The sequence below is a fragment of the Acinetobacter sp. AND/436 genome, assembly GCF_049546925.1.
GTDB classification, from domain to species: domain Bacteria; phylum Pseudomonadota; class Gammaproteobacteria; order Pseudomonadales; family Moraxellaceae; genus Acinetobacter; species Acinetobacter indicus.
Map to the genome: position 1 here is coordinate 1 of NZ_JBMXBO010000009.1, position 115,343 is coordinate 115,343.

103 protein-coding genes and 3 pseudogenes (1 of these 106 running past the window's edge) are annotated in these 115,343 nt (G+C 46.3%); 52 read left to right on the forward strand and 54 right to left on the reverse strand.

Going from position 1 to position 115,343, the window contains the following annotated elements; translation table 11 throughout:
• Nucleotides 1–245: 245 nt before the first annotated feature.
• On the forward strand, nt 246–569 hold the full coding sequence (locus tag ACPEPR_RS08475; protein ID WP_075166981.1) for an ankyrin repeat domain-containing protein: 324 nt from the start codon (nt 246–248) through the stop codon (nt 567–569).
• Between the two features lie 68 nt (nt 570–637).
• Here ACPEPR_RS08475 and ACPEPR_RS08480 read toward each other — a convergent pair whose 3' ends face one another.
• Nucleotides 638–1,186 carry a type 1 glutamine amidotransferase domain-containing protein gene (locus ACPEPR_RS08480; protein ID WP_016658048.1) on the reverse strand — a complete coding sequence of 183 codons (549 nt, stop codon included), beginning with the start codon at nt 1,184–1,186 and terminating at the stop codon, nt 638–640.
• Between the two features lie 149 nt (nt 1,187–1,335).
• Complete coding sequence (locus ACPEPR_RS08485) at nt 1,336–1,878, reverse strand: lytic transglycosylase domain-containing protein (RefSeq protein ID WP_005178276.1); 543 nt, start codon at nt 1,876–1,878, stop codon at nt 1,336–1,338.
• A gap of 312 nt (nt 1,879–2,190) precedes the next feature.
• On the opposite strand from ACPEPR_RS08485, the gene ACPEPR_RS08490 reads away from it, so the two are divergent.
• Together ACPEPR_RS08490 and ybaK are read left to right on the forward strand one after the other, a co-directional pair.
• Nucleotides 2,191–3,816 (forward strand): Na/Pi cotransporter family protein, encoded by a 1,626-nt coding sequence (locus tag ACPEPR_RS08490; RefSeq protein WP_160241262.1) that lies wholly within the window; start codon nt 2,191–2,193, stop codon nt 3,814–3,816.
• 75 nt (nt 3,817–3,891) lie between these two features.
• A complete protein-coding gene (ybaK, locus tag ACPEPR_RS08495) occupies nt 3,892–4,362 on the forward strand; it encodes a Cys-tRNA(Pro) deacylase (protein WP_016658051.1) in 471 nt (156 codons plus the stop codon).
• 33 nt (nt 4,363–4,395) lie between these two features.
• On the opposite strand, the gene ACPEPR_RS08500 is transcribed toward ybaK, so the two are convergent.
• Together ACPEPR_RS08500 and ACPEPR_RS08505 are read right to left on the reverse strand one after the other, a co-directional pair.
• The gene (locus ACPEPR_RS08500) at nt 4,396–5,088 is read right to left on the reverse strand and encodes an LrgB family protein (RefSeq protein WP_168414702.1); all 693 of its coding nucleotides are present in this window, start codon (nt 5,086–5,088) and stop codon (nt 4,396–4,398) included.
• A 1-nt stretch (nt 5,089) separates the two neighbouring features.
• Nucleotides 5,090–5,503: a CidA/LrgA family protein gene (locus ACPEPR_RS08505; protein ID WP_104471401.1), complete on the reverse strand. Its 414-nt coding sequence runs from the start codon at nt 5,501–5,503 to the stop codon at nt 5,090–5,092.
• A 101-nt stretch (nt 5,504–5,604) separates the two neighbouring features.
• Between ACPEPR_RS08505 and ACPEPR_RS08510 the strand changes: the two genes are divergently transcribed.
• Nucleotides 5,605–6,504 carry a LysR family transcriptional regulator gene (locus ACPEPR_RS08510; RefSeq protein ID WP_034597704.1) on the forward strand — a complete coding sequence of 300 codons (900 nt, stop codon included), beginning with the start codon at nt 5,605–5,607 and terminating at the stop codon, nt 6,502–6,504.
• A gap of 79 nt (nt 6,505–6,583) precedes the next feature.
• On the opposite strand, the gene ACPEPR_RS08515 is transcribed toward ACPEPR_RS08510, so the two are convergent.
• Genes ACPEPR_RS08515 through tusD form a run of 4 tightly spaced genes read right to left on the reverse strand, consistent with a single transcriptional unit; the run spans nt 6,584 to nt 7,978 of the window.
• Nucleotides 6,584–6,895: a TusE/DsrC/DsvC family sulfur relay protein gene (locus ACPEPR_RS08515; protein ID WP_005178263.1), complete on the reverse strand. Its 312-nt coding sequence runs from the start codon at nt 6,893–6,895 to the stop codon at nt 6,584–6,586.
• An 18-nt stretch (nt 6,896–6,913) separates the two neighbouring features.
• On the reverse strand, nt 6,914–7,198 hold the full coding sequence (locus tag ACPEPR_RS08520; RefSeq protein ID WP_016658053.1) for a DsrH/TusB family sulfur metabolism protein: 285 nt from the start codon (nt 7,196–7,198) through the stop codon (nt 6,914–6,916).
• 17 nt (nt 7,199–7,215) lie between these two features.
• The gene (locus tag ACPEPR_RS08525; protein ID WP_005178260.1) at nt 7,216–7,566 is read right to left on the reverse strand and encodes a hypothetical protein; all 351 of its coding nucleotides are present in this window, start codon (nt 7,564–7,566) and stop codon (nt 7,216–7,218) included.
• 43 nt (nt 7,567–7,609) lie between these two features.
• On the reverse strand, nt 7,610–7,978 hold the full coding sequence (gene tusD / locus ACPEPR_RS08530) for a sulfurtransferase complex subunit TusD (RefSeq protein WP_005178259.1): 369 nt from the start codon (nt 7,976–7,978) through the stop codon (nt 7,610–7,612).
• Between the two features lie 71 nt (nt 7,979–8,049).
• On the opposite strand from tusD, the gene ACPEPR_RS08535 reads away from it, so the two are divergent.
• The 4 genes from ACPEPR_RS08535 (at nt 8,050) to ACPEPR_RS08550 (ending at nt 14,042) form a co-directional block, all read left to right on the forward strand.
• A complete protein-coding gene (locus tag ACPEPR_RS08535; RefSeq protein WP_075167041.1) occupies nt 8,050–9,057 on the forward strand; it encodes an SDR family NAD(P)-dependent oxidoreductase in 1,008 nt (335 codons plus the stop codon).
• Between the two features lie 135 nt (nt 9,058–9,192).
• Entirely contained in the window at nt 9,193–10,587 is a 1,395-nt protein-coding gene (gene fumC, locus ACPEPR_RS08540; RefSeq protein WP_016658056.1) for a class II fumarate hydratase, read from the forward strand.
• A gap of 419 nt (nt 10,588–11,006) precedes the next feature.
• Complete coding sequence (locus ACPEPR_RS08545; protein WP_168405644.1) at nt 11,007–11,459, forward strand: DUF2147 domain-containing protein; 453 nt, start codon at nt 11,007–11,009, stop codon at nt 11,457–11,459.
• Nucleotides 11,460–11,681: 222 nt separating this feature from the next.
• Nucleotides 11,682–14,042 (forward strand): TonB-dependent receptor, encoded by a 2,361-nt coding sequence (locus ACPEPR_RS08550; RefSeq protein WP_423562300.1) that lies wholly within the window; start codon nt 11,682–11,684, stop codon nt 14,040–14,042.
• Between the two features lie 139 nt (nt 14,043–14,181).
• Here ACPEPR_RS08550 and ACPEPR_RS08555 read toward each other — a convergent pair whose 3' ends face one another.
• Nucleotides 14,182–14,865 carry a hypothetical protein gene (locus ACPEPR_RS08555; RefSeq protein WP_168381814.1) on the reverse strand — a complete coding sequence of 228 codons (684 nt, stop codon included), beginning with the start codon at nt 14,863–14,865 and terminating at the stop codon, nt 14,182–14,184.
• Between the two features lie 2,100 nt (nt 14,866–16,965).
• Between ACPEPR_RS08555 and ACPEPR_RS08560 the strand changes: the two genes are divergently transcribed.
• Nucleotides 16,966–17,457, forward strand: a complete 492-nt coding sequence (locus ACPEPR_RS08560; RefSeq protein ID WP_104471392.1) for a hypothetical protein — start codon at nt 16,966–16,968, stop codon at nt 17,455–17,457.
• A 106-nt stretch (nt 17,458–17,563) separates the two neighbouring features.
• On the opposite strand, the gene ACPEPR_RS08565 is transcribed toward ACPEPR_RS08560, so the two are convergent.
• Nucleotides 17,564–19,351, reverse strand: coding sequence for an acyl-CoA dehydrogenase (locus tag ACPEPR_RS08565; protein ID WP_423562301.1), 1,788 nt, complete (start codon nt 19,349–19,351; stop codon nt 17,564–17,566).
• 113 nt (nt 19,352–19,464) lie between these two features.
• Between ACPEPR_RS08565 and ACPEPR_RS08570 the strand changes: the two genes are divergently transcribed.
• Nucleotides 19,465–20,445 carry a GlxA family transcriptional regulator gene (locus ACPEPR_RS08570; RefSeq protein ID WP_168383815.1) on the forward strand — a complete coding sequence of 327 codons (981 nt, stop codon included), beginning with the start codon at nt 19,465–19,467 and terminating at the stop codon, nt 20,443–20,445.
• A 14-nt stretch (nt 20,446–20,459) separates the two neighbouring features.
• On the opposite strand, the gene ACPEPR_RS08575 is transcribed toward ACPEPR_RS08570, so the two are convergent.
• Complete coding sequence (locus ACPEPR_RS08575) at nt 20,460–21,668, reverse strand: MFS transporter (RefSeq protein WP_423562302.1); 1,209 nt, start codon at nt 21,666–21,668, stop codon at nt 20,460–20,462.
• Between the two features lie 89 nt (nt 21,669–21,757).
• On the opposite strand from ACPEPR_RS08575, the pseudogene ACPEPR_RS08580 reads away from it, so the two are divergent.
• Nucleotides 21,758–22,090 (forward strand): annotated as a pseudogene (locus ACPEPR_RS08580) (cytochrome d ubiquinol oxidase subunit II); the annotation flags it as partial.
• Nucleotides 22,091–22,153: 63 nt separating this feature from the next.
• Nucleotides 22,154–22,261: a hypothetical protein gene (locus ACPEPR_RS08585; RefSeq protein ID WP_005178219.1), complete on the forward strand. Its 108-nt coding sequence runs from the start codon at nt 22,154–22,156 to the stop codon at nt 22,259–22,261.
• 40 nt (nt 22,262–22,301) lie between these two features.
• Here the strand turns inward: ACPEPR_RS08585 and ACPEPR_RS08590 are convergent, their stop codons facing one another.
• Together ACPEPR_RS08590 and ACPEPR_RS08595 are read right to left on the reverse strand one after the other, a co-directional pair.
• Entirely contained in the window at nt 22,302–22,859 is a 558-nt protein-coding gene (locus ACPEPR_RS08590; RefSeq protein WP_168397692.1) for a thermonuclease family protein, read from the reverse strand.
• Nucleotides 22,860–23,146: 287 nt separating this feature from the next.
• The gene (locus ACPEPR_RS08595) at nt 23,147–24,064 is read right to left on the reverse strand and encodes a LysR family transcriptional regulator (protein ID WP_423562303.1); all 918 of its coding nucleotides are present in this window, start codon (nt 24,062–24,064) and stop codon (nt 23,147–23,149) included.
• A 94-nt stretch (nt 24,065–24,158) separates the two neighbouring features.
• On the opposite strand from ACPEPR_RS08595, the gene ACPEPR_RS08600 reads away from it, so the two are divergent.
• The 6 genes from ACPEPR_RS08600 (at nt 24,159) to ACPEPR_RS08625 (ending at nt 29,569) form a co-directional block, all read left to right on the forward strand.
• Nucleotides 24,159–25,400 (forward strand): acyl-CoA dehydrogenase family protein, encoded by a 1,242-nt coding sequence (locus tag ACPEPR_RS08600; protein WP_423562304.1) that lies wholly within the window; start codon nt 24,159–24,161, stop codon nt 25,398–25,400.
• A 91-nt stretch (nt 25,401–25,491) separates the two neighbouring features.
• Nucleotides 25,492–26,613, forward strand: a complete 1,122-nt coding sequence (locus tag ACPEPR_RS08605; protein WP_171431878.1) for a phosphotransferase family protein — start codon at nt 25,492–25,494, stop codon at nt 26,611–26,613.
• Nucleotides 26,610–27,308 (forward strand): histidine phosphatase family protein, encoded by a 699-nt coding sequence (locus tag ACPEPR_RS08610; protein WP_016658073.1) that lies wholly within the window; start codon nt 26,610–26,612, stop codon nt 27,306–27,308. The genes ACPEPR_RS08605 and ACPEPR_RS08610 overlap by 4 nt, the downstream gene beginning before the upstream one ends.
• Nucleotides 27,309–27,323: 15 nt before the next feature.
• Complete coding sequence (locus ACPEPR_RS08615; protein WP_016658074.1) at nt 27,324–28,067, forward strand: SDR family oxidoreductase; 744 nt, start codon at nt 27,324–27,326, stop codon at nt 28,065–28,067.
• Nucleotides 28,068–28,234: 167 nt separating this feature from the next.
• The gene (locus tag ACPEPR_RS08620) at nt 28,235–28,963 is read left to right on the forward strand and encodes an SGNH/GDSL hydrolase family protein (RefSeq protein WP_423562305.1); all 729 of its coding nucleotides are present in this window, start codon (nt 28,235–28,237) and stop codon (nt 28,961–28,963) included.
• 15 nt (nt 28,964–28,978) lie between these two features.
• On the forward strand, nt 28,979–29,569 hold the full coding sequence (locus ACPEPR_RS08625) for a uracil-DNA glycosylase family protein (RefSeq protein ID WP_423562336.1): 591 nt from the start codon (nt 28,979–28,981) through the stop codon (nt 29,567–29,569).
• Here the strand turns inward: ACPEPR_RS08625 and ACPEPR_RS08630 are convergent.
• From ACPEPR_RS08630 to ACPEPR_RS08640, 3 genes are all read right to left on the reverse strand, one after another.
• A complete protein-coding gene (locus tag ACPEPR_RS08630; RefSeq protein WP_205778862.1) occupies nt 29,566–30,075 on the reverse strand; it encodes a pyridoxamine 5'-phosphate oxidase family protein in 510 nt (169 codons plus the stop codon). The two genes, ACPEPR_RS08625 and ACPEPR_RS08630, sit on opposite strands and share 4 nt — an antisense overlap.
• Before the next feature lie 196 nt (nt 30,076–30,271).
• Nucleotides 30,272–30,709: a hypothetical protein gene (locus ACPEPR_RS08635; RefSeq protein WP_005178205.1), complete on the reverse strand. Its 438-nt coding sequence runs from the start codon at nt 30,707–30,709 to the stop codon at nt 30,272–30,274.
• A 195-nt stretch (nt 30,710–30,904) separates the two neighbouring features.
• Nucleotides 30,905–32,473 (reverse strand): phospholipase D family protein, encoded by a 1,569-nt coding sequence (locus ACPEPR_RS08640; protein ID WP_423562306.1) that lies wholly within the window; start codon nt 32,471–32,473, stop codon nt 30,905–30,907.
• A 123-nt stretch (nt 32,474–32,596) separates the two neighbouring features.
• Between ACPEPR_RS08640 and ACPEPR_RS08645 the strand changes: the two genes are divergently transcribed.
• Together ACPEPR_RS08645 and ACPEPR_RS08650 are read left to right on the forward strand one after the other, a co-directional pair.
• Complete coding sequence (locus tag ACPEPR_RS08645; protein WP_016658079.1) at nt 32,597–33,712, forward strand: S-(hydroxymethyl)glutathione dehydrogenase/class III alcohol dehydrogenase; 1,116 nt, start codon at nt 32,597–32,599, stop codon at nt 33,710–33,712.
• 313 nt (nt 33,713–34,025) lie between these two features.
• The gene (locus tag ACPEPR_RS08650) at nt 34,026–36,134 is read left to right on the forward strand and encodes an EAL domain-containing protein (RefSeq protein ID WP_423562307.1); all 2,109 of its coding nucleotides are present in this window, start codon (nt 34,026–34,028) and stop codon (nt 36,132–36,134) included.
• A gap of 73 nt (nt 36,135–36,207) precedes the next feature.
• Here ACPEPR_RS08650 and ACPEPR_RS08655 read toward each other — a convergent pair whose 3' ends face one another.
• The 3 genes from ACPEPR_RS08655 to hppD form a co-directional block, all read right to left on the reverse strand.
• Nucleotides 36,208–37,428: an aromatic amino acid transaminase gene (locus tag ACPEPR_RS08655; protein WP_423562308.1), complete on the reverse strand. Its 1,221-nt coding sequence runs from the start codon at nt 37,426–37,428 to the stop codon at nt 36,208–36,210.
• Between the two features lie 14 nt (nt 37,429–37,442).
• Nucleotides 37,443–38,825, reverse strand: coding sequence for an amino acid permease (locus tag ACPEPR_RS08660; RefSeq protein ID WP_423562309.1), 1,383 nt, complete (start codon nt 38,823–38,825; stop codon nt 37,443–37,445).
• A gap of 151 nt (nt 38,826–38,976) precedes the next feature.
• Entirely contained in the window at nt 38,977–40,035 is a 1,059-nt protein-coding gene (gene hppD / locus ACPEPR_RS08665; protein ID WP_411684307.1) for a 4-hydroxyphenylpyruvate dioxygenase, read from the reverse strand.
• An 874-nt stretch (nt 40,036–40,909) separates the two neighbouring features.
• Between hppD and ACPEPR_RS08670 the strand changes: the two genes are divergently transcribed.
• Together ACPEPR_RS08670 and ACPEPR_RS08675 are read left to right on the forward strand one after the other, a co-directional pair.
• Nucleotides 40,910–41,965, forward strand: a complete 1,056-nt coding sequence (locus tag ACPEPR_RS08670; protein ID WP_104488899.1) for a 3-deoxy-7-phosphoheptulonate synthase — start codon at nt 40,910–40,912, stop codon at nt 41,963–41,965.
• 253 nt (nt 41,966–42,218) lie between these two features.
• Nucleotides 42,219–43,412, forward strand: a complete 1,194-nt coding sequence (locus ACPEPR_RS08675; protein WP_045794791.1) for a PilT/PilU family type 4a pilus ATPase — start codon at nt 42,219–42,221, stop codon at nt 43,410–43,412.
• 58 nt (nt 43,413–43,470) lie between these two features.
• On the opposite strand, the gene ACPEPR_RS08680 is transcribed toward ACPEPR_RS08675, so the two are convergent.
• The 5 genes from ACPEPR_RS08680 to ACPEPR_RS08700 form a co-directional block, all read right to left on the reverse strand.
• Complete coding sequence (locus ACPEPR_RS08680; RefSeq protein WP_160241281.1) at nt 43,471–44,652, reverse strand: MFS transporter; 1,182 nt, start codon at nt 44,650–44,652, stop codon at nt 43,471–43,473.
• A 255-nt stretch (nt 44,653–44,907) separates the two neighbouring features.
• On the reverse strand, nt 44,908–45,282 hold the full coding sequence (gene gcvH / locus ACPEPR_RS08685) for a glycine cleavage system protein GcvH (protein WP_005178176.1): 375 nt from the start codon (nt 45,280–45,282) through the stop codon (nt 44,908–44,910).
• Nucleotides 45,283–45,350: 68 nt separating this feature from the next.
• Nucleotides 45,351–46,379, reverse strand: coding sequence for a helix-turn-helix transcriptional regulator (locus ACPEPR_RS08690; RefSeq protein WP_005178175.1), 1,029 nt, complete (start codon nt 46,377–46,379; stop codon nt 45,351–45,353).
• A gap of 103 nt (nt 46,380–46,482) precedes the next feature.
• Nucleotides 46,483–46,932, reverse strand: coding sequence for a MaoC family dehydratase (locus ACPEPR_RS08695; RefSeq protein ID WP_016658087.1), 450 nt, complete (start codon nt 46,930–46,932; stop codon nt 46,483–46,485).
• Nucleotide 46,933: 1 nt separating this feature from the next.
• Nucleotides 46,934–48,787 (reverse strand): ABC transporter ATP-binding protein, encoded by a 1,854-nt coding sequence (locus ACPEPR_RS08700; RefSeq protein ID WP_005178171.1) that lies wholly within the window; start codon nt 48,785–48,787, stop codon nt 46,934–46,936.
• A 29-nt stretch (nt 48,788–48,816) separates the two neighbouring features.
• Here ACPEPR_RS08700 and ACPEPR_RS08705 point away from each other — a divergent pair, with 29 nt between their 5' ends.
• Nucleotides 48,817–48,981, forward strand: a complete 165-nt coding sequence (locus tag ACPEPR_RS08705) for a hypothetical protein (protein ID WP_155757083.1) — start codon at nt 48,817–48,819, stop codon at nt 48,979–48,981.
• 85 nt (nt 48,982–49,066) lie between these two features.
• Here ACPEPR_RS08705 and ACPEPR_RS08710 read toward each other — a convergent pair whose 3' ends face one another.
• The 8 genes from ACPEPR_RS08710 to plsB all read right to left on the reverse strand — a co-directional run bounded on the left by ACPEPR_RS08710 (nt 49,067) and on the right by plsB (nt 58,519).
• A complete protein-coding gene (locus ACPEPR_RS08710; RefSeq protein ID WP_104473116.1) occupies nt 49,067–49,429 on the reverse strand; it encodes a NirD/YgiW/YdeI family stress tolerance protein in 363 nt (120 codons plus the stop codon).
• A gap of 216 nt (nt 49,430–49,645) precedes the next feature.
• Nucleotides 49,646–50,884 carry a mechanosensitive ion channel family protein gene (locus tag ACPEPR_RS08715; RefSeq protein ID WP_016658089.1) on the reverse strand — a complete coding sequence of 413 codons (1,239 nt, stop codon included), beginning with the start codon at nt 50,882–50,884 and terminating at the stop codon, nt 49,646–49,648.
• 178 nt (nt 50,885–51,062) lie between these two features.
• A complete protein-coding gene (locus ACPEPR_RS08720) occupies nt 51,063–51,596 on the reverse strand; it encodes a DUF2058 domain-containing protein (RefSeq protein WP_016658090.1) in 534 nt (177 codons plus the stop codon).
• Between the two features lie 15 nt (nt 51,597–51,611).
• Nucleotides 51,612–52,286 (reverse strand): YoaK family protein, encoded by a 675-nt coding sequence (locus ACPEPR_RS08725; protein ID WP_005178167.1) that lies wholly within the window; start codon nt 52,284–52,286, stop codon nt 51,612–51,614.
• A 35-nt stretch (nt 52,287–52,321) separates the two neighbouring features.
• On the reverse strand, nt 52,322–53,515 hold the full coding sequence (gene sstT, locus ACPEPR_RS08730; RefSeq protein ID WP_423562310.1) for a serine/threonine transporter SstT: 1,194 nt from the start codon (nt 53,513–53,515) through the stop codon (nt 52,322–52,324).
• A 231-nt stretch (nt 53,516–53,746) separates the two neighbouring features.
• Complete coding sequence (locus tag ACPEPR_RS08735; RefSeq protein WP_104494982.1) at nt 53,747–55,471, reverse strand: SulP family inorganic anion transporter; 1,725 nt, start codon at nt 55,469–55,471, stop codon at nt 53,747–53,749.
• Between the two features lie 73 nt (nt 55,472–55,544).
• Nucleotides 55,545–55,862, reverse strand: a complete 318-nt coding sequence (locus tag ACPEPR_RS08740) for an ArsR/SmtB family transcription factor (RefSeq protein ID WP_005178157.1) — start codon at nt 55,860–55,862, stop codon at nt 55,545–55,547.
• A gap of 161 nt (nt 55,863–56,023) precedes the next feature.
• On the reverse strand, nt 56,024–58,519 hold the full coding sequence (gene plsB / locus ACPEPR_RS08745; protein ID WP_160241283.1) for a glycerol-3-phosphate 1-O-acyltransferase PlsB: 2,496 nt from the start codon (nt 58,517–58,519) through the stop codon (nt 56,024–56,026).
• A 298-nt stretch (nt 58,520–58,817) separates the two neighbouring features.
• Between plsB and cysK the strand changes: the two genes are divergently transcribed.
• Complete coding sequence (gene cysK, locus ACPEPR_RS08750; protein WP_016658093.1) at nt 58,818–59,816, forward strand: cysteine synthase A; 999 nt, start codon at nt 58,818–58,820, stop codon at nt 59,814–59,816.
• A gap of 54 nt (nt 59,817–59,870) precedes the next feature.
• On the opposite strand, the gene ACPEPR_RS08755 is transcribed toward cysK, so the two are convergent.
• Nucleotides 59,871–60,878 (reverse strand): ABC transporter substrate-binding protein, encoded by a 1,008-nt coding sequence (locus ACPEPR_RS08755; protein ID WP_423562311.1) that lies wholly within the window; start codon nt 60,876–60,878, stop codon nt 59,871–59,873.
• A gap of 2 nt (nt 60,879–60,880) precedes the next feature.
• Nucleotides 60,881–61,468 (reverse strand): ANTAR domain-containing response regulator, encoded by a 588-nt coding sequence (locus ACPEPR_RS08760; RefSeq protein ID WP_005178149.1) that lies wholly within the window; start codon nt 61,466–61,468, stop codon nt 60,881–60,883.
• 444 nt (nt 61,469–61,912) lie between these two features.
• Between ACPEPR_RS08760 and ACPEPR_RS08765 the strand changes: the two genes are divergently transcribed.
• From ACPEPR_RS08765 to ACPEPR_RS08825, 13 genes and pseudogenes are all read left to right on the forward strand, one after another.
• Nucleotides 61,913–63,253, forward strand: a complete 1,341-nt coding sequence (locus ACPEPR_RS08765; protein WP_005178146.1) for an MFS transporter — start codon at nt 61,913–61,915, stop codon at nt 63,251–63,253.
• 31 nt (nt 63,254–63,284) lie between these two features.
• Nucleotides 63,285–65,831: a nitrite reductase large subunit NirB gene (nirB, locus tag ACPEPR_RS08770; protein WP_016658097.1), complete on the forward strand. Its 2,547-nt coding sequence runs from the start codon at nt 63,285–63,287 to the stop codon at nt 65,829–65,831.
• A 93-nt stretch (nt 65,832–65,924) separates the two neighbouring features.
• Nucleotides 65,925–67,535 carry a nitrite reductase small subunit NirD gene (gene nirD, locus ACPEPR_RS08775; RefSeq protein WP_423562312.1) on the forward strand — a complete coding sequence of 537 codons (1,611 nt, stop codon included), beginning with the start codon at nt 65,925–65,927 and terminating at the stop codon, nt 67,533–67,535.
• 274 nt (nt 67,536–67,809) lie between these two features.
• On the forward strand, nt 67,810–70,587 hold the full coding sequence (locus ACPEPR_RS08780) for a molybdopterin-dependent oxidoreductase (protein WP_423562313.1): 2,778 nt from the start codon (nt 67,810–67,812) through the stop codon (nt 70,585–70,587).
• Nucleotides 70,584–71,213 carry a molybdenum cofactor guanylyltransferase gene (mobA, locus tag ACPEPR_RS08785; RefSeq protein WP_423562314.1) on the forward strand — a complete coding sequence of 210 codons (630 nt, stop codon included), beginning with the start codon at nt 70,584–70,586 and terminating at the stop codon, nt 71,211–71,213. Before ACPEPR_RS08780 ends, mobA begins: the two co-directional genes overlap by 4 nt.
• Nucleotides 71,214–71,390: 177 nt before the next feature.
• Entirely contained in the window at nt 71,391–72,428 is a 1,038-nt protein-coding gene (gene moaA, locus ACPEPR_RS08790; RefSeq protein WP_423562315.1) for a GTP 3',8-cyclase MoaA, read from the forward strand.
• 2 nt (nt 72,429–72,430) lie between these two features.
• A complete protein-coding gene (locus ACPEPR_RS08795; RefSeq protein ID WP_075166591.1) occupies nt 72,431–72,682 on the forward strand; it encodes a MoaD/ThiS family protein in 252 nt (83 codons plus the stop codon).
• A 3-nt stretch (nt 72,683–72,685) separates the two neighbouring features.
• Nucleotides 72,686–73,210, forward strand: coding sequence for a molybdenum cofactor biosynthesis protein MoaE (locus ACPEPR_RS08800; protein ID WP_005178126.1), 525 nt, complete (start codon nt 72,686–72,688; stop codon nt 73,208–73,210).
• A 49-nt stretch (nt 73,211–73,259) separates the two neighbouring features.
• Nucleotides 73,260–74,183 carry a bifunctional molybdenum cofactor biosynthesis protein MoaC/MoaB gene (gene moaCB, locus ACPEPR_RS08805; protein ID WP_168396551.1) on the forward strand — a complete coding sequence of 308 codons (924 nt, stop codon included), beginning with the start codon at nt 73,260–73,262 and terminating at the stop codon, nt 74,181–74,183.
• On the forward strand, nt 74,183–75,415 hold the full coding sequence (locus tag ACPEPR_RS08810) for a molybdopterin molybdotransferase MoeA (protein ID WP_168389983.1): 1,233 nt from the start codon (nt 74,183–74,185) through the stop codon (nt 75,413–75,415). Before moaCB ends, ACPEPR_RS08810 begins: the two co-directional genes overlap by 1 nt.
• An 11-nt stretch (nt 75,416–75,426) precedes the next feature.
• On the forward strand, nt 75,427–76,182 hold the full coding sequence (gene modA, locus ACPEPR_RS08815; RefSeq protein WP_423562316.1) for a molybdate ABC transporter substrate-binding protein: 756 nt from the start codon (nt 75,427–75,429) through the stop codon (nt 76,180–76,182).
• Nucleotides 76,183–76,194: 12 nt separating this feature from the next.
• Nucleotides 76,195–76,860: a molybdate ABC transporter permease subunit gene (modB, locus tag ACPEPR_RS08820; RefSeq protein WP_168414720.1), complete on the forward strand. Its 666-nt coding sequence runs from the start codon at nt 76,195–76,197 to the stop codon at nt 76,858–76,860.
• Nucleotides 76,861–76,874: 14 nt separating this feature from the next.
• Nucleotides 76,875–77,543: pseudogene (locus ACPEPR_RS08825) on the forward strand (ATP-binding cassette domain-containing protein).
• Here ACPEPR_RS08825 and ACPEPR_RS08830 read toward each other — a convergent pair.
• Nucleotides 77,540–78,421, reverse strand: a complete 882-nt coding sequence (locus ACPEPR_RS08830; protein WP_423562317.1) for a LysR family transcriptional regulator — start codon at nt 78,419–78,421, stop codon at nt 77,540–77,542. The pseudogene ACPEPR_RS08825 and the gene ACPEPR_RS08830 sit on opposite strands and share 4 nt — an antisense overlap.
• Before the next feature lie 402 nt (nt 78,422–78,823).
• Between ACPEPR_RS08830 and ACPEPR_RS08835 the strand changes: the two genes are divergently transcribed.
• Nucleotides 78,824–79,879, forward strand: coding sequence for a Rieske 2Fe-2S domain-containing protein (locus ACPEPR_RS08835; RefSeq protein WP_423562337.1), 1,056 nt, complete (start codon nt 78,824–78,826; stop codon nt 79,877–79,879).
• A gap of 40 nt (nt 79,880–79,919) precedes the next feature.
• On the opposite strand, the gene ACPEPR_RS08840 is transcribed toward ACPEPR_RS08835, so the two are convergent.
• Entirely contained in the window at nt 79,920–81,011 is a 1,092-nt protein-coding gene (locus ACPEPR_RS08840; RefSeq protein ID WP_045794766.1) for a zinc-binding metallopeptidase family protein, read from the reverse strand.
• Between the two features lie 338 nt (nt 81,012–81,349).
• On the opposite strand from ACPEPR_RS08840, the gene ACPEPR_RS08845 reads away from it, so the two are divergent.
• Nucleotides 81,350–82,237, forward strand: coding sequence for a DMT family transporter (locus ACPEPR_RS08845; protein WP_005178106.1), 888 nt, complete (start codon nt 81,350–81,352; stop codon nt 82,235–82,237).
• 118 nt (nt 82,238–82,355) lie between these two features.
• Here ACPEPR_RS08845 and pcaD read toward each other — a convergent pair whose 3' ends face one another.
• The 12 genes from pcaD to ACPEPR_RS08905 all read right to left on the reverse strand — a co-directional run bounded on the left by pcaD (nt 82,356) and on the right by ACPEPR_RS08905 (nt 93,582).
• Nucleotides 82,356–83,135 (reverse strand): 3-oxoadipate enol-lactonase, encoded by a 780-nt coding sequence (gene pcaD / locus ACPEPR_RS08850; RefSeq protein ID WP_168390092.1) that lies wholly within the window; start codon nt 83,133–83,135, stop codon nt 82,356–82,358.
• Nucleotides 83,136–83,195: 60 nt separating this feature from the next.
• Nucleotides 83,196–84,401: a 3-oxoadipyl-CoA thiolase gene (gene pcaF, locus ACPEPR_RS08855; RefSeq protein ID WP_163145792.1), complete on the reverse strand. Its 1,206-nt coding sequence runs from the start codon at nt 84,399–84,401 to the stop codon at nt 83,196–83,198.
• A gap of 134 nt (nt 84,402–84,535) precedes the next feature.
• Entirely contained in the window at nt 84,536–85,189 is a 654-nt protein-coding gene (locus tag ACPEPR_RS08860; RefSeq protein ID WP_016658115.1) for a 3-oxoacid CoA-transferase subunit B, read from the reverse strand.
• A gap of 19 nt (nt 85,190–85,208) precedes the next feature.
• Nucleotides 85,209–85,895 carry a 3-oxoacid CoA-transferase subunit A gene (locus ACPEPR_RS08865; RefSeq protein ID WP_016658116.1) on the reverse strand — a complete coding sequence of 229 codons (687 nt, stop codon included), beginning with the start codon at nt 85,893–85,895 and terminating at the stop codon, nt 85,209–85,211.
• Between the two features lie 24 nt (nt 85,896–85,919).
• Entirely contained in the window at nt 85,920–87,146 is a 1,227-nt protein-coding gene (benE, locus tag ACPEPR_RS08870) for a benzoate/H(+) symporter BenE (protein ID WP_423562318.1), read from the reverse strand.
• A gap of 53 nt (nt 87,147–87,199) precedes the next feature.
• Nucleotides 87,200–87,985 (reverse strand): benzoate diol dehydrogenase BenD, encoded by a 786-nt coding sequence (gene benD, locus ACPEPR_RS08875; protein ID WP_160241299.1) that lies wholly within the window; start codon nt 87,983–87,985, stop codon nt 87,200–87,202.
• Nucleotides 87,986–88,023: 38 nt separating this feature from the next.
• Nucleotides 88,024–89,040 carry a benzoate 1,2-dioxygenase electron transfer component BenC gene (gene benC, locus ACPEPR_RS08880; RefSeq protein ID WP_019837573.1) on the reverse strand — a complete coding sequence of 339 codons (1,017 nt, stop codon included), beginning with the start codon at nt 89,038–89,040 and terminating at the stop codon, nt 88,024–88,026.
• 95 nt (nt 89,041–89,135) lie between these two features.
• A complete protein-coding gene (gene benB, locus ACPEPR_RS08885; protein WP_131261937.1) occupies nt 89,136–89,627 on the reverse strand; it encodes a benzoate 1,2-dioxygenase small subunit in 492 nt (163 codons plus the stop codon).
• Complete coding sequence (gene benA, locus ACPEPR_RS08890; RefSeq protein WP_160241301.1) at nt 89,624–91,009, reverse strand: benzoate 1,2-dioxygenase large subunit; 1,386 nt, start codon at nt 91,007–91,009, stop codon at nt 89,624–89,626. The genes benB and benA overlap by 4 nt, the downstream gene beginning before the upstream one ends.
• 74 nt (nt 91,010–91,083) lie before the next feature.
• On the reverse strand, nt 91,084–92,004 hold the full coding sequence (gene catA, locus ACPEPR_RS08895; RefSeq protein WP_160241302.1) for a catechol 1,2-dioxygenase: 921 nt from the start codon (nt 92,002–92,004) through the stop codon (nt 91,084–91,086).
• A 166-nt stretch (nt 92,005–92,170) separates the two neighbouring features.
• Nucleotides 92,171–92,461: a muconolactone Delta-isomerase gene (gene catC / locus ACPEPR_RS08900; RefSeq protein WP_005178078.1), complete on the reverse strand. Its 291-nt coding sequence runs from the start codon at nt 92,459–92,461 to the stop codon at nt 92,171–92,173.
• An 11-nt stretch (nt 92,462–92,472) separates the two neighbouring features.
• The gene (locus ACPEPR_RS08905) at nt 92,473–93,582 is read right to left on the reverse strand and encodes a muconate/chloromuconate family cycloisomerase (RefSeq protein WP_016658119.1); all 1,110 of its coding nucleotides are present in this window, start codon (nt 93,580–93,582) and stop codon (nt 92,473–92,475) included.
• Between the two features lie 118 nt (nt 93,583–93,700).
• Here ACPEPR_RS08905 and ACPEPR_RS08910 point away from each other — a divergent pair, with 118 nt between their 5' ends.
• The 6 genes from ACPEPR_RS08910 to ACPEPR_RS08935 all read left to right on the forward strand — a co-directional run bounded on the left by ACPEPR_RS08910 (nt 93,701) and on the right by ACPEPR_RS08935 (nt 101,993).
• Nucleotides 93,701–94,615, forward strand: a complete 915-nt coding sequence (locus ACPEPR_RS08910; protein ID WP_104473128.1) for a LysR family transcriptional regulator — start codon at nt 93,701–93,703, stop codon at nt 94,613–94,615.
• Between the two features lie 291 nt (nt 94,616–94,906).
• Entirely contained in the window at nt 94,907–96,289 is a 1,383-nt protein-coding gene (locus tag ACPEPR_RS08915; RefSeq protein WP_005178072.1) for an aromatic acid/H+ symport family MFS transporter, read from the forward strand.
• Between the two features lie 106 nt (nt 96,290–96,395).
• Nucleotides 96,396–97,697, forward strand: a complete 1,302-nt coding sequence (locus ACPEPR_RS08920; protein WP_423562319.1) for a DcaP family trimeric outer membrane transporter — start codon at nt 96,396–96,398, stop codon at nt 97,695–97,697.
• A gap of 372 nt (nt 97,698–98,069) precedes the next feature.
• Complete coding sequence (locus ACPEPR_RS08925; protein ID WP_180057677.1) at nt 98,070–99,092, forward strand: ferredoxin reductase; 1,023 nt, start codon at nt 98,070–98,072, stop codon at nt 99,090–99,092.
• Nucleotides 99,093–99,109: 17 nt separating this feature from the next.
• Nucleotides 99,110–100,273: a fatty acid desaturase family protein gene (locus tag ACPEPR_RS08930; protein ID WP_005178063.1), complete on the forward strand. Its 1,164-nt coding sequence runs from the start codon at nt 99,110–99,112 to the stop codon at nt 100,271–100,273.
• Between the two features lie 316 nt (nt 100,274–100,589).
• Complete coding sequence (locus ACPEPR_RS08935; protein WP_423562320.1) at nt 100,590–101,993, forward strand: iron-containing redox enzyme family protein; 1,404 nt, start codon at nt 100,590–100,592, stop codon at nt 101,991–101,993.
• A gap of 98 nt (nt 101,994–102,091) precedes the next feature.
• Here ACPEPR_RS08935 and ACPEPR_RS08940 read toward each other — a convergent pair whose 3' ends face one another.
• The 3 genes from ACPEPR_RS08940 to ACPEPR_RS08950 all read right to left on the reverse strand — a co-directional run bounded on the left by ACPEPR_RS08940 (nt 102,092) and on the right by ACPEPR_RS08950 (nt 103,549).
• Entirely contained in the window at nt 102,092–102,256 is a 165-nt protein-coding gene (locus tag ACPEPR_RS08940) for a hypothetical protein (RefSeq protein WP_016658124.1), read from the reverse strand.
• Between the two features lie 81 nt (nt 102,257–102,337).
• The gene (locus ACPEPR_RS08945) at nt 102,338–103,219 is read right to left on the reverse strand and encodes an SDR family oxidoreductase (protein WP_423562321.1); all 882 of its coding nucleotides are present in this window, start codon (nt 103,217–103,219) and stop codon (nt 102,338–102,340) included.
• A gap of 90 nt (nt 103,220–103,309) precedes the next feature.
• Nucleotides 103,310–103,549 (reverse strand): DUF2171 domain-containing protein, encoded by a 240-nt coding sequence (locus ACPEPR_RS08950; protein WP_104471337.1) that lies wholly within the window; start codon nt 103,547–103,549, stop codon nt 103,310–103,312.
• Nucleotides 103,550–104,207: 658 nt separating this feature from the next.
• On the opposite strand from ACPEPR_RS08950, the gene ACPEPR_RS08955 reads away from it, so the two are divergent.
• Nucleotides 104,208–105,449 (forward strand): MFS transporter, encoded by a 1,242-nt coding sequence (locus tag ACPEPR_RS08955; protein ID WP_016658127.1) that lies wholly within the window; start codon nt 104,208–104,210, stop codon nt 105,447–105,449.
• A gap of 439 nt (nt 105,450–105,888) precedes the next feature.
• Nucleotides 105,889–106,152: pseudogene (locus ACPEPR_RS08960) on the forward strand (KGG domain-containing protein); the annotation flags it as partial.
• 209 nt (nt 106,153–106,361) lie between these two features.
• Here the strand turns inward: ACPEPR_RS08960 and cynS are convergent.
• A complete protein-coding gene (gene cynS / locus ACPEPR_RS08965) occupies nt 106,362–106,811 on the reverse strand; it encodes a cyanase (RefSeq protein WP_005178047.1) in 450 nt (149 codons plus the stop codon).
• Between the two features lie 292 nt (nt 106,812–107,103).
• Here cynS and ACPEPR_RS08970 point away from each other — a divergent pair, with 292 nt between their 5' ends.
• A complete protein-coding gene (locus ACPEPR_RS08970) occupies nt 107,104–107,913 on the forward strand; it encodes a formate/nitrite transporter family protein (protein ID WP_005178046.1) in 810 nt (269 codons plus the stop codon).
• 62 nt (nt 107,914–107,975) lie between these two features.
• On the forward strand, nt 107,976–109,730 hold the full coding sequence (locus ACPEPR_RS08975; protein ID WP_423562322.1) for a protein kinase domain-containing protein: 1,755 nt from the start codon (nt 107,976–107,978) through the stop codon (nt 109,728–109,730).
• Nucleotides 109,731–109,861: 131 nt separating this feature from the next.
• On the opposite strand, the gene ACPEPR_RS08980 is transcribed toward ACPEPR_RS08975, so the two are convergent.
• Nucleotides 109,862–110,539, reverse strand: coding sequence for a type 1 glutamine amidotransferase domain-containing protein (locus tag ACPEPR_RS08980; RefSeq protein WP_423562323.1), 678 nt, complete (start codon nt 110,537–110,539; stop codon nt 109,862–109,864).
• A gap of 132 nt (nt 110,540–110,671) precedes the next feature.
• Complete coding sequence (locus tag ACPEPR_RS08985) at nt 110,672–111,556, reverse strand: LysR family transcriptional regulator (protein ID WP_104471333.1); 885 nt, start codon at nt 111,554–111,556, stop codon at nt 110,672–110,674.
• Between the two features lie 177 nt (nt 111,557–111,733).
• On the opposite strand from ACPEPR_RS08985, the gene ACPEPR_RS08990 reads away from it, so the two are divergent.
• The 3 genes from ACPEPR_RS08990 to ACPEPR_RS09000 form a co-directional block, all read left to right on the forward strand.
• Nucleotides 111,734–113,263, forward strand: a complete 1,530-nt coding sequence (locus ACPEPR_RS08990) for a CoA-acylating methylmalonate-semialdehyde dehydrogenase (RefSeq protein ID WP_168405818.1) — start codon at nt 111,734–111,736, stop codon at nt 113,261–113,263.
• A gap of 11 nt (nt 113,264–113,274) precedes the next feature.
• Complete coding sequence (gene mmsB, locus ACPEPR_RS08995) at nt 113,275–114,165, forward strand: 3-hydroxyisobutyrate dehydrogenase (RefSeq protein WP_423562324.1); 891 nt, start codon at nt 113,275–113,277, stop codon at nt 114,163–114,165.
• A gap of 83 nt (nt 114,166–114,248) precedes the next feature.
• Nucleotides 114,249–115,343 carry the 5' portion of an AMP-binding protein gene (locus tag ACPEPR_RS09000; protein ID WP_423562325.1) on the forward strand. It continues 558 nt past the right edge of the window, so the window shows 1,095 of its 1,653 coding nt (coding positions 1–1,095); the start codon lies at nt 114,249–114,251; its stop codon lies off the right edge, out of view.

The following is a 115,343-nucleotide window of genomic DNA, read 5'->3' on the forward strand; positions in this document are numbered from 1 at the left end:
TAGCAAAAGCGAGGGGGATTTTTTTATGGGTAAAATTTATCTGGGCTTCCTCATCTTGTTTAAGGTCGCTTTTGATTTTTTACTGTTCCTTCCTGCTTCTATTTAAATAAATGCCTCATCAGCCAGCGCATAGAACCCAATTTTTATCTAAAAATTAAAGCTAACAATTTAAATCCATATATATCCCCAGATTCAGCTAAAATCTTAAGATCAATATGATCAAATTACGATTCTAAGAGCACTTTATGAAACTGAATTCATTCTCTCCGATCCCTGAAGATGATGATGAGCTACATCTTCCTGAAATTGTATATTGGGCGTCACTGGGTGAGTTGGAGCAGGTACAGCAAGCCTTACAGCAAGGTGCAGATGCCAATGGTAGTGATGAGGAAGGCTATAGTGCCTTGCAGGCGGCGGCAGAAAATGATCATCTGGACGTGGTGAAACTGCTGATGAGCAAAGGGGCGGATATGGAGCATCGTAGTCCACATACGGCACTGGAGCTTGCTGAAATGGCTGGCAATGAGGAAGTGGTGGCTTATTTAAAACAGCTCAAAGGGCTTTCTTAATCTCCTGATTCTGATAAAAAAACCTCATCCGAAGATGAGGTTTCTTTTATAGATATGATTAAAAATCTTTAGGTTTCAGCTTCCAATTCTTGCACAATCGCCTGGTTAAATGCAGGAATATCATCCGGATTACGTGAGCTGATCAATACCCATCCACCGGTATTGCAGCGATGGACTTCTTCATCGACCCATTTCGCGCCGGCATTTTCCAGATCCAGCTTGATGGTTTTATAAGACGTCAGGTTTTTATCGCGAATCCGTTCGGCATTAATTAAAACCCACGGACCATGACAGATTGCGGCAATCAGTTTACCTTGATCGGTAAAGTGCTGGATGATTTTATGCGCTTCGGGATTAATTCGAAGCGTATCGGCATTGACCGTTCCACCGGGAATGACCAGTGCATCGTAATCTTCCGGATTGACCTTATCTAGCGTTGTTTCCGGTTCGGTACTTAGACCAGGATCTTTATCAGCCTTGACCGTTTGAACTTCTTTTTGTTCTTCTGCTGCATGTATGGCTTCAATGCCTTTAGATTTCAAATATTCAAAGGGTTTGATCAGCTCATCTTGCTCCACACCCTGATTGGACGTAATGAATAATACTTTCTTTGGCATTTTCCCATCCTCGTTTCGTGAATTCTTTTGCTACGTTAACAACTGAGGCTCAAGGCACTGTACTGGTTTTGACGGGAATATGTAATTGCTTGGCAATGATGTAAAAAAGCCCCATCAGGAGCTTTTAAAAAATCACAGGATAAAAAGGTTTATAGTGCGCCTTTTAAATCATTTTGATGCTGTTTAACCTGTTTGGCATAACGTTTGCCTTGGCGTTTCATCTTCCAGCTGGAATGATAACCGGTAGGGCCAACATTATAATAAGCTAGGGCTTTAGGCCAGCTGCCGGCTTTCGTGTTATAGCGATTTAAAATGTAAGAGCCGCATTGAATATTGGAAGATTCATCAAACAAATTACTGCCACAGCTTTGCTGCCAATAACGCGGAATGACTTGGGTTAAGCCCACCGCACCAGCCGGTGATACCACATGACTGCGGTAGCTGGATTCCTGGCGAATCAGCGCGGCCAGTAACAGTGGATCAATTTCATAACGTTCTGCATGTTGCACAATCATCGGTGCAACACGGTTAGCGGTGTCAGGTGCAACCGAATAGGCTTTTTGGATCCCGACTGAAAGTTTAGCGGAACGTTTGGCAACGGAGCCGCCCCCTAAAGGTGAGCAGGCAATCAGGCTAAGGGCACTGAGGCCAATAAAAGAGGTTTTCAATAATAATGGGATGGTCAGTTTCATTTTAAAATCAGAAAAAAGCAGTGATGCTGCACCAGATTAGCCAGTGCTCGCGAATATGTTTAAGGATGTTAGTGAGCTGGGCGATATCCGTCAAGCCAACGGCGGCCTGGAACCGCCGCTGTTTTGTTAAGTTTTCGCTCCAATACTACGTGTTTGAAATATCTTTAGAGTGCATTGGAAGATCATGTTTCTATTTATTGTGCTGTTCATGTTGATGTCACTATGCAACTTTTAGGGTATAAAGCGGCTTTCATTGCATAATCTCTTATATACTTAGATGGTTGAAAATAAAAATATTTATTGGGTAGTTGCATGCTAGAAGTGATTGCACAGTTGTGTGGCGGGATCGGTTTGTTCCTGATTGGAATGACCTTAATGACAGACAGTCTGAAAGAGATGGCTGGGGAGTCATTGCGTTTATGGCTGTCTAAATTTACAGGTTCACCGATTAAAGCCATTTTTTCTGGCATCGGCCTGACTTTGGCTGTGCAATCCTCAACGGCAACCACATTGGCCACCATTGGCTTTGTGAGTGCTGGTATTCTGACTTTTAGTCAGGCCATTGGTGTGATTATTGGCGCCAATGTTGGCACCACCAGCACCGGTTGGATGGTGGCTTTTTTGGGGGTTAAATTTTCCATTGCCCATATTGCCTTGCCACTCATTGGGTTGGGGGCGATCTTTAAATTATTCAGCCGTGGGCGACTGTCTTTATTCGGTTTAACTATTGCCGGTTTTGGCCTGATTTTCTTTGGGATTGACTTGCTGCAGGTGGCAATGTCCGGTTTTGCCGAGCGGGTTGATTTATCGGTTTTTTCCAATAACTCTTTCACCACACAGTTGATTTTAGTGCTGGTCGGGCTGGTGATGACCGTGCTGCTGCAATCTTCCAGTGCAGCCATTACTGCGACCTTGGCCGCTTTAGCCAGTGGTGCGATTGATTTGTCCCAAGCCTTAGGTCTGGTGATTGGACAAAATATTGGTACGGTGGCGACCGCGATTCTGGCAGCCATGGGCTCGACTGCCAATGCCAAACGCACCGCAGCCGTGCATGTGGTGTTTAACGTGATTTCGGCCGTGTTGGCTTTTATCTTGTTGAAACCGGCTTTTTTGTGGCTGGCGGAACATTCACAGGTCGGCACTTGGGATGATGTGATTATTGTCGCTGCGTTTCATACCGCCTTTAGTGTGCTGGGAACCTTATTTTTATTGCCCTTTTTAAAACAGTTTGAACAGTTGATTGTCGGTTTAATTCCAGACCGCACCCCTTCAATTTTATGTTATCTGGATCAGGCCAGTTTTTCGGTGCCGGCTTTAGCGATTAATGCCGCTTCTAAAGTGATTTATTGGTCGATTGGGCATATCCTGATTTTGCTGAAACGCGCGATTCAGGAAGGTCGTTTGCCCTCCAATAGCGAATTACAGCAACTGGATGAAATCTTAAAACGGGTGCAGCAGTATCTGGAAGATTTATCGGTTAGTGAAAATGAGCTGGATCAGCAGCGTTTAATGGCGATGCTGCGCCTGATGGTGTATTTACGTGTGCTGCGCAGTGATCTGGAAGCAGTAGAACATGCCGAGCATATCCGTACCCAGCCAACTATTTATCAGATGGGGCTGGATTATATTCATGTGCTGGACAATCACTTTCAGTATGTCGATGAGTTTAACCGCCTGACCGAAGTGGCATCTTTAAATCGTGAGCTGTTAAACCTGAAACAATGGGTGGAAGAGCAGCGTGCCGAAGCGCGTGAAAAAGTGATTGAATATGCCACGGTGCAACATCTGAGTGCCGCGCGCAGTCTGGAATTACTGGCCGCACAGCGCTGGCTGGACCGTTTGATTGCGCATACCCAGCGTTTGGCCAATGTCTTGCAGGAAACCGAGAGTATGCTGGATGATGTGGAAAAGCGGAAATATCATGCTGCCACTCAATAGCCTAAGCTATACAGTGATTAACTTCTGCAGCAGAAGCTTTTATACTGCGAGGATGTTTATCACTGGGCAACTAAAATGACACCGGCCTGTAAAATTTTAAAATCCAATAAAATTGACTATAGTATTCATGAATATGAGCATGATCCGAACGCCAAAAGTTTTGGGCTGGAAGCAGCGGAAAAGCTGGGTTTAGCCCTGGCCGAAGTATTTAAAACCTTATTGGTAACTGATGATAAACAGTATTATGTGGCGATTTTACCGGTGCATGTGCAGTTAAATTTAAAGAAAGTTGCTACCGCGGTGGGCTGTAAAAAACTGCATATGGCAGAGCCTAAAGATGCTGAACGTTTAACCGGTTATCTGGTTGGCGGAATTAGCCCGATTGGGCAGAAGAAACGTTTAAAAACTGTGATTGACCAGAGCGCGCAAAGTCTGGACAAAATCTATGTTAGCGGTGGCAAACGTGGACTGGACATTGGTTTAAAGCCGGATGATCTGGCCCGGGTGTTAAATGCCCAGTTTGCCGATGTGGTGGATGAGTCTTAATCTGCACTGATTTTATTTTAGCAGCGGATTCAGTTATAAAAACCGGACCACGCCATGAATCAGGGCAGGTCCAAAAATCACCATAAATATGCCAGCCAGTACCATACTTAAGCAGGCGGCCACACCTTCTTCACGATGGCGCATAAAGGCTTTAGAAGTACCAAAACCATGCGCGGCATTACCTAAGGCTGCACCTTGAGCAAAATGTGAATTCAGTTTGAGTGCGAGTAAGACGGCATCTGCCATAAAACCGCCGGCAAAGCCGGTCATCATGGTGAACAGGATTACCAGTTCAACCGAGCCGCCAACCTGTGTACTTAACTCCATCGCAAAGGGTGTAGAGATAGAGCGCGCCATCAGGCTATATGTGGTTTCCTGATTTAGCTGAAACAGCTGCGCCAGATAAAAAGCACTGATAATGCCGACACACATACCGATCACAATACCCATGCTGATGGCCAGCAGATGGCGCTGAATCAGCGCACGATATTCATAAATCGGAATGGCAAAAGCCACCGTGGCTGGCCCGAGCATCCAGACAATCCAGTGGCTGTACTGCATATAGCTGTTATAGGAAATCCCGAAATAGAGCAGCACGCAGATTAATCCAGCCGGAACCAGAATGGAGGGTAAAAACAGCAGCACCGGATAACGACGATACAGTTGTTTGGCCACGATATAACCCAGCAGGGTGAAGATGAAGCACAGGCTTGCGATCAGGTTCATCTTAATCTCCTGACACATATGCGGTATTGTTGGTATTTTTCCTGAGCCGCTGTTCCAGTTTAAAACCCCAGCACACGCTATAGGCTGTGGCGACCATTACCGCACAGGTGCCGAGCGTAATCGAGAGCAGCAGTTGCCAGCCTTGGCTCAGCAGTAAATCCAGATCATTGATAATGCCGACCACACAGGGAATAAACAGCAGCATCAGCTCGGCCAGCATAAAATCGGCGCCTTGCTTGATCCATTGCAGTTGAAATACGCCACTTAACAATGCCAGTAATAATAGAATCAGGCCAATCACACCCGCTGAAACCGGCAGCTGGAATATCTGTTGGATCAGCGCACCGAGCCACCAGATCAGGATCAGCAGCGCAATTTGTATGCTGAGGACGGCAACACGGGAAAGAGACCACATCGCTGAATTGCCCTAAAGGTTAAACACGACTGTATTTTAGATTTGACCTGTCTGGATGATTATGAATAATGAAAAAATAATTATGCCTATTGGGAATGATGGTGGATTTAAAAAGCCTGAAAATACTGGTCAAGCTGGTGCAATTGCAAAGTTTTACCCGCACAGCAGATGCTTTGTGCCTGACCCAGCCCACAATTAGCAAGGCCATTCGGGGGCTGGAAGATGAGTTGGGCACTGCGCTGTTTCATAAAGGTGAAGCTGGGCGTAAACGTGAAGTGCAATTGACTTACCTGGGCGAGCAGATTTATCAGCATGCGCTACAAATGCTGCAACTGGAGCAGGCGATTTATGATTCGGTGGCGGAAGTTCATGCGCTAGAACGTGGTAAATTGACGCTGGGTTTGCCGCCCTTGGGTTCGGTGCTATTAAGCCGGTTAATTGCCAAGTTTCATCAGCAGTATCCGGCTATTGAACTGAGCTTTTTAGAGGTAGGCGCCAGCGGGATTGAAGCTGCTATTCTGGATAAACAGATTGATGTCGGGATTGTACTCGGCCATTTAAAACCGGTATTGGGCGGAATTCCAATTATGGATTCGCCACTGTGTTTGTTATCTGCCCGGAATTCTGCATGGCAGGGACGTGAAACGGTATCGTTGCTGGAACTGAAAGATGAGTCTTTTTTACTGTTTGCCGACAGCTTTACTTTAAACCAGATGATTCTACAGGCCGCACAACAGCTGGGTTTTGAACCGAAGATTGTCTGTAAAAGCAGCCAGTGGGATTTTATTGCCAAAATGGTGGATTCCGGCGTGGGGATTGCGCTGTTGCCTCAGGTTTATTGTGAGCAGTTGCCTGCCGAGCGTTATCAGATCAGCCGTTTGTGCCAGCCTGAGCTGAATTGGACCTTGCGAATGGCCTGGAATACGACAGTCGCTATGAGTCCGGCCACCCGGGCCTGGTTAAGAATTATTGAAACGCATCCTGATGAGATTCATTTCTAAAGTAAGAATTAAAGGATTATCGTGTGAAATCAGATTCATCTATAGCGCTAAACCTCTGAACAGATGAATCTTCCTCCAATTACAGGCAATTCGCCGGTTTGGGAATACCGGCCAGACGGCTTAAATGCCGCGCCACCAGTCCGGTGTTAAAACGCTCTTGCAAGAGGGCATTATTAATCTCAGGGCTGACCGTTTTCATCAGAAACTTGATTAACGGGCGAGTCGCCGGAGAATGACCAAACTGCTGATAAAACTGGCGCACAGCCTGCAAAATTTCAAAATGCCAATCTTCCAGTTCCAGCTCCAGGCTTTTGGCCAGCTCTTGCGCTACAGTTTCATTCCAGATGGTGTAATCGACCAAATGACCATCTTGGTCCAGTTCAAGATTCATAACACACTCAAAGCTTGTTTATTTTAAAGAGATACAACGGCTATAAGCCAGACACAGCTCGGCAAAGGTAGCATAGTTTAAACTGTGCAGATGGGCAGGCAATGGCTGGACCAGCAGCTCTAGATCATGCTCCAGTGCAAACAGGGTGCCGCATTGCTGACAAAATGGGTGATCAATGGCCAATACTGCATCACCCATCAGCACCACTGCATCGCCTTCACTATACAGACGTGAAACTTTGTCCAGCATGGCCGGGGTAGTATGGAAGCCGGATTGCAGCAAATATAAAGTATTTTGTGACATAACAGATTCCTTCCGGCTTACCAGTACAGCACGTGGTCAAAACGCTGGATAAAGTCCGCATTCAGTTCAATAAACTCGATTTCCTGCTGCGACTGGCTGACATAAGCTGAATGTTGATGCTGGTGTTCTACCAGAATCGGGCTTAAATCATAAAACTCAAAACTTTCGACCATATTCGAGGCCAGCTTGAAGGCGTGTTTGAGCTGGTCAAAAGCCAAATCGCTTTTGAGCAGACTTAGGGCAGCATCCTGTAATAACACTTTGACTTCACAGCCAAAAGTGGCCAGTACCATAGTCGCAGACAGGCTTTCATGTACCTGCTGGCTGCTTAAATTGGCCTGGCTTAAAATGACGAGTACAGTTTTCACACAATTTACCTTTTAAATGCAACAAATTCTCAAATAGAACCACTTAGAATTGAAGAAGGCGATCTGCAGATTGCACTGCATCGGCAAGTTCGCCCAGACCAACCAATTCAAAGCCCGCGGCTAAATTGTGTTGATGAAGTTGATGACGTTTGGCATTGTCCTGATCGGTAATCCCGCGTAACAGTGCCGCACTGACACAAACCGGCAAACGAATCGACAGTTTTTGCCATTCCGATTTTAACTGTCGCTGATCATCGGGTAGCCATTGTAAATCGTTAGCGACCATAACAGCGTCCTGATAGAAGAACACCCGGAAATCTTCATTCTTGCTCTGCAAGGCTTGAGCCAGACCCAACGCATGCCAGGCATGAATTGAGGTTGGCGCGGAGGTAATTAGTAATAAGGTACTCATCAAAATTCACTAATGAAATGTTCCCGCAACACAGGGGGCATTCAGACTTCATAAGAAAAAGGTAGTATACAATGATTTTAGTGACTGGTGGTTTAGGCTTTATAGGCTCGCATATTGCATTAAGTCTGATGGCTCAAGGGCAAGAAGTCATTATTGTCGACAATTTATCCAATGCCAATTTACAAACCTTAGAACGACTTGAATATATTTCGGGCATGTATGTGCCTTTTGCCAAAATTGATATTCGTAACACCCCGGCCTTAAATAAAGTCTTTGAACAGTATTCAGTTGATGCAGTGGTGCATACGGCCAGCTTTAAATCGCTGGAAGAATCGGTCCTGAAACCGCTTGAATATTATAATGATAATGTCAGCTGTATCATGAGTTTGCTGCGTGCCATGCAGCGTACCGGGGTACGTGTGCTGGCACATTTATCTAGCTTAACCGTGTATGGCCAATCCAGCCTGCAACTGAAAGAAGATCTGCCATTTCAGTATGCTTATCCGAATCCGTATATCAAATCTCAGCAGATGGCTGAGGAAATTATTCAGGACACCTTTAAAACTGACAATGAATGGAAAATTGCCTTATTGCGTTTGGGCAATATTGCCGGTGCCTTTGAACATGGGGTACTGGGTGAAATGGTACCGCCACTGCCAAAAAATATTGTACCCCTGGCGATGCAGGTCGGGGCGCGGCAACGCGAATTTATCGAGCTGCGTAAACAGGCCCAAACTGAAGACAAGACTGTTGAACGTAGTTTCCTGCATGTACTGGATTGTTGTGAAGCGGTGTCTTTAACCCTGCAATGGCTATTCCAGCAACAGCATGTTTGTGAAGCCTTTAATATTGCCGGCGAGGCGATTTCCATCCAGCAGCTGTTAAATGAAATTTCGAGCGTCACCGGTACCGAAATTAAAACGGTCGATGCTGATGTATATCCCTATGCTGAACTGGATCAGGTCGCGGCCGATATTAGTAAAGCCAAAGAGGTACTAGGCTGGCAACCGAAACGCTCGATTCAGCAGATGCTAGAAGATGAATGGCGCTTTTATCAGCATACCTTACGCGGGCAATGATATATCTAAATATGATAATAATTATCATTTATAATTTTATCCGCCTGACCTAAGATGACTATATTCGCCATAGCTGCTGCCTCAGGGCAGCGTTATAACAGCATTGAGAACAGCAAGAATAGATAGAGGTTGAGTATGCAAACACGTATCGAACACGACACCATGGGCGAAGTTGAAGTCCCGAGTGAGGCCATGTGGGGTGCACAGACTCAGCGCAGCTTACAGAATTTTAAAATCGGGCAGGAACGTTTACCTCGTCCCATGATTCGCGCCATGGGCTTAGTGAAAAAAGCCGCGGCCATGACCAATGCAGAACTGAACCAGATTCCTCAAGAACTGTCGCACTATATTGTTGATGCAGCTGAAGAAGTGATTGAAGGCAAATGGGATAGCCAGTTTCCGCTGGTGGTATGGCAGACTGGTTCGGGCACGCAAAGCAATATGAACTGTAATGAAGTGATTGCCAATATTGCTAACCAGAAACTCGGCAATCCGCTGGGTGCACAAAAGCCAGTCCATCCGAATGACCATGTGAACCGTGCCCAATCAACCAACGATTCTTTCCCGACCGCGATTCATGTGGCTGCCAGTTTACAGATCAATGAACTCTTAATTCCGGCAGTGACCCGTTTAAGAGATACCTTGCAGGCCAAAAGCGATGCCTTTGCCGATATTGTGAAAATTGGCCGTACCCATTTACAGGACGCAACGCCTTTAACCCTAGGGCAGGAATTTAGCGGCTATGTCTCGCAGCTCGATCATGGTTTGAAACGTTTGCATCAGGCCCTGGACGGTTTATATGAACTGCCGTTGGGTGGCACCGCCGTAGGAACCGGTTTAAATGCCCATCCGGACTATGCTGAAAAAGCCGCACAGCAACTGGCCAGCCTGACCGGTTTGGCTTTCGTTACTGCGCCGAACAAGTTTGAAGCTTTGGCTGGACGTGATGCTGCGGTATTTGCTTCCGGTGCCTTAAAAACTCTGGCTGTGAGCTTAAATAAAATTGCCAATGATATACGCTGGCTGGCCAGTGGGCCGCGCTGTGGTTTTGGTGAAATCCGTATTCCGGAAAATGAACCGGGTTCAAGCATTATGCCAGGTAAAGTCAATCCGACCCAGAGTGAAGCGATGACCATGGTGGTGGCGCAAGTGCTGGGCAATGATACGACAATTAATGTGGCTGGGGCTTCGGGTAATTTCGAGCTAAACGTATTTATGCCAGTGATTGCCTATAACCTGTTACAGTCGATTCAGTTATTGGGAGATGCCTGCAACAGCTTTAACGATCACTGCGCTGTCGGAATTGAGCCGAACCGTGACAAGATTGATCATTTCCTGCATAACTCGTTGATGTTGGTGACGGCACTGAATCCGGTAATTGGTTATGAAAATGCCGCCAAAGTCGCGAAAACGGCCTATAAAGAAGGGAAAACCTTAAAACAGGTGGCGGTGGAGCTGAATCTGGTCACTGCTGAACAGTTTGATGACGTGGTACGACCAGAAAATATGGTTTCACCGAATGCGAAATAAGTGTTGCATCTACCGGGATGGAATATGAGCAGCCATCCCGGTGGGCTAAAAAATTTTGCTTCATCACAACTATTTCTCCATCAGAACCTGTGCATGAAAGTGCAAAGTACCTATAAAAGAAAACCCAACATATGGATTGCTATATGCTGGGTTAGTTTGCGCTACTTAGTTATTACAGGCCATCTTCTCGTTTTTAATGACCTTGACTGCATCATAAGCCCTGAATGTGACAATAAAAAGAAGTGGTAAAATTCTGGAAAAGAAATGTGAAGTATCTAGCAAAACTTGGCTCTAAATACCACATAGATATTTAAAATTTATGAAATTATTATGATTTAGTTTAGGAAAATGAATATAATGCAGGCCGCTGGGAAGCGTATCTCATTTCTTTATTGACTCTTTTGAAACTCTTTTTGCTTATGAATTTTAAATTATTGGGGGCTGCGGCTCTATTGGCGGGTTTAACCAAAACTGTAGTGGCAATGCCGTTTGATCCTTTAATCGGGACATGGAAAGTGATTGATGATCGAACCGGGTATTATGTGTCGGAAATCGTGATTCGTAAAAACTCCAAAACACAGCAGTATAGCGCCGTGGTGAGCAAAAATTATCCGACAGCGGGAGCGGTGAATCCGGACGTTTGTGGCAAATGTGAAGGGGCTTTAAAGAACCAGCCGATTTTTGGTATGGAAGTGCTGAAAGGCATGACCGGCAACCATAAGCAGTTTAAGCAAGGTCAATGGCTGAATACCCAGGATGGCCGGACCTATACCATTGAAGCGCAATTGAATGATGCTAAAGACCAGATGAAAGTATTTGGTAAAGCGCAACAGAGCAATACAACCAGTGCCATGACCTGGAAAAAGCTCTAATGAGCTTTGGCTGTTGAGCGGGTTCTAAAAACCATTTAACTTCGTGTTAGATGGTTTTTTCTTTTTTTAAGAATCTAAGAATTCAAAATATTTCAATTCCCCCATTTTTCTTCCTCTCAATTGAGTTGCTGCATTTTCTCGATCTGCCAGAAAAACCAGAATAATTTTTTAAATAGACATAAAGTTATGTTATAACATAACACTTTTTAAAAGGGGGCTCGCATGAAATACAGCACACTCATGACTTTAATTTTATTGGCGATGCAACAGGCACAGGCTGAAGAGCCGATTACAATTCTGGAACCACTTATTTTTCAGGGGGATGATACTGACAAGAACCTGAACATTGCGCCTAAAGAACGCATTGAAACAGCCAATACCTTGGGCGATGCTGTTAAACATATGTCTGGCGTGCAAAGTAGCGCATTCGGTCCCAATTCGGGGGTACCAGTGATACGCAGTTTGAGCGGTCATCGGGTCGGGATTCTGGAGAATGGTCAGGCGATCAATGGAATGAATGCTATCAGCGGTGATATTAATATTCCATTTGATCCACTATTTACTAAAAGCGTGACCGTACATAAAGGGACCAATACTGTGCGTTATGGCGGACAGGCGATTGGTGGTTATGTGGATATCGATTCGGGAATCATCTCAAAAACGCTGGAAGAGAAAAGTGCCAATGTCGATGTGGTATATAAAAAGGGCTTTAACGATTTTAGTGGGCATGGTATTCGCATTAATGTCAATAATCAGGAAAATCTGAGCACCAATATCCAGTTTTCGACCCAACAGATTTCATCTTATAAAATTCCCGGAAAGAGCAAAGCAACCGTCTGTGATACAGCGATTTTCTCGGAGCGAGGCGGGATTGATTCTGCTTTGGCAAGCGCTTGCCAGCGCGATGCCAGAATTGAACAGGTCTTTAATAAGGCACATCATCAATATTTAAATAAGCATGTTTTAGAAGATATCGCGCAGAATCCTCAGCATTTTTATGATTATTATGATGGCTTGGAGTCGGCCAAATATACTGATCAAGCGGTTTTAACCCGCTATGTGAATGGCGCCTACCGGGAATTTATCAATGATCCCAACCCGGATTATGTGCCCAATACGCCAAAATATGTGGAAAGCCGAACCAATCAGGATGTTACGCCCAATTATCAGAAAAAACTGGGCAATAGCTATGCCAGAAATGAAAATATGGCAATCGGGAGTACTTACTTTTTAGACAATGGCTATATTGGAATTAGTGCCGATTATAAAACCAGTGATTATGGTGTGCCGGGTTTCTCAATGGAAAATAAATCTTTCCAGAGCGCTTATGATGATAGCTTGCCGGTCACGGTGCAGATTAAACAGAACCGTTTTGCGGTTGATGCGTTACTCAGGGACCCACTGCCTGTACTTGATCATCTCCAAATTCAGGCATCAAAATTATCCAATCGCTCGGGTGAATATATTGGTGCAAGCAAAGCCAATGAATATCAATTTAATAGCCATGCTGCCGAACTGGTACTAAAGCAGATGCCCTATAAAAATTTGAGTGGCGAAATTGGCACTGCTTTGAATGTGCGTGATGTTAACGGTTCAGGAACACAGCGCTATCTTCCTAATGTCAAAACCACGACTCAGGCGGTATTTATCCAGGAAAAATTGGATTGGGAGCGGTTTTCAGTGGATGCCGGTTATCGCCATGAGAACGTTCAGCATGAGATTCAGGATCAGAGTTTTAAACTGGCGCGTAATGCGGCCAATAGCACCCTACAAAATAAATCTTTTGCTCTAAATAGTTTTTATGTCGGTTCGAATTTTAAAGCGACCGATTATCTGGACTTTAGACTGCAATATTCCAAGTCAGAACGGGCTCCTGAAATTAATGAACTGTATGCCAGCAATCCGCATTATTCGGTTATGACGCAGGAGGAAGGCAATCAGGCATTGAACAAAGAAAAAATGCAGGGGCTGGAATTAATCACGCATGTGAACTGGGATGCTGCGAATATCGCTGCAGCTTTATATCAAATGGATTTTGAAGATTATTTTTATTTGTCGCATTCCGGTTCATCCATGAGAAACCGTTTACCGCTGAAGTACTGGAAGCAAACCGATACTAAAGTGAATGGTTTTGAGGTGGATATGAACTACACTTTTGATTTAGACCATTTTGGTGAGGTACAGGTCGGTGGTTTTGCCGATCTGGTTAAAAATAAGGCCACTAATCCGGAAAGTTTGCGTTTAAGTAATGATGGCGTGTATTTGCCGAATATGCCGACCAATCGTTATGGTGCCCACATTGAATGGACACGCGCCGATTGGTCAGCGCGTCTGGCAAGTATTTATTATGATCAACCGCGATATTTGGGGAAAAATGTGTCAGAGGAAGTGCCACTGCCGGCATATAACCTGATGGATCTGGATATTCGTAAAAAAGTAACTTTAAAAAATGCCAGTTTTGACCTGTTTATGAATGGATCAAACCTGCTGGATGAAGAGGCACGTCCACATAATTCGCCCCTGAAATATATTGCGCCGTTACCGGGCCGCGCTTTTCAGCTGGGTGTGACCATGCATCTTTAAGGGTGGGATGATCTGAATATTTTCCTTGAATACATTGGTAGGTGGACTGCTTGATGTATTGAGATGGAGACATTAGATATTCAGGTTAGGCCTCTTGAAGATGCTTAATCTGAATATTGAGGAGAAGCGAGCTATTGAATTATATGCGAGAAGCAATTGAATATAATAATTCTTGACGCAGGTCGGCATTGGTCTCTAAATCAAATAAGGTTTTATAAAATTGTTGATCTGTTTCATTTTTTTGATGATCCACAATTTTTTTAAGCTGGTATCGGTATTCAATATGCCCTGCATGAAATATATTTACGTTAAATCCCCATAATATTTGTGTGTAGTTCGGGGCAGATGAATCTAATTTATTTAATTCATGTTGATAAAGAGATGCAGCAGCTGAGTAGCAATCTTTAATTAAAGAAGAAGGCTTATTTAGTGTTTCCATTAACATACATTGAAAGTTTTTTATGTTAGGTTGTTTGTTTTGAGCCAAAATTTCTTCTGTTAATGTATAGGCTTTCTCAATATCTCCAATTCTAAGGTACGAATTCATTAAAAGCCGATAACGTTCTTTTTCAAGATTGATTTGCTTCAACTTGGGAATAATAGATTTAAGTTTCTTTAAGGTTTCTGTTTCATCATCAATATTTTGAAATTCTAAAATTATAGAGTTGTATTCTTCGATAATGAGTTTACTTTCAGAACTGAGTTCTGGACTAGCTTTTGAACCAGAAGTGTTCTCAATATAATTATTAGAAGGACTGTTACAGGCAGTTGTTAAACTGAGTGTTGTAAAAGATATGAATAGTGGAAGGATAATATTTTTCATAAAGAGATTATCTTGGGTAAAAGTGAATTTATGTTTTTTATAAGAAGAGATTAGGTTCACAAAACCAGCTTTGTCATTAGGTTTGCAGTATAGCTCAACTCCGGTTTAACAACTATGCGTTGAATATTGGGTTTGGGTGGTTTTTCTTAAATTGCACTTTACAATGACAGCGAGGCAGTCGATTCGAGGTTGAGGATGCCTCCGAGTTTTGAATATTATTAAACTTATCTTAAAATTATAATAATTTTCTATTAATAATTCATTTAAAACGGCTTGGGTTGGCTAATTTTTGGCATAAAATATGTAATATTATGCAAATATATAAATTATAAATTTATATATAATTTTCAGCAGAATCTATCGCTGTAGTTTCTTTTTTTTTTTACTGCCTCCTCCTCTAGGGAGGCATTTTTTTGAGGAGAAAAATTATGCTCCATCTTCTATTCACTTTATTTGGCCTGCATGAGGTGACTGAAATCGACTACCTGCTCGATGAAGAAGAGAATGAAACGTGTAGCAATGGTTTAGATCAAGAGTATTAACAGCGCTCATCCCTATTGCTTCTTTCTCTTGGTCAAGACCTAAAAAGCTCAACCCACTGGTGGGCTTTTTTATGGCTTTATACATTGCTCCGGAAATTACAATCTGTACAAAAAATGATCAAAATTGAATGTGAAAGCTACAAATTTGAATGATAGTTTAAATCCAGATCTTCCAATAGGTGAGGTGAGCAATGAAACTATTAGCTTTGATTGGTGTAGGACTTGCAGCAAGTTATTGTTATATCAATATGAAGAACAAAAACTTAAGTCTGTCTAATCTGGATTTCGATGAAAATATCCATAAAGTCGTTATTCAGAACTTTTGGGTTTAGTGGGTAATTTTTTATTTAGATTATCGAAATAGGATAATTTAATTGAATATTAATTTTTATGAGTGTCATATTATGACAACTTTTAAAATTTCTATTTATATAAAATTTGTATCAGGGCTAACTTCTGATTTTCTCCCAACGCCGTCCTCCAGAACAGGAGGCAGATTATTAAGAGTAGAATATTATGATCCAGTTCCTTCTTTGTCTGTTTAGCTTTCATGGCGCAACTGAAGTCGAATACACGGGTGATGATGAAGAAATTCGGCGCTGTCAGGATTGTCTAAAAGAGCGTGAATAGGCGCTATACCCGCATCCATAGAGCATAGAAAAATTGCCGGCTTGGCTTAGAACGGATCTTTTTTGACTTTTTTAATTTCAAGGGCAATCAAGATTGATGCAAAAATGAGCAGTCCGCCAATGATCAATAATAATGAATCATCTGCCTTGAATCCAACCCAGAAACTCAGGCCACTGCTGACTACACAGCTTAACAGTAGAACAATTAAAATTCCGTATTTCACGATACATCTCACATTAATTTTTTTAATCCCGTGATGATATACCTGTACTATGAACCGCTTGTGAAAGGAAAAAATATAGGTATAACTAGAGGGTCACGCTATACGCAGTGTTGTGATCGCTGGGAGATGAGAAGGTTTTTTTGATGCTTACTCGATGCTTAAGTCAACACACGCCAGGCGTTCACGATGCAGAGGATGATTAATGAAAGGCAAAGGTAGAATACAAACTCGCTGCTCATCGAGCTGGCCTGATCAAGCCTGTAGTAATAGAGAATAAAAACTAAAAATAGGATCGCAATAAGAAAAAGCATCGTTATTTTTTAAGTCTGAGATATCTCAGCATAATAGATGAGAGTGCATTGAAGGCAAACAGTGTGTCATTTTAATATGGAGTGTTCGTGCTTATTGAACTACTAACTAGATGTTGATTAATATAAGATTCAAACTCAAGAACCCAATAAAGAAAAGAACCATCTACTAGCCCCGAATCAAAGTTTTTAAAAAGTTAAAAGCCTTCGAACCGTTTAAAGTCATCTTTCCAGATTGAAGAATTTTAGAGCTAAAGCCGTCCTCATGTAGACACATGGCTTAAATAACATTGAATAAGATGTCATAATTGCTAAAATGCGATTCGTTTTTTATTACAGTTTTACAAGCTAAGAAATAAAGCTTTGTAAAACAGCAATCTATCTAGGAAAATTTTCAATGCTTGATATCTATTTAACGGATGTTCAGAAAAAGGTGCAATTTACCGATTATCCGGGTGAGCATCCTGTTAAATTTATTTTAAATTTTAAGAAAATTTTCCCAAGTGTGATGGAGTTGCTGCTGCCGGTGCTGCCTGAAAATGAAAACCTGGAAGACATGACCTGGGAATCAACCACGGCAGATCTGGAATTGTTTAAATTGCTGCTCAGTGGTTGGGGCCTGATTGAGCTGCGTTTAAATGCTATTGCGAAATATAAAGATCGCGCTTTTGCAGACCGTTTGGTGAAGCAAGCACAGCAAAAACGTCAGGACTATAAAAAATCACAAAGCCAATTGGCGACGGTAGAGCTGGACTATCTGTTTATGCATGAAGTTCATGCGCAAATTGATGCAGAACTGGTCGAGCTGGGTGAAAAATTCTATTTACCGACCCTACGTGAATTGTGGCAGGGTAAAGTGGCGGCCAATGTCTTGAATGCACAATTCTAAACGGCATCTGCATTCTAGAAGTATATAAAAAATCCCCATGTAATAAACTACATGGGGATTTTCTTTAGAAGGTAGATATTTAAAACCTGCTTTCCATCATCCGGTTTTAAAACCAGTCGCTGTGCATCGACAGGCAAGTATCATCAAATTCACTCAGTAATTTGGCCTGATGTTCAATTTCCGGTAATTCCCAGCGAATAAAATAGCGCGCCGCTTGCAACTTGCCTGCTAAAAATTGCTGATCTTCTGCCAACTCAGACTGGCCAAACTGCTGTTGCGCCTTGTTGGCCATATCCAGCCATAACCAGGAAATAATCACTTTAGCCATCATATCTAAATACAGGGCAGAATTGGCCAAAGCCTCATTGGTTTGACCTTGCATAAGCGCCTGTCCCAGTTTTTGTGTGGTGCTTTGTACCGTAGCCAGATGTTTGCAGAATTTGCTAGACAGATCCAGAATGGCCGGATGCTGAATCTGTTCCAGCGTGGTGTTGATGCGTTGCATTAGCAGATTTAAGCCTTTGCCATTGTGCTGCCATAATTTACGCCCGAGTAAATCCAGTGACTGAATACCAAAAGTGCCTTCATGAATCGGATTTAAGCGATTATCCCGATAATACTGTTCTACCGGATAATCACGGGTATAGCCGGCACCGCCAAGTACCTGAATTGCCAGATCATTGGCTTTCGGACCATAGGCAGACGGGAAGGATTTGACCACAGGCGTGATCAGGTCGAGCAGAATGGCGCTATCTTCCGAGCCACCCGCCTGATGTTCATCAATCAGTCGCGCGGCAAACAGGCACAATGCCAAAGCTCCTTCTACATAGGCCTTTTGCGCTAACAACATCCGTTTCACATCGCTATGTTCAATAATATTGACCGGTTTGCTGTCGCTATTTTTTTCACTGGCCAGTCGGCCTTGCGGACGGTTTCTGGCATATTCCAGCGATTCCAAATAACCGCGATAACCGATCATCGCGGCGCCCAGCCCAACACCGACACGCGCCTCGTTCATCATTTTGAACATATATTTCAGGCCCTGACCAGCTTCACCAATCAAATAGCCTAAGCATTGGTTATTTTCACCAAAATTCAGCACAGTCGATGTTGTCCCGCGATAGCCCATTTTATGTAACAGGCCAGCCAGTTTGACATCATTGCGTTCACCCAGCGTGCCATCTTCATTGGTCAGGAATTTCGGCACAATAAACAGGGAAATGCCTTTGACACCTTGTGGCGCATCCTGAATCCGCGCCAGCACCAGATGCACAATATTTTCAGTAATGTCCTGATCACCCCCAGAAATAAACATTTTCTGGCCTTTAATTTTGTAGCTGCCATCAGCTTGTGGAATGGCTTTGGTGGTCAGATCACCCAGAGAGGAACCGACACTCGGCTCGGTCATGGCCATGGTGCCGGAAAAGCGGCCATTGAACATCGACGGGACAAAGGTCTGTTTCTGCTGCTCGGTACCGAAGGCCTGAATCAGATTCGCTGCGGCGGCGGTTAAAAACGAATAAGCCACGGTGGCAGGATTGGCCGACATAAAATAGGCATTGGCAGCCATATTAATCAGTGTGGGAAGCTGCATACCGCCCTGATCATAATCATGCTGGGCACATAACAGACCGGCCTGGGCAAACTGTTGCCAGGCCTGTTTCACTTCGGCAATGGTATGTACCTGTGTACCATCAAAATGCGGTTCTTGCGCATCACCTTTGGCATTGTGTGGAGCAAAATAGTCTGCTGCAATGCCGCACGCCGTATCTAAAATGCTGTCGAAGGTGGCTTTGTCATGTTCCTGATAACGTTCCAGCTGGGTCAGCTGTTCGGCTGAAAATACCTGATAGAGTAAAAAATCCAGATCTTTTTGATTGATGAGTGCGGTCATGGGATGCCGTTGCCTGTTTTTATTGATTGCTCTTAGCTTAACAAGACTTGTATTGGCAGATAAATTGTCAATAATGACACTCAAGGAGCTAAAAACGACATTTGGAAGAAAGCATGAAGCGGGTTTTTATTCTGGCCTATGATGGTGCACTGGCCTCGGCCATAACTGGTGTGGCCGATTTATTCAGTCTGGCCGGCATCAGCTGGAACCGGATTCAGAAACAGGATATTCAGCGCCTGTTTCAAGTACAAATTGCCTCGCCACAGGGAGAAACGGTGCAATGCAGTAATGGTTTACGCATTGAGGCGCATCTGGCCTATAGTGAAATCCAGCAGGCCGATTTGCTGGTGATTCCGACTTTGGCCGGTTCCATCGAGCAGATTCTGGAAAAAAATCAGTCTCTCATGAATGTTCTGCAACAGGCCGATCAAGCCCAATGCCTGATTGCCGGAAACTGTACCGGGAATTTTTTTCTGGCCGAAGCCGGAATTTTACAGGGCCGCAGTGCCACCACGCATTGGGGTTTTAAAGATCTGTTCCAGCAGCGCTATCCAGAAGTCCATTTGCAGGCGGATCGCCTGATTACCCAGTCCGATCATGTCTATTGTGCCGGTGGCGGGTTGGCCTGGTTCGATTTGGGCCTGCATTTAATTGAACGCTTTTATGGCTTTGAAATTGCCATTCAGACGGCCAAATCCTTTGTGCTGGATTTTCGCCGTGACAACCAGTTGTCCTATTCCTTGATGCGTATGAGCAAGCCACATCAGGATGGTTTGGTAAAAGAAATCCAGCATTGGCTGGAGCAGCATTTTAGTGAAAACTTGAATATGGAAGATGTGGCGGCGCGCTTTAATATCAGCCCGCGCACGCTCATTCGCCGTTTTAAAGCAGTGTTAGATGTGGCGCCGAATCAGTATGTGCAGGCTATTCGTATTGAAGCTGCGCAAAAACGGCTGGAAGAAACCGAGCAGCCGATTGACCGGATTATGCAAATGGTGGGCTATGAAGATCCGAGTTCATTCCGGCGTTTATTTCGCAAGAAAACCGGCCTAACCCCAATGGAATACCGCCAGCGCTTTGGCCGGCGGTTTTAAGCGTGTTGCTTTCGTTAGCGTGATAACTGTGGCTGCACCTGCTGAGCATGACGACCATGTAGCAGATAATACAGGCCTAAACACAACAGCGCGGCGATGGCACTATAGAAATACATCTGCGCATAACTAACCGATTTCAGCACGATTCCGATCAAATACGGCCCGAAGCCCAGCCCTGCATCCAGACAGATAAAATAGGTCGAGGTCGCCAGTCCCATACGTTCCAGTGAGGTACTTTTGACCGCAATAGTCTGACAGACCGATTGAATATTGCCATAGCCCAGACCAAGCAAGCCGGCACAAAGCAGCAGCATACTGGAGTTATGCGCCTGACTTAGTAAAAACAGGGCAATCGCCATCACAATAAAGGCGGGATACATAATGATATTTTCACCTTTACGATCCATAAGCCGCCCGGTAAACGGACGCGAAAACAAAATGGCGATTGCATACATTAAAAAGAATAAGGACGCGGCTTCGACCAGATCAATTTCCTTGGCGTAAAAGTTAATAAATGACAGCACGCCGGAATAACAGATGGAAGCAAACAGCATAATCAGGGAAATGGGCAGTGCATTCTTTTCCAGATATTGGGTCCAGAAGCCAAAACCTTTGCCTGCTGTCGCGGTGGCTGCAGGTTTAGGCTGCGCCAGGTTCGGCATCCGGATAAAACAGGCCACTACCAGACAGCCCAGCGCCAAGACACTGGATAAGCTAAAAATCGTCTGATAACTGGTGTGCAGCATCATCCAGATCGCGACAAAAGGACCAATCGCCGTACCCAGGGTGCTGCTCATGCTGTAATAGCCAATACCTTCACCACGGCGGGTGGGCGGCAGAGTTTGTGCGATGACTGTGCCGAGTACGGTAGAGGCGACTCCCATCATAAAGCCATGAATAAAACGGATGCCGAGCAGGGCAGTCACCCCCATCTCTATAAAATAGCCTAAGGAAAGCAGCAAGAAACCGGCCAGCCCAAAAAGCAGGGTGCTACGATAACCGAAACGCTGTAGGCATTTGCCAATCAGCAGACGGCCAAATAAGGTGCCGACAATAAACAGTCCTGAAATTAAACCGGCTTCGGCAATGCTGGCATTTAATTCCACCACGGCATAACCGACAATCACAATCACCAATAGATAAAAAATCAGTACCAGTTGAAAATTGATCAGGCCGACCAGGATAAAGTTTCTGGTCCATAGCGGTGCTTGTGCTGAACTCATTTGTCTTCACCTTGTAGGGTCGGTTGTAACTGTTCACTCAGCTGATTAAGGATCTCGCGGGTATGGGCGATGTCCGCAACTGCAAAAGACTGCCGCAGCTGCTGTATTTCTCTCCGGTGCCGATACTGGTGCTGATCTTTACTTATCTGGCTTTAAAAGCCTGCCGGCAACAGCAACAGTTTCGCCCATTTTTGTATACGCTGGCCTTGGTATTTCTGGCCTATAGCGGTTTTTTAATCAGCTTATGGCCTTATATTATTCCGCCCTCGGTCAGCTTCTGGCAGGCTGCTGCACCGGAAAGCAGTCAGCGTTTTACTCTCATTGGCGCGCTGATTTTAATTCCGATTATTCTAGGTTATAGCGCGATGTCCTATTGGATTTTTCGCCATAAAGTCCGGGTGGGGGATGATGGCTATCATTAAAGAAAATCGACATGAAGCACATCATCCCAGCTCAGTTATTTCTTTAGTCATCAAGGAGCCGCAATGAAACGTACACAGCTGCTGTGGTTTATTGGTCTCTGGCTGGCCGGTTTTGTGGCGTTGGCGCTGATTGCCGGAGCTTTTCGTTTGCTGGTGCAATGGGCTTATTAAGCTGAATCATCTTCGGACTTTAAAAATTCACCTGAGCATTTTATTTACGGTTCTGTTTGCGATAGACACTTGGCCGCACCGGGCGGCTACTTTTCCAGAGTCCTTTTTTCCGCGCTCTGGCCTGAGTCTGTAAGGCGCGCATACGCACTAGCTGCTTGCGATCACGAATATAATCTTCATAGACCCAGGCGGCGCCACGTTTGACCAGTTCTTCATTGACATTTTTACGGTAGCGATAAATCACCCCAACATGGCGGCCATAGCGGTCAATATCGGTAATTTTGACCCGTACCACCTTCTGATGCAGCATGGTTTTCACCAGACGCCGGGTTTCCGGACCATAACTTTGACTCGATTCTGGCGCATCAATATAGGCAAAGCGGATGCGGGTTTCTGAACGTCTTAAATTAAAACGGTACAGGGTGAGGGTATCGCCATCGCTGACCGCAGTGACCCGCGCCCAATAGGTTTTGCCTTTTTTAAAAGGTCGAAACAGTTGCTGCACAAAGCGGGAAATCTTACCCAACAGCATAAACGCAACAAGACAGCATCCAGCGGCCAATGCCAGCAGCCAGAAAGGGGAGAGTTCAGTCAACATAGACGCTTTCAATTCAGCTGAACAGACCAGCCAGCTGTAAACCGTGAAAAATAAAAGTGCTAGTGTAAAAGAAATGGCGCAATTCGCCGGTCGATTAAATCGCCAATTAGCTAGTTTTTAACAAATCAGCTACGCTGCAACGCCTGATCTGGCAAGGGCTTGAGCGATGTTTGAAATTTAATGAAGATAAAGCGCCTTGAATTTGAGTGATCTAAATAGCCTAAGTAAATTTTCTGACCTCATTTAAAATAGCCTAAGCATAATTAAGATTAATCTACTGAAATAGCCTAAGCAAAAATTTTAGAAATCTCCGCTCTTAAAAATGCATGACGTGCATTCTCCTGCATCTCCTTATACCAGAACATCCCCAAATCAATTTGCGGCAGGTCGACAGGCGATTCAAAAATATGCAGCTTCGGGTCAATATGTAAATGTCGCAAAATACTTTCCGGAATAGTCAGTATCGCGGTGTCATGCTGCGCCAGAATTTGCAGGGCAGTGGAATAATGCTGACAGCGTAATAATAGGGTTCGAGACAGCTGATTGCGCTTTAAATAAATATCTTCCAGCAGCAGGCCACTACGGCGTGAAGAAACACCAATATGCGGCGCAGACAAATATAATTCTTTATCTATGGATGAACGCTGGCTACAGACCACGAAACGGTCTTGGACCAGCGCCTGAAACTGGATTTTATCGCTTAGCTTGTGTTCCAGATCAATCACAAAATCAATTTGCTGGGTGGCCAGATCATTAATCATGGTTTTACGGTCCAGTTTGCTGCTTAGAAACTGAATTTCCAGATTCAGTTGCTGAAAATGCTGCACCAGTTTGGGAAAAATAATCGGTTCAATTTCATCATGAATGGCAATTTTCAGGGTATGTACCATCGCCGGTTCAAACTGCTGTTTTTGCCGGGCAATATGCTGAATAGACAGCAGCGCAGTTTTAATAGTCGGATAAATCTGCTCGGCAAACGGCGTTGGTAACATCTGATGGCCGGTGCGAATAAACAGATCATCCTGTAACTGTAACCTAAGCCTTTGTAAAGCGTGACTGGTCGCCGACTGGCTGATACATAAGAGCTGCGCCGCTTTGGAAATATTTTTTTGTTCAAAAATCGCAATAAACAGCGGGTATAAATTAATATCAATACGATGAAAAGTACCCAGATCCATTGGGCTATTATTATGAATATTGTGCATAGTGCTTAATTCAATAAAATCATTTCATGCATAATAATTTTTAGGTTAAGGTGTTGTAAAGCCAATATAACAACAGATTGAGGAAGCTACAGTCATGTTTGAATTGTCAGCACGCGCACAGGATTATCTCGAAAGAACCCAACAGTTTATTCAAACAGAAATTGAACCAATTGAGGCCGACTTTTGGCAGCAGGTGCATGAACTGAATCAGGGCGGTGACTGGACGCAATGGCAGTGGCCGGCGCAATTAGAAAGTTTAAAAGCCAAAGCCAAAGCCGCGGGACTGTGGAATATGTTTTTGCCTTGTCCTAATTTGGGCCAGGGCCTGTCAGTGCAGGAATATGCACATATTGCCGAATTGTCTGGCCGTAGCCTGATTGCCCCGACCGTATTTAACTGTAACGCGCCAGATAGCGGCAACATGGAAGTGTTATGGCGTTATGGTTCAGAACAGCAAAAACAGCAATGGCTGATGCCGCTGCTTGAAGGCAAAATCCGCTCGGTGTTTTGTATGACTGAACCGGCAGTCGCTTCTTCTGATGCGACCAATATGCAGGCCACGGCGGTGGTAGATGGTAATGAGATTGTCCTGAACGGGCGTAAATGGTGGTCATCGGGTCTGGGCGATCCGAATGCCAAAATCATTATTTTTATGGCGCATACCCCGGACGAAAGCAAAGACCGTCATCATCAACATTCGATGGTGCTGGTCCCGGTCGATACTGCAGGGGTGAAAATTGAACGTATGTTACCGGTGTTTGGCGATTATGATGCGCCGCATGGCCATGGTGAAGTCAGCTTTGACAATGTCCGCGTGCCAGTGGCCAATTTTATTGGCGGTGCCGGCCAAGGTTTTGAAATTGCCCAGGGCCGTTTAGGACCCGGCCGTATTCATCACTGTATGCGTTGTATCGGTGCGGCAGAAAAATCACTGGAACTGATGATTGACCGCGGCATGAACCGGACTGCCTTTGGCAAGGAAATCCTGAAACTCGGTGGCAATTTGGAGCGTGTGGCCGAAGCGCGTGTGGCAATTGATCAGGCACGCCTGTTAACACTTTATACTGCCTATAAAATGGATACTTTAGGCAATATGGCCGCCTTAACAGAAATTTCTGCCATTAAAGTAGTGGCGCCAAGCGTGCTGGAAAAAGTGGTGGATATGGCCATGCAAATCCACGGCGGTGCCGGGCTGTCCCGCGATACGCCATTGACCGGTTTCTTTGCCCAGGCACGTGCCTTACGTTTGGCCGATGGTCCCGATGAAGTGCATAAAGGCATGATTGCCAAACTGGAACTGGCCAAACGCGGTTACAGTACCCGTCGTAAAAAATAAGTGGCAAAACACCAGAAACAGTGTGGGTCTTTACAGCTGAAAATGCTCTAATAGGGCAAGACCTAAAAAAGTGAAAAATTAGGAAAATAACATGTCAGTGATTGATGTTGGCGGTCAGGTTCGTGAAGGCGAGGAACTGGATATTCAGGCAGTAAGCCAATGGTTAAAGGCACAAGGGGTTGATGTTCAGGAACCCGTGGAAGTGACCCAATATTCAGGTGGTGCCTCTAACTGGACCTATCGTCTGAACTATCGTAATGCCGATTTAATTTTACGTCGTCCACCCAAAGGCACCAAAGCCAAATCTGCGCATGACATGGCGCGTGAATATCATGTACAAAAAAATCTGGCGCCGTTTTATCCGGTGTTACCACAGATGGTGGCGCTGTGTCAGGATGAATCGGTGATTGGCTGTGATTTTTATATCATGCAGCGCGTGGAAGGCATTATCCCGCGGGCCAAACTGCCGCCAGAACTGAACTTTGATGAAAACCAGGTTCAGGAACTGTGCATTAATGTGATTGATAAATTAATCGAGCTGCATCAGGTGCCGTATCAGGGCACTGAACTGGAAAAACTCGGTAAAGGTGAGGGCTATTGCCGTCGTCAGGTGGAAGGCTGGGACAGCCGTTATGAAAAAGCCAAAACCCTGAATGTGCCGTCATTTAAATATGTACGTAAATGGCTGCACGAGAATATTCCGGCAGATTCCACCACCTGCATTATTCACAATGACTGGCGTTTTGATAATGTGATTTTAAATCCGCAGCATCCAACCGAAGTGATTGGCGTGCTGGACTGGGAAATGGCAACTCTGGGCGATCCGCTGATGGATCTTGGTTCCGCTTTGGCCTACTGGGTAGAAGAAACCGATAACCAGATTTTTAAAGCCACCCGCCGTCAGCCGACCCATTTAAAAGGCATGTTCACCCGTAAACAGGTGGTCGATTACTATCTGGAAAAAACCGGCCTGCAACCGGAAAACTGGACCTTCTATGAAGTGTTCGGGATTTTCCGTCTGGCGGTGATCGCCCAGCAGATTTACTACCGTTATTATCATAAACAGACCAATAATCCGGCCTTTAAAGATTTCTGGATTGTGATTCATGCCTTGCACATCCGTGCCTTAAAACTGATTGGGCTGCAAAAAATTGAAGCCAATGAGCTGGCACAAAAATATATGGCCAAATTTAAGGAGCTGCTGCCGAAATGACGACCATTTATTTAATCCGTCATGGCCAGGCTTCTTTTGGTGCAGAAAGCTATGACCAGCTTTCGCCGAATGGGGAATTGCAGGCCAAACTGCTGGGGCAGTATTTTGACAACATCTTAAAAGAAGAACCCTATGTGGTGGCCGGCTCCATGCAGCGCCATCAGCAGACTGCACAGATCGCTCTGGCCGAATGTTTCCCTGAAGCTCATCTGGTCACCAATCCGGACTGGAACGAGTTTAATCATCAGCAGGTGTTTGCCCAATACGAACCGCGCTTTAATGAACCGCATTTATTAAAGGCCGATGTAGCCAAAGAGCTTAATCCGCGGGCGTATCTGGCAAAAATTTTTGAAGGTGCCATTGAACGCTGGACTGGCGGTGAATATCACCATGAATATGAAGAATCCTGGCCGCATTTCAAGGCCCGGGTCGAAACCGCCTTGCAAAACCTGTGTGATGAACTGGCCCAAACCAAACCGCGTTACGCGATTGTGTTTACTTCGGGCGGCGTCATTTCGGTTGTTGCTGGAAAAATTCTGGAACTGAATCCTAACCGGACTTTTGCACTGAACTGGGCCATCGCCAATACCAGCATGACCACTTTGCGTCTGGTTGGTAATGAGCCACAACTGTTAAGTCTGAATGAACATCATTTTATAAAAGCACAACATCCAGAATTATTAACTTGGATTTAATCAAGGAATAGACAGATGACCAAAACAATTTTAATTACCGGCGCAAGTTCCGGCATTGGTGCCGGTATGGCCCGCGAATTTGCGCAAAAAGGCTATAACCTGGCCATTTGTGCGCGTCGTATGGAACGTCTGGAAAGCTTAAAACAGGAACTGGAAAGCAAGTACGGCGTGAGCGTGGCCGCAAAAACCTTAGATGTGACCAATTATGATCAGGTATTTGAGGTGTTTCGTGCTTTTAAGGAAGAACTGGGCACGATTGACCGGATTATTGTCAATGCCGGGGTTGGTGAAGGCCGCCGGATCGGCAAAGGCAATTTTGCGATTAACCGCGCCACGGTTGAAACCAACTTTATTTCAGCGCTGGCGCAATGTGAAGCTGCGGTAGAAATTTTCCGTGCCCAAAACTCTGGCCATCTGGTGATGATTTCTTCCATGAGCGCAATGCGTGGTATGCCAAAACATCTGACTGCGTATGGCGCCAGTAAAGCCGGCGTTGCGCATCTGGCTGAAGGCATTCGCGCCGAACTGATTGATACGCCAATTAAAGTTACCACCATTTTCCCGGGGTATATCCGTACCGAAATTAACGAAGGCGCGAAAAAATTACCATTTGAAGTGGATGAGCAAACTGGTTCACGCTTACTGGCCGCAGAAATTGAAAAAGCACCGGTAAAAGCTTATGTGCCAAAATGGCCATGGTTGCCACTGGGCTTGGCCATGAAAGTCTTACCATTAAAACTAGTCAATAAACTCGGTTAATCCACATGTATATCAAGTGAAAAGTTCCATTTGGCGCTTTTCACTTTTTATTTTAAATGTTTGTTTTAAATATTTGAAAATTTAAAAATATTTCATAGAAAGACAAAAATACGGGGCTTATTTTGGTTAAAATAGGCCCGATTTTTTTGAAGATGATCGACAACGCGATGTTTCTGAAGCTTGCAACCTTGGGTTTAATTCCCGCCCTGATTATTCAAGGCCGCCGGGTCAAGAAAAATACCTTAAGACTGGCAGAGCCAGAAGGCGAACGTGAAGGCACGAGCGGTCAGGGACAGGCCTTATCCATTTTGATTCTGGGAGATTCAGCCGCTGCCGGCGTTGGCGTTAGCCATCAGGAAGATGCCTTGCTCGGCGCGATTCTGGCCGGACTCACTTCCGAATTTCAGGTCAGCTGGAAACTGCATGCCAAAACAGGCGATACTACAGGGCAGGTCATTCAAAGCGTTCAGCAGCTGGACACTGAAAAGTTTGATGTAGTGGTCACCTCGGTCGGGGTGAATGATGTCACCAAATTGATGCCAGCCGATATCTGGATTCAAAAACAGGCGCAGTTGTATCAACTGATTGCAGCTAAATTTCAGCCACAACTCATCCTTGCAGCAGGTGTACCACCGATGCAGCTTTTCCCGGCTTTACCGAATCCGCTGGCGTGGCTGTTTGGCCAATATGCCAAGCAGATGAACCGTGAACTGCATAAATTTATTCAAAAGCAGCCAAACATGGACTGGATTGAATATGACATTGCACAATATCAGCAGATGCAACTGGAAATGGCCGAAGATGGCTTTCATCCGAGTAAAGAAATTTATCAAATATGGGGCAAAGAAGTAACACTCAAAATTAAACAACGGCTTAAGATGAATAAAGTGAATTGAGTTTGCTGCCTTATGATTGATGATCTTGAAATTGAAACCCATCCCTTTGAGCCTTTTTTACCCTCCAATGCCAAACTGCTGATGATGGGCAGTTTTCCACCGCCCAAAAATCGCTGGAAAATGGAATTTTATTATCCGAATTATCAGAATGATATGTGGCGGATTTTTGGTATCTGCTTTTTTCAGGATAAAAACTATTTTTTAGACCTGCCGAATAAAAACTTTCAGCTCGAACTGATTCAAAACTTTTTAAAAGATACCGGTATTGCGCTGTTTGATACCGCCTACCGGATCAGCCGTTTAAAGGGCAATGCTTCAGATAAATTTCTGCATATTCACACCCCGACCGATTTAAATCGGCTGCTCCAGCAAATGCCGCTGTGCCAGTACATTATGACCACGGGTGATAAAGCCACTGATACCTTGATGGAATCAATACCGGAAGGCACGCCGAAACCGGTAATTGGCCAATCTTCACAGGCGATCTTTGCTGGTCGAGAGCTGCATTTATACCGTATGCCATCTTCATCTCGCGCCTATCCCTTAGCGGTGGAGAAAAAGGCTGAACTTTATTGCGGTCTGTTTAAGGATGTCGGCCTGCTTTAAAAAAGAGAGGATGTCTTTGGCATCATTGATGGATATTCTACCCATCTAAACGCATGAATATGCACCTCCCGAACCTGGGTGAAATCCGACCAGATCAGCTTGCTGCCGCGTGTCCATTTTAACGGCGCAATTCTGCGGTGTACCTGATTCATTTCCCCGGCAGTGGCCGGGCGTAACTCACCAATTTCAGCATATAAACGCACACCCGGATAAGTGCGAAATTGACCTGACATCATTGATTTTAGCCAGAACCCGCGGCTACTGTTTACGGCCTGAATACAGGCCTGCGCATTATGTTTGAGATGCTGTTGCAGCGTGGCAGAGTAGGTATCAAAAAAGAAACCGGTGGGAGAGCTGTCGTTTAAAAATAAGGTTCCAATCGGGGTGATATTCGGGATACCTTCTGGACTCACACTGGCGATGGAGCAGTGCATACTGGCGCGCTGCGCCTGCGCAACCACTTGTCGTATTTGCCCCCAGGTTTGAGCATCCATATTCTTGTTCATTTTTATACTCATTTTATAGTTAAAACCAGCATAATAAAGACCAGAACTATTGTTATGCGTGAAAGCGCAACTGCATATTCATCATAAATTGGATTTAAAAATAGAACGAGAGGAAATCTGACGAGCACAGCTCAGAAAAGAGCGAAAAACTTCGCTCTTTTTTCATGTTTCAGCAGTAAAAGCAGAATAAAAGGACTTAAGCTCCGTATTCCACATAATCCCATAAATTCAGGCGGGCTTTAATTTCCTTGCGGATTTGCGGCAACATCGGTAATAAAGTGCCATCAATCCATAAGCTGAGGGCTTGGGCTGAGAGCGGTTGCTGTGCATCATCCACCAGTTGTGCACCTTTGACCATCACCAAGGTTTCCTGTTCAGCCGCAGTTTCTACACCCTTAAACAACACCTGCAATTCAAAACCGGTGTCCTGAATCAGCCATTCCAGTTCCAGCTGAATATTCTCATTCGATTGCAACACTACCTGACCTTCAAGCTGCTCCGAGTCGGACAGGCAATCATGTTCGACCCGCACTTTGGCCAGAAACCACTCTTGCTGGCCCAATTCATTCAGGGTTTTAGTCGGGCTGAGAATATCACTTAATTTAAATTGACGGCTTAAATCAAAAAATTGCATGGGGAGAGATCTAAAAAAGAAGAAAAATAAAGCGTGAATTTTAAAGTAATGTAGCAGGAGAGTAAAACCTTCTGGCGATAAATACGAAGTGAGAGATCACACAATCTCTCCGGGTATCGGGTTTGCTGCAAACCCATAGAGCAACTCGTATTCAATTATCTTGGTCAATGTATATTTACTGTAATGTGGATGTCATTATATCATCCACTCGATTGGGACATGGGTCATTAAATTCATCACAAAACGCTGGAAACTGGTGGTTTCCGGATCAACCTTGTGCTGAATCACTGAACCATCTTTTTGATAATCCAGCCAGATAATCTGTCCTTTCTCATCCAACCTTAGTTCATAGGCAATTTGCGGCAGGTACTGATTCAATGAATCTGAAATTTCATCCTGGAGTTCATCAGATTCCAGCACCAGCCCGACTTCGGTATTTAAAAAAGCCGAGCGCGGATCAAAATTAAAAGAGCCAATAAATACCTTGCCATCAATATCAAAGAATTTGGCATGCAGGCTGGAAGCACTGCGGCCTTTGGCTGGAATCACGTTACCGGTAATAATTTCATACCAGGTACGTTCTTCGCGCTGAATATAACGCTTGAACTCATACAGTCGAATGCCACTGGCCAATAGCTGCGGCCGGTATTGCTGATAGAAGGCATGTACAATCGGTACATCATTGGCCATATACGAGTTGGTCAAAACCCGGATATCAATGCCGTTTTCTGCCAGACGGCTCATATAATCCGTACCGCGTTGAGTCGGAATAAAATAGGCAGATACCAGTTCCAGATGCTGATCGGGCGTGCCCATAATTTGGATCATCTGATGGTAAATCATCTCTTCATCTTTGGCTTTGCCCTGGATTTTTTCTGGCGGGTCAGCCACAAAATGCGCTTTGGCCCAATGATAGGAACGCTGTTTTAAATACTGCGCCACCTGTTGCTCGGCAAAACTGATCCGACGTTGCACCTCCTGTTCATCCAGTTGCTGGCTGGCATATTTTTCCCGCAGCAAGGTCAAGCTATTACGATGGTATTTATTGCTGTTCTGGTCCATCAGCTGGACCAGATTAAAACTCAGTTCATGGTTCCAGAAAGCACCGAAATTATCGTTGGCTTTTTTGACCGCATTACCGGCAAAGAGAATATCTACATCGGTAAACTGAAAGTCATCACTGGCATCAAAATATTCCCGGCTGATATTGCGGCCACCGGTCACGGCAATCGCGCCATCGGCAATAATCAGTTTGTTGTGCATGCGGTGATTCACTGCCTGCATCCGGAAGGCATAATCCAGTGCCCGAAAATGACGGAATTTATAAGGATTAAACAGGCGAATTTTAAAGTTCGGATGATGGCTGAGTGCCAGCAAGGTATCGTCCAGTTGGGTGCCATTCTGGTCATCAATCAGTAACCGGACCTGTACCCCGCGGTCGGCGGCTTTGAGTAATTCGGCCAGCACTAAATGACCAATTTCGTCATCGGTCCAGATGTAATATTGCAGGTCTAAATGATGTTTGGCGTTATGAATTAAATGTAAACGTGAAGCAATACTGATAAATCCGTCATACAGCGGTAAATAGGCGGTTTGTCCGCGTTGTAGTTGTGCCTGTGCCTCTGGTCGCGGCATCCAGTGTTCAAAATCTGGTTCAATTGGCGCATCCTGCGCAGCATAGTTCTGTTCAAGCGAATTACAACCGGTACATGCCAGAATCAGACAGCACAACCAGATCATGTTGTAATATTTTAATGGCATCATTTTTATGAAGTAGATTTTTACTGATTCATATAGATTATCATGATGTTATAGGTTGAATCTGTTGATAAAAAGCGGTTACTGTAAGACATCTGTTAAAGACGTATCAAAAGGATGATCAATTTCATGAAATCAAGAGCTGCGGTCGCATTTGGTCCGGGTCAACCCCTTGAAATTGTAGAAATAGACGTGGCTCCGCCAAAAGCTGGAGAAGTCTTGGTTAAAATTAGTCATACCGGTGTATGTCATACGGATGCCTTTACCTTGTCAGGTGATGATCCTGAAGGGGTGTTTCCAGCCGTGTTGGGTCATGAAGGCGCGGGTGTGGTGGTGGAAGTCGGTGAAGGCGTGACCAGTCTCAAGCCGGGTGATCATGTGATTCCACTATATACCGCGGAATGTGGTGAATGTCTGTTCTGTCAATCGGGCAAAACTAACCTGTGCGTGGCGGTGCGTGCTACCCAAGGTAAAGGTTTGATGCCAGATGGTACCACCCGTTTTTCGTATAATGGTCAGCCCATTTATCATTACATGGGCTGTTCAACTTTCAGTGAATATACTGTGGTGGCCGAAGTGTCACTGGCCAAAATTAACCCGGAAGCCAACCATGAACAGGTGTGCTTGTTGGGCTGTGGTGTAACCACCGGTATTGGCGCGGTGCATAACACTGCCAAAGTGCAGGAAGGTGACAGCGTTGCCGTGTTTGGTTTAGGCGGGATTGGTCTGGCCGTGGTGCAAGGTGCGCGTCAGGCCAAAGCCGGCCGTATTATTGCAATTGATACCAACCCGGAAAAATTTGAACTGGCCAAACAGTTTGGTGCGACTGACTGCATTAACCCGAATGATTATGAGCGCCCAATTCAGGAAGTGATTGTTGAAATGACCGGTTGGGGTGTTGATCATTCCTTTGAATGTATCGGCAATGTCAACGTCATGCGTTCCGCGCTGGAATGTGCCCATCGTGGCTGGGGCCAATCGGTGATTATTGGTGTGGCTGGTGCCGGTAAAGAAATCTCGACTCGCCCATTCCAATTGGTGACGGGCCGTAAATGGATGGGCACTGCATTTGGTGGCGTTAAAGGCCGTTCACAATTACCAGGCATGGTCGAGCAGGCCATGAAAGGTGATATTCAGCTGGAGCCTTTTGTTACCCATACCATGCCGTTAGAACAGATTAATGAAGCATTTGACTTAATGCATGAAGGTAAATCAATTCGTAGTGTAATTCATTTCGAGTCGTAATGACCTTATCTAAAAAACACCGGGCTTAGACCCGGTGTTTTTTTGTATCTGCACTCACAGAAACCATCACAACTGATATCTTTTTTCTATCAAAATTGCCCAGTCTCGCTACAAAGTAGAACTAGGCTGCATGCTTAAAGTCAGGAATATGCACAGAAAATTGTATATTTTTAAGCCATTTTAATTACAAAAAGAATATACAAAAACTGGGTATTTTTATTTACCGTGGGTTAAAAATAATTTTTATAGCTCTTATAATACATATTTGTATAGAAGTGTGATCTTATTGGTACTATAACTCGGAAAATGCGATATGAGTCATATTAAGCTGCTTAAGGTATTAAAAGACAAGTCCAAACAGGTCACGCCTAAACTTGAGAAATCTCCTTTTCAGAAAGACTTTATTCGCGCCATTGAAATGATGCCACAACTGATTTGGGTTAGTTCAGCCGGACATCATCTATATAATTCTAATTTTAAACAGTATCTTGCTTCAGATGAGCAAAGCCTGACTGCTCAAAGCTGGCTGAATGCCATTCACCCGGAAGATGCCGAGCATCTGTGTTTTTTATGGGAAAGTGCGCAAAAAAGTGGTCAGAGTTTTGAAAAAGAATGCCGGATTCGGGATCGCCAGCAGCGCTATCACTGGTTTTTGTTAATTGCCCGAAATTCGCAGCAGCTCGAGGGTTGTGACCAGTGGATGATCAGCTGTACCAATATTCATGACAGTGCGGTGAAATATCGGGAAACCAAAGATAGCTTACGTGCCCACACCCATATGCTGGATGTCAGTGTTGACTGTATCAAGATTGTCAAACCGGATGGCTCACTGTCGCATATGAACCGTTCAGGTTGCCAGGCCTTGCTAGGCAAAGAGCGGGAAAAGAACTTCGGCATGAAATGGCTTGACCTGTTACCACCCGAAGCTCGTGAAAAAGGTCAGCAGGCCATTCGTGAGGCGATTAAAGGCAAAAATTCCCATTTCCCGGGTATGAGCATTAATCAGGATGAAGTGAAATACTGGGACAATATGCTGACCCCAGTGCTGAACGAACACGGCGAAACCACCAGTATTTTATGTGTGTCGCGTGATGTGACCTTGCAAAAAATTGCCGAAGATAAATTAAGACTCAGCAGTGAAGTCGATGATCTGACCAAGCTGATTAACCGCCGAACTTTCCGGAAAAAAACCAAACAGGCAATTCAGGTCGCCAAAGAAACCCGCACATTGGTCGGGGTCATGCTGATTGACCTGGATCATTTTAAAAATATTAACGATACCCTGGGCCATCAGGCCGGCGATCATTTATTAAAAGTATTGTCCAAACGCTTTCAAAAATATATTTCAGAACAGGTCAGTATTGCGCGCCTGGGTGGTGATGAGTTTGCCGTGGTGGTGCATTCGGTTGAAAATGAACAGCAGCTGATTGAACTGGCCAAGAAGTTTGCCAAACTGCTGGATGCACCCATTACCTATAGCGGCCGGGTCATTAACTGCGGCATGAGCATTGGCTGTTCGATGTATCCCAAAGATGCCAGAGAAATTCCCGAACTGATGAAATGTGCCGATACCGCGCTGAATGACCTGAAAGCCGGTGGCCGAGGTGGCATCCGCATGTTTGATCATTCTATGCTGGCGGCGGTCCAGAGCAAGGCAGAGCAGTTGCAGACTGCACGCATGATTATTCGTGAACAGCGGATTGTACCGTTTTATCAGCCGAAAGTGTGTATTGAAACCGGTGAGCTGATTGGCTTTGAGGCTTTATTACGCTGGCAGGATGCACAGCAGCGTTACCGTTATCCGAAAGAGCTGCTAGAAGCCTTTAGCGATTATGAGCTGACTACAAAAATCAGTGAATTGATGCAGCAGGCCATTTTTAGTGATTTGCAAAGCTGGATCAAACAGGGCTTACAGACGGTGCCGGTGTCAATTAATGCCTCGCCGGTGGAATTGATGCGCGATAACTACGCAGAAGTGCTGTTAAAACGGATGCAGCATTATCAGATTCCGGCACAATTAATTGAAATTGAAATTACCGAGCAATCACTGGCCGAGCGTGGCTCTGAATGTGTGATTCGTACCATCCATAAACTGAAACAGGCCGGTATTCGCATTTCGCTGGATGATTTTGGCACCGGACATTCCTCCTTAACCCATTTACGTGATTATCCGGTAGATAGCCTGAAAATTGACTGTGATTTCGTGAATCGGATCAATAGTGATAAATCAATTCAGGCCATTGTCGAAGCGATTATCAAACTGGGGCCGGTTTTATCCTTGGATATTATTGCCGAAGGCATTGAAACCAAGGAGCAGTTTGAAACCCTGAAACAGTTTGGCTGCCATTTTGGTCAGGGCTATTTATTTAGCAATGCTGTCAATCAGCTTGAAGCCAAGCAGATGTTAAAAGCCGCTTCATAATCTTCAAATTTCTACGATATAAAAATATAAAAACGGGCACATGGCCCGTTTTTATTTGCGAGGGAACAGAGGTTTAAGCAGTGAGAGCAGTATCACTATGCTGTAATACCTGTGCCATGGCATGTGCCACTGCATCGACATTGTTCTGGTTTAGTCCTGCCACACACATCCGGCCACTACGCACCAGATAAATACCAAACTCCTGCTTGAGCTGATCGACTTGGGCTGCACTCAAGCCAGTATAGCTGAACATGCCGCGCTGCCGGGTCAGATAGTCAAAAGATTGCCCCGGTAAGGCAAGTTCGAGCTGCTGTTTTAAACGCTCACGCATCTGTTGAATGCGCTCACGCATTTCGGTCAGTTCGTCCTGCCAGCTTTGGTACAGCGTCGGCGTGTGTAACACATGCTGAATCAGCATCGCGCCGCTAGTCGGCGGGCTGGAATAAATCCGGCGTACGGTGGCTTTCAGCTGGCCTAACACGCTTTGGGCGGTGGTGGCATCATCACAGACCGCACTTAAGCTGCCAACCCGTTCGCCATATAAAGAGAAAATTTTGGAAAATGAATGGCTGACCAGAAAATTCAGGCCGGCCCTGTCCATCGCCCGGATGGCATAAGCATCTGCGTGAAAATCTTCGGCGAAGCCCTGATAGGCCATATCCAAGAGCGGAATTAGCTGCTTCTGCGCCAGTAGCTCAATCAGCTGATCCCACTGCGCTGGCAATAAGTCGGCACCGGTCGGGTTATGACAGCAGGGATGCAGCAGAACAATACTTTGCGCCGGCAGCTGTTGCAGGCAATCCAGCATGGCAGCAAAGTTCACCTGACCGCTATGCGGATCAAAATACGGATATTCATGACAGCGAATGCCGGCGCCCTGGAAAATCGCAATATGGTTATCCCAAGTCGGGCGGCTGACCCATAATTCAGAGGCCGGGAAATAGCGTTTTAAGAAATCTGCCGCCACTTTTAGCGCACCCGAACCACCCAGCGTTTGTAAGGTCACTACACGACCGGCCTGACAAGCCGGACTATCTTCGCCAAAAATTAGTGCTTGGACGGCGCTGTTATAAGCCGGCATACCTTGCATTGGCAGGTACAGTTTGACCTTCTGCTGCTCGGCATTTAGGTCCTGATAAGCCTGCTGGATGGCACGCAACTGCGGAACCTGCTGGGCCTCGTTATAATACAGCCCGATACTGAGATTAACTTTATGCGGACGCGGATCATGCTGGAATTCTTCCATCAGGGACAGAATCGGATCGCCGGCATAGGTATCGACATGTTGAAACATACAATCTTCCTGAATTAATAGCTTTTGGCTTTGATGAGCGCAGGATCGCGCGCCAGTTTTTTCTGTTTAAGGTAATAGGCCAGCGATAACAGGCCAATCCATACCGGCAGCAGACCGACTGCAATACGCATCGATGGGGTCTGGCTCATAATCACCAAGATACCGAGCATAAAGGCAATACACAGGTAATTGGTAAACGGATAGGCAATACTTGGGAACAGGGTTTGCTGTTGCTGCGCCAGCATCTGACGTTTAAATTTCAGATGGGTATAGGAAATCACCACCCAGTTAATCACAATGGCTGCCACCACCAGCATCATCAACAGGCTGAACGCCGTTTCCGGGAACAGGTAATTCAGCAGCACACAGAGCAGGGTGAAAAAGGCCGAAACCATCACCGCATTTACCGGAATACCGCGTGAATTGATTTTGCTTAAAAACTTCGGCGCATTGCCTTGTTCCGCAAGACCTAAAAGCATACGGCTGGTACAGTAGTTGGTGCTGTTATAGACCGACACCGCAGCAGTCAAGATCACGAAATTAAATACTGTGGCAACGCCTTGACTGCCTAAGGAGTCAAACATCATCACGAACGGGCTGCCGCCTTGTGCCATCTGGTTCCATGGATATAAGGCCAGAATAATCAGCAGGGTTAAAATGTAGAATAATAAAACCCGGTATACGATCTGATTGACCGCTTTCGGTAAGGTCTTTTTCGGGTTGTCAGTTTCTGCTGCGGCAATACCGACCAGCTCAATACCGCCAAAGGCAAACATGATCATGGCCATTGCCATCACCAGGCCCATCACACCATTGGGGAAAAAGCCGCCAAGTTCCCATAAATTGCTTAAATGCGCCTGTGGACCGCCCGTTCCTGAGGCCAGCAGATAGCTCCCAAACGCAATCATGGCGACAATCGCCAGCACTTTAATAATCGCCAGCCAGAATTCCATTTCGCCGAACAGTTTGACATGCAGCAGGTTAATCACATTAATAAAAATAAAGAAGCCCAGCGCCGAGACCCAGGTCGGGATTTCCGGCCACCAGTAATGGATATACAGGCCAATGGCACTCAGTTCGGCCATGCAGACCAGCACATTCAGTACCCAGTAATTCCAGCCCGACATAAAGCCGGCAAACTTGCCCCAGTATTTATAGGCAAAATGACTAAAAGAACCACTGACCGGTTCTTCGACTATCATTTCACCCAATTGACGCATCATTAAAAATGCAATCAGGCCAGCAATGGCATAACCCAGAATGACCGACGGGCCGGCCAGTTTAATGGTCTGGGAGATGCCGAGGAATAATCCGGTGCCAATTGAGCCACCGAGGGCAATGAGCTGGATATGCCGGTTGCTCAAGCCCTTATGTAGTTTGCCATCATGTTGTTGCATCTTTTATCATCCATGTAAAATCGACATCACTGTGTTGTTATTGTTTTGGCGCAGGTGATGTGATTGCTGAAATTTAAACATGCGTCGCCCCTGACACATGCCAAATCGCATGTGCAAGAGCGGCGTTGTCGGGATTTAGAACACCTGAAAATCAGGCAGAGACGTCAAGCACGCCACGTTTAATCTGGTCGCGCTCAATCGATTCGAACAGGGCTTTGAAGTTTCCTTCGCCAAAGCCATCATCTGCTTTACGTTGAATAAATTCGAAGAACACCGGGCCAATCATATTTTCCGAGAAAATCTGTAGCAGCAGGCGCTTTTCACCATCTTTGGTATTGCCATCCAGTAAAATGCCACGCTGTTGCAGCTCTACAGTCGGTTCGCCATGTTCCGGTAAACGTTCTGCCAGCATTTCATAATAGGTTGCCGGTGGTGGGGTCATAAACTTGGCACCCATGGCTTTGAGCTTGTCCCAGGTCGCCAGTAAGTCATCGGTTGAGAAGGCAATATGCTGAATGCCTTCGCCGTTAAATTCTGACAGGAACTCGGCAATTTGTCCGTTGCCTTTGTCCGAGTCTTCATTCAGTGGAATACGGATTTTGCCATCTGGTGCAGTCAGCGCTTTTGAGGTCAAACCAGTGTATTCACCTTTAATATCGAAGTAGCGGATTTCCTGGAAATTAAAGATTTTTTCATAGAAATTGGCCCAGTACTGCATCCGGCCTTTGTAGACATTATGGGTTAAATGGTCAATTTCTTTTAAACCAGTACCCACCGGGCGCGGATCAACACCTTCAAAGAACTCGAAATCCTGCTGATAAATATCGCAGTCGACCAGAAAGATTGGTGAGCCACCAATGCCTTTAATCGCTGGAATATTCAGTTCCATAGGACCAATCACGTTTTTGATTGGTTCGGCACCGAGTTCGAGCGCTTTCTGATAGGCACGGGTTGCATTTTTGGTCTTAAAGCCCATGGCACAGGCCGATGGACCATGTTCATTAAAGAAATACGATGCATAGGATTCTGGCTGATAGTTCAGAATGATATTGATGTCGCCCTGACGCCATAAGTAGACATTTTTGGATTTGTGCTTAGCCACTTGGGTAAAACCGAGCGTTTGAAAAACTGAATCCAGAGCGCCATTTTCCGAGACAAACTCAATAAATTCAAATCCGCATAGCTCTAAAGGGTTAGCTAAGTTGTGCATGTTCCATCCTCATGTATGGTGAGCAATCCAATTGCTTCACTTGTTGTTTTTGCAGGAATTTCCTGAAATCAGGGAGTTCCAGATGAAAATATCTTAGCAAGAGTTAATCTTTGTTCAATACGTAATATGATTACGCATTTCGTAACTTATAACTCAAATCAGGCTTAATGATAAATTAAAGTAATGATATTTATAAAATATTGTTTTGTGTTTTATTGGTGAATAGGAAGAAATATAATTGTAACTTTTTGTAAATGATGATGGGTGGGCTATGATTTTTAATGAATTAGTTAATGATTTTAAAAGGTTTTTAATGGTGGTGTTTTGACTGTAAATATCCAATAGAAGGTAATTTTAATGCGGATAATTTTTTATCCAAAAGTAATTTGAGTCTTTCGACGTGCTTTAACCCGGAAGATAGGAGATCAATTGGAGGAAAGCTGTGTTTTGCTAAATGTGAAAGGAAATCCGGAAGAATGCTAAAAAACATCCAGAAAACTATTGTCAAAGCTGGAAATAGCGCGTATTTTATTTTTCAGACACATACTTTTTTGAAGAAATAAAGATGTTAAAGCAACCTGTAATCTCAAACGCATACTATTACTTCTGGCAGTTTAGATAATTGCCTGAACGCGTTCGGGCAAAATAAGGTTGCCCACCAGTTGATACCTGATCGGCAACCCTGATCAGGTTTTTTTATATCTTGAATTTAATCAATCTTTTGGAGATTCTCATGCGTACATTTAACTATTCATACTTTAGCAACTTTTATTGGTTTTACTTTAGTCAAGCTATGACCAACCTGACCTGTATTAGACCCATATCGCTCAAATAAAAGTTCGGACTGTCAAACCACAGTCCAAAGGAAGAATCAATGAACGCTTTAAATACTGCATTACAACAATCCTCAGCCAAAGAAACAATTTTAAGCTTACCTTATCAGCTCAAGGCGCAATTGCCGCTTTCTGGCGCGTTGGCACAGCAAATTGCCGAGCAGCGTCAAACCATTCAGAATATTCTTAACGGTACCGATTCACGTTTGCTGGTGATTACCGGCCCATGCTCCATCCATGATCCTGCGGCAGCACTGGAATACGCACAAAAATTACAACAACTGCAAAGCCAGGTGGCAGACCAGATTTTCCTGGTAATGCGTGCCTATATCGAAAAACCGCGCACCACGGTTGGCTGGAAAGGCTTCTTATACGATCCAGAATTAAACGGTTCATCCAATATGCAATTGGGACTGGAAAAGTCACGTGAACTGTACTTGCAAATTATTGAAATGGGGCTGCCTATTGCCTCGGAAATTCTAAGCCCGATGGCAACGGCCTACTTTGACGATTTACTGGCCTGGGGTGCGATTGGCGCGCGTACCAGTGAATCTCAGATTCACCGTGAAATTTCTAGCCACATGCCGTACAGCATTGGCTTCAAAAATGGTACCGATGGTTCGGTACAAATTGCTTTAGACGCAATTCAATCGGCTTCACATCCGCATCAGTTCTTAGGCATGAGCCAGCAAGGTTTACCGTGTATTTTAGAATCACAGGGCAACCCGAAAGCACATCTGATTTTACGTGGCGCCAATGCTGGCCCGAACTACCAGCTGGCTGAAATTGAAAAAATCAAAGCCAAAGTCAAAGGCGAGATGCCAGCGCTGGTGATTGATTGCAGTCATGGCAACAGCAGTAAAAATCCGTTATTACAACCAGAGGTGTTAAAAACCATTGTGGCAGAGCGTGCACAGACTCAGGTTCGCGGTGTCATGCTGGAAAGTCATCTGGTCGATGGACAACAGAAAATCTCGGATCAGATGACCTATGGCCAGTCCGTGACCGATGGCTGTTTAGGCTGGAACAAGACTGAACAGTTACTGTTTCAGGTCGCACAAGAACTGGTCTTACGACCGTTAAAACGTAGTGCTTAAACTGCAATTGTATTGAATGAATAGCCCCTGAACCTCAGGGGCTTAATTTTTATCAGCACCTTAAAATTAAAATAGAAAAGTTTGATGAAATTGGCAGATTATCTTGAATTTTTTGAATAAGTTGAAATTTTTATTGATTGTGAAATCAGGATGATTGATGCAATATCGACAACATGCTCAGCGCTGCCAATCGGTTGAATACCGGCGCGTTGGGGTCAAAAATGATGACAGAACAGATAGTGAATAATTGATGATGTACAGTGCAGAATTACTCGAAGATGCGCGTAAGTTTATGTTTCATATGCTCAGCAAAGTGGTTGAGTTTGGGGGATCAGATTTATTTATTACCGCGGATTTTCCACCGAGCATTAAACATCAGGGCATGATGAAAGCGCTGGGACAACAGGCGCTGACCGCAGAAAAAACCAAGCTGTTTGCCTACAGCCTCATGAATGAAAAACAGCGTAGCGAGTTTGAAACTGATCTGGAATGCAACTTTGCCATTAGTGTGCCGGAGGTATCGCGTTTTCGGGTCAATGTGTTTCAACAGCAGCTGCATGTCGGGATGGTGATTCGAACCATTAGCGCGGAAATTCCAAACTTTAGCCAGCTGAAACTGCCGGAATCACTGAAGCATATTATTATGGAAAAGCGCGGTCTGGTGCTGGTGGTGGGGGGAACCGGTTCAGGTAAATCGACCTCTTTGGCGGCGATGATTGATCATCGTAATGAAAATTCAGCCGGGCATATTATTACCGTGGAAGACCCGGTGGAATATGTGCACAAGCATAAAAAGTCGATGATTACCCATCGTGAAGTCGGGGTCGACAGCCATTCCTGGCACAATGCGCTGAAAAATACCTTACGTCAGGCACCGGATGTGATTTTAATTGGCGAGATCCGCGACACCGAAACCATGGAACATGCGATTGCCTTTGCTGAAACCGGGCATTTATGTTTGGGCACCTTGCATGCCAATAACGCCAACCAGACGCTGGACCGGATTATCAACTTTTTCCCGGAAGAGCGCCGTAACCAGTTGCTGATGGATCTGTCGTCCAATATGAAGGCCATTATTTCCCAGCGTCTGGTGCGTACCGAAGATGGTAAAGGCCGCCGTGCGGCAGTCGAGATTATGCTGAATACGCCGCTGATTTCTGAACTGATTTTAAAAGGCCAGTTCCATGAGTTAAAGTCGATTATGGGCAAATCGCGTGAACTGGGCATGCAGACGTTTGATCAGGCTCTATTTGATTTGTATAACGAAGGCGCGATTTCCTATGAAGAAGCAATTCGTAATGCCGATTCGATGAATGAATTGCGCTTACAGATTAAATTGAAAAGTAACCGGCCAAGCGAAGCTTCGGCAGCTATGAGCTTTAGCATGCTGGAAGAGCCAAAACCGGAAGATGAAGATACGGAATCTGCTCCTCAACAGAGTGCTTAAGCTGCAATTTATCTAGCATCACTTAAAAAATAAAACGCCCAATTTGGGCGTTTTTTATTTAGGCCGTGGCTGGGTGATTAACCACAAACTTATAAAAGAGCAGACTCGACAACACCACCCCGGCACAGACCAGATAGGTGATACTATAGCCTTGCCAGCTAATCAGTAAGCCGACCAGTAGCGAACCGAGGGCAATGCCAATATCGTAGCAGGTGAAGAAAGTTGAGGTGGCATGGCCAATCCGCGATTTAGGCGCGCGCTGAATCGCCAAGGTTTGTAAACATGGTTGCAAGGTGCCGAATCCCATCCCAATAAAGATCGCAGAGACCATAAAACTGACCACACCCTGCATCTGGCTGAGCAATGCCAGACCTGCGGCAAACATTAAGATTGAAGGATAAATCACATAGCGCGGACCATAACGGTCATAAATTTTCCCGGTAATCGGGCGCAGGCTCATCATGGAAATAGCAAACACAATAAAGAACATGCTGGCATAACTGAGCAGGTCTTTTTCTTCGGCATAGGTGGAAATAAAAGACATGATGCTGGCATAGGAAAAGGCCACCAGCATCGCCATCACTGAAACCGTTAAGGCTTTTTTTTCCATAAAGTCATGCAGCGACAGCTTACGGCGAACAGTTTCAGCAGTCGCATTTTTTTCTGGCTCACGTAGCGGAATCATAAAACAGAAGGCAAAGCCCAGGCTGATAATCACCGCCAGCACAGTCGCGATAATGCTATAGGACCAGGTCTGGATTAAGGAAATACCCAGCAAAGGTCCGAGGACAATCCCTAAATTCACCGACATGACAAAATAGCCCATGCCTTCGCCTTTACGTTGCTCCGGAATAAAGTCATTGGCAATTGGTACGGTAACGGTGGTTAAAATACTGAACCAGATACCATGAATAAAACGGATGATCAGCAGCAGGGTCAGGTTGTCAGCAAAAATATAGGCAAAAGACAGCAGGCAGAACATGCTTTCGGACAGGAACAAGGTCTTTTTACGGCCCAGCTTTTCAATAATCAACCCGCTAAATGGCCGAACCAGAATAGAAGATACCATAAACAGGGTCATGGCCAGACCGGCCTGTGCCAGTGAACCGTTCAGCTCATTCAGGATATAAATTGGCAAAATGGTGGTCTGGGCAAAATAGAAAATAAACAGAAACAGGTTATTGGAAAAACACAGAAGAAAAGGTTTGTTCCATAAAGGCTGTGACGCGGTGTTTGACATATTAAACCTTTGTGCTGGGATCAATAGGGCGTTTGTTGTTGTGCTGATCTGCCGCTATTGGTACATGGGAGAGACAAGGCCTATCTTAAATTACTTTACGGTAAAAATATAGTATTACTATAATCTATGTTTATTTTAATGGTATTTATTAAATTTTATTAATTAAATTATCTTAATATGATATTTATTGCACTTAATTTGGCTTTTAAGCTAAAAAAATCAGCCCGTAGGCTGATCTTCTTGTAAGATTATTTTTTATAAACCGGCTTCATATTCGCTGCTTGAAAGCAGTTTTTCGACATCGGCCAGGTTGTCTGGCTTGATTTTATAAATCCAGCCTTTGCCATACGGCTCATCATTCACAAAATCCGGGTCATCTTCCAGCGCAGGGTTAATTTCAACCACTGTGCCGGATACTGGTGCGTGAATGTCAGACGCAGTTTTCACAGATTCCACCACGCCGGCCTGTTCACCCGCGGTCACTTGCTGGCCCACTTCAGGTGCTTCGACATAGACCAGATCGCCCAGTGCATCTTGAGCATGATCAGAAATACCTGTAACAACAAGATCACCTTCAATGCGTACCCATTCGTGTGTACGTGCATATTTCAGTTCTGAAGGGTGATTCATGATGACTCCTTAACTATTTAAATCATTTTTGGCATGTTTATACATGCTTTTGCAGAAAAACAAAAGTTTTATAAATACGGATCTTTACGCCAGTTGCTTGGACTGCGGCCACTCCAGCGCTTAAAGGCGCGGCTAAAATTGGCGACATCGCTATAACCCAGTTCATCGGCAATCTGTTCCAGGGTGTAATCGGTACGTGACAGCAGCGAGGTGGCATGCCGGTAACGGACTTCATCAACCAGGGTAGAAAAAGAGGTGCCTTCGGCTGCCAGCTGGCGTTTCAGGGTGCGATCTGACATATGCAGCTGGTCGGCGACATGCTCGATACTTAAATAATGCTGTTCGGAATTGGTCAGAATATCGCGCACGCGCATCGACAGGCGGCGCCGTTCACCCAAGGCAGAAAGTTCGGCTTCGCACTGGTTAATGGCAATCTGGCTGGCAATAGGATCGGCATGAATCATTTTCAGCCCCAAATACTGCTTGTCAAAACTCAAGATCAGATAGGGCTGGTCAAAACGGAAACTGTGATTCGGGAATTTGGCTGCATATTTTTCAAAGCCCAGCGGTTCCGGGAAATCAAAATCGACTTCACCAGAAAGATGCTCCATGCCGGTAATGGCTTTGGCCATGGTGATCATGCCAATAATCAGTGCAATCGCAATTTCGGTTCTGAGCGGTTCCAGATCAATTTCACCTTGCAGCTGCAGGGTGGCTTTTTCACCAAAGGTAGAGAAAAACAGCTGTAAAAAGGGCATCCGCAGCTGAATAAAGCGGTTGGCCAGCATTAAAGCATCACTAATATCATTGGCAGTCATAATCGCATAGCCGATAAAGCCATGAATCGAGATGCGCATTTGCGTGCCTAAATGATAGCCCAGCGTCGATTCACCGGTGAGATACAGCGCATGTTTGACCATGTCATTGGCCATGCTGGTCGGAATCCGAAAGTCAGGATCGGCCAGTTGTTCAGTGGTCAGATGGAAGGGAGCAAAAAAGGTTTCAGCGTTATATCCCCAACGGGAAACAACATCCAGAATAAGTAAGCCATAAACACCAGGAACACCCTGATCCTGACGCGGTAAAAGTGTTTTCATGCACGGTCCATTGCACTAATGAGTATTATTTTTTAAATTTGCTTGCCTATATTGGCATGAAAAAAACCGGAAAACTAGAAAAATTGTTTGACAAAATGACTGCTTAGGCCACCTGTGCATCCCGCCGGAACACCACAATTTTGGTGGTCGAAATCAGTAAAACTTCACCATGCTGGTTTAAGGCCTGTGTCACATAACTGACCAGACCACGGTCCAGCTTGGTTTTTGATGGACTGATGGCGGTAATTTCAACATCAACATGAATCAGGTCACCCGGACGGGTCGGACGCGGCCAGCGCAGACTGGATTCTGAACCAATCAGGCCATGTGCCACCGGAAAACATTCGGTCCATAAACGCATAGTTACCGCGGCAGTATGCCAGCCACTGGCGGCAATACCTTGAAATACCGGATGCTGCGCGGCTTGCTGCACATCGGTATGGAAAATTTGTGGGTCATACAGGTGGGCAAACTGCTGAATTTCTTCTAAAGTCATTTCGTAGTCACGACTGACAAAGTGATCACCCACCTTCAAATCTTCCAGATACAACATATCAGGTTCCTTGTTTTTGCTTTAATTGTTGTTGCTCAATCAGAAAGCCACCAGTTTGGCGTTGCCACAGCTGAGCGTAAATTCCGTTCAGTGCCACCAGTTCATCATGCGTGCCTTGTTCGGCAATCTGACCCTGATCCAGCACAATCAGGCGATCCATCTGCGCAATGGTCGATAAACGGTGAGCAATCGCAATAACGGTTTTACCTTGCATCAGTTCATCCAGACTGGACTGAATTGCGGCTTCAACTTCAGAATCCAGCGCACTGGTGGCTTCATCCAGAATTAAAATGGGCGCATCTTTTAAGAATACCCGGGCAATCGCAATCCGCTGACGTTGTCCGCCCGACAGTTTCACGCCGCGTTCACCTACATAGGCTTCATAACCGCGTTTGCCACGTAAATCGGTCAGCTGCGGAATAAATTCTTCAGCCTTGGCTTTGGCCACTGCAGCATACATCTCTTCATCGCTGGCATCAGGGCGGCCATATTTAATATTTTCAGCCACGGTACGATGCAGCAGCGACGTGTCCTGTGTTACCAGCGCGATATTCTTACGCAGGCTGTCCTGGGTGACATCGACAATATCCTGACCATCAATCAGAATCCGGCCCTGATTAATCTGATAAAAATGCAGTAACAGCTGGATGAGGGTCGATTTCCCGGCACCGGAACGTCCGACAATCCCGATTTTTTCACCCGGACGGATGGTCAGGTTAAACTGCTCAATTACGTTTTTGTCATTATAGGCAAAGCTGACATTTTCAAATTTGATTTCACCTTGCGCGACATTCAAGGTTTTGGCATCCGGTTTATCTTCAATTGTGATCGGGCGGCCGAGGGTTTTCATCCCGTCTTGAATGGTACCGACATTTTCAAACAGCGCCGAGGTTTGCCACATCATAAATTCAGCAATGCTGTTCAGCTTGAGAATCATGGCGGTGGTGGCGGCAATAATGCCGAGTTCTGCCTGGCCATTCATCCATAACCACAGCGCCGTACCCAGCACACCGACATACAGCACAACCGTCAGCAGGTTAATGCTGATTTCATACTGTGCGCCCAAACGCATCTGCTTATAGACCGTGACCATAAATTCCTGCATGGATTCTTTGGCATACTGGCTTTCGCGGCCGGCATGGGCAAACAGTTTCACGGTCTGGATGTTGGTATAGGCATCGGTCACGCGGCCGGTCATGACGGCGCGGGCATCAGCCTGGCTATTGGAGATTCTGCTTAAACGTGGAATAAAATAACTGGCTGCGGCAATAAACAGGCCCAGCCATACCAGCAACGGGATAATCAGCATAGGTGAAATGGCGCCTAACACCACGCTGATGGTAATAAAGTAAATCACCACATAGGCCAGCATATCGCCCAGAATAATCCAGAATTCTCGTACCGCCAGCGCTGTTTGCATGACTTTGGCCGATAGCCGCCCGGCAAAATCATTATGGAAAAAATCCAGACTTTGACGCAGCAGTAAGTTGTGAAAACGCCAGCGCAGGCGCATCGGGAAATTACTATATAAAATCTGATGTTTGATAATGGATTGCAAACTAGCAAAGAAAATATTGGCCAGCAGGATAAAAGTCAGAATAGTCAGATTGGTTTGATGTTCGGCCAGAAAGGTATCTGGCTGACTTTGACTGAGCCAGTTCACCAGCTCGCCAATTTTGGCATAGAGCAGGGCTTCAAAACTTGCCGCACCTGCGGTACACAGCACCAATAGCAATAAGTACGGACGAACACCGCGCGCGGCCTGCCAGACAAAAGGAAAAAAACGGGTAGGTAGTGGTTTATTTAAACCTTTGGTGGGGTATGGATTAACCAGGCTCTCGAACCACTTAAACATACACAATGTCCTTTTGAGCAAGCAGATTGATGATCATCATTGGTATCGGCCATGCGGCTTGTACAGACGAAGAGCATGTTCTATTCAATGCGCTACTGATCACGATTACTGCTTGCGAGATAAACAACAGATTTATTGCCAAGAATACCCAGTTTAAAAGAAAAGTAAAACTTTTCAGGGCGGTGCTGCTTTAAAATCAGGCAGATAAATAAGGCTTTGCAGTTGAAAGAAACCTCATATTTTTTTGCGAGCTTCGATCAGAAAATATCTGCCTGAGACTTACAGAATTTCAATCTCGACTACATCAATATCGGTTGGTTTATAACGGTGTGTATCCACTTCACCGACCACCCGGACTTTTTTACCCGGATTCAGCAATTGCGCCGGTGTCGCCAGATCATGATCAATTTCGACATGGATGATGCCGGTCTGATCCTGAAGCTGGTACATATCATCTTTAATATGTTTATGAATAGTGCCATACACCGTAACTGGTGTTTCATCTGCGGCTTTCAGTGCCTGCGCAGTGGTCATAATATTTTTTGCTGCTTGCGCAATAATTTTCTGGTCATCATCCGCAAAGGCAGGAGCTGAAAGTGCAAGCAGAACACTGGCGAAGATTAACGGCATTTTAATTTTCATGCAGGATGTACCTCTTTCTTTTATAAGCTTAATTTCAGTATACGTATCAGTATACGTAAAAACAGCGTGCTGCAATGCTGTGTCATTGTAAACATCAGCGGGCAGTGTTTAGGTAAGAAAGAACAGGGAAATGAGTCTGATACATTCGAAAGGGAAGATGAAAAAGAAAACCCACCAAGCGGTGGGTTCTCATGTGTTTAGTTTCAGTCTAAAAACTTAAGATGCTTTAAACGACTCTTTAAAATCGGTTCCAGATGGCGCCTGATACACTTGTAAACCAAACTCCGGAATAATTGCCAGTAAATGATCCATAATATCTGACTGGATATTTTCATACTCTTTCCAGACCGTGGTATTGGTAAAGGCATAAATCTCCAGTGGTAAGCCTTCGCTGGTCGGTTGCAGCTGACGCACCATCAGGGACTGGTTTTTACTAATGCCCGGATGCTGCTGAAGATAAAACTCAACATAAGCACGGAACGTTCCCAGATTGGTCAGACGACGATGATTGTACTGGGCATGGTTGTTCAGTTGCTGGTTAAATTTCTCCAGTTCTTCCGCTTTGGTATTTAAATACTGATCCAGCAAAATAAACTCTTTCAGCTTGGCCTGTTCTTCAGCGCTCATGAAATGCACGCTGCTCTGATCAATATGAATCGAGCGTTTAATTCGGCGTGCACCGGCTTCCTGCATACCGCGCCAGTTTTTAAAGGTGTCGGTAATTAATTTATTGGTCGGAATGGTGGTAATGGTCTTGTCAAAGTTCTGTACTGTGACGGTATGTAATGACATATCAATGACATCACCATCGGCATTTAAAGATGGCATTTCAATCCAGTCCCCTAAACGCACCATGTCATAAGAGGCAATCTGTACTGAAGCCACCAGCGATAAAATCGTATTCTGGAACACCAGCATCAGCACCGCGGCCATGGCACCAAAACCGGCCAGCAAGGTGAATACATCTTTTTTCAGGAAGGTGCCCAGAATCATCAGACCGCAGACAATAAAGATAATCAGCTTGACCAGCTGCAAATAGCCTTTGATTGGTTTATTGCGTGACTTGGGATTGCGCTGGTAAATCAGGTTAAAGATATTCAGCAATTCGCCAATGGCCAGGGCGATGGTCAGGAAGATAAAGGCCTGAGCACCCATCTGTACAAAGGTGATGGCTTTATCGGACAAATGCGGAACGGTGGTAATCCCGTTCATGATTACAATCGCCGGCACAATATTGGCAATACGGCGGATGACGCTGTGTTCGGCAATAATTTCATTGTGGGCAAAAGGAAGTTTGGAAATAAGCTTGCGAATGCCACGTACCACCACCTGCTTGGCAATAAAATTGGCAATAATTGCCAATAAAATCACAATACTGAGAGATGATAGCATTTCTAGCCATGGGTATTGATCTATCCAGTCTTGCAGATTCTGGATGACGTCAAACTGTTCCAAGTGATCCTCGCTTAATTCATTTTAAAAATGTGATAGAGTTTAAAGGTTTATGTTTAAATTTATAACCTCTAATAAAATTTTTATACATATCCTGTGCATCTGCTTACGTTTAATCGGCTCTGAATCACATGAAACGGCCCATAAAAAAACCGGCCCAAGCCGGTTTGCTTTGTAGTGCTTACCACATCAGGTCATCTGGAATGACATAAGCAGCATACGGATCTTCTTCATCGGTGGTATCCGCGTTGCTTTGTGAATTATTCACCAGAATAAAGCCTTCCATTTTCTGGTTAATACGCTCCGCCAACGCTTTTGGCAAGAAGGCATAAGCTTCATTTTCCTTGGCAATCACCAGACTTCCGGCCACCAGTGCATTATAAATCTGCTGGTTGATGTAGACTTTTTTAATGGTGCCATCAATAAACTGATACACGCTGTCGCCATCGGTGTCGCGGATTTTATGCTGGTTGATCATTTGCATGATGGCAGCTTTCAGCTCTTTTTCCTGTAAGGCGGCTTTTTTCTCTTGTTCCAGCGCCTGATCACGGGCCATTTTCTGCTGTTTGTCCTGCTCGATTTTGGCTTTGACTTCAGCATCTTTACTCACACCTGTGCGCTGCTCATGTACTGCCTGTTTAGACAGTTTTTTAGCCTTTTTATTATCGACTAAACCTGCTTTGAGTAACTGTGCCTGTAATGCATTTTTGACCATGAGAAAATGTCCGAACTATTTCTGAAAATGTCGATAACGAAAATAAATCACCCAGTACACCAGACTTAAGCTAAAACTTAAAGCTACCGGCACCAGGAAAGAGTTTAATTGTAATAAAGGATAAACCGCTGTCGCAACCAGACCGCCAATAAAGAAGCCAATTAAAATCAGCAGGTGCAAAATCACCCGGCGTTTGCCAACATGCAGGCCACGCACGCGATAGCCCAAGGCCAGACCCAAATCGGTCAATACCCCGGATAAATGCGTGGTCCGGATGATGGTGCCTTTGTAATAGCTGATCATGGCGTTTTGAACGCCCATCGCTACACAGGCCCAGAGCAATGCATAACGCGGGAAATACGGCAGTAAAATCCAGCACAGCAGAATAAAAATAGCCACTAAACTCAGCGGCAGCCCATAACGGCGTCCGAGGAGAAAGTGGCTATTTCCCAAGATAAGTCCACTATAAAATGAACCAATCACATAACAGACAACGACCAGAAACAGATAAATTACCTGTGACCATTGCCAGTCCAAAAGTGCCATTGCCAGCATGCTGACATTACCGGTCATGTGGGAAACGGACTGGTGCAACACAGTCACCAGTCCTAGAACATTAATGATTCCTGCATTCACAGAAAGAAAAAATGCACCCAGCTGAACCCAGAGCGGTAATTTTTGAAATGGCATAATTCATTGATTAATCAACAGACGTAGTGCATATATTAACGCAAACTACGATCAACTGCGGCAGTAAATAATACATCGGTAGATGAGTTTAGTGCAGTTTCAGTTGAATCTTGCAACACGCTAATCACCATACCAATGGCCACCACTTGCATGGCGATGTCCGATGAAATTCCGAACAGACCACACGCCACCGGAATCAGCAGCAATGAACCGCCGGCCACACCTGATGCACCACAAGCCGAAACTGTTGCGACCACGGATAAAATCAGCATGGTGCTAAAGTCAACCTGAATACCTAAAGTATTCACCGCCGCCAGTGACAGCACAGTAATGGTTACAGAAGCACCAGCCATGTTAATCGCAGCACCCAACGGAATAGCAACACTGGCAGTCGATTCCTGTACCCCTAAACGCTTGGCCAAATCCAGGTTTACCGGAATGTTAGCGGCAGAGCTACGGGTAAAGAAGGCGGTAATACCACTTTCACGTAAACATTTGAATACCAGTGGATATGGATTGGAACGAGTGACAAAGCCCACCATCATCGGGTTAATCACCAGCGCCACGAAAATCATGGTACCAATCAGCACAGTTAATAATTGCGTATAGCTAACCAGTGTACTCATACCCGATTCGGCAAAAGTCACCGCCACCAGACCGAAAATACCAAACGGCGCAAAGTTAATGACCAGACGGATTACTTTATTCACAGCATCTGCAGCATCGGTCAGGAAGGCTTTGGTATTGTCAGTTGCATGACGGAAGGCCACACCTAGAGCCACGGCCCAGGCCAGAATACCAATAAAGTTGGCTTCACTAATTGCTGTTACCGGGTTAGCCACAAAACTTAATAGCAGATTCATTAAAATCTCAGCCAGACTGCCCGGTGGTTGCATGTCGGTATTGGCCGGAATATCCAGGAACAGCGTGCTTGGGAACAGGCTGCTGGCAATTACTGCAGCCAGCGCAGCCAGGAACATACCTGCGGCATACATCAGCATAATCGGGCGGATATGCGCACTATGGCCAACCTTGAAATTGGCAATAGAGGATAACACCAGGACAAACACCAGAATCGGTGCCACGGATTTAAGCGCTTTAATGAATAAATCGCCGAGCAGGCTTAAGTAGGGCGCAAATTGTGGAAAAGCCACCGCAACTATCACACCTAAAATGATAGCGATCAGAATTCGAGTGACTAAGCTCAAGCGCAGAAATGCTGAGAACATAGGAAGGCCTTGTCTGAATTACGGACAATATAGGGAAAAATTAGCGATGTATTTTATACCGAAAATTTAAATAGCTTACAAAAAAAAATTCATATAAAAATCAAATGGCTGTTTTTAAATAGAATATTCGAAAAATTAAGCTATGCAAAAGTCATGATTTTTTCATGTTTTTATGCTTATGCCTGCTTTTTAGGGCGAATAATTGCCTGAAAAGCAGACAGGATCGGCATCTTAGGTGATGTCCGGACTCAGCTCGCGAATGGCCTGATAATGGGTCAGGAAAATTTTACCGCTTAAATGATTCAGTAATTTAGAGCGTTGCAGTTTGTCCATGACCGGGCCTTTAACTTCGGAAAAATGCAGCTGGATATTCAGTTTTCTCAGTTCATTGTCCAGATCTTCCAGCATTTCCAGCGCACTTAAATCAATGGCACTAATACTGGAACCGTTAATTACCACATGCTCCAGTTCCGGTTTCTGGCTGACTGCATTAATCAGGAAACCTTTTAAGGTATTGGAGTTTAAAAAGGTCAGGTCTTCATCAATCCGGATCGACAGCACTTTGGCCGAGGTGATGACCTGATGACGCTGGATATTACGGAAATGCTGGGTGCCTTCGACCAGTCCAATTTCGGCAATATGCGGCCGGCTAATACGCCACAGCAGCAGAATAAAGGTTGAAACAATCCCGATAATCAGCCCGGTAGAAATATCAATAAATAACACGCCGAAGAAGGTAATCCACATCGCCAGACCATCAGCCTTGGAATAACGCCAAGTGTCGATAAACGGTTTTAGCTCGACCAGTTTCCAGATTGACACAATAATGGTCGCTGCCAGTACAGTCAGTGGCAGATCACGGAAAAAGCCGGTGAAATACAGACTGACCAGCACAATAAACAAAGATGACAGCACGCCAGCCATGGAGGTTTTGGCACCGGCATCGGCATTGACCACGGTACGTGAGAGGCTGCCGGTCACCGGAAAGGCTGAACTGAGGCCGGCCCCAATATTGGCTGCACCCAGGGCAATGAGTTCCTGATTGCTATTCAGCTGGCTACGCTGCTGCAAGGCGGTGGCCTGGGCAATGGATAATGACTCCACAAAGCTGATCATGGCAATCATGGCGGCGCCGGGTAACAGTTGCAGTACCAGCTCCAGATTCCAGAACGGCATCGACAGCGCCGGGAAACCGGAAGGAATTTCACCGACAGTTTTAATGCCGACCTGTTGCAGATTGAAAAAATAGACCAGGGCAATGGAGACCACCACCAGCACCAGCGGTAAAGATTTAATGATAAACCCGCTGGCTCCGAGGCGCTGTTTGACTGCTTCCAGATTAAAAAACTTCGGCATGAAGACCAAAAACAGAATGGATGCGATACCAAAGATCAGGCTTTCCCAATGCATCAGGCCGATATATTCAAAGACACTCAGCACAAATTCTGGAATATTGTTGGCTTGTAACGGCACATTAAACAGAAACTTTAACTGGCCCAGTGCAATCAGCAGTGCCGAAGCAATAATAAAGCTTTTAATAACCGGATGGCTGATCAGCTGGATCAGGAAGCCAAAGCGCAGCATACCGAGCAATAGGGAAATGACCCCAACCATCAGCGCCAGCAGACAGGCGGCTTGAATATACACCGGAGAGCCGACTTCAAATAAGGGATTTAAAGTGGCAAAGGTCATCATGGAGATGATGGCCACCGGGCCAATCGAAAGCGTAGGACTGCTGCCGAAAAAGGCATAGATGATCATCGGCAGTACACTGGCATACAGTCCCATCACCGGTGGAAGACCAGCCAGCATGGCATAAGCCATACCTTGCGGCACCAGCATCGCAATGACAATTAGCGAGGCCAGCAGGTCAGATTTCAGGGTCACGGTATTATAATGTTTTAACCATTGCCAGGCGGGTAAGCGATTGAGCAGGCGTGACTTAAAATCTGACATATAAAAATCTAAATCATAAATTTAGATATATTATGCATAAAAAATGCTAAGAAATCTGCCTATGCAAAATTTATTAAAGTGGGGTAGCCGGGCAATACAGTCGATAGAGCGTGCTGAGAACTTCAACCAGTTTCGGATCTTTAATGGTGTAATAAATCTGTTTACCGTCTCGGCGGGTGTTCACCACATCACTTTTACGCAACATCATCAGCTGTTGCGACAGGGTCGGCTGGCGAATTTGAGTAATTTCCTCAATTTGCGATACATTCAACTCTTGTTGGGAAAGATGGCAAAGAATCAATAGACGGTCGGTATTGGCAAGCGATTTTAAAATCGTTACGACAGTTTCAGCAGAATCACGCATTACGTCTATTTCAAGACCATCACTCATAGTTAATTTCTCTAAAACACGTTGCTGCTAGTATAGAGCGAGTCGGGGCAAAGCGCTGAATAAAAGCGCCAAAACCCCATTGTTTTTTGTGAAAAAATATATCAAATTAACTGATAAGATCGTGTGATTAGTATCACAATAATATCTGAGAATCTGATACTTTATTTTTTACTATACTCTTTAAACTGTTTGATTTCTTTCTCAGAGAACAGCAGCTTATCTGCAATCTGCTGTTGCAGCTCAGGGGCATACCAGCCCAGATAATCTGATATTTCTGTATCAAATTGTGGTTTCAGTTGTAACTGCTGACCTTGCATCTCCAGCAGTCCAAGCTGTTGTAAACTGCCCATAAAGCTCTTTAACGTGGCACTGTCGAAGTAATAACCGCTGTTTAAATTGCCTGACTCTGCCAGCCGTTTAAATACGGTTTTGGCCATTTTTTCCAGCGCTTTTAAATCTAACTGATACGGCTCGGCGTATTCCTGCAATAATTGGCTAATCAACACAAAGTTGTTCAGGCTGCTGCGTGCCAGCGTTGCCAGACTATGCATTGGATGTGTTGCTTGGAGTTCAAGCAGCTGAATGTTCTCCGACACGTCAATCCAGCCCAGTTGCTGCATGCTGCCAAGAATACGGTCAATCTGCGCAGGAAGTTCTGTGGCTGACCATTTTAAAAACAGTTCCGATTTCAGGAATGGATATAAGCGGCTGACATGCTGCTTAAGCTGCGCTGTGGTGATCGCCGGCATATCCTGCACGAGCAGGGCAATCAGCGCCGGTAAGCTTAAGCAGTGCAGAATATTATTACTAAAGTAGCTGAGTAAAATACGCTGACTTTCGGCCACACGAATCCAGGTCTGGTTATCCTGCTGATAATGCTCGACCTGTTTCAGCTTCAGCGCATATTCAATAATTTCTGGTGCCGACAGCTGGGTGATAATCATCCGATCATCATAATGGGTGGCTTTAAGCAGCTCACGATACTGTTCAATTTGGCGCAGTAAATCATCCTGGCTTAAGGCATGTTGCGGTGCATTCAGCAAGATGGTGGAAATCAGCGAAATCGGGTTAATCACCACCGCTTTATTGATATTTTCCAGAATTTCCCGTGCTGCCTGATCAACCGTGTTGATGACTGGACGTGGCAATTCATCATGAATTGAAAGCTGGATCTGATCGGCCTGATTCTGTTGCAGAATATTGTCCAGAAACACCGGTTCGCCGAAGTTGACATAGACCTGGCCAAATACTTTTTCAATTTTCCGCGCCGAGTTCAAAATGCCCCATAACGATTCAGCTTCTTTGGGCTTGCCATTCAGCTCATTTAAATAAGAGGTACCTTCCATCAGCTTTTCATAGCCAAAATAGGTCGGAATAAAGGCAATCGGTTTGGTGGCACCGCGTAAATGGCTTTGCACCGTCATCGACAGCATGCCTTTTTTCGGTGGCAGCAATAAGCCGGTACGGGAACGGCCACCTTCAATAAAATATTCCAGCGGGGTATTGCGTGACAGCAGGCTGTGCAGATATTCCTTAAATACCGATGTATATAGTGCATTACCACTAAAGGTACGGCGAATAAAATAGGCACCGCCACCACGTAAAATTTGCCCAACCACCGGTAAATTCAGGTTAATGCCGGCAGCAATATGCGGCACCATCAGGCCACGGTTAAAAATCACATAGGACAGCAGCAGATAGTCAATATGACTGCGATGACACGGCGTATAGACAATTTCATAGTCTTTGGCCAGTTCACGCACGGTATCGAAATGATGCACTTCAATCCCGTCATAGAGCTGGGTCCAGAGTTTGGTCAGTGCCAGCTCGGCAAAGCGTAAAGTCGAATAGGAAAAGTCCGATACAATTTCGGTCAGATAGCTTTTGGCACGGTTTTCTGCCTCAAACATGCTGACTTTTTTATCAATACTTTCTTTACGAATCGCCTGTTGCACCGCCTCGGTTTTCATTAGTTTATTGATCAGGTTGCGGCGGTCGGACAGGTCAGGGCCTAAAATGGCTTCTTTATATTGGTTAAAGTTCTGGTCCAGGGTTTGCACCACAAAATGCGCCGGAGAAAAGTTCGGGCGCTCGGTCTGCGCGGTTTCCAGCAAAGCTCTTAACGATACCGGCTTGTGAAATTCAATATAGTTTTCACGGCCATATAAGGAAATATTCAGGGTTTGTTTCAGCTTGTTCGGTTTGGCCCAGGCATCGGCAAACAGGGCTTTAAACCAGGAATCTTCATATTCCGGCGCACGCCCCCAGAGCACAGTTACCGGTACTAGCTGCACATCCTGATCCGGATGCTGCTGCAAGGCCTCAATTAGACGAATCAGGCGGGCTGAATAATGATAGCTGTCATGCGGATGATCCTGCTCATTCAGTGCCAGCATCGAGTTATCTTCATTGTACTGGCCTAAAATCAGTGGTGAAAACACCGAAGGCAGGCCACGCGCTTGCGCTTCTTTATCAATCAGTACAGTATTACTTAAAGAGGCATCTTGCAGTACATAGCAGATACGGGTATGTAGCTGATTCTGCGCCAGATTCTGTTCCAGTTCGCTGGTGCTGCCCAGGACTTGCGGGGTCACAATCTTATCTAGAATTTTTTGCGTCAGGTTACGATAAATTCGGCTGTAACTCTTGTTAGACATTGCATTCCCTAAATATTTTCATGGGCCGGATGGGCTGTTTTTACAGTAGAACCTGAGGCCGGTGGGCTGACACGGTCGTCAGTCAAGATCAAAATTGAACTAAGTTTACAGCGATTTATAGGCTGGACTGAATAGATTTCATGGGGTGATCACCTAATTTAACGAAAAACTGGCCGTATTTGTGTGAAACTTATTCAGTTTTTATTGTAACCAATCTTAGAGAAATCGAATTTTAAAATTTAAAGAAGCCTGTATGATAGAAGGTGAGGTAAATGAAAAAAGACTTAAGGAAAACATGATGACAACAGATACAGCTTTTACCGCCCCGGACAATTTGGGGATTGCGGTTTATGCCAACAATGCCGAAGCCATTGGCAATACGCCACTGGTGCGCATTAATCGTGTCATTGGCGGGGGAGCCAATGTATTTGCCAAAGTGGAAAGCCGTAATCCGGCATTTTCCGTCAAGTGCCGGATTGGTGCGGCAATGGTGGCCGATGCAGAACAGCGTGGCGCGCTTAAAGCTGGCATGCATATTGTTGAGCCAACCAGCGGCAACACCGGTATTGCGCTGGCTTTTGTAGCAGCAGCCAAAGGTTATCCGATTACTTTAACCATGCCGGCCAGCATGAGTATTGAACGCCGTAAAGTATTAAAAGCGCTGGGCGCCAATCTGGTATTGACCGAACCAGCCAAAGGCATGAAAGGCGCGATTGAAGAAGCCGAGCGTTTGGTGGCGGAGCAACCGGATGTCTATTTTATGCCGCAGCAGTTTGAAAACCCGGCCAACCCGGACATTCATGAAAAAACCACTGGGGTTGAAATCTGGCAGGCGACTGGCGGTCAGGTCGATATTCTGGTTGCCGGCGTGGGCACAGGCGGTACGCTTACCGGTATTTCGCGTTATTTCGAAAAAGTGCAGAACCAGCCGTTGTATTCGGTGGCGGTTGAGCCGGCAGAATCAGCCATTATTGGTCAGGCCAAACGTGGTGAAGCGATTAGCCCGGCACCACACAAAATTCAGGGTATTGGCGCCAACTTTATTCCTAAAAACCTCGATTTAGACCTGGTTGATGAAGTCATTGCCATTCCAAGCCAGGAAGCAATTGATTTTGCGCGTAAGACAGCAACCCAGGAAGGCATTCTGGTTGGAATTTCCAGTGGTGCCGCAATGGCGGCTGCGGCACAGCTGGCTGCACGTCCGGAAAATGCCGGTAAAAATATTGTGGTGATTTTGCCAGATGGTGGCGAGCGCTATTTATCTTCAGTGCTGTTTGAAGATATTTCTGCCGACTAAGTCTGTCGACTGCAAAAATAGCCATAAAAAAGCTCGCCATCGTTGCGGGCTTTTTTATTCGGCGTGACCTGAGGGTAGCGGATAAATACAGCGTTGACTGACCGCAGTACTCTCCACCTCGGGCACATCCAGCGCATCCCATTTCAACATTTGTTCGGTGAGCCAGACAAAATCCTGCGCTTGCGGCTGGGCTGACGATTCATCCACCAAACTGCGAATAATATTCTGAATAAAATAATAGCGTTCGACATGGACCTGTGCGGAACAAGGAAACTGGATGATGCCGGCCTCATTTAGCATTTGCCAGACTGCTTGTACATCTTCCAGCTGGTGCAATTCGGCTTGCGCGCACTGAATGGCAGAGGTCATGGCATTTAAGGTATTCGGATGCTGGGCGGCCCATTCTGCGGTTACCGCCAGCACTTTATCGGCCACTTGCGGAATAACCTGCTGACCCGAGAGCAATATTTTAGAATAGCCCTGTAATTCGGCCTGGGTATTCCAGGGTTCGCCAACACAAAAGCCATCAATCTGCTGCTGGGAAATCGCTTCGACCATATATGGCGGTGGCAGCGTACTGAGCTGAATATTTTTCGCCAGGATCGGGTCGGCCAAGGCCAGCCATTCTCTTAAACAGTAATGATGAATCGAGGTGTGAAACACATGCGCCAGTTGTATCGGGCGTTGCTGATGGGCATTTATCAGTTTTGTGGCGATGTGTGCGGCATCATCTTCCGACTGGATGCCCAGTTCAAAACACAGCGATTGACTCAGGCTAATATAGGCCTGATTGGTACTTAGCACCAGCGGCGTTTGCAGCGGAATCCCCAGTTGGTCGGTGCCGAGCGCCGCCGCCGGTAACATGGCCGACAGGCAATGCGCGGCATCCATAAAACCAAAGGCCAGCCGGTCTCTTAAACTGGCCCAGGAAGGTTCTTTTAATAGTTCGACATTGAGGCCGGCATCGGCAAAAAAGCCACGCTGTTTGGCCCATAAAATGGCGACGCAGTCGAGCAAAGGAATATAGCCAATCTGAAGTTCGGTTTTTTCTAAGTTATGCATGGCTAATCCTTAAATTGGTTTTGCAGGAGTTGCTGGGCATCGAGCAGGCGCCGTGCCATTTCACCAATGGTCATCCGGTGGCTCATGGCATTTTTGCGTAGCAGGCCAAAAGCATCTTCTTCGCTTAAGGCATGCATCTGCATCAGCAAGACCTTGGCTTTTTCGACATCTTTACGGTCGGCCAGTTTGCCTTTGGTTTCTTCCAGATCGTGCAGCAGCTTTTTGTGTTTTTTAAACTGCTCGATGGAAATTTCCAGAATGCTGTCCAGCTTGGCCGGATCAATCCCATCGACAATATAGGCAGTAACACCGGCATCAATGGCATTTTTGATGGTGTCTTTGTGGCTGTTTTTGGTGAACAGCACGGTCGGTAAATCAAACTGGCTGACGCAGCTTTCAATAATGTCCCGATGCGGATGGTCCATATCCAGCAGAATTACATCGGCATGCAATTGCTGTAAATGGAACATATTGGAATGATTGATAATTAAACAGGCAACCACCTCAAATTCATGCTGAATCAAGGAGGCTTTGATGAACTCTGCGCGCTCGAGATCATCATCAATTAACGCGATTTTCAGTTTTGGCATGCAACTCTCAATAGAGTCTGTACAACGAGTGCTTTTAATAATGCAAAGATGGTGCCAAACCCAAATTTATTGAAATAAAACCTTTAAAATCAAAAATTAAATCTGAACTTAACAGGAAGATGCACTTGCATGAAACAAAACGCACCAAGATAAGGCAGGGGACTTCAAAAAATAAAACAGGAGGCTGCCAGAACCGTAAAATTGGGATGCCACTCGCATCTGAATACCTTCACCCAGCATAGATAACCCTCAAAACCCAATAAAAAACAGCAAGCTACTGAGTCTTTCTAAAAAGTTGGCACGCTATCTGCATTATTCCAGCTGAGTCAAAGAAGACTCCCAAAATTTGAAAGACGGCCAACGACGTCCGCTCTGTTCGAATCTGTTATGCAGCTATCCGTATAGCAGGTTAACCCACACGTTCAGTTCAGGTAGGAGATGGTCATGTCTTCAAATTTGCAAGCGAATAAAGCGACAAAAATAAGTCTATTTAACTTTAAAACTTCAGCGATGAGAGCCTTCCATATGAGTTGGCTCGCATTTTTTGTCTGTTTCTTTGCCTGGTTTGCCTGCGCACCGTTAATGCCAGTCATTGCCGGCGAGTTCAACCTAACCAAAGATCAGATCGCCAATATCAATATTGCCGCGGTGGCCATCACCATTCTGGTCCGCTTAATTGTCGGGCCGCTGTGTGATAAATACGGCCCGCGCAAAACCTATACCGCCTTGTTAATTATCGGCAGTATTCCGGTGTTTGGGGTGGCGGCTTCCAACAGTTATGAATCTTTCCTGTTTTTCCGTTTGCTGATTGGCGCCATTGGTGCCAGCTTCGTGATTACCCAATATCACACCAGCATCATGTTTGCACCGAATGTGGTGGGAACCGCCAATGCCACTACGGCAGGCTGGGGCAATGCCGGCGGTGGTGCGACCCAGGCACTGATGCCTTTGCTGTTATCTGCCTTGGTCATGTTTGGGGTCGAGCAGGCCATGGGCTGGCGTATTGCCTTGCTGGTACCGGGCATCATGATGATTATTGTCGGCATCCTGTACTGGAAACTGACTCAGGACTGTACCCAAGGCAACTTTAAAGAGTTACGCGAACAGGGCATTCAGGTCGGCAGCGACAAAAAAGGCGGTATGGCGATTCTGCTGCATGCTGCACGTAACTACCGCGTCTGGATTTTATTTGGTGCCTATGCTGCCTGTTTCGGGATTGAAATCTTTATTCACAACATTGTGGCGATGTATTACGTCGAACACTTTAGCTTTGGCCTGAAAGAAGCCGGTATGGCGGCGGGCATCTTCGGTTTGCTGGCCCTGTTTGCCCGTGCATTGGGCGGCATTGTCTCTGACAAGGTAGCACTAAAAAGCGGTCTGGATGGGCGTACCAAAGTGCTGTTTGCCATGATTTTAATGGAAGGCTTGTTCCTGATTCTGTTCTCGCAAATGAACAGCGCCATGCTGGCCATTTTAGTCATGACCATTTTTGCCCTGTTTACCCACATGGCCTGCGGCGCGACCTATGCACTGGTGCCATTTATTGACCGCGATGCACTGGGCGGCGTGGCCGGCATTATTGGGGCTGGTGGGAACGTCGGCGCAGTCGCCGCAGGCTTCCTGTTAAAAGGCGTACTGGATATTCAGACCTGCCTGATGGTTCTGGGCGGACTGGTGGTAATTGCCGCAAGTTTTGTCCTGATGATTCGCTTCTCGGTGGAGCACAAAGAAAAAGAACAACGCCTGTTCGAACAGGCCATTGTTGAACGCAATAACGCAGCCTAAGCCAACACAGAATATTATTGAGGAGAACTGTATGAAACTTGTCATGATTGGCCACGGTATGGTCGGCCACAAATTTATTGAATCGGTTTTGGAAACTGCGGGCGATGAGGTTGAAATCACCATTTTGGCAGAAGAACCGCGTTTGGCTTATGACCGCGTACATTTAACCGAATACTTCACCGGCAAGTCTGCCAAAGACTTAAGCTTATGCCGCAGTGACTTCGCCGATGCCTATGGCATTGATCTGCGCCTCAATACCAAAGCCACGGCTATTGACCCGGTACATAAACTGGTCACCACCAATCAGGGTGATGTGATTGCCTATGACAAACTGGTACTGGCGACGGGCTCTTATGCCTTTGTGCCACCTATTCCGGGCAATGACCGTGAAAACTGCTTTGTTTACCGCACTATTGAAGATCTGGATGCAATTAAAGCCGCTAGTCTGAATGCCAAATCTGGTGTCGTGATTGGTGGCGGTTTACTTGGTCTGGAAGCAGCCAAAGCCTTAAAAGACCTAAATCTGGAAACCCATGTAGTCGAGTTTGCGCCGCGTCTGATGGCGGTGCAGGTTGATGACCTGGGCGGTAAGGTGCTGCGCAGCAAAATTGAAGATCTGGGCGTGAAAGTCCATACCCAGAAAGCCACCTCCTCAATTGAAGATGGCGCGTCGGCCAAGCATGTGATGAAGTTTGGTGATGGCGCTGAACTGGAAACCGATATCATCCTGTTTTCTGCCGGGATTCGTCCACGTGATGAACTGGCGCGCCAAAGCGGACTCAGCATTGGCGAGCGCGGCGGGATTGTGATTAATGATTACTGTCAGACTTCCAATCCGGATATTTATGCGATTGGGGAATGTGCGCTGTGGCAAAACAAGATTTACGGTCTGGTCGCACCGGGCTATGACATGGCTCGAATTGCCGCCAAGCATGTGATGCAGCAAAACCCGAACTGCTTTGCTGGCGCCGACATGAGCACTAAATTAAAGCTGATGGGTGTGGATGTGGCATCTATTGGTGATGCACATGCCATGACTCCAAATTCACTCAGCTATTTTTATGCCGATGAAGATGCGCTGATCTACAAGAAAATTGTGGTTAATGCGGAAAAAAACCGATTGCTGGGTGCGGTGCTGGTTGGCTGTGCCAAAGAATATAACGATCTACTGCAAATGATGCTGAATGGTCTGGCAGTTCCAGAACAGCCAGAAAGCCTGATCATGCCGGGCTTTGCCGAGTCAGGTGCCAAAGCCGGTGGCAGCGGTGTCGATTTGCTGCCAGACAGCGCCACCATCTGTTCCTGTAATAACGTGTCTAAAGCCGATATCTGCCAGGCGATTGAAGCCGGTTCAACTTCACTCGGTGCACTGAAGAAATGTACCCAGGCCGCAACTGCTTGTGGGGGCTGTGCACCTTTAGTGACTCAGGTATTAAAAGCCGAATTGCAGCGTCAAGGGGTGACGGTCAATAACCATCTTTGTGAACACTTTGCCTATTCGCGTCAGGAGCTGTATCACCTGGTGCGTGTGAACGAGATCAAGACTTTTGAAGATTTAATCCAGCAACATGGTCACGGTCTGGGCTGTGATATCTGTAAACCAACTGTGGCCAATATTCTGGCCTCCTGCTGGAATGACTTTGTGCTAAAACCAAGTCATGCCGGCCTGCAAGATAGCAATGACTACTATCTGGGCAATATCCAGAAAGATGGTTCTTATTCGGTGGTCCCACGAATGGCCGGTGGTGAAGTGACTCCAGATGGCCTGATTGCCATTGGCCAGATTGCCAAGGAATACGGCCTGTACACCAAACTGACCGGTGGTCAGCGCGTGGATATGTTTGGGGCGCAGGTACATCAGTTACCGGAAATCTGGCAAAAACTGATTGATGCCGGTTTTGAATCGGGTCATGCCTACGGCAAGTCACTGCGTACCGTGAAATCTTGCGTGGGTAGCACCTGGTGCCGTTATGGCGTGGATGATTCAGTTGGCTTGGCGATTTTCCTGGAAAACCGTTACAAAGGCCTGCGTTCTCCGCACAAATTGAAAATGGCGGTATCTGGCTGTACCCGTGAATGTGCCGAAGCACAAAGTAAAGACGTGGGCGTGATTGCCACTGAAAAAGGCTGGAACCTGTATGTTTGCGGTAACGGTGGCATGAAACCGCGTCATGCCGAGCTGCTGGCTTCCGATCTGGATACCAGTACCTTAATCAAATACATCGACCGCTTCTTTATGTTCTACATTCAAACCGCAGACCGTTTACAACGTACTTCGGTTTGGCGCGACAACCTGGAGGGCGGGCTGGATTATCTGAAAGACGTGATTGTGCACGATTCCTTAGGTCTGGCCGAAGAACTAGAACGCCGCATGCAGCATGTGGTGGGTACTTATCAGGATGAATGGCGTACCGCGATTGAAGATCCGGAAGTACGTAAACGCTTTAAAACCTTTATCAATGCCAAAGCCGAGCAGCAGCACGATCCGCACATCCAGTTTGCCACCGAACGTGGGCAGATTCGCCCGAAAACGGCGGCCGAGCGTGATGAAAGCCGGATTCCGGTGATGCAGGCATAACCTTCAAGATCAAGACACATCTTCTGAAGCAAATCCGCCAGAAAAACCAAATGAGATATGCAGCAGAAGATGCCAAAGTACAGGATAACGATGATGACAATTTTAAAAGATATGAATGAACTGGATTGGGTAGAGGTCTGTCATCTGGAGGAGATTACCCCACATACCGGCGTGGCAGCCTTGGTGGAAGGCCAGCAGATTGCAATTTTCCGTGTGGGGCAGGAACAGCGTGTTTATGCCCTGAGTAATCAGGACCCGTTTAGCGGCGCCAATGTGATGTCGCGCGGTATTCTGGGTGATTTGCAAGGTGAGCGTGTGGTGGCATCACCAATCTATAAACAGCATTTCAGTCTGGCCACCGGCCGCTGTCTGGAAGATAAAGACCAGAAATTACTGGTGTTTCCAAGCAAAATTGAACAGGGCCGGGTTTTTGTCAGTCCGACCGCACAAAAAACCTATATCACCAATAATGGCGTGCAACAGGAAAAAATGAAGCTGGTGCTGGTGGGTAATGGTCTGGCGGGCATGCGCTGTCTGGAAGATTTGCTGGATATGGCACCTGATCGTTACGAGATTACCGTGATTGGCGAAGAACCGTGGGGCAACTACAACCGGATTATGCTGTCCCCGGTCTTGGCCGGTGATAAAACGGTGGACGATATCATGCTGCATCCGCATGCCTGGTATGCCGAAAAAGGTATTCAGCTGATTGCCGGTGATGCTGCGGTGAAAATTGATCGTCCACGCAAGCAAGTCTTCACCCAGTCGGGGCAGGTGGTGAATTATGACCGGCTGATTTTAGCCACTGGCTCGCAGCCCTTTATTCCACCAATTCCGGGCACAGAGCTGGACGGTGTGCTCAGCTTCCGCGATATCTATGATGTGAACCGGATGCTGGAATATTGCGAACAGAAACGAAATGCTGTGGTTATTGGGGGTGGTTTACTTGGACTTGAAGCGGCCTATGGTTTGAAACAGCGTGGCATGAACGTTACCGTGCTGCATCTGATGGACCGTATTATGGATCGTCAGCTGGATAGCAAAGCCAGCCTGATGCTGAAAAACAGTATTGAAGAAAAAGGTATTCGTATCCTGACCGAAGCCAATACCGAAATGCTGCTTGGTGAAAATGGCCATGTCACACAAGTCCGGCTAAAAGATGGCACGCTGCTCGATGCCGATCTGGTGGTGTTTGCGGTAGGAATCCGTCCGAATATTGCACTGGCGCAAAGTGCCGGCCTGCGCTGTCAGCGTGGGGTGCTGGTCAATGACACCATGCAAAGTTATGACCCGAGTATTTATGCAGTCGGTGAGTGTATCGAACATCGTGGTCAAACTTTTGGTCTGGTAGAGCCGCTGTGGGGACAGGCCTTCATCTGCGCCTCGCATTTGGCAGAACACGGCAGCCTGACTTTTAAAGCACCTACTATTCCGACCCAGCTCAAAGTCAGTGGTTGTGATGTGTTCTCGGCCGGTAATTTTGAACCGGAAGATGATTTTGAAGACATTGTCCTGAATGATGAAAAACGTCAGATTTATAAACGCATCATCATCCAGAAAGACAAAGTCATTGGTGCAGTACTGTTTGGTGATACCGAGGATGGTGCATGGTATGCCGAGCTGATTGTAGATCAGACACCAATCACTTCGATTCGGAATAAACTGCTATTTGGTCGGGATTTTGCATTAAAGAAAGCAGGGTAATTAGATCTCTGTAATTAGTACTTCATAAGAAGGATGTCATAGCCTCAAATGGAGTGCTAAAACAACTGTTTACGTGTAGGCACTCCCTTACTTTTGAAAGATCAAAAGTAACAAAAATCTTAGATTCCCATACATTACGTCCTGTAATGATGGGAATCGGTGGCATCCATGCCACCTCACGATAGTGAATGCTTACACAAATTTCGTATTTCAAATAAAGCCAAGATAAAAATCGGAATTACGTGAATTTAGATAATTAAGGAGCACAGCAGCAATGAATAGTATCCCAGTGGTGGAACTGCATAGCTCCACAGAATTAAAAACGATGACTACGCAAACCACCTGTCCTTATTGTGGGGTTGGTTGTGGGGTTAAGGCCCATGTCAGCCATTCACCACAGGGCGTGCAGGTGAAAGTCGAAGGCGATGTGCAGCATCCGGCCAACTTTGGCAAACTGTGTATTAAAGGCAGCAATCTGGCCGATACCTTGGGGTTAGAGACACGGGTATTAACCCCAATGCTGGGCCGTAAGGACAACCGTCAGCCAACAGACTGGCAGACTGCCACCACCGAAATTGCGCAAAAATTCCAGCATTGTATTGAGCAATATGGCCCGGAAAGTATTGCTTTTTATGTTTCGGGGCAATTGCTGACCGAAGACTATTATGTGGTCAATAAATTTGTCAAAGGTTATTTGGGCACGGCTAATATTGATACCAACTCGCGGCTGTGTATGTCTTCTGCGGTGGCGGCGCATAAACGGGCCTTTGGCGAAGATCTGGTGCCTGCCAGCTATACAGATTTTGAACAGACAGAGATGGTGGTGCTGGTCGGTTCCAATACCGCCTGGTGCCATCCGGTTCTGTATCAGCGCATGATGCAGGCCAAAGAACAGCGCAATCTGTTTGTGGTGGTGGTCGACCCACGCTTTACCGCGACCTGTGAAGCGGCCGATTTACATTTGCCGATTATGCTCGGGCAAGATGTGGCGCTGTTTAACGGCTTGCTGCAGTACTTACAGCAAAACGGTCATCAGGACCACAATTTTACCGCTGCCTATACCGAAGGCTTGCAGCAGGCGTTAGAAGCCAGCGCCGCGGAGCAGCAGCTGGAAAATGTGGCAGCGCGTACCGGGATTTCTGCCGAGAAATTACAGCTGTTTTTTGAAAAGTTTGCCCAGACTGACAAAGTCATGACCTTGTTTTCGATGGGGGTCAATCAGTCTTCACAAGGGGTCAATAAAGCCAACAGTATTATCAATTGCCATCTGTTAACAGGCAAAATTGGCAAGCCGGGCGCAGCACCGTTTTCCATGACCGGACAACCGAATGCCATGGGTGGCCGTGAAGTGGGGGGACTGGCCAATATGCTGGCGGCACATCTGGATCTGGATCAGCGGGCCCATCAGCAGCTGGTACAGCAGTTCTGGGACAGCCCCAAAATTGCCTCTCAAGCCGGGTTAAAAGCGGTCGATCTGTTTGAAGCGGTAGAAGCCGGGAAAATCAAGGCACTGTGGATTATGGCCACCAATCCGGTGGTGAGTTTACCCAATGCCGATCAGGTCAAACGCGCCTTGGCGCAATGTGATTTTGTGGTGGTGTCGGATATCTGTCAGGATACCGATAGCACTGCCTATGCCGATGTTTTATTACCAGCTTTGGGCTGGGGCGAAAAAGAAGGCAGTGTTACCAATTCCGAACGGCGCATTTCCAGACAGCGTGCCTTTTTGCCCGTACCGGGTCAGGCCAAGGCCGACTGGTGGGCGATCAGTCAGATGGCCAAGGCCATGGGCTTTCGCGGTTTCGATTATCAGCATGTGCATGAGATTTTTCTGGAACATGCGGCTTTATCGGCCTGTGAAAATGGTCCGGTGACACAGCGTCAGGACTATCCGCTATTTCGCTACTTTAATTTAAGCAGTCTGAGCCAGCTAAGCCTGCAACAGTATGAACAGCTGCAGCCGTTGCAATGGCCAGTATTAACGCCTCAGCAGAATCCACCGGTGGAACAGCTGTTTACCCAGGGACAGTTTAGCTTTCCAAATGGCAAAGCCCGTTTTATTGCCACTCAGGCCATCGACCCGGTACATGGCGCTTGTGAAGATTATCCTCTCATTCTGAATACCGGCCGGATTCGTGACCAGTGGCACACCATGAGCCGTACCGGTTTATCGGCCAATTTAAGCACTCACAAAGCTGAGCCCTATTGTGAAATTCACCCCAATGATGCGCTGAAATATGGCCTGAAAGATGGGGAGCTGGTGGAGCTGAAATCCCGCTGGGGCAGTTGTGTACTGCGGGTTGAAGTTTCGACTGGTATTCGCCGTGGTCAGCTGTTTGCGCCCATTCACTGGAATGATCAGGTCGCTTCCGATGCGCGAATTGGAAAAGTGGTCAATCCGGTGGTGGATGCCATTTCCGGCGAACCCGAATTTAAACATACCCCGGTTAGCATCCAGCCATTTTATACCGACTGGCAGGGCGTGCTGTATATTCGCCACGGTCATGAAGCGGCAGTTCAGGCCACTTTGGCGCAGGTAGCGTGGTGGAGCAAGATTCAGACCGCCAAAGCGGTGCGTTATGAACTGGCCGACCGGAAAAAATTTAAACATACCGCCGCACAGATTAAACAGCTGCTGCAGCTGGAAGATAGCCGCTTTGAATGGCTGCAGCTGGAAGATCCATCGGCATTCATCAGCCATAGTGTGGTGTTACAGGACGGGATTTTAATTGCCAGCCTGTATATTGCGCCCAACGCTTTATTGCCCGATCGGGACTGGGTTGCCAGCCTGTTTAAACGTGAGCGTTTAAGTGCCACGCATCGCAAAGCCTTGCTGGCCGGACAGGCGATGTCGGTACAGAACAATGAAGGACCGCTGGTATGTAGCTGCTTTAAAGTTGGCAAAAACCGCATTATCCAGACCATTCGGGAGCAGCAGTTAAGCCATGAAAAACAGATCACGGCCTGTTTAAAAGCTGGCGGCAATTGTGGCTCATGTTTACCGGAAATCCGTGGGCTGATTAAAGCCTGTCAGATGGAGGAAATGCCATGAATCGCAACTCCGCCATCATGCAGGCCGATTATCCTGTGACCGATCTGGTCATTCTGGCGGGCGGACAAGCCCGCCGCATGAATGGCATGAACAAGCTGCTGCAAAAGTTTGATGATGACATCCAGCTGCTCAAAATCCAGCGGCGCTTTAAAACAGAAATTCAGCAATTGTGGATCAATAGCCATCGCGATCGTTCTATTTACGCTAGATTGCTGCCGCATCTGCAGTGTTATCATGATGATGAAGGCGGTTTTCTAGGCCCGTTGATGGGCATGAAAAGCGCCTGGGGCCATGTGCAGGCCGACTATGTGCTGTTTGTTCCCTGTGATGTGACCTATATTCCGCCCGATGTGCTGCCACGGTTGCATCAGCGTCTGGCCAGACAGCCGCAGGCCGACGTGGCCTATGTCATGATGAACGGACAGGTGCTGTATCCATTTTGTCTGATGAAACGCAGCAGTTTGCCCACACTTCGCGCGCATCTTGCACAACATCAGCGCAGTTTAAAGCACTGTTTCGCAGAAATGCATGCTCAGGTGGCAAAATTTAAAAATCGTGCGCTATTTTTTCACAGTATTAACTCGCTGGATGAACTGCAACAGTATCGTCAGCTGAAATTTCTTTAAAAATCATCTCATTTCTTCGCTTCTAGCATGTGCTGGGCAGAATTTAAACACTCTCTTTATCAAAAGCTCAAAGTTGGAACATTAATTGCAAATTCAAGCCTAAAGCGCGGCATGTGATCCGTGCAAACCTATTGCCTATTGCACAGCCATGAAGCAATTGCCCAGAGGATAACAGGCGTGATCAATCCCCAGATTCCCGTGAGACCCGCATATTTTCAGGATCAGTTTGGCCGGAGCAAACGCAAACTGCGGATTTCTGTGACCGATCGCTGCAATTTTAAATGTGTCTACTGCATGCCTGAACATCCTGAATGGATGAAGAAACATCAGCTGCTGAGTTTTGAAGCCTTGCTGCAGTTTTGCCAGTTGATGGTTGAGCAGGGGATTCAATATATCCGGATTACCGGCGGTGAACCGTTGATGCGTCAGGGGGTGGTGCATTTTATCCGGGATTTACAGCCGCTACGCCAATTGGGGCTGGCGAGAATTTCCATGACCACAAATGGCCATTATTTAAGCCGCTATGCGCAGGAATTAAAACAGGCCGGTCTGGATGATTTAAATATCAGCCTCGACAGTTTAGATCCGCAGCAGTTTTTTACGCTAACCCAAAAACAGTTAAAGCCGGTACTTGACGGGATTCAGGCCGCCCAGCAGGCGCATTTGCCTGTCAAACTAAATAGCGTGCTCATTAAAGGCATTAATGACGACCAGATGGTGCCGCTTTTGCAGTGGAGCAAAGCCGAGCAGATTCCGCTGCGTTTTATTGAATTTATGCCGCTGGATGGTGATGGACGCTGGAGCGCCGCGCATGTAGTGACCGAACAGGAAATTTTGCAGCGTTTAAGCCAGCATTTTCCGGTCGAAGCCATCCACAGCCAAGGCGCGAATCCGGCACGGGAATATCGGGTCGATGGCCACCCGGTAGGGATTATTTCCACCATCAGCCATGCCTTTTGCGGCCAGTGTGACCGGTTGCGTTTAAGCGCCCAGGGTGAACTGTATAACTGTCTGTTTGCCGAACAGCCTGTACCCTTAAAAGCATTGATTGAACAGCTGCAGACTCACATGGCGCCCGCGGCACGTGAGCAGTTACTGCAGCAATTACAAAGCTATATCTGGCAGAAAAAAGCCGGCTTTCATGCTATTCATTCTCAAGCCACAACCACTGCCGGGAGCGCCCGGAAAATCAGCATGTATATGATTGGAGGTTAAGTATGCACGATATCCTGATTCAGATTGAAGCCTTTGGCGCTGTAAAACAGGCGCTGCCAGAAACCATTCAGATGCAGTGTCTGCCCGGTACCGCCATTGCGGACTTGTTGCTGCAGTTAAACCACAGTTATCCGGCGGCGGCAGCTCTGGTCGAGCGGTGTGCCTGCGCGATTGGTGAAGATATTGTGCCACGCCAGCAGACTTTGCAGCACAGTACCACGCTGGTGCTGTTGTCACCGGTGGCAGGAGGTTAAACGATGCAACATCTAAAACAGTTTGCCCGGATTCAGGATATGCCACTCAGCCAGTCCAGCTTCGATGAGATTCAGCACTTTCCCGAATGTGGCGGTATTGGCATTTTTGTGGGCACAGTCCGCAATCATCATGAAGGTAAGGCAGTGCAGTCGCTGAAATATACCGCCTATGCACCGGTGGCAGAAAAAATGATCCGGCAGATTGAGCAGGAAATTCAGCAGCAATATGGCGTGTCTTATGTGCGGGTCATCCACCGGATTGGGGATTTAGCCATTGGTGAAACCGCAATTATTGCCATGGCGTATGCGCCGCATCGCCGTGAAGCCTTTCAGGCCTGCGAGGTGGCGGTAGAGCGGGTCAAACATGAAGTCCCGGTCTGGAAAGAAGAATTTTATTGCGATGGCAGCAGCCAGTATGTCGAAGGCTGTTGTATTCGTAAAGATCATCCGCCAGTGGAAGCGAATACGCATACCGATTGCTGCAATCACCCCCATGCAGGCGAAAACGCCTATCAATGGCCGCTTTAAATTTGATGTTAAGCCTAATTTTTTAAATCAATAATTCCGGAATAAAGTCATGAAAAATGTAGGCATGAAAGCCGAAACCTATCGTACTGCGGTGGCCAGTGCCATTTTATATGCGCCGCCGCACTGTATCGAGCTGCTGCGTCAGGGCAATACCGAAAAAGGCGATGCGCTGAAAACTGCGCGTATTGCCGGTATTCTGGCAGCCAAACGTACCGATGAGCTGATTCCGCTGTGCCATCCTTTACCCATTTACCGGGCCGATGTGGATTATGAACTGCATGAACAGCATGTCGAGATTATTGCCACGGTAGAAACTATTGGTCCAACCGGTGTCGAGATGGAAGCCTTAACCGCAGCCAGTCTGGCCGGACTGACCTTATACGACATGCTGAAACCGCACTGTGAACCGGAAGATTTGTGTCTGGATCAATGCAAACTGCAACAGAAAAAAGGCGGTAAATCCCATTTTAGCCGGGTCTTGGCGCAGCCGATGCCAGCCTCGGTGATTGTGCTGTCCGATACCGTCGCCGCGGGTAAAAAACCGGATACCGCCGGCCAGAATGTCCTGGAAATATTGGCAGAGGCCAATTTCCAGCAGGTTCAGTATCAGGTGATTCCGGATAGCCCGGAACAGCTGCTGGCTTTAATTGAACAGCAGAAAAATCAGTATCCGCTGATTTTAACCGTCGGCGGCACCGGTCTTGGCCCGAAAGATTTAACCGTAGAAACCCTGGCTCCGCTATTAGAACGGGAAATTCCGGGGCTGATGGAAGCCTCGCGCAGTTTTGGCCAGAAACGCACGCCGTATGCGGCTTTAAGCCGTGGAGTCGCCGGCTATATCGAAAATAGTCTGGTGATGACTTTACCGGGCAGTCGTCAGGGGGCGAAGGAATCCTTGCTGGCGGTATTACCGGCCTTGGTGCATGTCTTTGATGTGCAGAAAAATATTCCACATGCAGGAGGCTATCAATAATGTCAGGCTGTGGTGTAGAAAGCGGGTTGATCAGTCTGGATCAAGCACTAGATAAGATGATTGCGGCAACACCCTGTCTGGAGGTGGAAACCCTGCAACTACAACAGGGCCTGCATCGCTATTTAGCTGAAGATATTTATGCGGGGATTGATCTGCCTTTATTTTCCCAAAGTGCAGTCGATGGTTATGCCCTGTGTAGCGATGGAGAGATAGCGCCAGGCGCGCAGTTCCAGCTGGTCGGTGAAATCCGGGCAGGTCAATCAGCCGATGTGACGCTGCAGCGTGGACAGGCGATGCGTATTTTTACCGGCGCGCCCATTCCTGCCGGCACCACCACGGTGGCACGTCAGGAAATTGTACAGCGGATGTCTAGCCATCTGATTCAGCTGGAGGCTGCGCTCAAACTGCATGCCGATATCCGGGATGTAGGCGAAGAAATTACCCAAGGTCAGTTACTGGCGTCAGCCGGACAATATTTAAATATCGGCGCAATTGCGGCTTTAAGCATGGCCGGTATTGATCAAGTTCAGGTCTATCAGCAGCCTAAAGTTGCCGTACTCATTACCGGTGATGAAGTCGCGCAGTCGGCTGCAGATTTGCAAGCAGGAAAAATTTTTGATGCCAATGCACCTTTAATTGCAGCCTGGTGTCAGGCACGGCATCAACCTGTGCATATTGTGCATGTGGAAGATAATGAAATTGCCTTAATCCGATACTTTCAGCAACTTCAGGAGGAGTATGATGTCATCATCAGCACTGGCGGAATTTCGGTTGGTGATTATGATTTTATCCGTCCGGTGGCTTTAAATGTAGGCTTTGAGCAGGTGTTCTGGAAAGTGAAACAGAAGCCGGGGAAACCGGTTTTTTTCGCCAGATACCGAAAATCGGCTAACAAATTTTGTCACTTATTGGCATTGCCGGGCAATCCTGCGGCGGTATATGTTGGAATCTCGATCTATACGCAAACTTTATTAGAAGTATTACAAGGGCAAAGTCAGCCGCCCGCGTGGTGGACAGGGCAAATACAACATGACTTAAAGCCCGATGCGAGAGAAAGGATTTTAAGAATGGCCGCCTGTTTTGAAGATGGGGTGTTGAAACTGCACAGTTTAGCCAAGCAGCAGTCGCATATGCTCAGTAATCTGATGTATGCCAACTGTCTGGTGCGTGTGCCGGCTCATCAGCCGATTCAAAAAGGCCAATGCTTAAAGGGAATATTCATACAGCATTGAGGGAGTGCGTTTTGAAGACCATCCAACTGGGTTTAATCTGTGTCGCCTTGTGCTTAAGCACATTCAGTCGAGCCAATTCCGTTCAGGTGTATGCAGCTGCAAGTCTGGGCCCGGCATTGACGGATGTGATTCGGCATTATCAGCTGCAACATCCAGAAGCCAAGATTGTACCGGTTTTTGGCACTTCATCGACCTTGGCCAAACATATTGTCCGCGGTGCAAAAGTCGATCTTTATTTTCCGGCCGATCAGGACTGGATGACCTATCTGGTGAAACGCAACAAGGTCAAAGCCAGTCAGGTCAAACCAATTATTTATAACCAGCTGGTGGCAATTGCCCTGAAAGATGCGCGGATTCCGTTTCGGGCGCATCCTGCCTTTAATTTTCCTCAGGCCTTTACGGGCCGGCTGTGTACCGGACAGGTCGATTCGGTGGCGGTTGGAAAATATGCCAAACATAGTCTGACCAAGCTGGGCTGGTATAAACGGCTGGAAAAACGCATTATTGGCGCGTCGGATGCCCGGGCTGCTTTGGCCTTTGTCGAGCGCGGTGCCTGTCAGGTCGGCATTGTTTATCGCAGCGATGCCGTCAGTAGCGATAAAGTAAAAGTGCTGGGTGCGTTTCCGGTACAGACCCATCCGGACATTGTCTATACCGCGGCTTTAACCAAACAGGGTGAAAAGAATCGTCAGGCGGTCAAGTTCCGGCGCTATCTGGGTAGCGTCGCGGCTCACAAGATTTTTGTTCAACATGGTTTTCGTCCCTAGGTTGCTGCTTTGATGCTCAGTCCCGAAGAACTAAGTGGTTTATATCTGTCTGCTAAAGTGGCCAGTGTCGCGACCTTGTTTTGCCTGCCATTTGCAATTTGTCTGGGCTGGATGCTGGCACGCTATGAATTTCGCAGCAAGTTTTTGCTTGAAGCCATGTTACAACTGCCGATGGTTTTACCACCGGTAGTGCTGGGCTATGTATTGCTGGTGCTGTTTAGCCCGCAAGGCTGGATTGGACAGGTTTTGGCCCACTGGGGCATTGAGCTGGCGTTTAACTGGAAAGGCGCAGTACTGGCTGCCATGCTGGTGGCGTTTCCCTTGCTGGTTCAAATGTTAAATCCACAGCTGGAACAGGTGGCAGCCTCACTTGGGGCTGCGCCGCTGAAAGTCTTTTTCAGTATTAGCTTACCGCTGGTGCTGCCCGGGATTCTTATGGGCAGTATTCTGGGCTTTAGCCGCAGTCTGGGTGAATTTGGCGCCACCATTACCTTTGTTGGCAATATCCCGGATGAAACCCGCACCATTCCCATCGCTATTTATACGCTCATTCAACAGCCTGATGGCGAAGCTGCTGCCATGCGTCTGGTGCTGTTATCCACCGGCTTGGCTTTTGCCGCCTTACTGGCCAATTATTTTATTCTGCACAGATATCAACGTAAATTGGGGCAAAACTGATGCTGGATTGTTAGATCGATTATCAGAATGCGCAGTTCAAATTACAGCTGCAGCTGACCTGTGCAGAGCAGATTGTCGGGATTCTGGGGCCCTCCGGTTCCGGGAAAACCAGCTTTCTGCATCTGCTGGCCGGACTGTTACGGCCGCAACAGGGCCGGATTGTGCTGAATCACCGTTTATTGCTCGATACCCAGCAGCAGGTATTTGTGCCTGTGCATTAACGTAAAATTGCCCTGATTTTTCAGAAAGCCCTGTTATTTCCGCATTTGAATGTTGAGCAGAATTTAAGATATGCAGAAGGTTTACAGCCGCTGGCACAGCGTAAATTTGAGTTTGAGCAGATTGTTGAGCTGTTAGAACTGTCCAGGCTGATTCGACGCAAAGCGCATCAATTATCTGGCGGGGAAGCACAGCGCGTTTCGATTGGCCGGGCTTTATTGTCTGCACCGCAGTTATTGCTGCTGGATGAACCTTTAAGCGGACTGGATCAGCAGTTAAAACAGCAGATACTGCCATTTTTAAAACGCATTCAGCACGAATTGCAGCTGGGTATGATTTATGTGACCCATCATCCGGAAGAACTGCTGGAACTTCAGGCCACGGTGTATCAAATGCAAAAAGTGCAGGGCATCAGCAGTTTGCAACGGGACAAGGTAGTACCTTTGATTCAGCCGGTTTGTTAAAGCTCGGCAATTTGCTGTTGTAGCTGCTCCATCTGCTCGGTTAACTGTTTCATCATGATTTGCGCAATCCGGGAAAGCTGTCGTTTCGGTGCCACACACAGGGCCAGCGTCAGTGGATATAAACCTTTGTCCTGAACCGGTTTAAAGATGGCTGTTTGATGTTCCAGGAGCGGCAGTGCATCTAAATAACTCATTAGCCCCAGCCCCAAATTCTGCTTTAACAATGACATTAACATGCGAATGTCATTACATTCGATGCGGCTACGCGGACTAAACTGATGGTGCTTATACAGCGCGCTGACATATTCATGAATAATCAGCGGTGGTGCTGGCATTAAATGGGCATAAGGCAAGGTATCGGAAAAATACAGCGGTGTTTGTTCTGCCAGAGGATGCTCAACTGGAATCACAAAACCCAGCGGAATTTCCACAAAAGCCACCACTTCTAAATGCGGATGCGCTTGCGGATTCAGCAGCAGACCAAAATCCAGCTCCGCGGCCTGAATCATCTGTGCGACTTTTTCACTGTCCAGCACATGCACGTGAAAATCAATCCAGGGATAATGCTGGCTCATGTGTTGCATCGACTGCAGCACAAAACTTTCGCTGAGCGCTGAAATTAAGCCAAATTCAATGCTGCCACGATGCAGGCCCTGAATTTCATCAAAACGGATGCGGGTCTGCTGAAATTCCTTTTGCCATTTTAACAGATCGGCATACAGTAACTCTCCGGCCAAAGTCAGCCGTAGCCCATGATTCAGACGTTCAAATAGTGCAATCCCAAGTTCCTGCTCGGCCAGTACAATTTGTCGATGCACGGCAGATACCGAAATAAACAGCTGTTCGGCTGCCTTACGCAAGCTGCCGGTTTGCGCCACCGCAATAAAATATTCTGAAAAAATGCGAAAATGGGGTATTCACCATTTAAGACCTGGCCAGCGTGATATTGATAGATTTTAAAAGAGCAAGATCTGCGCCAGTTCAGGCCAATTTTGACTAAAGTGTTCGAATATTTAGAACAGATCATCAAAAACATTCTAATAGACAGAAAAAGCAGAAGCTCTTAATTTAAAATGGCTTTGTTGCACAAAGATTTCATAACTATATGATTTTAAAGGTTTTGATTATTTTTTGATCCAAAATTAAATTTATTTAAATCAGATGCTTACATATTTATGCAACAAAGCCATTTAAAACAGGAAATTAACAATAAACGACATGAGAAAACCGCGGATTTCCGTTTGTTCTTGACCCTGTATAGCTTAAAAGTGAGCCAGCCTATGAATGCGATTCCTGTAATCAACCTGTTTGCCCAACCCCATGACAGCCGCTTTGATGCCAGTGACTGGCATATTCTGGCGCAGCATTGGTATCCGGTGGCACGAATTCAGGATGTCAGCAGCCAGCCGCAACAGGTGACTTTACTGGATGTGAAAATGGCGCTGTACCGGACAGAAAGCGGTGACATCCAGCTGGTACGGGATATTTGCCCGCATCGCGGTGTGCCTTTAAGCAAAGGCTGGGTAGAGGGCGAGGAAATTGTCTGTCCTTACCATGGGCTGCACTATAACCGTGCCGGTAAATGCACCAAAATTCCGGCCCAGCCCGACCTGACCCAGATTTTGGAGCGTTTTAGCCTGACCACGTTTCCGGTGGTGCTGAAATATGGTCTGGTCTGGACCAGCCTGTTCGGGCGCGATGAACAGGCAGCCAATTTTCCGGTGCTGGATACTTGGGAAGATGCTGAGCATCAATCCATTTTACCACCAAGTGTGGATATTGCCGGTTCCAGCGGCCGTCAGTTAGAAGGCTTTATTGATGTTGCACATTTTGCCTGGGTACATCATCAGGCCTTTGCGGATCGGAACAATCCGGTGGTACCGAAATATCATACCGAACGCACTGACTATGGTCTGAAAAGTATCTATATTTCCAATGTCAGCAATTATCCGCATGGCATGCAGCATTTAGCACCCGAAGGCTTTTTATGGACGCGTGAGTTTGAGGTTTATCCACCCTTTGCAGCGACCTTGACCATTTATTTTCCGAATGATGGCATCTTGAAAATCTTAAATGCCTGCTGTCCGGTATCGGCCAATCAAACCCGGCTATTTGTGCCTTTAACCCGGAATTTTGATACCACCGGTGACCTGCAAGCGGTTTACGATTTTAATGCGCAGATTTTTGCCGAAGATCAGGACATGGTGGAAAGCCAGAAACCGGAAGAGCTGCCGCTGGATTTAAGCATGGAAGCCCATTTTGAGGCAGATCGCTCCTCGGCCTTATACCGCCGGATTCTGGCCGAATGGGGTCTAAGTAAACGCTATATCGTGTAGCAAATCTCATTGAATTGAAAGCGAGGAATTGAAAGCGAGCTTAAGCAGGATGACTGGCCTGATTGGATTTAAAAGCTTTATCCAGCACATGCCGGTGAATAAAACGCAGCTTGTCTTTTACTGGCTCGGTCAGCTTAAACGGATAGGCATCATCCAGCCCGATACTACGATTCAGCGCATTCAGATTAAAGGTCAGGGCAATCCAGTTTTCTAAAATGTGTTCAATATCCTTGCCGCCAATCGGGCATTCGGTAAAGTACAGATTGGCCAGGGTACGGCCGTTACCTTGCACCCGGATTCCGGCAAAATAGGCGGTTTCTAAAGTATCCATCATGTGCAAATAATGCGCCCAGGTTTCAGCCCAGTCTTCCCAGGGATGGGTGGTGGCATAGGTGCTGATATAGCTGTCCTGCCAGTCGGAGGGCGGGCCTTGTTCATAATGGCGTTTGAGTGCCATGCCATAATCCTGACGTTCATCACCAAAATAGTAGCGGAATTCATCGACCAGTTCCGGATGGCGGTTTTGCATCACATCAAAATAATAATGGCCGCTTTCATGGCGAAAATGGCCAAGCAGGGTGCGGTAGTTTTCTCCCATGGTTACGCGCGTGGTTTCCCGGTACACCACATCGGCTTCAATGGCATTGAGGGTAATCAGACCATTGGCGTGGCCGGTCAGCACCGGTTGGCCTTCCATGGGCATTAAAAATTCATAGCGCAGGCCATAGCGGTCATCTTCAGAACGTTTTGGCCGCGGCATAATATTCATGCGCTGCGCCAGATATAAAAACCGCCGTTTAGCCTGTTCCAGATAACGCCAGTACTGGATATTTTCCGGTTCATCTAAATTGGGGATGGTGTGGGTAAGCTGGCAGGATTCGCAATAGATATTTTCATCATCGACAGGAATCATCCAGTTGCAGACCTGATAGTGACTATAATTAAAACAGGGCTTAAATTTCTGATTACGATAGCTTTCATTCAGGCTGACCCATTCATTTTCGCTATCCTTACGAAAGGTGCCCATATCTTTTTCGGAGGCAACAAAGCCAATGGGCGCCTTGCAATATTCACAAAATGAGGCACCAAAAAAAATCTGCTGATGGCATACCGCACATTCAAAATACTTCATTCTTGGTCCTCAGCCTGCAGGATACGTCCATTTATCTAAACATAGATTGAGTCAGGAGGGTATTTGAAACCCGCTATAAAATTGTAGCAGATTTACAAAGTTGCCTGATGCGATCAGTCGCTTAGCCTCATTTTGAGTCGAAAAACCAGGTGGATGCAAACCACAAGCATGTGCCTTGCAGTCATCGCATTCCGGATTAAAGGGAACATAAAAGCTGCAAATAGACAGAATTGGAGATTTATTCAGCAAAGCCACGGTAAATGAATGAAAAATGGTCGAATATGCGCCATGAAAGGAGTAGATTAAACCTTATTCCCGATCATATTTTTCATACTCGCATGGCCAGTACCTGGATTCTTTTTACCCTGATGGCTGCATTTATGCAGGCCTGGCGCAATGCCTTTCAAAAACAGCTCAGCATGACGGTCGACGTTTATGGCGTCACGCTTGCACGCTTTATTTTTGCCTTGCCGTTTGCGGTCGGTTATTTGAGTTTTTTATATCTGCAGCAGCCTGCCGCAACGCCGGTTAGCTTTAGCGGGAAATTCTGGCTGTATATTGCTGTGGCGGCTTTTTGCCAGATTCTGGCCACCATTCTCATGGTGCAGCTGTTCAAGCAGAAAAACTATGCCATTGGGGTCGGACTGGCCAAAAGCGAGGCGATTCTGGCGGCTTTAATTGGCGTGGCACTACTGGGCGAATATTTAAGTCTGCTGGGCTGGGTTGGCGTCGTATTAGGCGGCGTGGCAGTCTTTTTACTCAGTAAAGGGCCGGCCAATACCAAGCTTTCTGTCAGCACGTTGGCGATTGGGGTGGGCAGTGGTCTCAGTTTTGCCATTACCTCACTGCTGGTGCGTGAAGCGAGTCTGGAACTGGAGAATTTACCCTTTTTACATCGTGCCGGCTGGGTATTATGTTTTGTGATCGGGCTGCAATGTATCAGCATGTTGTTGTATTTGGGGCTGTTTAGCCGGCATACCTTACAGGCCATGTGGCAGCGACTGGGACTGACCTTTAAGGTGAGTATTTGCAGTTTTCTGGCCTCCCTTGGCTGGTTTAGTGCCATGAGTATGCAGACTGTGGCCTTGGTCAAAACTTTGGGACAGATTGAAATTCTATTTAGCTTGCTGATTTCTGCCTTTTTCTTTAAGGAAAAACTGGCCCGAACCGATCATCTGGGCTTGGTACTGGTGGTGATTGCCGCGATGCTGGTGATCTGGGCTTAAAGTTGAAGTAGATGGGCAGGACATCTCAGTAGAATCATCAATCTTTTTAAAAATTGCCTAAAACAAAAAAAGATAATCCGGAGATTATCTTTTTTAAATGCTTTCAACCGAGCTGGGTTTAACGTTGAATAAACGCCTGTACCGCCTGATTAAAGGCTTCTGGCTGTTCGATATTGGAAATATGCGAAGCATTAATTTCAAACAGTTCAGCATTGGCAATGCGTTGCTGCATAAATTCACCATCGGCTACGGTTGTTACTGGGTCTTGCTGACCAGCAACGATGAGTACCGGTACCTGAATGTCTTTTAACTGTTCACGTACATCCGCTTTAGCCAAAGCTTCGCAGCAGCTTGCATAACCCTCAGGGCTGCCAGCTCCCAGGTCGTTTGAAAGAGTCGTTACAGTTGCTGCGTTACTTTGGATAAAGGGTTCGGTAAACCAACGACCGGCCGCCGTTGATGCAATAGGGGTCAAACCTTGTTCACGGACCAGAGCGGCACGCTCATTCCAGGCCTGTTCCTGACCAATTTTAGCGGCTGTATTACAGACCACAACATGGCTAAAACGTTCAGGCTTGTTAATTGCCAGCCACTGACCGGTCAAACCACCCATCGAAATCCCACAGAAGGCTGCTTTTTCAATATTTAAATGATCGAGCAGATTCACCACGTCTTGGCCGAGCTGGTCAAGCGTATAGGGACCTTGTGGAGCAGAAGATGCGCCGTGACCACGGGTGTCATAGCAAATGACAAAAAAGTCCTGCTGGAAGTGGTCAATTTGCGGTTGCCACATTTTAAAGTTAGTACCTAGCGAGTTAGAAAATACCAGCGCAGGTTTTGTCGCATCACCAAAGGTTTGGTAATTAATTTCAGCATCTTGAGATGTAAATGTTGGCATTGAATCCCTCCCGACCTCCCTTTAAAAAAGGGAGGGGAAATTTAATTTGTTATCGTATCTTTAAACGCGTTCAATAATCAAAGCGATGCCTTGACCGACACCAATACACATTGAGCACAGGCCATATTTGCCGCCAGTGGCTTCCAGCTGGTTCAGGGCCGTGGTGACCAGACGCGCACCTGATGCACCGAGTGGATGACCCAGTGAAATGGCGCCACCATTCGGGTTCACTTTCGCGGCACCATCTTCCAGACCAAGGTCACGGGTACACGCCAGTGCTTGAGCAGCAAAAGCTTCGTTTAGCTCAATCACATCCATCTGCTCTAACGTCAGACCGGTTTGGGCCAACAGTTTTTTAATGGCTGGTGCTGGACCAAAGCCCATAATGCGTGGTTCTACACCGACTACTGTTGCACCAATAATTTTGGCACGTGGTTTTAAACCGTATTCCGCTACCGCTTCATCAGAGGCAATTAATAATGCTGCTGCACCATCGTTAATACCTGAGGCATTACCGGCAGTCACAGTACCATCGGCTTTGACCACAGGTTTTAGCTTGGCCAAACCTTCTAACGTGGTTGATGCACGTGGATGCTCATCGGTATCGACCACAACTGGTTCGCCTTTACGCTGTGGAATCACTACAGGTACGATTTCATTTTTAAAGAAACCTTTGGCTTGTGCGGCAGCGGTACGTTGCTGGCTTTCAAACGCAAACTTGTCCTGATCTTCACGGTTAATGTTGAACTGTTCTGCCACGTTTTCTGCAGTTTGTGGCATGGTTTCAACACCATACATTTCTTTCAGTTTCGGGTTAATGAAGCGCCAGCCCATGGTGGTGTCTTCAATTTTCTGGCTACGGCCATAGGCAGATTCAGATTTACCCATCACAAATGGTGCACGTGACATGCTTTCTACACCACCCGCCACAATCAGATGTGCTTCACCGGCTTTAATGGTACGCGCCGCCATGGCAACCGCATCCAGTGATGAACCACATAAACGGTTTAAAGTTGTTGCAGGCACCTGATGCGGCACACCCGCTAATAGCGCAGACATACGACCCACGTTACGGTTGTCTTCGCCGGCCTGGTTGGCACAGCCGTAGATCACGTCATCTACTTTTTCCCAGTTAACACTTGGGTTACGCTCCATCAGCGCCTGAATGGGAATGGCACCCAGGTCATCTGTACGTACAGGAGCAAGTCCACCTGCGTAGCGACCGAATGGGGTGCGAATAGCATCAATGATATATGCGTTTTTCATTTTTTCTGTTTCCTAAATTCTTTTTTAATCCCCCTAAATCCCCCTTTAAAAAAGGGGGACTTTTCCTCCCTTGCTTGCGCTGAGTTTTTAAAGCCGTGCTTTAAAACTCGCTCAGGGAGGTTGGGAGGGATTACTTAACCCTGTGTCGCATCAATCAGCTTCGCACCGGTCAGGGATTGCAGCTCTTCAAATGACAGACCGTCAACTTTCTCAATCACTTTCATGCCTTCAGCAGTCACATCAATCACGCACAGGTCGGTATAAATACGATCTACACATTTCAGGCCAGTTGCTGGATAGCTCAGCTCCGCTACAATTTTCGGCTCGCCTTTTTTAGTCACGTGATCGGTAGTGATAAAGACTTTCTTGGCACCAACTGCAAGGTCCATTGCACCACCTACTGCAGGAATTGCATCTGGGGCACCAGTATGCCAGTTGGCCAGGTCACCATTTTCTGCAATCTGGAAGGCACCCAATACGGCGATGTCCAAGTGACCGCCACGCATCATCGCGAAAGAATCTCCATGATGGAAGAAACAGCCACCGGTTAGCATGGTTACATATTCTTTACCGGCATTGATCAGTTCCGGATCTTCTTCACCTGGCGCAGGTTTTGGACCAAAGGCCAATAAACCGTTTTCAGAATGCAGGAATACATCTTTATCTGCAGGCAGGTAGTTTGAAATTTTGGTTGGCAGGCCAATCCCGAGGTTGACATAGGCACCATCTGGAATGTCTTGGGCAACGCGTTCAGCAATCTGGTCACGTGTTAATTTGGTATAGCTCATCGTGTTCTCCTTCACGTATTTATGCTGATTGTTCAGGCTGTTTGGCAGCAACTGACACCACATGCTGTACAAAAATACCCGGAGTGATGATGTGCTCAGGATCAAGCTCACCCAGTTCAACCACTTCTGCGACCTGTGCAATGGTGACATCTGCCGCCATGGCCATAATCGGGCCAAAGTTACGAGCAGATTTACGGTACACCAGGTTGCCCCAACGGTCGCCTTTGTAGGCTTTAATTAAAGCAAAATCGGCTTTAATCGGGTTTTCCAGAACGAATTCTTTGCCTTCGTAATTTAAGGTCGGTTTACCTTCAGCCAGTAAAGTACCAAAGCCAGTTGGGGTGTAGATTGGGCCTAAACCCATACCTGCAGCCTGAATACGGCAAGCCAGGTTACCTTGCGGCACCAGTTCCAGCTCGATTTTGCCAGCACGATACAGTTCATCAAAAATATAAGAGTCAGACTGACGAGGGAACGAGCAGATGATTTTACGTACAGCGCCTGCTTTGAGTAATTTGGCCAAACCGTAGTCGCCATTACCGGCATTGTTATTGACGATGACCAAATCCTTGATGCCCAGTTCAATCAGGCCATCAATCAGTTCAGCAGGCTGACCTGCTGTACCGAAACCACCAATCATGATGGTTGAACCATCTTTAATTTGAGAGAGCACATCTTTTAAAGATGCTGAGCTTTTATCAATCATAGTTGTTTCCTAGTCAAACAAACTTCATTGACCCATGCTTTTGCTTGGGCTTGAAGGTGAGGTCAGTCCTGATAAACCGGTTCTGCTTAAAATGACATGAGCCAGAATACCCAGACAAATTCCCCAAAAAACTGAGCTGAGACCTAAAAACTGCATACCCGATGCAGTTGCCAGGAAGGTAATAAGTGCTGCGTCACGCTGGTTTTCCTGATGCATGGCGGCATTTAAATTGATGCCAATGGCTCCTAGAAGTGCCAGACCGGCCAATGCTGCCACCAATTCTTTCGGGAGCAGGCTAAACAGCATCACAATGCTGCCGGCAAATAAACCGCCTAAAATGTAGAACAGGCCGTTGGCAATCCCGGCGATATAGCGCTTTTCTTTCAGTTCATGCGCGTCTTTGCCCATGCACAGCGCGGCGGTAATTGAGGCCAGGACAATAGTGATCCCGCCAACACACGCCACCGCCAGCGAAGCGATACTGGTGGTGGTAATAATGGGTTTAGCCGGCGTGTCGTAGCCACTGAGCTTTAAAATGGCCATCCCCGGTAGAAACTGACCAGACAGGCTGACTAAAATCAGCGGTAAGGCCAGGTTAAGGGTCGAGTTCCAGGTCCATTCCGGCGCAATAAACTGCGGCACTGCCAGGCTAAAACTCATTTCGACCGGATTCATGGTGCCGAGCAACAGGCTCAGGCCAATTCCGGTCAATAGTACATACAGCATGGCATAGCGCGGACTAAAACGTTTGGCCAGTAAGAACACCAGCAACATGCCAAATACAATAAACGGCATGTTGTTACTGGCGGTAAACAGACCAAAGCCAAACTGGCACAAAATGCCGGCCATCATGCCTGCTGCAACTGCTTGCGGAATTAAGGCCAGCAATTTGTCGAAATAACCGGTAATCCCAATAATGAAAATCACCACGGCTGAGGTGATGTAGGCTGCAACGGCTTCGTTCAGGGAAATATCAGGAAAGAGGGTGACCAGCAAGGCCGTTCCGGGTGCCGACCAGGCGGTGACCACCGGAACTTTGAATTTAATTGAAAGGAAGATACCGGCAACGGCTGCGCCAATAGAAATGCCCCAAATCCATGAAATCATCATGGCATTGGACACTTGAGCCTGTTGGGCTGCCTGGAAGAAGATGATTAAAGGACCGGCATAGGAAATCAGTACAGCTAAAAATCCTGCAACTGTGGCTGATAAGGACCAGTCTTTTCTTAAGGTATCTAACAGGTGACTCATTGTTTGCCTCCGTGCAAGTCTGGCAATGATCCTGTACAAAAAAGATGATCAGGTTAACCCTGATCACCACCACCTACAGGTACAACCGTACCTGTCATGTACGATGATTCATCAGAAGCAAGGAATAAAATCGCATTCACTTGTTCCTGAATGGTGCCGTAGCGCCCCAAGAAAGTACGATCAATTGTTTGATCTACCACTTCTTGCATCCACGCTTGTTCTGATTCAGAAAGCGGGTTGGCATTACGTGGTACTTTGCGTGGTGGTGCTTCAGTGCCGCCTGTGGCAATTGCATTGACGCGAATACCGTCTTTGGCGTGTTCAAAGGCAAGGGAAGCGGTTAAGCCATTCACACCACCTTTTGAAGCCGAATACGGCACACGGTTAATACCACGTGTTGCAATAGAAGATACGTTTACAATCGTACCTTTTTGATTCTTAATCATTTCTGGCAACACGGCACGGCAGCACCATAGGGTTGGGAACAATGAACGATTCACTTCCTTGATAATTTCTTCTTCAGAAAATTCTTGGAAAGGTTTCATCCAGATTGCACCACCGACGTTGTTGATGAGTACATCTACACGGCCATAGGTATCGAGTGCTTTTGCAACGACAGATTCTGCACCTGCAAAAGTTTCAAGATTGGCTTTTACAGTAACAGCATCGCCACCAAGCTCTTCAATTTCAGCCAACACTTCTTCTACATAAGGAGAAAGGTCAGCCATGACTACTTGTGCGCCTTCGCTAGCCACTTGTAAAGCCACACCGCGACCAATGCCTTGAGCAGCACCAGTCACGATTACAACTTTGTTTTCAAATCTTTTTGAGCGATTCATTGTATTCTCCGACTATGTTTCTAGACTGTCTAACAAACTTAGTTGGCAGAGAATTTTTCAAATAGGAAGCTTGCAGGTTTAACACCTTCTGCATCTAACCAGCCACGTACCGCTTCTACCATTGGCACTGGACCACATAGGTAGATGTCTACATCACCACCGTTGAGCCATTCGTTTTCGATATGGCCAGTCACGTAACCTTTACGCTCGTGTGCAGATTCTGGATTTGCCACAACAGTGCGGTACTCGAACCAAGAGAATTTTTCTTGTAGTTCGTTTAATTTTTCAATTGCAACCAAGTCAAAGTCATTGGTCACACCAAAGACTAAACGTACAGGGTGCTCAGAACCTTTTTCTTCAAGCACTTGCAGCATAGACATAAATGGTGCAATACCCGTACCACCCGCTAACATCACCACAGGGCGTGCTACATTACGTAAGTAGAAGCTACCAAATGGACCCGTAAAGGTCATTTTGTCGCCAGCTTTAGCGTTTTGGCTTAAGAATTCGCTCATTTTGCCGTTTGGTACGTTACGTACCACAAAGCCAGTTAAGCGGTTGCCAGGCTTAGAGCTGAAAGAATACGAACGAGTTTCTGTTGTGCCTGGAATACCCACATTCACATATTGACCTGCAAGGAAGTGAATATCTGGTTGACCTTCATCTAACTGAATATCAAAGGTAATAGTCGAGTCAGATAAGTTTTCAACACGTGCCAATGTACCTTCAAATGCATGAATTTCAGTTTTACATACATCAGAAGTGGCTTGAATTTGGAATACTGCGTCTGAAGTTGGTTTACATTGGCATGCAAGAATATAGCCTTGTTCAGCTTCTTCTGGTGTCAATGCATCTTCAATATAAGTTTCTTCAGGCATGTCATACGAACCTGATTCACAAAACGCACGGCACGTTCCACATGCACCGTCACGGCAGTCCAAAGGAATATTGATCTTTTGACGGTAAGCTGCGTCTGACAGTGTTTCACCATCTGTAACAGAAATAAAACGTGTAACGCCATCTTCAAATTGAAGTGCAACATTGTGGTTTGACATGGCTGAATATCCTATAGAAATCTTTAAAACTTGACCTTTCAGCCAAAATTCCATCTGGCTGAAAGGTTTTTACCTAGCTGTAAATCAATACAGTCTTAGAGGTGATAAATGTCGATTACTTGGTTGATGTAATCGTTTTTCAGCACCACGTACTTGCTTAAAATTTGTGGTTTGTCGCCAGAAAAGTCGATTTCGTAGCGTGACATACCAAAGTAGCTGTAGTTGGTTTTGTAACGGAAACTTAAGGTGTTCCAGTTAAAACGTACAGTCACTTTATCGCCATCACGTTCAACAATTTCGATGTTGTTGATGTTGTGGCTCGTACGTGTGTCTGGCATGGTTGCAGACGAACGTTCAGTTTTGATACGGAACACACGGTCTTCCAAACCTTGACGGTCTGGGTAGTAAATCAAAGAGATTTCAGACTGTGGATCTGTAGTTAATTGGTCATCGTCATCCCAAGCTGGCATCCAGAAAGAAGCAGTAGGAGCGTAGCACTGTAACCACTCATCCCATTGTTCATCATCTAAAAAGCGAGCTTCTTGATAAAGGAACTGTGCAACTTTTTCTAAAGTGATGTCGCTCATGCGTTTTCTCCTTCAGTTGCAGCAAGCTCTTTCTCGTCAGCAATCGCTTTTTTCATAAGTTTGAGCCAGAATTCGTGTTGAGCAAGGTATAAACCTTCGTCTTCAGTTTTAATACCTGAAAGTTTTGGTTTTAAACCAATTTCGTTGGCTGCATCGTCTGGACCTTGGATCCAGTGTTTGGCACCACGGCTCATGTCGTTCCATTCCAGGGCAATACCGGCATAACCTGCCTGACATGCACGGAATTCTTCAAGATCGTCTGGGGTTGCCATACCTGATGCGTTAAAGAAATCTTCGTATTGACGGATACGGCGTGCGCGTGCTTCTGGCTCTTCACCCACAGGTGCGATACAGTAAATAGTCACTTCAGTCTTATCTACAGACAGCGGACGTAACACACGAATTTGTGAACCGAACTGATCCATGAAGTACACGTTTGGATAGATACACAGGTTACGGGAACGCTCGATCATCCATTTCGCCATTGGCGCACCGAATTTCTCGGTATATTCATCTTTTTTGGCAAAGTTTGGACGGTCTTCCGGGTTGGCCCATTGTGTCCAAAGCAGCATGTGACCATTTTCAAAGCCGTAAGAACCACCGCCTTGTTTGCCCCATGAACCTGCACTCATAGCACGAATATTGTCGCCAGCTTCTTTTTCTTTACGTTGCTGAGTTGTTGCAGCGTAGTTCCAGTGTACTGCAGATACGTGGTAACCATCGGCACCGTTTTCAGCAGTCAGCTTCCAGTTACCTTCATAGGTATAGGTTGATGAGCCGCGTAATACTTCCAGACCCTGGTCAGACTGACCCACGATCATGTCAATAATTTTGGTGGCTTCGCCAAGATATTCTTCTAGTGGTGGAACATCCGGGTTTAAGCTACCGAACAAGAAACCTTTATAGCTTTCAAAACGGGCAACTTTTTTCAAGTCGTGTGAACCGTCTTTATTGAAGCAATCTGAATAACCCGCATCGGCAGGGTCTTTCACTTTTAACAACTTACCAGAGTTGTTGAAAGTCCAACCGTGGAATGGGCAAGTATAAGTTGCTTTGTTACCACGCTTGTAACGACATAACTGTGCACCACGGTGTGAACACGCATTGATCATGGCATTCAGTTCACCTTGACGGTTACGTGCAATGATGATTGGCTGACGGCCCATGTAAGTGGTGTAGTAGTCATTGTTGTTTGGAATTTGGCTTTCGTGTGCCAAATAAACCCAGTTGCCTTCAAAAATGTATTTCATTTCTAGGTCAAACAGGGCTTGGTCTGTGAATACTGAACGGTGTAGTTTAAATTCACCAGATTCAAAATCATCAACCAATAGCTCATCAATGCGGTCTAAGTGGCTGGTGTTAATTACAGGAATACGAGGCATGTCCTTTCTCCGACTTTCCAAGGAGGGGAAGTCATCGGGATGAATCTAATGATTACATCCCGATTCCATTCAAATTATGCGCTTGCGCGGCGACGTTCAACTTCAGTAGAAGGAGCGCCTTCTTTATCTTTCTGAAGAACAACGTTGAATTGGATGTATTTGAAAGGACCTTTCAAACCACGACGTGCGATTTCAGCTTCGTCAGTTACGTCTACAGCTTCAGCAACTAGACCTTCACGAGTACCGAATGCGAAGTCGTCCCAAAGGTATTTATCACCTTCGATGTTGAACTGAGTCGTAAGCTTACGGTAGCCAGGTGCAGAGATGAAGTAGTGCACGTGAGCTGGACGTTGACCGTGACGAGAGATTTGGTTCAATACACCTTGAAGTGGACCTTCAGGGTTTAAGCCATAACCTACAGGCATAGTTGTTTGAGCAACATATTGACCTTTTTCGTCAGCTAAGATTGAGCGACGTAGGTTGAAGTGGCTTTGTGACTTATCAAAGAATGAATAGTTACCGTGGCTGTTTGCATGCCATACTTCAACTTTAGCACCAGGAATGATGTTGCCGTCAGTGTCAGTTACTGTACCTTCAATGATTAAAGTCGGGATTTTGCCTTCTTCAGAACCATCGTCCATACGAGCAAAACCAGTAGATTCAGGCGCACCTGCAACATACAATGGACCTTCAATTGTACGTGGCGTACCACCAGTCAAGCCTGCTTTCGCGTCAGCTTCGTCAGCACGTAAGTCTAGGAAGTGTTCAAGACCTACAGCAGAACCCATCAATGCAAACTCATCAGCTTTTGCAATATCAATGATAGTTTCAATACCTTTCCAAACTTCTGATTGGCTTAAATCTAAGTCTTCAATCGCTTGGAATAAATCTGTAACTAAACGAACAAGTACCTGTTGTACACGTGCATTTACTGGACCTTCTGAAGTGTCCACGTTACAAGCCTTAACTACGTTTTCAATTGTTTGACGATCCATACAATTACTCCTTGAATGTATGTATATAGTTGTCGTGGCTGCCTGAATGCTTGTTTGGCTGGCTGATCTGGCTGGCCACAATCCTTGTTTATTTACCCTTTGGACTTCTAAAGTCGCTACCCCGATAGCGGCTTTAAATTCTTAAAATACCGATATGAACTGTGAATCAGGTGTCATCATCACGGACAGAAGATGGGTGGCGGTTAAGCGCCATCACTTCAATATTCATGTATGGATACAACGGCAGACCTTGCAGCAGGTTGTGCAGTTCTTCGTTGCTTTCAACATCAAAAATACTGATGTTTGAATACTGGCCTGTAATGCGCCAGATATGACGCCATTTACCTTGGCGCTGTAATTCCTGCGAATATGCCTTTTCAACGGCTTTAATTTCATTAGCGCGTTCAGCTGGCATATCGAGTGGAATATTGACATCCATGCGTACGTGAAAAAGCATGTCTAGCTCCTTTATTGACGACGTAAGCGGTCAAGCTTGTCTTCATCCAGTTCAATACCTAAACCGGCAGTGGTTGGTAACACCAATTCAAAGTTTTGATATTGCAATGGTGTTTTTAAAATTTCTTCCGTCAGTAGCAATGGACCAAACAGTTCGGTGCCGTAAGCCAGACTTTCAAACGTCGAGAACACATGCGCTGAAGCAATGGTTCCCACCGGGCCTTCCAGCATGGTGCCGCCGTACAGGTCGATATTGGCCAGCTTGGCAATTTTGCCAACCTCACATCCTTCGATTAGACCACCAGATTGTGCAACTTTCACTGCGAAAACTGATGCGCCATTGTTACGGGCAATCTGGTAAGCGCTGTTTGGACCCATTAACGATTCGTCTGCCATAATGGCAATATCGAAACGGCGGGTGAGGCGACGCATCGCATCGAGGTTTTCAATGCCGCATGGCTGTTCAATCAGGTCAACACCGCCATCTTGCAGCAGCTGAATACCTTTAATGGCTTCAAGCTCTGACCAGGCACGGTTGACGTCAACACGAATAGAAACGTCTTTGCCTAATGCTTTTTTGATTGCCAGCACGTGTTCAACATCTTCTTCAACCGGACGAGAACCGATTTTCAGCTTGAACACATTGTGACGTTTGATTTCAATCATCTTCTGCGCTTCAGCGATGTCTTTTTCAGTATTGCCTGAAGCCAATACCCAAAGAACAGGAACGCTGTCACGTAAACGGCCACCAAGAATTTCACTCAGTGGTAAACCGAGGCGCTGTGCCTGAATGTCCAGTAAAGCAGTCTGGATGGCACATTTAGCAAAACGGTTGCCGTTAATATTCTTTTTCAGGGCGCGCATGGTTTGTGCAAAGTTTAAACCAGCCAATGTTTTTAGTAAAGGTGCGAAGTAAGTATCAATATTGGTTTTTACGCTTTCTGGGCTTTCTTCACCGTAGCCTAATCCACCAATTGTGGTTGCTTCGCCCCAGCCCACAAAACCATCGTCTGTGGAGATCTTTACCAATACCAGGGTTTGCGTCTGCATTGTCGCCACCGCCATTTTGTGTGGACGAATGGTCGGAATCTCGACAAGCATGGTTTCAATGGATTTATACATCACTTTACTCTTCGCAATCTTGCGTTGTGCATCTGATGTGATATACCTTAAAAGAATAGAAACGCACTGTCGAAGATCATTTTGGCATTTTATTATATTCTAAAGGTATGGAAAGGGTATGGAACTTAGACATCTCAGATACTTTGTTGCTGTGGTAGAAGAACAGAGTTTTACCAAAGCAGCTGAAAAACTGTTTATTGCGCAACCACCTTTAAGCCGTCAGATCCAAAATCTGGAAAGTGAGCTTGGAATTCAGCTATTTGAGCGCGGTAGCCGCCCATTACAGACCACTCCGGCAGGCCAATTTTTCTATCAGCATGCCGTAAAACTTTTGTCTAATGCGGAAGAGATCAAAACCATGACCAAGCGGGTGGGAATGGTCGAGAAAACCGTGACCATTGGTTTTGTGGGCTCTTTACTTTATGGTTTACTCCCCAGAATAGTCTATTTATTCCGCCAACAACATCCTAATTTAAAGATAGAACTGGTTGAAATGACCACCACCAACCAGATTCAGGCCTTAAAGGAAGGTCGTATAGATGTCGGATTTGGTCGTTTACGCATTTCCGATCCGGCCATTCGACGTATTTTATTACGTGAAGAACCGCTCATGGTGGCAGTGCATGACAGTCATATATTTGCAACAAAGCGGCAGGGTATATACCTTTCAGATATTGTCGAAGAAAATATTTTTCTCTATCCAAACCATCCTAAACCGAATTTTTCGACCCAGGTGCGCGGCCTGTTTTCCGAATACAGTCTGGAGCCACGCAGTTTAAAAGAAGTGCGTGAAATTCAGCTGGCTTTGGGGCTGGTGGCTGCTGGTGAAGGCATGTGCATAGTCCCGGAAAGCGCGCGTACCATACAGTTGCCGCATTTGAACTATATTCCTTTACTCGATGATGCTGCTAAAAGCCCGATTTTCCTGGCGATTCGCAGTATGGATGAAAGCGAAGATATCCGCTCGCTGTTTGACAGTATTTATCAGGTCTATGATCTGGAAGCGATTAAATATGATCGTACTGTAATTTAAGGGCGTTGAAGTTTAGCTCTTTCCATCCTTTATATAGATAAAGTTGCAACAGGTCTGAACGGCGCGCTTTTGTTCAGACCTTTTTTTTATGTTTCACAGCTTAAATTAAACTTTAATTTATATTTCTTACATAAAGATAGATTGTTTAAAACATAAACAATTGTTTATAAAACTAATTTTTTCGCCTAACTTTTTAGGTATGAATATATATGCAATCGGTTTTGGACAAAAATAACGCATTGGGTCATTGTTTACAAAAATTTGGACGGTTTCACAAGCAGGAGGCTTATCGTGAATACAACAGATTCAGTAAACATCAATACGGTGGTTGATAACGCGAAATTTACGCCATTTCACTGGGGCGTACTTTTATGGTGTTTATTAATTATTATCTTCGACGGCTATGACCTGGTTATTTACGGGGTGGCTTTACCACTATTGATGCAGGAATGGTCACTTGGTGCGGTAGAGGCAGGGCTATTGGCCAGTACTGCACTATTCGGGATGATGTTCGGTGCCATGAGTTTCGGAACGCTCTCCGATAAACTGGGCCGAAAAAAGACCATTATGATCTGTGTGGCCATTTTCAGTGGCTTTACCTTCCTCGGTGCTTTTGCCAGTAACCCGATTGAGTTTGGTATTTTACGTTTCCTTGCCGGTTTAGGCATTGGCGGTGTGATGCCAAACGTGGTGGCACTGATGACCGAATACGCACCAAAACGGATTCGGAGTACTCTGGTTGCCGTGATGTTCAGTGGCTATGCCATTGGCGGGATGACCTCTGCCTTGTTAGGTGCATGGCTGGTGGCAGATTATGGCTGGAAAATCATGTTCTACCTAGCCGGTACACCATTATTGCTGTTACCGCTGCTGTGGAAATTCTTGCCAGAATCCCTGATGTTCCTCACCAAAAAAGGTGAAACAGAACAGGTCCGCACCTTTGTACAGAAAATTGCTCCAGAACAGAATATTGCGCCAAATACCCAGTTTGTGCTGAATGAAGTGATGGCCGGTGATGAAGCCCCATTACGTGCACTGTTCCAGCAAGGTCGTACCTTCAGTACCTTAATGTTCTGGGTTGCGTTCTTCATGTGTCTGTTAATGGTCTATGCATTGGGCAGCTGGTTACCAAAACTGATGATTCAGGCCGGTTATTCACTCGGTGCAAGTATGCTGTTCCTGTTCGCGCTGAATATTGGCGGTATGGTCGGTGCAATTGGTGGCGGTGCCTTGTCAGATCGTTTCCATCTGAAACCGGTATTGACCATTATGTTCACCGTGGGGGCAATTGCGCTAATCCTGCTTGGCTTTAACAGTCCACAGCCAGTACTGTATACCTTAATTGCCATTGCCGGTGCAGCCACCATTGGATCCCAAATTTTACTATATACTTTCGTCGCACAGTTTTACCCGACTACAGTACGTTCAACCGGTATGGGTTGGGCCTCTGGAATTGGCCGGATCGGCGCGATTGTCGGGCCTGTGCTGACTGGTGCACTGCTGACTTTAAACCTGCCACACCAGATGAATTTCATGATGATTGCCATCCCTGGTCTAATTGCAGCCGTAGCGATCTTTATGGTAAATCTGAAAGTCTCGGTAGATGGTGCCAAAGCCAAGCAGGAAAGCTTCGCCAACAGCAATGTCAAAGCAGTCAAAAGCTCTGCACATTAATCTCTGAGCAAACCGCTAGCTTGAGTTCTTCAGGCTAGCCAAACTTTAAAACAATGAAACTTTGTCAGGAACGACAAAAACGGATAGTCACAGGATAAGTGTGCCCATGAAAACAATGATGATCAAACCTTTAGTAATTGCTGTCGGTTTAACAATGAGTGTAATGGCCAATGCGCAAAGCAGCCAGGAAGTTGAGCAGCTTCGTCAGGAAGTGCAACAACTGAAAGCACTTGTTCATCAATATGCTCAACAAAATCAAACGGTTCAAGCGAATTTAAACCAACTTGCCAATACTGCGGTACAACCACCTGTTGCACAAAAAGCCAGCACTGAAAAGCGCGGCTTGGGTATGACGCTGGGTAATGCTGAATTTAACCTGTATGGAAACGTCCGTATGGATGGTTCTTATCAGGTTGAGGGCAGTAGCCGAGATTTGCCATATAACCATATTAATGCCGTAGCGTTAGAAGGCAATAATGAAAGTAGTGATCGTTTAAGATCAACGCTTTCTGCTACACGTTTAGGTTTGGATTTCAAAAGCCCTGTGGGTGATCAAGACGTAAAAGGTAAAATTGAAGTCGACTTCTTGGGCGGTTCAAATTTTGATAACTTACGTATTCGTCATGCTTACTTAAATTATGGCAACTGGTTAATTGGTCAAACCTGGTCTAACTTTGCGGTACCGGATTATATGCCGGAAACAGTCGATGCTTTGGCCTATGCCGGTGGCGCAGTTAAACGTACCCCGCAAGTGCGTTATACCGCGAAATTCAGCCCGCAAACCAATCTGGTGGTGGCTGCTGAAGACCCAAAAGATAACAGCATCACCCAGCGTTTACCGGCTTTAACTGCGCGCTTAAATCATCAGTTCGCCGATAACATGAGCGTGAGCGCACGTGCCATGGGCCATGAAAAACGCATCAATTCTGATGAAGAAATGGCGTGGGGTGTGGGCTTGGGCGCTAAATATGATGTGACCCCAAGCACGACTTTAAAAGCAGACTACTACCATGTGAAGGGTGATAGCAGTTTTGTGTCTTTTGCCAATACCGGCGCCATCCAGGGGGCGAATGGTCTGGAGCAAAGCGAGTTTGATTCGATTACTGTCGGTCTGACCCAGAAGTTTAATGAAAAACTGCGCGGCACAGTGGGTTATGGCTATATGAGCTTTGATGATGATCAAGATTACATTAATGCTTTAAGTAACAAGAGTGCTGCGAATAAAGATCTTTGGCAGGCATGGGCCAATATATTCTATAGCCCACGTAAACCACTTAGCTTCGGTCTAGAATATGTCTATGGTGAACGTAAAGCCTATGGTCCTGTTTTAGATGAAGACGATCAACCAGTTAGCGGTCGTACAGGCGAAGACAACCGTATTAATATGGTGGCCATCTATAACTTCTAATTACACGCTATAGATTAAAAAAGCCAGAAGGACACTTCTGGCTTTTTTGTTTTTAGACTTTTTTGGACTTAAGTCTAATGTGGGGGACAATTACAGCAAAAATATCAGGCATTTTCACCGAGTCTGACAAAAGCATACGACATTTTCATGAAAAATCCTGCGCCTGCACAAAAGCAAATCAGAACAATAAAACTTCTCCCATCGAAGTCGGGACCGAAAAAGTGCAGAATCTTGTCAGACAAAACCAGCTAAAACATAAGGAAAAGACAAGTTTTGTCCTGCATTCACATGGAATCGAGATCATGAATCTATATAGTGGGCATGAACATTAAAAAAAGAACATCCGTTCACTGAAAAAATCATGAGGCCGCTATGAGCACTTCTGTAGAGTATAAACCCGAGTGGATTCGAGAAGATTTTATTGATTTTATTGCAGAAAAAATAAATCCAGTCTGGGCATTGAAAAAAGTCAAAGCCTGCGTTGTTGAAATTCAGGCATTAAGTCCAGACTTTTATAAAATTCATTTACGTCCCAACCAGAATTTTCAGGCACAGCGTTTTCAGGCCGGACAAAGTATTCTGATCACGCTGGCGATGAATGGGGTCCGCCAGCAGCGCAGCTATTCCATTGTCACTTTGCTCGATAACGGCGATGTGATTCTGGCCATCAAACGGCAAGGCAAAATGTCCAATGCCTTGACCCGGTTACCGGCAGGGGCCGTGGTGGAGCTGTCCCAGCCGCAGGGCAATTTTGTGCTGCCGGCACAAGTTCCATCTTTATGTTTTATTGCATCGGGCAGTGGGATTACCGCCATTTATTCCTTATTACAAAAAGCCGTGGTCAGCTCGACCCAGCCGATAGACCTGCTGTATTTCACCCGGGATGATGCCTTCCATGCCGAAATTAAAACCCTGGCGCTGATGTATCCGCATTTTAAATATCATCATTTTAATACTGTAGAACAGCATCAGCATCTGTCTTTGAGCTTACTGCAAAACACGGTCGAGCAACTGGGTGAGCGACATATTTATGCTTGTGGTTCAGCCTCGATGATGCAGGCCGCCCAGCAGATTTGTCAGCAGCTGGATTTAAGCGAGCAGTTTCATTCCGAGTATTTTCAAATGACCGCAGATGAAACTCTGGAGGCGCAGCCGGTGCAGTTCTTGCGCTCGCAGCAGGATTTTCAGGCCAACAGCAATTTGCTGGACAGTGCCGAAGCCGCCGGGTTAAGACCGGCCCATGGCTGTCGCATGGGTATTTGCAATACCTGTTCCTGTACCAAAGTCAGCGGCAGCGTGCGTAATCTGCTGACCGGTGAAATTGACCATAACCATAATACCCAAATCAAACTTTGTGTGACGCAGGCAATCAGTCCTGTCGTGATTAACTTATAATCTGGAGGGAACATCACATGAATATGCCTGCCGCGTTACATCCGAACAGCAAGTCAAAATATTTAACCGAGGCTCAGATTCAGGAATTTGGTGCCAAAGTGGAAGCCATCCGCCGTGAAGTCATGGACGATCTGGGCGAGAAAGATGCCCAGTATATTTATAAAATCCGTAATTTTGTCCGCTATAGTGAAATTGCCTCACGTGGGATGCTGATGTTTGGCGGCTGGATTCCGCCAGTATGGTTATTGGGGACTGGTTTACTAGGATTATCCAAAATTGTTGAAAATATGGAGCTGGGTCATAACGTCATGCATGGCCAGTTTGACTGGATGAATGATCCGACCCTGAACGGTGCCAGTTATGACTGGGACACCATTGCCACCGGAGACGACTGGAAATATACCCATAACTATATTCATCACACCTATACCAATATTGTCGACAAAGACCACGATGTCGGCTATGGCTTGCTACGGGTTAGCGAAGCGCAAAAATGGGAACCGCGTTTTCTGATGAATATTCCGCTGGCCATTCAGCTGATGGTATTTTTTGAATGGTATGTGGGGCTGCAACGTCTGCATTTAGAAGATGTACTGGTTTATAAAACCAAAACCTGGAAACAGGTCTGGGATGAAGCGGCCGGTTTAAGAAAGAAAATGCGCCGTCAGGTGGTCAAAGATTATGTCTTTTTCCCGCTGCTTGCCGGGCCAAATGCCATTCCGGTTTTTGCCGGCAATGCTGTCGCCAATGTGATTCGCAGCCTGTGGGCATCCGCGGTGATCTTTAACGGCCATTTCACTGAAGATGCGGAAAATTTTGAAGCCGACAACACCGAAAATGAAAGCCGGGCTGAATGGTATATCCGCCAGATTCGCGGTTCGAGTAATTTTAGTGGCACCCAGTGGCTGCATATTTTAAGTGGAAATTTAAGCCATCAGATTGAGCACCATTTATTTCCGGATATGCCGGCCAACCGTTATGCCGAAGTAGCGCCAAAAATTAAAGCGCTGTGTGCAGAATATGGTATTCATTATAATGAAGCCAATTTTATCCAGCAGTTTTCCAGTGTCTGGGTGCGTCTGGCCAAGTGTTCGGTGCCAAATCACTGGCAGGACAAAATCGGGCAGGGCGGTCACCTGATTCGTACCTGTCTGGCCCAGCTGAAAGCCAAATTCCAGTAACAGCAGATTTTAGCCAGCTTTTATAAGACCAGAAGATAAGATGTCTTTTGGTCTTTTTTATTTTGCATAACTGCTGCATTTTTTACTCAAGACTCAAACTTGAGTGCAACAGCGCTACAGGAGCATGAGCTATTTTTACAGAAAAAACGCCCGGTCTTGCCGATTATGTAACTGAATTATCTTTATAAATTTCTGATATCTCTGCGCTTTATTTTTGAGCAGCTGGCAAGTTAACGTGGTTTAACAAAACTGAACTATGGTGATTTTGGCGAATCTCCTAAGCTGGTTTGAGTGAAAAATAATGGAAAATAACAAGATGTCAGTTGTCTCTCAGAACAGTTATCGCCCCTTAAAACTCGAACGACAAAAAAGCTATCGGGAGCTGTTTCATTTCTTTCTGGATGAAAGCACGCCAGCACCAGAAAAAGAAAAGCTTTCGGCCCAGCTTTTACAGCGCGAGCTTCACCAGATAGATCCCCCATCTATTCCTTTACCCGATGAGCCAGTCCAGATCAAAGACTGGCTTTTTCAGCAGAATATGCAGAATTGTGAACGCTATCAGCAGTATTTAAGCCGGCGTCAGGCTGGTGGTCAGCGTGAATACTTTCAGCATGTAGCAGCAGCCTATGACTTTCTGGTGAAAGTCGCGCCAGTAAAATATGTCGATGGTTCCTGGCTGTATAGCACCTTAAAACATTGGTCTGATCCGAATTTTCAGCATCTGATCATGATTTATCTGGAAGAGCTGGGCCTCGGTTCAGCCAAAGCCAATCACGTGTCGATGTATCAGCAATTGCTCAGCAGTCTGAATCTGCAAGATCTGGTCGAAGGACTGGAAGATGAATACTATTATCAGCCCGTGGTGCAACTGGCGCTGGCCTATGCGCCGCAGCAATATCTGCCGGAAGTGATTGGTTTTAATTTAGGCTATGAACAGTTGCCGTTGCATTTGCTGATCAGTAATTATGAACTGGCCGAGCTGGGGCTGGATCATCAGTATTTTAATGTGCACATTACCATTGATAACCTGGACAATGGTCACGCGCATCGTTCAGTCGCTGCGCTGGAATATGCTTATAGTCAGGCCGCCAATAAAACAGAGTTTATTGAAAAACTGAAACGTGGCTATGCCCTGAATGATGTTGGCCTAGGCTCTACGGAAATTATTAAAAACAGTGATTTAACCCCGCTGATTGAAAAGATTTTCAAGAAAAAAGCTGTGGTCGGCAAGTTGATTCATAATAACCGTTGCCGCTTTGCCCAGGCATCGGTGAATGAATGGCTCAGCAATGACCAGAAAGTGATCGAGTTCCTTCAGGTATTACAGGATAAACAGTGGATTAAACGCGGCCAGCATCCGAGTGAAAGCCGCTTCTGGCAGCTGATTCACAATGAAGAAGGCAAAATGTTCGGTGTATTTTCAGTCGCTGAACAGCAGATTATTTATGACTGGATTGCCCAAGCCTATACTGAACGCCGTGCGCCGTTTAAGGCAGTAACCCCGGTGCAGCAGGTCGATGATTATATTGTCGATTATTTCAATTCAAGCGAACAGCAGGCCTTGCAGCAGCAATTAAAACTGGCGCGTAGCGCGGAAGAAAAAATCAATCTGCTATTGCCTTACTTGGCGCCGCATCAGCATCATAATCCCACTGGTTTATGGGCCACGCGTCAACTGACCCAGTTTTTATTCCCGCAAGCACTGCAGCAGATTCAATAAAATTTGATGACTACTTGTCATCACCTAACAAAATGCCAATCCTAAGGATTGGCATTTTTATAGAAGTTTAAAAGGGTTCCAGCAGAACAGAAGGGCATTTAGTGGGATTTCTTTTTACCGCCGCCATCCTGTTTATTGACGGTAGACCAGCCAATGCGTTCTGCTTCTTCTTCGGAATGGCCTCGCTCTTTTTCCGATTCAATAATATGGCGGGCCTGACGTTTCTGCTTGTCGGTATAGGCCGACTTATCACCTCTAGACATCAGTTTCACTCCTGTATAGATCTGCATGTTTCAATAAAACTCAAAATATTATCTACATTGCTTGTGTGCCTTTAAATGCTGTTAACCATTGACAATGGTACCGCCATTGACATGAATCACCTGACCGGAAATATAGCTGGCTTCATCGGAGGCTAAAAACAGATAAGCTGGCGCAACTTCACTTGGCTGACCCATACGGCCCATGGGGGTATCTTCACCAAAACCTTTTAGCTGTTCTTCATCAAAACTGCTTGGAATTAACGGCGTCCAGATTGGGCCGGGTGCGACACCATTCACCCGAATCCCGGTTTTATTTTTTAGCAGGTTGGTCGACAGGCTACGGGTAAAGGCAGTAATAGCCCCTTTGGTACTGGCATAATCAATGAGCTCATTATGGCCCTGATAGCTGGTGATACTGGTGGTATTGATAATACTGTCACCGGGCTGCATTTGAGGAATGAGTAACTGGGTCACATAAAACAGCGGGTAGAGGTTGGTTTCAAAGGTTTTATGCAGCTGTTCGGGATTAATATCTTCAATGGTTTTTTGTGGATATTGCACAGCAGCATTATTGACCAGAATATTAATATGCGGAAACTGCTGCAAAGCCAGATCGACCATCTGCTGCACTGCCGCATGTTGGCGCAGGTCACACTGAATCAGCAGACATTGACGACCTTCCTGCTCAACCAGTCGCTTGGTGTCTTGCGCATCCTGATCTTCTTCTAAATAGGGAATAATAATATTGGCACCTTCGCGGGCAAACAGCACCGCCACAGATCGGCCGATGCCGCTATCACCGCCGGTAATTAAAGCTACCTTGTCTTTGAGTTTTTGACTGCCCTGATAATTGCTTTTAATAATTTCAGGTTCGGGCGTCATTTTATATTGCACACCGGGCTGATGCTCCTGTTTCTCTTTCGGAGATGGGCTGTCAGGATAATGATTCATGGAGTTCTCCAAATTTTAGGGTCGATTTATTGTTTTGCTCAATCAGATGAAATCGTTAGCGATAAAAAAGCACGAGTCTGGGCAGATCGTGCTTTTTAGAAGTTATACCGCTTCCCACTGACGGGTGACTTCTTCAGAATTCTTGTTCAGGATAATCTGGTTGCCACGAATTTCTTCCACCCAAGAGATCGGAATGTAATGGTGCATCCCATCGCCAGAATCCTGCTTGGTCAGTTTGATTTTATCGCTGCCTTCCAGATGATCGACCGTACCGACATGGGTGCCGCATGAGGCAATAACTTCGCTATGTTTCTGAATGTTATTTAAATTAATATCAGCCATTTTTATTACTCCAATTCAGATGAAATAAATATCTCTATTTAATTTAAACGCCTCAAAGAGATAAAAATAGCTTTATTTAAAATCGAAACAACTCCGCCATAGAGTATAACAATTCACTACATGCAGATATATATTACACATTATGAAATATCTAAATGATTGAGGCTAAATTTAAATAATTAAAGCTATTGTTATATTGAAATAGATGAGTTGAGATAATCAAAAATCATATATTTATAAATCTCATTTTATTATTTTTAAATAAAAATTATAAACTACAGAAGATCTCTAGCTACTTATTGGTTTAAACGCTTAATCCTGAAACAGCTAGCTGGTTGAGCGGTCGGAATAATCAAAACTGAAAGGGCAGGGCTGTGTATCTGTATGTAAGCCAATTTTCAGGCAATCACTAAAACTCATTAAACTGATTGAATAAAACAATCAACCTATTAAGCATTTGTTTTTAAATGATTATATAAAAATATTGCAGCTGGAATTTTTCAAAAAAACGATAAAAATGAAGTACTTTTTGTCATTACAAAATTGTTTGTAAAATAGACAAAAAAGGGCTGTACAGTGCTGTGAATTGTGTATAATTCCGCCAACAAAAGCCCCTGCAAGTTTATAGATTTTCCTATAAGTGTGCAGGGGTTTTTCTATGGACAATTTTTTGGAATGGGATGCCCTGTTTTTAGAAGGTGGCACATACATGTTGTTTTCCAAAACCACAGTCGTCGATGCATCTGCCCAGCTCAATGCACAAGGTCTGGCAACCAAACTCAGCTTTTTTGGTCTGGGTTTAAGTACGGCATCTTGGGCACCGCTCATTCCATTTGCACAACAACGTCTTTCTTTAAACCATGCAGACTTTGGCCTGTTGCTACTCTGTATGGGGATTGGATCGATGCTGGCCATGCCTGCGGCCGGTCTGTTAATCCAGCGTATTGGCTGCCGTATTTTAATCGGGATTGCGCTGGTTGCAGCGATGATCATTTTGCCGTTACTGACGGTATTTGGTACTGCCTTAAGCATGGCAATTGTGCTGTTTATCTTTGGGACCGCGGTGGGTGCATTTGGTGTGGCCATTAATTTACAGGCGGTGATTGTTGAAAAGAACAGCCTGAAAAATATGATGTCCAGCTTCCATGGTATGTGCAGTCTGGGCGGTTTACTTGGTGTGCTGACTGTGACTGTGCTGCTGTCATTGGGTGTTTCACCGCTAATGAGCGCTTTAATCATGAGCGCGGTGCTGGCCTTTATTGCCATTCTGGCCGTTCCCAACAGCCTGTCTGAAATTGAGAAAAAATCAGACACAGCCCCAGAAGACACCGCACCATCAGCGAAGCAGAAATTTCGCCCAAGCCCGATGATTCTGTTAATTGGTTTGGTCTGTTTTATTGCCTTTTTATCAGAAGGCTCAGCAATGGACTGGAGCGGGATTTATCTGGTCAGCAACTTTGGGATGGACGCTTCTTTTGCCGGTCTGGCCTATACCTTCTTTGCCATTACCATGACCATCGGCCGTTTTTCTGGACGTCGCTTACTAAGAATGTGGGGCGAGAAAAACATCATCACCTATAGCGCGCTGTGTGCGGCCTTGGGTCTAGGCATTATTGTGATGGCGCCGCACTGGGCGGTGGTCCTGCTGGGCTATGCTTTACTCGGTTTTGGTTGTTCCAATATTGTACCAGTGATGTTCTCTCGTGTCGGACGTCAGAATATTATGCCTAAAGCGGCTGCTTTATCGCTGGTATCGACCATTGCCTATAGCGGTTCATTAAGTGGCCCGGCGCTGGTCGGTTTCCTAAGTGAAGCCATTGGCCTGAGCACCGTCTTTGCGCTGGTGGCCTTATTGCTGCTGTCGATTGCTGTCTTAAATCGCTTTACCCAGGTCGACTAAATCGGACATTCACTTACTTATCTGTGTCTTCCTTTTTTGCCAGTCAGCGCTCACTGACTGGCTTTTTTTATATTTAAGCAGCAATAACTAAGACAATAAAAAGTGAAATCAAGGGACTAGAGAATATATTTAAAATTTATAGAATCTATTTAAATATTTTTTATTTTTAGAAAAATAAACTACCTCATCTTAACGCGTCTATTATTTAATTTTGTAAATAAAAACAGCTGAAATATAAAAATAGTAAAAAATTTAAAAAGATATTTAAAGGAATAAAATTTTACTATTTTAAATACAGCCTGTTAATTTTTTAAAATAAAAAAGACCTGCTACATTCCAATGATCTGAAACAAAGCCTAGCTGTTTATTTTAATTTTCACTCTTATCTTAAAAGAGTCGCAACATAGACAATCAAAATAAATAACAGGAAGGGTGAATCATGGCCAATACACGTAATGAGGGTACTTCAAATCGTGGATTTGCGAGTATGGATCCAGATGAACAAAGAGAAATTGCCAGTGGTGGTGGGCGCGCAGCCCATGCCAGCGGCAATGCGCATGAGTTTACGTCAGAAGAAGCACGCCGTGCCGGCGCCAGAAGTCATATAAACGATGACAATCGCCGTGGTCGCAACCGCGACGATGATGATGACGATCGCCGTGGCCGCAGCTCATCTTCCAGCACGCGTAAACGCGACCGTTATGGACGCTTTACCTCGGACTAGTACAGCTTGCTAAAAAACATAGGCTTAATCTGACCGGATAAAACAGCAATCGTTTTTGTCCGGGAAGATTAAGCCTATTTTTATGGGGGAATGAATGTGGTTTTGATCTTTACTTGATCACCTTTATGAATAAGGTAAGCGCAGATTTTTGTGATTGCTTAGAGTTTTAAGCTCAACACAAACTCATCTTAATAGGATTTATAGGGCAAAAATTTCCCGGATAGCACCACATTTACCCGGTCGCCATTTTCATGGCTTTCCCGTTGAATATCCATACTAAAATCAATTGCGCTCATAATCCCGTCGCCAAATTCTTCATGAATCAGCTCTTTAATGGTAGAACCATAGACATTTACCACTTCATACCAGCGGTAAATTAAAGGATCGGTCGGAACGCTGGTCGGCAGGGAGCCTTTATACGGCACAATCTGTAGCCAGGCCACGGCTTCATCACTCAGGTTAAATATCTGACCAATTTTTTCGGCCTGTTCCTTATTCAAGGCCATTTGCCCCAAACAGGCTGCCGTCACCCATTCTTTGGATAAACCAATTTCCTGCGCCACACTGGACCACTGAATATTGTTCAGTACCTTGGCAGATAAAATCATGTCTGTTACTTGTTGGCGGTGGCTAATCATATCTATTTCCTCAACTGCTTATGGCTAAAACACTGAGAAGGGAAAAGCACAATGTATGCCAGCTTAAAATCAGCTCAGATCTTGAATCTGACCATGGCGTAAATTTATCTTTCACACAAAGTTGGTACGTTCCTTGCTGTATCTCCACTGAACTGATGGCAACGACGCCATAAATTTTTAAAACATGCTGGATGATTCAGGCAATGGCGCCTAAGACGTGAAAGTCGTCTTGGGCGCTTTTTATTTGCAAATCATCCCACCGCTAAATTTCAATCGTTGAGGGGTACTCGCAATGGCTTATCTTGCACCTTCCGAATTTGCAACCAAAGTTGTGGATGCCGGTGAATCGAAACTACATATGGCAAACCGTGATGTGCTGATCCGCGCCACCATGGCCGGGGCTATTCTGGCGCTGGCAGCGGTTTTTGCGGTCACCATTGCAGTGCAAACCGGCGTGCCTTTAATTGGTGCATTATTATTCCCGGTCGGCTTTTGTATGCTGTATCTGCTGGGCTATGACCTGCTGACCGGGGTATTTGTCCTGACGCCATTGGCCTGGCTGGATAAACGTCCGGGCGTGACCTGGGCCAGAATCCTGAAAAACTGGGGCGTGGTCTTTGTCGGTAACTTCACTGGTGCGCTGATTGTGGCGGTGATGATGGCAGCGGTCTATACCTACGGCTTTTCGACCGAACCAAACAAGGTCGGTCTGGCGATTGCACATATTGGTGAAGACCGGACGCTAGGCTACAAAGAATATGGCGTAGCTGGCTGGATCACGATTTTTATTCGCGGCATGTTGTGTAACTGGATGGTGTCGCTTGGCGTGATTGGCGCGATGATGTCGACCACCGTTAGTGGCAAGTTTATTGCGATGTGGATGCCGATCATGCTGTTCTTTGCCATGGGCTTTGAACACTCGGTGGTGAATATGTTCCTGTTCCCGTTCGCGATGATGATGGGCGGCGATTTCTCGGTGATGGACTACTTTATCTGGAATGAGTTACCGGTAGCGCTGGGTAATTTGGTGGGTGGTTTGGCTTTAACTGGTCTTGCACTCTACACCACGCATGTCCGCACTGCACCAAAACGTGAGTTCTAAGTTTTAAGCCCACAGGATGAGTTCAGGAATCAGGGAAGATTCCAGCCAGTTGAGATCAGCGCATGTCCACTTTGCCATCTTCACACCAGACTTCACTTCAAATTCGGCTTGGGCAATATAGTGCTGCCGGCCGCAAAGAGAGCAATCAGGATTTTCACGGCGCGGCTGTTCCGGAGGGCTATCTGGCACAGCAAAAGGGCATTGCCTGCGCCATTGCCGATGGCATTAGCAGCAGCAATGTCAGTCATATCGCCAGTGAAACCACAGTGTCCAGTTTTCTGGCCGATTACTTTTCGACGCCCGATTCCTGGAGCGTCAAAACTTCGGTCGACCGGGTGATTCGTGCCACCAATTCCTGGCTCTATGCCCAGACCCAGCAAAGTCAGAGCCGTGTCGATAAAGACCGCGGCTATGTCTGCACTTTTAGCGCGCTGGTATTCAAACATGAAACTGTACATCTGTTTCATATTGGTGATGCCCGTATTTACCGCTTGCGTGAGCAACAGCTGGAACAGCTCAGTGTCGATCATCGGGTCTGGTTATCTTCCCGGGAAAGCTATTTAAGCCGGGCTTTGGGCGTGGCGCAGAAAGTAGAGGTGGATTATTTGAGTCTGCCGTTGGCACAGAATGATATTTTCCTGTTGATGACCGATGGTGTATATGAATATCTGTCGGACAGCCAAATTATAGAGGCACTTCACAGCCCCGAAACTTTAGATCTTGACCAGGTAGCAGAAATGCTGGTCCATCTGGCTGATGCACAGGGCAGTCCTGACAATTTAACCCTGCAAATTGTGCAGGTACAGCAGCTGCCACAACAGGCCCAGTCACAATTTCAGCCAAGTCACAACCAGCTAAGTCTGGCCCCGGATTTAAGCATAGGTCAGCAGTTTGAAGGCTACCGGATTCAAAATGTACTGCACCAGAACCATCGTAGCCGTTTATATCTGGCTTGGGATGAAACGTGGCAGCAACAACTGGTCATTAAAATTCCGTCACTGGATTTAACCCAGGATGCGCAGGCACTGGAGCGTTTTTTGCTGGAAGAGTGGGTGGCGAAACGGATTCAGCATCCACAAGTTTTAGCGGCCTATCCGCATCAGCGCAGTAAATCTTATTATTTTCAAACCTATGAATATTTATCTGGCCAGACCTTAAATACCTGGCTGCATCAGCAGCGCCAGCCGATTGCGCTTGAAACCGCCATCCAGATTACGGAACAGATCATTAAAGGTTTGCAGGCTTTTCACCGGCTGGACATGCTGCATCAGGATATTCGCCCTGAAAATATCATGCTGAATGCACAGCTAGAGCTAAAACTGATTGATTTTGGTGCAACCCTGGTCAAGGGGATTTCCGAATCACAGCCGCAACATGCCGCGGCTTTGGGCACCTTGGCCTTTATGGCGCCGGAATATTTTTGCTCGCGGCCGGTTTCCACCCGTTCAGACCAGTTTTCACTGGCCGTGGTACTGTATTATGTACTTAGCAAACAGTTACCCTATGGCACCGAACTGGCGCGTTGTCAGACGCTTAAACAGCTAAAAACGGTGCGTTATCATTCAATTTTAGAATATCGGCCAGATATTCCGGTGTGGATTGATGGAGCCTTGCATAAGGCCTTGGCCCTGATGCCAAATGAACGCTATGAGGTATTGTCGGAATTTCTGTATGATCTTAAGCATCCTAACCGGTATTTTTTAAAGCCGGTTCAGTCTTCCTTGCTGGATAAAAATCCTGTTAGATTTTGGCAGGCGGTTTCAGCTATGTTATTTTTATGCTTGCTGTTGTCTTTGGCGTTGATGTTTAGTGTTTAGACATCAGCTGGCTTGAACCGGTGGGCATCATTCTTCAAGAGTTGTTCAATCCGAACAATTTAAAAACTCCTGAATAATCCATTCAGGAGTTTTCTATTAAGCACAAAAAGCGATGACGTCGATGACTATGCTTATTTCGAGAATTTCAATAATGCTTCTGCGGTCGCCTCTGAGGATGCCGGATTCTGTCCGGTAATCAGCAAACCATCTTGCTGTACATGCACCTGCCAGTCCTCAGCTTTTGAATATTGTCCGCCGTGTTCTTTCAGCATATCTTCAACTAAAAAGGGCACAACATTGGTCAGCCCAACCGCATCTTCTTCTGTATTGCTAAAACCGGTTACAGTCTTGCCTTTGACCAGCGGTTGGCCATCCTGTGCTTTGACATGACGTAATACTCCCGGCGCATGACAGACCAACGCCACCGGTTTATTTGCTTGCAATGTTTGTTCAATCAAAGAGATGGAGTCCGGGTCTTCGGCCAAATCCCATAAGGGTCCATGACCGCCCGGATAAAACACGGCATCAAAATCGGCAATCGACACCTCACTGAGTTTGTGTGTCTGCGCCAGATCTTGCATGGCGGCGGTATCCGCCTTAAAACGCTCGGTGGCTTTGGTCTGAGCATCGGGTTCATTACTTTTCGGATCAAGAGGCGGTTGACCACCTTTAGGAGAGGCCAAGGTCACCTCGGCGCCAGCATCAACAAAAGCATAATAAGGGGCGGCCAGTTCTTCCAGCCAGAAACCGGTCTGTTTGCCTGTATCACCCAGACGGTCATGAGAGGTCAGCACGATGAGAATCTTCATATCATTTTCCTGAATGGTTCATATTATTCGGTTCATCGGCTGTTAATTTAGCAAGCGTAATGGGCGCTAAGTGTTGTGATACGTTCAGTTGCTGTATCGGCATGTGTCAATCTCCAGATACTGCAAAGGATTTTAAGTGCCCATTAACAGGGCCTGCTGCACATCGGCCTGTTTGCGCAGGAAATCCCAGACCAGTTTGATTTTCGGCTCATGCTGTAAATCAACTAGGGTCAACATCCAGAAGGTATGGGTAAAACTGACCTGATCGCCCAGAACTTCTTGCAGATCGGGTTTATCATGCACCAGAAATCGCGGCAAAATTGCCAGTCCGGCGCCGGTACTGACCGCAATCTGCTGGGCCAGAATACTGTTACTGCGAAAACAGGCTGTCACTTGCAGCGGCAAACGTTCCAGCGAATACAGCGCCGAGCTATACACCAGATCATCAATATAATCGACAAATCGGTGCTGTTTCAGATCTTCTAGCTGTCTAATTGGTGGATTTTGCTGTAAATAGCTTTGACTGCCGTACAGTTTTAAACAGTAATTTGAGAGCCGGGTAATGATGTAAGGCCCGGATTTAGGCCGGTCAATTGAAATGACAATATCGGCTTCACGATGTGAAAGTTTGATGGTTTTTGGCACCGGAATCAGGTCAATAGTCAGCGAGGGATAATGCTGTGAAAACTCCGCCAGCAGCCGGGCCAGAAACGCCGTCCCGAAACCTTCCGGCGCACCAATGCGTACCCGGCCCTGTAAAGGGTCATGGCGTTTATCAATCTGGATAAACGACTGTTCCATCTGTTCGACACGGGGCACCAGCGCCAGACCTTCCGCGGTCAGTTCATAGCCTTTGGCTTCACGTTTAAACAGCTGGGTACCCAAGGTGTTTTCCAGCGCCTGAATGCGCCGTGCCACGGTGCTGTGTTCCACTTCCATCAGGCGCGCAGCATTGGTGAGGGTTTTGGCCCGGGCCAAGACCAGAAAAAAGCGTAAGTGATCCCAATCAACTTTCATTTTATGTTTAACATCCTGTTAAATCTCTGTGCAAATTTGCACAACCGTCGTGCGCCAATCTCTATTGGTGCCAAAAGTATTCTTTGTTAGTCTGCTGAAACAGCGTAAAAAATAATACGTTAAAAACAGCCAGTAAAGGCAGATAAAACGACAATAACAAACCAGCACGGAGCGACCATGAACGCGATTCATCATCCCCATTCGAATACCGGCATCACCACGGCAAAACTGCTGATTAATGGTGAATTTATCGACTCCACCACCAGCCATTGGCAGGATATTGTCAATCCTGCCACTCAGGAAGTTCTGGGTCAGGTGCCGTTTGCCACCGCAGAAGAAGTAAATGCCGCCATTGCCGCAGCCCAACAGGCTTTTGCCAGCTGGCGTGAAACACCTATTCAGGCCCGTATGCGGATTATGCTGAAACTGCAGGAGCTGATCCGTCACAACTTAAAAAGTATTGCACAAGTCCTGACCGCTGAACAGGGCAAAACATTAGCAGATGCCGAAGGTGATATTCAGCGTGGCCTGGAAGTGGTGGAACATGCCTGCTCGGTCGGTTCGCTGCAAATGGGTGAGTATATTGAAGGCGTGGCGCGCGGGGTAGATACCTATACCATGCAGCAACCCTTAGGTGTCTGTGCCGGAATTACCCCGTTTAATTTCCCTGCGATGATTCCGTTGTGGATGTTCCCAATGGCCATTGTCTGCGGCAATACTTTTGTCTTAAAGCCGTCGGAGCAGGATCCGCTATCAACCATGATGCTGGTCGAGCTGGCGATGCAGGCCGGTGTTCCTGCCGGAGTGCTGAATGTGGTGCATGGCGGTAAAGAAGTGGTCGATCTGCTGTGTACGCATTCTGATATCAAGGCCATTTCCTTTGTCGGTTCTACGGCGGTGGGTACCCATGTGTATAACCTGGCAGGTCAGCATGGCAAACGGGTACAGTCGATGATGGGCGCCAAAAACCATGTGGTGGTGATGCCGGATGCCAATAAAGAACAGACCTTAAATGCCTTGGTTGGTGCAGCCTTTGGCGCCGCCGGTCAGCGCTGTATGGCCCTGTCTGTGGCGGTAATGGTCGGTGAAAGCAAGCACTGGGTTGATGAGCTGGTCAATAAAGCCAAAACCTTAAAGGTCAATGCTGGCCATGAACCGAATACCGATGTCGGACCGGTCATCTCAACCCGTGCCAAAGCCCGTGTGATTGACCTGATTAACAGTGGTGTCGAGCAGGGTGCAGAACTGCTGCTAGATGGCCGTGATGTGCAGGTTGCCGGCTATGAGCAAGGCAATTTTGTCGGTCCGACCATTTTTAACCAGGTCACGACCGAGATGCGCATTTACAAAGAAGAAATCTTTGGTCCGGTCTTGGCCATCATTCATGTCGATACACTAGAACAGGCCATTCAGCTGATTAATGCCAATCCGTTTGGCAATGGCGTGGGCTTATTTACCCAAAGCGGCAGTACCGCACGTACTTTCCAGAACCAGATTGATATTGGTCAGGTCGGTATTAATATTCCAATTCCAGTACCGGTACCATTTTTCAGTTTTACCGGTTCCCGTGGCTCCAAACTCGGTGATTTAGGCCCGTATGGCAAACAGGCGGTGCAGTTCTATACCCAGACCAAAACCATCACCAGCCGCTGGTTTGAAGATGATCAGGAAAGCGCCGGTGTGAATACCACCATCAGTCTGCGTTAAGGAGAATGACCATGAAAATTGCATTTATTGGTTTAGGCAACATGGGCGGCTCCATGGCACAGAACTTACTCAAAGCCGGCCATCAGGTGTTTGGCTATGACTTGAGCGAGACCGCTTTAGCGCATTTTGCCCAGGCCGGTGGCGTGGTTTGCCAGAGTCCGCAAGATGCAGCCCAACAGGCCAGTGTGGTGGTGACCATGCTACCCGCCGCCCAGCATGTACGCACGGTGTATCTGGGTGAACAGGGCATTCTGAACGTGCTACCGGCTGGTAGTTTATGTATCGACAGCAGCACCATTGACCCGAAAACCATTCAGGACGTAGCCGCAGCCGCACAGGCTCGACAGATTCAGGTCTGCGATGCACCGGTTTCTGGTGGAACCTTAGGCGCCAAAGAAGGTACCTTGACCTTTATGGTCGGGGGGGATGCGGCCACCTTTGAAGCGGTGAAACCGGTACTGGGTGCGATGGGGAAAAATCTGGTGCATTGCGGCGCTATTGGCACCGGGCAGGTGGCAAAAATCTGTAATAACCTGATTCTGGGCATTTCCATGACGGCGGTCGCCGAAGGCATGGCGCTGGGGGTAAAACTCGGGATTGATCCGCAAGCGCTGGCCGGAGTCATTAACAGCTCGTCTGGGCGTTGCTGGAGTTCTGAAGTTTATAATCCGTGGCCAGATATCTGTGCCAATGCGCCAGCATCTCGTGGCTATACCGATGGTTTTGCCGCACAACTGATGCTGAAAGATTTAGGGCTGGCGGTTGATGCTGCACATCAGGCGGAGCATCCGATTGTTCTGGGCAGTCTGGTGCAACAGCTGTATCAGCAACTGTGTCAGGAGGGTCATGCACATCTGGATTTCTCCAGCATCATGCATCATTACACCACGCCAACAGCGTAAAAAAATAGCAACATGATGGAGCAGGGACAGGCTACATCCATACACCTTGTCAGTAATAACGATAAATTCAGGCTGAGGTACACATGTTAAATTATCAAAAAACGGTTCAGGAATTTGATCTCAATACGGTTGCACGCCAGTATCTGTCTGGCACCATGCAGGCACTTAATGCCTGTTTTGAATGCTGCGACCGCCACGCCGGTTCAGATGCGATTGCCTTGTACTGGCATGGTAAAGATGGCCGCAAAGAGCAGTACAGCTTTGCCGAGCTAAAAAAATATGCCAGCCAGTTTGCCAACTTTTTAAAAGCGCAGGGTGTGCAAAAAGGCGACCGTGTTTCTGGCTTATTGCCACGCACTCCGGAACTGATCATTACCATTTTGGCCACCTGGCGGATTGGGGCAGTGTATCAGCCGCTGTTTACCGCCTTTGGTCCCAAAGCCATTGAACACCGTATTCAGCTGGCTCAAAGCAAGCTGGTGGTCACCGATTTGGCCAATCGCGATAAATTGGTGGATATTGCGAACTGTCCAGACATTGTGACCGTACATGCAGAGCGCCAGGCCGATACCTATCCGCAAGATTTCAATTTCTGGAGCGTATTGAAGGGTCAGGCCGAGCACTGTGAACTGGAAATGCTGACAGTGGATGATCCATTTTTATTGATGTTTACTTCGGGCACTACCGGGCCGGCCAAACCGCTGAAAGTGCCACTAAAAGCCCTGATTGCATTTGGCGGCTATATGCAAAATGCTATTGGCCTGCAACCGGAAGATGCGTTCTGGAATATTGCAGATCCGGGCTGGGCGTATGGTCTGTACTATGCCATTATCGGGCCATTGCTACTGGGGCATTCGACCCTGTTTTATGAAGGTGGTTTTAATGCCGAAAGTGTCTGCGAAATTGTTCAGCAATATGGCATCACCAATCTGGCCGGTGCCCCGACGGCGTACCGGATGATGATGGCTGCCGATCAGGCACAGATGGCACAGCTACGTGGCAAATTACGCGTGGTCAGCAGTGCCGGCGAACCATTAAATCCAGAAGTAATCCGCTGGTTTGAACAGGTACTGGATGTGCCCATTTACGACCATTATGGCCAGACCGAAGTGGGGATGGTGGTGTGTAATCATCATGCCTTGGAGCATCCGGTGCGTTCAGGTTCAGCCGGCTTTGCC

Bases quoted from the DNA above. Each gene is read 5' to 3' on its own strand.
- ACPEPR_RS08475 (WP_075166981.1), top strand. From the start codon at position 246: ATGAAACTGAATTCATTCTCTCCGATCCCTGAAGATGATGATGAGCTA.
- ACPEPR_RS08480 (WP_016658048.1), bottom strand. From the start codon at position 1,186: ATGCCAAAGAAAGTATTATTCATTACGTCCAATCAGGGTGTGGAGCAA.
- ACPEPR_RS08485 (WP_005178276.1), bottom strand. From the start codon at position 1,878: ATGAAACTGACCATCCCATTATTATTGAAAACCTCTTTTATTGGCCTC.
- ACPEPR_RS08490 (WP_160241262.1), top strand. From the start codon at position 2,191: ATGCTAGAAGTGATTGCACAGTTGTGTGGCGGGATCGGTTTGTTCCTG.
- ybaK (WP_016658051.1), top strand. From the start codon at position 3,892: ATGACACCGGCCTGTAAAATTTTAAAATCCAATAAAATTGACTATAGT.
- ACPEPR_RS08500 (WP_168414702.1), bottom strand. From the start codon at position 5,088: ATGAACCTGATCGCAAGCCTGTGCTTCATCTTCACCCTGCTGGGTTAT.
- ACPEPR_RS08505 (WP_104471401.1), bottom strand. From the start codon at position 5,503: ATGTGGTCTCTTTCCCGTGTTGCCGTCCTCAGCATACAAATTGCGCTG.
- ACPEPR_RS08515 (WP_005178263.1), bottom strand. From the start codon at position 6,895: ATGAATCTTGAACTGGACCAAGATGGTCATTTGGTCGATTACACCATC.
- ACPEPR_RS08520 (WP_016658053.1), bottom strand. From the start codon at position 7,198: ATGTCACAAAATACTTTATATTTGCTGCAATCCGGCTTCCATACTACC.
- tusD (WP_005178259.1), bottom strand. From the start codon at position 7,978: ATGAGTACCTTATTACTAATTACCTCCGCGCCAACCTCAATTCATGCC.
- ACPEPR_RS08535 (WP_075167041.1), top strand. From the start codon at position 8,050: ATGATTTTAGTGACTGGTGGTTTAGGCTTTATAGGCTCGCATATTGCA.
- fumC (WP_016658056.1), top strand. From the start codon at position 9,193: ATGCAAACACGTATCGAACACGACACCATGGGCGAAGTTGAAGTCCCG.
- ACPEPR_RS08545 (WP_168405644.1), top strand. From the start codon at position 11,007: ATGAATTTTAAATTATTGGGGGCTGCGGCTCTATTGGCGGGTTTAACC.
- ACPEPR_RS08550 (WP_423562300.1), top strand. From the start codon at position 11,682: ATGAAATACAGCACACTCATGACTTTAATTTTATTGGCGATGCAACAG.
- ACPEPR_RS08555 (WP_168381814.1), bottom strand. From the start codon at position 14,865: ATGAAAAATATTATCCTTCCACTATTCATATCTTTTACAACACTCAGT.
- ACPEPR_RS08560 (WP_104471392.1), top strand. From the start codon at position 16,966: ATGCTTGATATCTATTTAACGGATGTTCAGAAAAAGGTGCAATTTACC.
- ACPEPR_RS08565 (WP_423562301.1), bottom strand. From the start codon at position 19,351: ATGACCGCACTCATCAATCAAAAAGATCTGGATTTTTTACTCTATCAG.
- ACPEPR_RS08570 (WP_168383815.1), top strand. From the start codon at position 19,465: ATGAAGCGGGTTTTTATTCTGGCCTATGATGGTGCACTGGCCTCGGCC.
- ACPEPR_RS08575 (WP_423562302.1), bottom strand. From the start codon at position 21,668: ATGAGTTCAGCACAAGCACCGCTATGGACCAGAAACTTTATCCTGGTC.
- ACPEPR_RS08585 (WP_005178219.1), top strand. From the start codon at position 22,154: ATGAAACGTACACAGCTGCTGTGGTTTATTGGTCTCTGGCTGGCCGGT.
- ACPEPR_RS08590 (WP_168397692.1), bottom strand. From the start codon at position 22,859: ATGTTGACTGAACTCTCCCCTTTCTGGCTGCTGGCATTGGCCGCTGGA.
- ACPEPR_RS08595 (WP_423562303.1), bottom strand. From the start codon at position 24,064: ATGCACAATATTCATAATAATAGCCCAATGGATCTGGGTACTTTTCAT.
- ACPEPR_RS08600 (WP_423562304.1), top strand. From the start codon at position 24,159: ATGTTTGAATTGTCAGCACGCGCACAGGATTATCTCGAAAGAACCCAA.
- ACPEPR_RS08605 (WP_171431878.1), top strand. From the start codon at position 25,492: ATGTCAGTGATTGATGTTGGCGGTCAGGTTCGTGAAGGCGAGGAACTG.
- ACPEPR_RS08610 (WP_016658073.1), top strand. From the start codon at position 26,610: ATGACGACCATTTATTTAATCCGTCATGGCCAGGCTTCTTTTGGTGCA.
- ACPEPR_RS08615 (WP_016658074.1), top strand. From the start codon at position 27,324: ATGACCAAAACAATTTTAATTACCGGCGCAAGTTCCGGCATTGGTGCC.
- ACPEPR_RS08620 (WP_423562305.1), top strand. From the start codon at position 28,235: ATGTTTCTGAAGCTTGCAACCTTGGGTTTAATTCCCGCCCTGATTATT.
- ACPEPR_RS08630 (WP_205778862.1), bottom strand. From the start codon at position 30,075: ATGAACAAGAATATGGATGCTCAAACCTGGGGGCAAATACGACAAGTG.
- ACPEPR_RS08635 (WP_005178205.1), bottom strand. From the start codon at position 30,709: ATGCAATTTTTTGATTTAAGCCGTCAATTTAAATTAAGTGATATTCTC.
- ACPEPR_RS08640 (WP_423562306.1), bottom strand. From the start codon at position 32,473: ATGATGCCATTAAAATATTACAACATGATCTGGTTGTGCTGTCTGATT.
- ACPEPR_RS08645 (WP_016658079.1), top strand. From the start codon at position 32,597: ATGAAATCAAGAGCTGCGGTCGCATTTGGTCCGGGTCAACCCCTTGAA.
- ACPEPR_RS08650 (WP_423562307.1), top strand. From the start codon at position 34,026: ATGAGTCATATTAAGCTGCTTAAGGTATTAAAAGACAAGTCCAAACAG.
- ACPEPR_RS08655 (WP_423562308.1), bottom strand. From the start codon at position 37,428: ATGTTTCAACATGTCGATACCTATGCCGGCGATCCGATTCTGTCCCTG.
- ACPEPR_RS08660 (WP_423562309.1), bottom strand. From the start codon at position 38,825: ATGCAACAACATGATGGCAAACTACATAAGGGCTTGAGCAACCGGCAT.
- hppD (WP_411684307.1), bottom strand. From the start codon at position 40,035: ATGCACAACTTAGCTAACCCTTTAGAGCTATGCGGATTTGAATTTATT.
- ACPEPR_RS08670 (WP_104488899.1), top strand. From the start codon at position 40,910: ATGAACGCTTTAAATACTGCATTACAACAATCCTCAGCCAAAGAAACA.
- ACPEPR_RS08675 (WP_045794791.1), top strand. From the start codon at position 42,219: ATGTACAGTGCAGAATTACTCGAAGATGCGCGTAAGTTTATGTTTCAT.
- ACPEPR_RS08680 (WP_160241281.1), bottom strand. From the start codon at position 44,652: ATGTCAAACACCGCGTCACAGCCTTTATGGAACAAACCTTTTCTTCTG.
- gcvH (WP_005178176.1), bottom strand. From the start codon at position 45,282: ATGAATCACCCTTCAGAACTGAAATATGCACGTACACACGAATGGGTA.
- ACPEPR_RS08690 (WP_005178175.1), bottom strand. From the start codon at position 46,379: ATGAAAACACTTTTACCGCGTCAGGATCAGGGTGTTCCTGGTGTTTAT.
- ACPEPR_RS08695 (WP_016658087.1), bottom strand. From the start codon at position 46,932: ATGTTGTATCTGGAAGATTTGAAGGTGGGTGATCACTTTGTCAGTCGT.
- ACPEPR_RS08700 (WP_005178171.1), bottom strand. From the start codon at position 48,787: ATGTTTAAGTGGTTCGAGAGCCTGGTTAATCCATACCCCACCAAAGGT.
- ACPEPR_RS08705 (WP_155757083.1), top strand. From the start codon at position 48,817: ATGATCATCATTGGTATCGGCCATGCGGCTTGTACAGACGAAGAGCAT.
- ACPEPR_RS08710 (WP_104473116.1), bottom strand. From the start codon at position 49,429: ATGAAAATTAAAATGCCGTTAATCTTCGCCAGTGTTCTGCTTGCACTT.
- ACPEPR_RS08720 (WP_016658090.1), bottom strand. From the start codon at position 51,596: ATGGTCAAAAATGCATTACAGGCACAGTTACTCAAAGCAGGTTTAGTC.
- ACPEPR_RS08725 (WP_005178167.1), bottom strand. From the start codon at position 52,286: ATGCCATTTCAAAAATTACCGCTCTGGGTTCAGCTGGGTGCATTTTTT.
- sstT (WP_423562310.1), bottom strand. From the start codon at position 53,515: ATGTTCTCAGCATTTCTGCGCTTGAGCTTAGTCACTCGAATTCTGATC.
- ACPEPR_RS08735 (WP_104494982.1), bottom strand. From the start codon at position 55,471: ATGTCAGATTTTAAGTCACGCCTGCTCAATCGCTTACCCGCCTGGCAA.
- ACPEPR_RS08740 (WP_005178157.1), bottom strand. From the start codon at position 55,862: ATGAGTGATGGTCTTGAAATAGACGTAATGCGTGATTCTGCTGAAACT.
- plsB (WP_160241283.1), bottom strand. From the start codon at position 58,519: ATGTCTAACAAGAGTTACAGCCGAATTTATCGTAACCTGACGCAAAAA.
- cysK (WP_016658093.1), top strand. From the start codon at position 58,818: ATGACAACAGATACAGCTTTTACCGCCCCGGACAATTTGGGGATTGCG.
- ACPEPR_RS08755 (WP_423562311.1), bottom strand. From the start codon at position 60,878: ATGCATAACTTAGAAAAAACCGAACTTCAGATTGGCTATATTCCTTTG.
- ACPEPR_RS08760 (WP_005178149.1), bottom strand. From the start codon at position 61,468: ATGCCAAAACTGAAAATCGCGTTAATTGATGATGATCTCGAGCGCGCA.
- ACPEPR_RS08765 (WP_005178146.1), top strand. From the start codon at position 61,913: ATGTCTTCAAATTTGCAAGCGAATAAAGCGACAAAAATAAGTCTATTT.
- nirB (WP_016658097.1), top strand. From the start codon at position 63,285: ATGAAACTTGTCATGATTGGCCACGGTATGGTCGGCCACAAATTTATT.
- nirD (WP_423562312.1), top strand. From the start codon at position 65,925: ATGACAATTTTAAAAGATATGAATGAACTGGATTGGGTAGAGGTCTGT.
- ACPEPR_RS08780 (WP_423562313.1), top strand. From the start codon at position 67,810: ATGAATAGTATCCCAGTGGTGGAACTGCATAGCTCCACAGAATTAAAA.
- mobA (WP_423562314.1), top strand. From the start codon at position 70,584: ATGAATCGCAACTCCGCCATCATGCAGGCCGATTATCCTGTGACCGAT.
- ACPEPR_RS08795 (WP_075166591.1), top strand. From the start codon at position 72,431: ATGCACGATATCCTGATTCAGATTGAAGCCTTTGGCGCTGTAAAACAG.
- ACPEPR_RS08800 (WP_005178126.1), top strand. From the start codon at position 72,686: ATGCAACATCTAAAACAGTTTGCCCGGATTCAGGATATGCCACTCAGC.
- moaCB (WP_168396551.1), top strand. From the start codon at position 73,260: ATGAAAAATGTAGGCATGAAAGCCGAAACCTATCGTACTGCGGTGGCC.
- ACPEPR_RS08810 (WP_168389983.1), top strand. From the start codon at position 74,183: ATGTCAGGCTGTGGTGTAGAAAGCGGGTTGATCAGTCTGGATCAAGCA.
- modB (WP_168414720.1), top strand. From the start codon at position 76,195: ATGCTCAGTCCCGAAGAACTAAGTGGTTTATATCTGTCTGCTAAAGTG.
- ACPEPR_RS08835 (WP_423562337.1), top strand. From the start codon at position 78,824: ATGAATGCGATTCCTGTAATCAACCTGTTTGCCCAACCCCATGACAGC.
- ACPEPR_RS08840 (WP_045794766.1), bottom strand. From the start codon at position 81,011: ATGAAGTATTTTGAATGTGCGGTATGCCATCAGCAGATTTTTTTTGGT.
- ACPEPR_RS08845 (WP_005178106.1), top strand. From the start codon at position 81,350: ATGGCCAGTACCTGGATTCTTTTTACCCTGATGGCTGCATTTATGCAG.
- pcaD (WP_168390092.1), bottom strand. From the start codon at position 83,135: ATGCCAACATTTACATCTCAAGATGCTGAAATTAATTACCAAACCTTT.
- pcaF (WP_163145792.1), bottom strand. From the start codon at position 84,401: ATGAAAAACGCATATATCATTGATGCTATTCGCACCCCATTCGGTCGC.
- ACPEPR_RS08860 (WP_016658115.1), bottom strand. From the start codon at position 85,189: ATGAGCTATACCAAATTAACACGTGACCAGATTGCTGAACGCGTTGCC.
- ACPEPR_RS08865 (WP_016658116.1), bottom strand. From the start codon at position 85,895: ATGATTGATAAAAGCTCAGCATCTTTAAAAGATGTGCTCTCTCAAATT.
- benE (WP_423562318.1), bottom strand. From the start codon at position 87,146: ATGAGTCACCTGTTAGATACCTTAAGAAAAGACTGGTCCTTATCAGCC.
- benD (WP_160241299.1), bottom strand. From the start codon at position 87,985: ATGAATCGCTCAAAAAGATTTGAAAACAAAGTTGTAATCGTGACTGGT.
- benC (WP_019837573.1), bottom strand. From the start codon at position 89,040: ATGTCAAACCACAATGTTGCACTTCAATTTGAAGATGGCGTTACACGT.
- benB (WP_131261937.1), bottom strand. From the start codon at position 89,627: ATGAGCGACATCACTTTAGAAAAAGTTGCACAGTTCCTTTATCAAGAA.
- benA (WP_160241301.1), bottom strand. From the start codon at position 91,009: ATGCCTCGTATTCCTGTAATTAACACCAGCCACTTAGACCGCATTGAT.
- catA (WP_160241302.1), bottom strand. From the start codon at position 92,004: ATGGATCGTCAAACAATTGAAAACGTAGTTAAGGCTTGTAACGTGGAC.
- catC (WP_005178078.1), bottom strand. From the start codon at position 92,461: ATGCTTTTTCACGTACGCATGGATGTCAATATTCCACTCGATATGCCA.
- ACPEPR_RS08905 (WP_016658119.1), bottom strand. From the start codon at position 93,582: ATGTATAAATCCATTGAAACCATGCTTGTCGAGATTCCGACCATTCGT.
- ACPEPR_RS08910 (WP_104473128.1), top strand. From the start codon at position 93,701: ATGGAACTTAGACATCTCAGATACTTTGTTGCTGTGGTAGAAGAACAG.
- ACPEPR_RS08920 (WP_423562319.1), top strand. From the start codon at position 96,396: ATGAAAACAATGATGATCAAACCTTTAGTAATTGCTGTCGGTTTAACA.
- ACPEPR_RS08925 (WP_180057677.1), top strand. From the start codon at position 98,070: ATGAGCACTTCTGTAGAGTATAAACCCGAGTGGATTCGAGAAGATTTT.
- ACPEPR_RS08930 (WP_005178063.1), top strand. From the start codon at position 99,110: ATGAATATGCCTGCCGCGTTACATCCGAACAGCAAGTCAAAATATTTA.
- ACPEPR_RS08935 (WP_423562320.1), top strand. From the start codon at position 100,590: ATGTCAGTTGTCTCTCAGAACAGTTATCGCCCCTTAAAACTCGAACGA.
- ACPEPR_RS08940 (WP_016658124.1), bottom strand. From the start codon at position 102,256: ATGTCTAGAGGTGATAAGTCGGCCTATACCGACAAGCAGAAACGTCAG.
- ACPEPR_RS08950 (WP_104471337.1), bottom strand. From the start codon at position 103,549: ATGGCTGATATTAATTTAAATAACATTCAGAAACATAGCGAAGTTATT.
- ACPEPR_RS08955 (WP_016658127.1), top strand. From the start codon at position 104,208: ATGGACAATTTTTTGGAATGGGATGCCCTGTTTTTAGAAGGTGGCACA.
- cynS (WP_005178047.1), bottom strand. From the start codon at position 106,811: ATGATTAGCCACCGCCAACAAGTAACAGACATGATTTTATCTGCCAAG.
- ACPEPR_RS08970 (WP_005178046.1), top strand. From the start codon at position 107,104: ATGGCTTATCTTGCACCTTCCGAATTTGCAACCAAAGTTGTGGATGCC.
- ACPEPR_RS08975 (WP_423562322.1), top strand. From the start codon at position 107,976: ATGTCCACTTTGCCATCTTCACACCAGACTTCACTTCAAATTCGGCTT.
- ACPEPR_RS08980 (WP_423562323.1), bottom strand. From the start codon at position 110,539: ATGAAGATTCTCATCGTGCTGACCTCTCATGACCGTCTGGGTGATACA.
- ACPEPR_RS08985 (WP_104471333.1), bottom strand. From the start codon at position 111,556: ATGAAAGTTGATTGGGATCACTTACGCTTTTTTCTGGTCTTGGCCCGG.
- ACPEPR_RS08990 (WP_168405818.1), top strand. From the start codon at position 111,734: ATGAACGCGATTCATCATCCCCATTCGAATACCGGCATCACCACGGCA.
- mmsB (WP_423562324.1), top strand. From the start codon at position 113,275: ATGAAAATTGCATTTATTGGTTTAGGCAACATGGGCGGCTCCATGGCA.